This window comes from Leptolyngbya sp. AN10, from assembly GCF_050565645.1.
Lineage (GTDB): Bacteria > Cyanobacteriota > Cyanobacteriia > Leptolyngbyales > Leptolyngbyaceae > Leptolyngbya.
The window spans coordinates 115,343-230,685 of sequence record NZ_JBNXVP010000008.1; the positions used below are offsets into that span (position 1 = coordinate 115,343).

101 protein-coding genes and 1 pseudogene (2 of these 102 running past the window's edge) are annotated in these 115,343 nt (G+C 46.9%); 50 read left to right on the plus strand and 52 right to left on the minus strand.

What is annotated here, in order from left to right; all coding sequences use genetic code 11:
* A protein-coding gene (locus ACQ4M5_RS13625) for a hypothetical protein (protein ID WP_430676171.1) crosses the window boundary here: on the minus strand, positions 1-153 show its start. The gene continues 480 nt to the left of window position 1, outside the view; the window shows 153 of its 633 coding nt (coding positions 1-153); the start codon lies at positions 151-153; its stop codon lies beyond the left edge, outside the window.
* Positions 154-699: 546 nt separating this feature from the next.
* Between ACQ4M5_RS13625 and ACQ4M5_RS13630 the strand changes: the two genes are divergently transcribed.
* Positions 700-2,067, plus strand: a complete 1,368-nt coding sequence (locus tag ACQ4M5_RS13630) for a hypothetical protein (RefSeq protein ID WP_430676172.1) — start codon at positions 700-702, stop codon at positions 2,065-2,067.
* A gap of 143 nt (positions 2,068-2,210) precedes the next feature.
* Here ACQ4M5_RS13630 and ACQ4M5_RS13635 read toward each other — a convergent pair whose 3' ends face one another.
* Positions 2,211-3,116: a LysR substrate-binding domain-containing protein gene (locus tag ACQ4M5_RS13635; protein ID WP_430676173.1), complete on the minus strand. Its 906-nt coding sequence runs from the start codon at positions 3,114-3,116 to the stop codon at positions 2,211-2,213.
* 114 nt (positions 3,117-3,230) lie between these two features.
* Here ACQ4M5_RS13635 and ACQ4M5_RS13640 point away from each other — a divergent pair, with 114 nt between their 5' ends.
* The 3 genes from ACQ4M5_RS13640 to ACQ4M5_RS13650 all read left to right on the plus strand — a co-directional run bounded on the left by ACQ4M5_RS13640 (position 3,231) and on the right by ACQ4M5_RS13650 (position 6,183).
* Positions 3,231-4,112 carry an oxidoreductase gene (locus tag ACQ4M5_RS13640; protein WP_430676174.1) on the plus strand — a complete coding sequence of 294 codons (882 nt, stop codon included), beginning with the start codon at positions 3,231-3,233 and terminating at the stop codon, positions 4,110-4,112.
* Positions 4,113-4,247: 135 nt separating this feature from the next.
* Positions 4,248-4,643 carry an NIPSNAP family protein gene (locus ACQ4M5_RS13645; protein WP_430676175.1) on the plus strand — a complete coding sequence of 132 codons (396 nt, stop codon included), beginning with the start codon at positions 4,248-4,250 and terminating at the stop codon, positions 4,641-4,643.
* Between the two features lie 337 nt (positions 4,644-4,980).
* Positions 4,981-6,183 (plus strand): DNA cytosine methyltransferase, encoded by a 1,203-nt coding sequence (locus ACQ4M5_RS13650; RefSeq protein WP_430676176.1) that lies wholly within the window; start codon positions 4,981-4,983, stop codon positions 6,181-6,183.
* Here ACQ4M5_RS13650 and ACQ4M5_RS13655 read toward each other — a convergent pair.
* Positions 6,113-6,637, minus strand: coding sequence for a hypothetical protein (locus tag ACQ4M5_RS13655; RefSeq protein WP_430676177.1), 525 nt, complete (start codon positions 6,635-6,637; stop codon positions 6,113-6,115). The two genes, ACQ4M5_RS13650 and ACQ4M5_RS13655, sit on opposite strands and share 71 nt — an antisense overlap.
* A gap of 347 nt (positions 6,638-6,984) precedes the next feature.
* Between ACQ4M5_RS13655 and ACQ4M5_RS13660 the strand changes: the two genes are divergently transcribed.
* Together ACQ4M5_RS13660 and ACQ4M5_RS13665 are read left to right on the plus strand one after the other, a co-directional pair.
* The gene (locus tag ACQ4M5_RS13660) at positions 6,985-7,584 is read left to right on the plus strand and encodes a helix-turn-helix domain-containing protein (protein WP_430676178.1); all 600 of its coding nucleotides are present in this window, start codon (positions 6,985-6,987) and stop codon (positions 7,582-7,584) included.
* 685 nt (positions 7,585-8,269) lie between these two features.
* On the plus strand, positions 8,270-11,494 hold the full coding sequence (locus ACQ4M5_RS13665; protein ID WP_430676179.1) for a hypothetical protein: 3,225 nt from the start codon (positions 8,270-8,272) through the stop codon (positions 11,492-11,494).
* An 87-nt stretch (positions 11,495-11,581) separates the two neighbouring features.
* Here ACQ4M5_RS13665 and ACQ4M5_RS13670 read toward each other — a convergent pair whose 3' ends face one another.
* Positions 11,582-12,163 (minus strand): hypothetical protein, encoded by a 582-nt coding sequence (locus ACQ4M5_RS13670; RefSeq protein ID WP_430676180.1) that lies wholly within the window; start codon positions 12,161-12,163, stop codon positions 11,582-11,584.
* A gap of 112 nt (positions 12,164-12,275) precedes the next feature.
* On the opposite strand from ACQ4M5_RS13670, the gene ACQ4M5_RS13675 reads away from it, so the two are divergent.
* Positions 12,276-13,337: an IS4 family transposase gene (locus tag ACQ4M5_RS13675; RefSeq protein ID WP_430676181.1), complete on the plus strand. Its 1,062-nt coding sequence runs from the start codon at positions 12,276-12,278 to the stop codon at positions 13,335-13,337.
* Between the two features lie 39 nt (positions 13,338-13,376).
* Here ACQ4M5_RS13675 and ACQ4M5_RS13680 read toward each other — a convergent pair whose 3' ends face one another.
* Positions 13,377-14,705, minus strand: coding sequence for a hypothetical protein (locus tag ACQ4M5_RS13680; RefSeq protein ID WP_430676182.1), 1,329 nt, complete (start codon positions 14,703-14,705; stop codon positions 13,377-13,379).
* Between the two features lie 389 nt (positions 14,706-15,094).
* Here ACQ4M5_RS13680 and ACQ4M5_RS13685 point away from each other — a divergent pair, with 389 nt between their 5' ends.
* The 5 genes from ACQ4M5_RS13685 to ACQ4M5_RS13705 all read left to right on the plus strand — a co-directional run bounded on the left by ACQ4M5_RS13685 (position 15,095) and on the right by ACQ4M5_RS13705 (position 22,436).
* The gene (locus tag ACQ4M5_RS13685) at positions 15,095-15,868 is read left to right on the plus strand and encodes a hypothetical protein (protein WP_430676183.1); all 774 of its coding nucleotides are present in this window, start codon (positions 15,095-15,097) and stop codon (positions 15,866-15,868) included.
* Between the two features lies 1 nt (position 15,869).
* A complete protein-coding gene (locus ACQ4M5_RS13690; RefSeq protein WP_430676184.1) occupies positions 15,870-18,905 on the plus strand; it encodes a peptidase domain-containing ABC transporter in 3,036 nt (1,011 codons plus the stop codon).
* A gap of 19 nt (positions 18,906-18,924) precedes the next feature.
* Positions 18,925-20,394, plus strand: coding sequence for an HlyD family type I secretion periplasmic adaptor subunit (locus ACQ4M5_RS13695; protein ID WP_430676185.1), 1,470 nt, complete (start codon positions 18,925-18,927; stop codon positions 20,392-20,394).
* Positions 20,395-20,445: 51 nt separating this feature from the next.
* Positions 20,446-21,819 (plus strand): calcium-binding protein, encoded by a 1,374-nt coding sequence (locus ACQ4M5_RS13700; protein WP_430676186.1) that lies wholly within the window; start codon positions 20,446-20,448, stop codon positions 21,817-21,819.
* A gap of 68 nt (positions 21,820-21,887) precedes the next feature.
* A complete protein-coding gene (locus tag ACQ4M5_RS13705) occupies positions 21,888-22,436 on the plus strand; it encodes a DUF1822 family protein (protein WP_430676187.1) in 549 nt (182 codons plus the stop codon).
* 100 nt (positions 22,437-22,536) lie between these two features.
* On the opposite strand, the gene ACQ4M5_RS13710 is transcribed toward ACQ4M5_RS13705, so the two are convergent.
* The 6 genes from ACQ4M5_RS13710 to ACQ4M5_RS13735 all read right to left on the minus strand — a co-directional run bounded on the left by ACQ4M5_RS13710 (position 22,537) and on the right by ACQ4M5_RS13735 (position 31,096).
* Complete coding sequence (locus tag ACQ4M5_RS13710) at positions 22,537-24,159, minus strand: hypothetical protein (protein WP_430676188.1); 1,623 nt, start codon at positions 24,157-24,159, stop codon at positions 22,537-22,539.
* A 148-nt stretch (positions 24,160-24,307) separates the two neighbouring features.
* Positions 24,308-25,804 (minus strand): FHA domain-containing protein, encoded by a 1,497-nt coding sequence (locus ACQ4M5_RS13715; RefSeq protein ID WP_430676189.1) that lies wholly within the window; start codon positions 25,802-25,804, stop codon positions 24,308-24,310.
* A 23-nt stretch (positions 25,805-25,827) separates the two neighbouring features.
* Complete coding sequence (locus ACQ4M5_RS13720) at positions 25,828-27,561, minus strand: 4Fe-4S binding protein (protein WP_430676190.1); 1,734 nt, start codon at positions 27,559-27,561, stop codon at positions 25,828-25,830.
* Positions 27,562-27,564: 3 nt separating this feature from the next.
* Complete coding sequence (locus ACQ4M5_RS13725; protein WP_430676191.1) at positions 27,565-29,352, minus strand: protein kinase domain-containing protein; 1,788 nt, start codon at positions 29,350-29,352, stop codon at positions 27,565-27,567.
* A gap of 25 nt (positions 29,353-29,377) precedes the next feature.
* A complete protein-coding gene (locus ACQ4M5_RS13730) occupies positions 29,378-30,196 on the minus strand; it encodes a CHRD domain-containing protein (protein ID WP_430676192.1) in 819 nt (272 codons plus the stop codon).
* A gap of 72 nt (positions 30,197-30,268) precedes the next feature.
* Positions 30,269-31,096: a hypothetical protein gene (locus ACQ4M5_RS13735; RefSeq protein WP_430676193.1), complete on the minus strand. Its 828-nt coding sequence runs from the start codon at positions 31,094-31,096 to the stop codon at positions 30,269-30,271.
* 338 nt (positions 31,097-31,434) lie between these two features.
* Between ACQ4M5_RS13735 and ACQ4M5_RS13740 the strand changes: the two genes are divergently transcribed.
* The 8 genes and pseudogenes from ACQ4M5_RS13740 (at position 31,435) to ACQ4M5_RS13775 (ending at position 40,125) form a co-directional block, all read left to right on the plus strand.
* Entirely contained in the window at positions 31,435-32,553 is a 1,119-nt protein-coding gene (locus ACQ4M5_RS13740) for a hypothetical protein (protein WP_430676194.1), read from the plus strand.
* Between the two features lie 63 nt (positions 32,554-32,616).
* On the plus strand, positions 32,617-33,927 hold the full coding sequence (locus ACQ4M5_RS13745; RefSeq protein WP_430676195.1) for a hypothetical protein: 1,311 nt from the start codon (positions 32,617-32,619) through the stop codon (positions 33,925-33,927).
* 111 nt (positions 33,928-34,038) lie between these two features.
* Positions 34,039-34,461, plus strand: coding sequence for a hypothetical protein (locus ACQ4M5_RS13750; protein ID WP_430676196.1), 423 nt, complete (start codon positions 34,039-34,041; stop codon positions 34,459-34,461).
* 221 nt (positions 34,462-34,682) lie between these two features.
* The gene (locus ACQ4M5_RS13755; protein ID WP_430676197.1) at positions 34,683-35,450 is read left to right on the plus strand and encodes an iron-containing redox enzyme family protein; all 768 of its coding nucleotides are present in this window, start codon (positions 34,683-34,685) and stop codon (positions 35,448-35,450) included.
* Positions 35,451-35,545: 95 nt separating this feature from the next.
* Entirely contained in the window at positions 35,546-35,956 is a 411-nt protein-coding gene (locus tag ACQ4M5_RS13760) for a DUF2000 domain-containing protein (RefSeq protein WP_430676198.1), read from the plus strand.
* A gap of 22 nt (positions 35,957-35,978) precedes the next feature.
* Positions 35,979-37,040: a caspase family protein gene (locus ACQ4M5_RS13765; protein ID WP_430676199.1), complete on the plus strand. Its 1,062-nt coding sequence runs from the start codon at positions 35,979-35,981 to the stop codon at positions 37,038-37,040.
* A gap of 18 nt (positions 37,041-37,058) precedes the next feature.
* Positions 37,059-38,819 carry an SUMF1/EgtB/PvdO family nonheme iron enzyme gene (locus ACQ4M5_RS13770; RefSeq protein ID WP_430676200.1) on the plus strand — a complete coding sequence of 587 codons (1,761 nt, stop codon included), beginning with the start codon at positions 37,059-37,061 and terminating at the stop codon, positions 38,817-38,819.
* Between the two features lie 195 nt (positions 38,820-39,014).
* A pseudogene (locus tag ACQ4M5_RS13775) lies at positions 39,015-40,125 on the plus strand (ISAzo13 family transposase).
* 83 nt (positions 40,126-40,208) lie between these two features.
* On the opposite strand, the gene ACQ4M5_RS13780 reads toward ACQ4M5_RS13775, so the two are convergent.
* Entirely contained in the window at positions 40,209-41,684 is a 1,476-nt protein-coding gene (locus tag ACQ4M5_RS13780; RefSeq protein WP_430676201.1) for a PAS domain S-box protein, read from the minus strand.
* 388 nt (positions 41,685-42,072) lie between these two features.
* On the opposite strand from ACQ4M5_RS13780, the gene ACQ4M5_RS13785 reads away from it, so the two are divergent.
* From ACQ4M5_RS13785 to ACQ4M5_RS13800, 4 genes are all read left to right on the plus strand, one after another.
* Positions 42,073-43,488, plus strand: a complete 1,416-nt coding sequence (locus ACQ4M5_RS13785; protein ID WP_430676202.1) for an AAA family ATPase — start codon at positions 42,073-42,075, stop codon at positions 43,486-43,488.
* 5 nt (positions 43,489-43,493) lie between these two features.
* Complete coding sequence (locus ACQ4M5_RS13790) at positions 43,494-45,248, plus strand: protein kinase domain-containing protein (protein ID WP_430676203.1); 1,755 nt, start codon at positions 43,494-43,496, stop codon at positions 45,246-45,248.
* 90 nt (positions 45,249-45,338) lie between these two features.
* Positions 45,339-46,175, plus strand: coding sequence for a hypothetical protein (locus ACQ4M5_RS13795; RefSeq protein ID WP_430676204.1), 837 nt, complete (start codon positions 45,339-45,341; stop codon positions 46,173-46,175).
* Positions 46,176-46,331: 156 nt separating this feature from the next.
* Positions 46,332-48,917, plus strand: coding sequence for a CHAT domain-containing protein (locus tag ACQ4M5_RS13800; protein WP_430676205.1), 2,586 nt, complete (start codon positions 46,332-46,334; stop codon positions 48,915-48,917).
* On the opposite strand, the gene ACQ4M5_RS13805 is transcribed toward ACQ4M5_RS13800, so the two are convergent.
* Entirely contained in the window at positions 48,850-51,405 is a 2,556-nt protein-coding gene (locus tag ACQ4M5_RS13805) for a filamentous hemagglutinin N-terminal domain-containing protein (protein WP_430676206.1), read from the minus strand. The genes ACQ4M5_RS13800 and ACQ4M5_RS13805 overlap by 68 nt on opposite strands.
* A 113-nt stretch (positions 51,406-51,518) precedes the next feature.
* Between ACQ4M5_RS13805 and ggt the strand changes: the two genes are divergently transcribed.
* Positions 51,519-53,360, plus strand: a complete 1,842-nt coding sequence (ggt, locus tag ACQ4M5_RS13810) for a gamma-glutamyltransferase (protein ID WP_430676207.1) — start codon at positions 51,519-51,521, stop codon at positions 53,358-53,360.
* Between the two features lie 162 nt (positions 53,361-53,522).
* On the opposite strand, the gene ACQ4M5_RS13815 is transcribed toward ggt, so the two are convergent.
* The 4 genes from ACQ4M5_RS13815 to ACQ4M5_RS13830 form a co-directional block, all read right to left on the minus strand.
* Positions 53,523-54,074: a hypothetical protein gene (locus ACQ4M5_RS13815; protein ID WP_430676208.1), complete on the minus strand. Its 552-nt coding sequence runs from the start codon at positions 54,072-54,074 to the stop codon at positions 53,523-53,525.
* Positions 54,075-54,216: 142 nt separating this feature from the next.
* Positions 54,217-54,417 carry a hypothetical protein gene (locus tag ACQ4M5_RS13820; RefSeq protein WP_430676209.1) on the minus strand — a complete coding sequence of 67 codons (201 nt, stop codon included), beginning with the start codon at positions 54,415-54,417 and terminating at the stop codon, positions 54,217-54,219.
* Positions 54,414-54,929 carry a hypothetical protein gene (locus tag ACQ4M5_RS13825; protein ID WP_430676210.1) on the minus strand — a complete coding sequence of 172 codons (516 nt, stop codon included), beginning with the start codon at positions 54,927-54,929 and terminating at the stop codon, positions 54,414-54,416. The genes ACQ4M5_RS13820 and ACQ4M5_RS13825 overlap by 4 nt, the downstream gene beginning before the upstream one ends.
* Before the next feature lie 277 nt (positions 54,930-55,206).
* On the minus strand, positions 55,207-56,103 hold the full coding sequence (locus ACQ4M5_RS13830; RefSeq protein WP_430676211.1) for a LysR family transcriptional regulator: 897 nt from the start codon (positions 56,101-56,103) through the stop codon (positions 55,207-55,209).
* Between the two features lie 102 nt (positions 56,104-56,205).
* Here ACQ4M5_RS13830 and ACQ4M5_RS13835 point away from each other — a divergent pair, with 102 nt between their 5' ends.
* The 3 genes from ACQ4M5_RS13835 to ACQ4M5_RS13845 all read left to right on the plus strand — a co-directional run bounded on the left by ACQ4M5_RS13835 (position 56,206) and on the right by ACQ4M5_RS13845 (position 59,081).
* Positions 56,206-56,490, plus strand: a complete 285-nt coding sequence (locus ACQ4M5_RS13835; RefSeq protein ID WP_430676212.1) for a helix-turn-helix domain-containing protein — start codon at positions 56,206-56,208, stop codon at positions 56,488-56,490.
* 180 nt (positions 56,491-56,670) lie between these two features.
* Complete coding sequence (locus tag ACQ4M5_RS13840; RefSeq protein ID WP_430676213.1) at positions 56,671-57,930, plus strand: sulfatase-like hydrolase/transferase; 1,260 nt, start codon at positions 56,671-56,673, stop codon at positions 57,928-57,930.
* 35 nt (positions 57,931-57,965) lie between these two features.
* Complete coding sequence (locus ACQ4M5_RS13845; RefSeq protein WP_430676214.1) at positions 57,966-59,081, plus strand: alpha/beta hydrolase; 1,116 nt, start codon at positions 57,966-57,968, stop codon at positions 59,079-59,081.
* A gap of 332 nt (positions 59,082-59,413) precedes the next feature.
* Here the strand turns inward: ACQ4M5_RS13845 and ACQ4M5_RS13850 are convergent, their stop codons facing one another.
* The 5 genes from ACQ4M5_RS13850 to ACQ4M5_RS13870 form a co-directional block, all read right to left on the minus strand.
* Positions 59,414-59,881, minus strand: coding sequence for a cupin domain-containing protein (locus ACQ4M5_RS13850; protein WP_430676215.1), 468 nt, complete (start codon positions 59,879-59,881; stop codon positions 59,414-59,416).
* 48 nt (positions 59,882-59,929) lie between these two features.
* Complete coding sequence (locus tag ACQ4M5_RS13855; RefSeq protein WP_430676216.1) at positions 59,930-60,763, minus strand: dienelactone hydrolase family protein; 834 nt, start codon at positions 60,761-60,763, stop codon at positions 59,930-59,932.
* A gap of 148 nt (positions 60,764-60,911) precedes the next feature.
* On the minus strand, positions 60,912-61,520 hold the full coding sequence (locus ACQ4M5_RS13860) for a class I SAM-dependent DNA methyltransferase (RefSeq protein WP_430676217.1): 609 nt from the start codon (positions 61,518-61,520) through the stop codon (positions 60,912-60,914).
* A 1-nt stretch (position 61,521) separates the two neighbouring features.
* Positions 61,522-61,731: a DUF1816 domain-containing protein gene (locus ACQ4M5_RS13865; RefSeq protein WP_430676218.1), complete on the minus strand. Its 210-nt coding sequence runs from the start codon at positions 61,729-61,731 to the stop codon at positions 61,522-61,524.
* Positions 61,732-61,828: 97 nt separating this feature from the next.
* The gene (locus ACQ4M5_RS13870; protein WP_430676219.1) at positions 61,829-63,955 is read right to left on the minus strand and encodes a response regulator; all 2,127 of its coding nucleotides are present in this window, start codon (positions 63,953-63,955) and stop codon (positions 61,829-61,831) included.
* Positions 63,956-64,172: 217 nt separating this feature from the next.
* Between ACQ4M5_RS13870 and ACQ4M5_RS13875 the strand changes: the two genes are divergently transcribed.
* Together ACQ4M5_RS13875 and ACQ4M5_RS13880 are read left to right on the plus strand one after the other, a co-directional pair.
* A complete protein-coding gene (locus tag ACQ4M5_RS13875; RefSeq protein WP_430676220.1) occupies positions 64,173-65,360 on the plus strand; it encodes a sensor histidine kinase in 1,188 nt (395 codons plus the stop codon).
* Positions 65,329-66,843: a sensor histidine kinase gene (locus ACQ4M5_RS13880; RefSeq protein ID WP_430676221.1), complete on the plus strand. Its 1,515-nt coding sequence runs from the start codon at positions 65,329-65,331 to the stop codon at positions 66,841-66,843. Before ACQ4M5_RS13875 ends, ACQ4M5_RS13880 begins: the two co-directional genes overlap by 32 nt.
* Positions 66,844-66,970: 127 nt before the next feature.
* Here ACQ4M5_RS13880 and ACQ4M5_RS13885 read toward each other — a convergent pair whose 3' ends face one another.
* The 3 genes from ACQ4M5_RS13885 to ACQ4M5_RS13895 are packed head-to-tail and all read right to left on the minus strand — an operon-like array spanning position 66,971 to position 68,257.
* Positions 66,971-67,291 (minus strand): hypothetical protein, encoded by a 321-nt coding sequence (locus ACQ4M5_RS13885; protein ID WP_430676222.1) that lies wholly within the window; start codon positions 67,289-67,291, stop codon positions 66,971-66,973.
* Positions 67,292-67,342: 51 nt separating this feature from the next.
* Complete coding sequence (locus ACQ4M5_RS13890) at positions 67,343-67,864, minus strand: nuclear transport factor 2 family protein (RefSeq protein WP_430676223.1); 522 nt, start codon at positions 67,862-67,864, stop codon at positions 67,343-67,345.
* Positions 67,865-67,876: 12 nt separating this feature from the next.
* Positions 67,877-68,257 carry a hypothetical protein gene (locus ACQ4M5_RS13895; RefSeq protein WP_430676224.1) on the minus strand — a complete coding sequence of 127 codons (381 nt, stop codon included), beginning with the start codon at positions 68,255-68,257 and terminating at the stop codon, positions 67,877-67,879.
* Positions 68,258-68,542: 285 nt separating this feature from the next.
* Here ACQ4M5_RS13895 and ACQ4M5_RS13900 point away from each other — a divergent pair, with 285 nt between their 5' ends.
* Entirely contained in the window at positions 68,543-68,911 is a 369-nt protein-coding gene (locus ACQ4M5_RS13900; RefSeq protein ID WP_430676225.1) for a four-helix bundle copper-binding protein, read from the plus strand.
* Between the two features lie 177 nt (positions 68,912-69,088).
* Here ACQ4M5_RS13900 and ACQ4M5_RS13905 read toward each other — a convergent pair whose 3' ends face one another.
* On the minus strand, positions 69,089-69,316 hold the full coding sequence (locus tag ACQ4M5_RS13905) for a hypothetical protein (protein WP_430676332.1): 228 nt from the start codon (positions 69,314-69,316) through the stop codon (positions 69,089-69,091).
* A gap of 86 nt (positions 69,317-69,402) precedes the next feature.
* On the opposite strand from ACQ4M5_RS13905, the gene ACQ4M5_RS13910 reads away from it, so the two are divergent.
* Complete coding sequence (locus ACQ4M5_RS13910) at positions 69,403-69,867, plus strand: response regulator (RefSeq protein ID WP_430676226.1); 465 nt, start codon at positions 69,403-69,405, stop codon at positions 69,865-69,867.
* Between the two features lie 32 nt (positions 69,868-69,899).
* On the opposite strand, the gene ACQ4M5_RS13915 is transcribed toward ACQ4M5_RS13910, so the two are convergent.
* Both ACQ4M5_RS13915 and ACQ4M5_RS13920 read right to left on the minus strand, forming a co-directional pair.
* Positions 69,900-70,307, minus strand: coding sequence for a pentapeptide repeat-containing protein (locus tag ACQ4M5_RS13915; RefSeq protein ID WP_430676227.1), 408 nt, complete (start codon positions 70,305-70,307; stop codon positions 69,900-69,902).
* Between the two features lie 72 nt (positions 70,308-70,379).
* The gene (locus ACQ4M5_RS13920) at positions 70,380-72,554 is read right to left on the minus strand and encodes a PAS domain-containing sensor histidine kinase (RefSeq protein WP_430676228.1); all 2,175 of its coding nucleotides are present in this window, start codon (positions 72,552-72,554) and stop codon (positions 70,380-70,382) included.
* 268 nt (positions 72,555-72,822) lie between these two features.
* Between ACQ4M5_RS13920 and ACQ4M5_RS13925 the strand changes: the two genes are divergently transcribed.
* Positions 72,823-73,380 (plus strand): pentapeptide repeat-containing protein, encoded by a 558-nt coding sequence (locus ACQ4M5_RS13925; RefSeq protein WP_430676229.1) that lies wholly within the window; start codon positions 72,823-72,825, stop codon positions 73,378-73,380.
* Here the strand turns inward: ACQ4M5_RS13925 and ACQ4M5_RS13930 are convergent, their stop codons facing one another.
* On the minus strand, positions 73,381-74,517 hold the full coding sequence (locus tag ACQ4M5_RS13930; protein ID WP_430676230.1) for a hypothetical protein: 1,137 nt from the start codon (positions 74,515-74,517) through the stop codon (positions 73,381-73,383).
* A 202-nt stretch (positions 74,518-74,719) separates the two neighbouring features.
* Here ACQ4M5_RS13930 and ACQ4M5_RS13935 point away from each other — a divergent pair, with 202 nt between their 5' ends.
* The gene (locus tag ACQ4M5_RS13935; RefSeq protein ID WP_430676231.1) at positions 74,720-75,337 is read left to right on the plus strand and encodes a hypothetical protein; all 618 of its coding nucleotides are present in this window, start codon (positions 74,720-74,722) and stop codon (positions 75,335-75,337) included.
* 15 nt (positions 75,338-75,352) lie between these two features.
* Here ACQ4M5_RS13935 and ACQ4M5_RS13940 read toward each other — a convergent pair whose 3' ends face one another.
* Together ACQ4M5_RS13940 and ACQ4M5_RS13945 are read right to left on the minus strand one after the other, a co-directional pair.
* Positions 75,353-76,021, minus strand: a complete 669-nt coding sequence (locus ACQ4M5_RS13940) for a glutathione S-transferase (RefSeq protein ID WP_430676232.1) — start codon at positions 76,019-76,021, stop codon at positions 75,353-75,355.
* Between the two features lie 242 nt (positions 76,022-76,263).
* On the minus strand, positions 76,264-76,491 hold the full coding sequence (locus ACQ4M5_RS13945; protein ID WP_430676233.1) for a WYL domain-containing protein: 228 nt from the start codon (positions 76,489-76,491) through the stop codon (positions 76,264-76,266).
* 73 nt (positions 76,492-76,564) lie between these two features.
* Between ACQ4M5_RS13945 and ACQ4M5_RS13950 the strand changes: the two genes are divergently transcribed.
* Positions 76,565-77,035 (plus strand): helix-turn-helix domain-containing protein, encoded by a 471-nt coding sequence (locus ACQ4M5_RS13950; protein ID WP_430676234.1) that lies wholly within the window; start codon positions 76,565-76,567, stop codon positions 77,033-77,035.
* A gap of 83 nt (positions 77,036-77,118) precedes the next feature.
* Here the strand turns inward: ACQ4M5_RS13950 and ACQ4M5_RS13955 are convergent, their stop codons facing one another.
* From ACQ4M5_RS13955 to ACQ4M5_RS13975, 5 genes are all read right to left on the minus strand, one after another.
* Positions 77,119-77,304: a hypothetical protein gene (locus tag ACQ4M5_RS13955; RefSeq protein ID WP_430676235.1), complete on the minus strand. Its 186-nt coding sequence runs from the start codon at positions 77,302-77,304 to the stop codon at positions 77,119-77,121.
* Positions 77,305-77,969: 665 nt separating this feature from the next.
* On the minus strand, positions 77,970-79,136 hold the full coding sequence (locus ACQ4M5_RS13960) for an HhoA/HhoB/HtrA family serine endopeptidase (RefSeq protein WP_430676236.1): 1,167 nt from the start codon (positions 79,134-79,136) through the stop codon (positions 77,970-77,972).
* A gap of 122 nt (positions 79,137-79,258) precedes the next feature.
* The gene (locus ACQ4M5_RS13965) at positions 79,259-79,846 is read right to left on the minus strand and encodes a hypothetical protein (protein ID WP_430676237.1); all 588 of its coding nucleotides are present in this window, start codon (positions 79,844-79,846) and stop codon (positions 79,259-79,261) included.
* A 43-nt stretch (positions 79,847-79,889) separates the two neighbouring features.
* Positions 79,890-80,777 (minus strand): YihY/virulence factor BrkB family protein, encoded by an 888-nt coding sequence (locus ACQ4M5_RS13970; RefSeq protein ID WP_430676238.1) that lies wholly within the window; start codon positions 80,775-80,777, stop codon positions 79,890-79,892.
* A 35-nt stretch (positions 80,778-80,812) separates the two neighbouring features.
* Positions 80,813-82,168: a response regulator gene (locus tag ACQ4M5_RS13975; protein ID WP_430676239.1), complete on the minus strand. Its 1,356-nt coding sequence runs from the start codon at positions 82,166-82,168 to the stop codon at positions 80,813-80,815.
* Between the two features lie 339 nt (positions 82,169-82,507).
* Here ACQ4M5_RS13975 and ACQ4M5_RS13980 point away from each other — a divergent pair, with 339 nt between their 5' ends.
* The 5 genes from ACQ4M5_RS13980 (at position 82,508) to ACQ4M5_RS14000 (ending at position 86,965) form a co-directional block, all read left to right on the plus strand.
* Positions 82,508-84,547 carry a serine hydrolase domain-containing protein gene (locus ACQ4M5_RS13980; protein ID WP_430676240.1) on the plus strand — a complete coding sequence of 680 codons (2,040 nt, stop codon included), beginning with the start codon at positions 82,508-82,510 and terminating at the stop codon, positions 84,545-84,547.
* Between the two features lie 207 nt (positions 84,548-84,754).
* Positions 84,755-85,225 carry a PRC-barrel domain-containing protein gene (locus ACQ4M5_RS13985; protein WP_430676241.1) on the plus strand — a complete coding sequence of 157 codons (471 nt, stop codon included), beginning with the start codon at positions 84,755-84,757 and terminating at the stop codon, positions 85,223-85,225.
* A gap of 29 nt (positions 85,226-85,254) precedes the next feature.
* Positions 85,255-85,887 carry a PRC-barrel domain-containing protein gene (locus tag ACQ4M5_RS13990; protein ID WP_430676242.1) on the plus strand — a complete coding sequence of 211 codons (633 nt, stop codon included), beginning with the start codon at positions 85,255-85,257 and terminating at the stop codon, positions 85,885-85,887.
* Between the two features lie 69 nt (positions 85,888-85,956).
* Positions 85,957-86,526: an HdeD family acid-resistance protein gene (locus ACQ4M5_RS13995; protein WP_430676243.1), complete on the plus strand. Its 570-nt coding sequence runs from the start codon at positions 85,957-85,959 to the stop codon at positions 86,524-86,526.
* A gap of 103 nt (positions 86,527-86,629) precedes the next feature.
* The gene (locus ACQ4M5_RS14000) at positions 86,630-86,965 is read left to right on the plus strand and encodes a hypothetical protein (protein WP_430676244.1); all 336 of its coding nucleotides are present in this window, start codon (positions 86,630-86,632) and stop codon (positions 86,963-86,965) included.
* Positions 86,966-87,047: 82 nt separating this feature from the next.
* Here ACQ4M5_RS14000 and ACQ4M5_RS14005 read toward each other — a convergent pair whose 3' ends face one another.
* The 3 genes from ACQ4M5_RS14005 to ACQ4M5_RS14015 form a co-directional block, all read right to left on the minus strand.
* Positions 87,048-87,449 carry an alpha/beta hydrolase family protein gene (locus tag ACQ4M5_RS14005; protein ID WP_430676245.1) on the minus strand — a complete coding sequence of 134 codons (402 nt, stop codon included), beginning with the start codon at positions 87,447-87,449 and terminating at the stop codon, positions 87,048-87,050.
* A gap of 10 nt (positions 87,450-87,459) precedes the next feature.
* On the minus strand, positions 87,460-87,765 hold the full coding sequence (locus tag ACQ4M5_RS14010) for a hypothetical protein (RefSeq protein ID WP_430676246.1): 306 nt from the start codon (positions 87,763-87,765) through the stop codon (positions 87,460-87,462).
* A gap of 330 nt (positions 87,766-88,095) precedes the next feature.
* On the minus strand, positions 88,096-88,437 hold the full coding sequence (locus ACQ4M5_RS14015) for a DUF1493 family protein (RefSeq protein WP_430676247.1): 342 nt from the start codon (positions 88,435-88,437) through the stop codon (positions 88,096-88,098).
* A 96-nt stretch (positions 88,438-88,533) separates the two neighbouring features.
* On the opposite strand from ACQ4M5_RS14015, the gene ACQ4M5_RS14020 reads away from it, so the two are divergent.
* Positions 88,534-89,730 carry a transposase gene (locus ACQ4M5_RS14020; protein ID WP_430676248.1) on the plus strand — a complete coding sequence of 399 codons (1,197 nt, stop codon included), beginning with the start codon at positions 88,534-88,536 and terminating at the stop codon, positions 89,728-89,730.
* A gap of 291 nt (positions 89,731-90,021) precedes the next feature.
* On the opposite strand, the gene ACQ4M5_RS14025 is transcribed toward ACQ4M5_RS14020, so the two are convergent.
* From ACQ4M5_RS14025 to ACQ4M5_RS14040, 4 genes are all read right to left on the minus strand, one after another.
* Positions 90,022-90,639 (minus strand): DUF3611 family protein, encoded by a 618-nt coding sequence (locus ACQ4M5_RS14025; RefSeq protein ID WP_430676249.1) that lies wholly within the window; start codon positions 90,637-90,639, stop codon positions 90,022-90,024.
* Between the two features lie 121 nt (positions 90,640-90,760).
* Positions 90,761-91,273: a PRC-barrel domain-containing protein gene (locus tag ACQ4M5_RS14030; RefSeq protein ID WP_430676250.1), complete on the minus strand. Its 513-nt coding sequence runs from the start codon at positions 91,271-91,273 to the stop codon at positions 90,761-90,763.
* A gap of 222 nt (positions 91,274-91,495) precedes the next feature.
* Positions 91,496-92,521 (minus strand): AI-2E family transporter, encoded by a 1,026-nt coding sequence (locus ACQ4M5_RS14035; protein WP_430676251.1) that lies wholly within the window; start codon positions 92,519-92,521, stop codon positions 91,496-91,498.
* 36 nt (positions 92,522-92,557) lie between these two features.
* Positions 92,558-92,980 (minus strand): GNAT family N-acetyltransferase, encoded by a 423-nt coding sequence (locus ACQ4M5_RS14040; RefSeq protein WP_430676252.1) that lies wholly within the window; start codon positions 92,978-92,980, stop codon positions 92,558-92,560.
* Positions 92,981-93,258: 278 nt separating this feature from the next.
* On the opposite strand from ACQ4M5_RS14040, the gene ACQ4M5_RS14045 reads away from it, so the two are divergent.
* Positions 93,259-94,107 (plus strand): DUF1206 domain-containing protein, encoded by an 849-nt coding sequence (locus ACQ4M5_RS14045; protein WP_430676253.1) that lies wholly within the window; start codon positions 93,259-93,261, stop codon positions 94,105-94,107.
* 233 nt (positions 94,108-94,340) lie between these two features.
* On the opposite strand, the gene ACQ4M5_RS14050 is transcribed toward ACQ4M5_RS14045, so the two are convergent.
* Both ACQ4M5_RS14050 and ACQ4M5_RS14055 read right to left on the minus strand, forming a co-directional pair.
* Positions 94,341-95,156 (minus strand): hypothetical protein, encoded by an 816-nt coding sequence (locus ACQ4M5_RS14050; RefSeq protein WP_430676254.1) that lies wholly within the window; start codon positions 95,154-95,156, stop codon positions 94,341-94,343.
* A 176-nt stretch (positions 95,157-95,332) separates the two neighbouring features.
* The gene (locus ACQ4M5_RS14055; RefSeq protein WP_430676255.1) at positions 95,333-95,713 is read right to left on the minus strand and encodes a response regulator; all 381 of its coding nucleotides are present in this window, start codon (positions 95,711-95,713) and stop codon (positions 95,333-95,335) included.
* A 231-nt stretch (positions 95,714-95,944) separates the two neighbouring features.
* Between ACQ4M5_RS14055 and ACQ4M5_RS14060 the strand changes: the two genes are divergently transcribed.
* Positions 95,945-98,302: a PAS domain S-box protein gene (locus ACQ4M5_RS14060; protein WP_430676256.1), complete on the plus strand. Its 2,358-nt coding sequence runs from the start codon at positions 95,945-95,947 to the stop codon at positions 98,300-98,302.
* Positions 98,303-98,514: 212 nt separating this feature from the next.
* The gene (locus ACQ4M5_RS14065) at positions 98,515-99,612 is read left to right on the plus strand and encodes an AI-2E family transporter (RefSeq protein WP_430676257.1); all 1,098 of its coding nucleotides are present in this window, start codon (positions 98,515-98,517) and stop codon (positions 99,610-99,612) included.
* A gap of 18 nt (positions 99,613-99,630) precedes the next feature.
* Here the strand turns inward: ACQ4M5_RS14065 and ACQ4M5_RS14070 are convergent, their stop codons facing one another.
* Positions 99,631-100,680 carry an AI-2E family transporter gene (locus tag ACQ4M5_RS14070; protein ID WP_430676258.1) on the minus strand — a complete coding sequence of 350 codons (1,050 nt, stop codon included), beginning with the start codon at positions 100,678-100,680 and terminating at the stop codon, positions 99,631-99,633.
* Between the two features lie 106 nt (positions 100,681-100,786).
* On the minus strand, positions 100,787-102,247 hold the full coding sequence (locus ACQ4M5_RS14075) for a hypothetical protein (RefSeq protein WP_430676259.1): 1,461 nt from the start codon (positions 102,245-102,247) through the stop codon (positions 100,787-100,789).
* Positions 102,248-102,548: 301 nt separating this feature from the next.
* Here ACQ4M5_RS14075 and ACQ4M5_RS14080 point away from each other — a divergent pair, with 301 nt between their 5' ends.
* From ACQ4M5_RS14080 to ACQ4M5_RS14100, 5 genes are all read left to right on the plus strand, one after another.
* The gene (locus tag ACQ4M5_RS14080; RefSeq protein ID WP_430676260.1) at positions 102,549-104,900 is read left to right on the plus strand and encodes a TIM-barrel domain-containing protein; all 2,352 of its coding nucleotides are present in this window, start codon (positions 102,549-102,551) and stop codon (positions 104,898-104,900) included.
* A 324-nt stretch (positions 104,901-105,224) separates the two neighbouring features.
* Positions 105,225-106,121: a hypothetical protein gene (locus tag ACQ4M5_RS14085; protein WP_430676261.1), complete on the plus strand. Its 897-nt coding sequence runs from the start codon at positions 105,225-105,227 to the stop codon at positions 106,119-106,121.
* 6 nt (positions 106,122-106,127) lie between these two features.
* The gene (gene pstS / locus ACQ4M5_RS14090; protein ID WP_430676262.1) at positions 106,128-107,222 is read left to right on the plus strand and encodes a phosphate ABC transporter substrate-binding protein PstS; all 1,095 of its coding nucleotides are present in this window, start codon (positions 106,128-106,130) and stop codon (positions 107,220-107,222) included.
* A 150-nt stretch (positions 107,223-107,372) separates the two neighbouring features.
* On the plus strand, positions 107,373-108,002 hold the full coding sequence (locus ACQ4M5_RS14095; protein WP_430676263.1) for a DUF3611 family protein: 630 nt from the start codon (positions 107,373-107,375) through the stop codon (positions 108,000-108,002).
* A gap of 3 nt (positions 108,003-108,005) precedes the next feature.
* On the plus strand, positions 108,006-108,836 hold the full coding sequence (locus ACQ4M5_RS14100) for a potassium channel family protein (RefSeq protein ID WP_430676264.1): 831 nt from the start codon (positions 108,006-108,008) through the stop codon (positions 108,834-108,836).
* 16 nt (positions 108,837-108,852) lie between these two features.
* On the opposite strand, the gene ACQ4M5_RS14105 is transcribed toward ACQ4M5_RS14100, so the two are convergent.
* The 5 genes from ACQ4M5_RS14105 to ACQ4M5_RS14125 all read right to left on the minus strand — a co-directional run bounded on the left by ACQ4M5_RS14105 (position 108,853) and on the right by ACQ4M5_RS14125 (position 114,422).
* Complete coding sequence (locus ACQ4M5_RS14105) at positions 108,853-110,250, minus strand: Nramp family divalent metal transporter (RefSeq protein WP_430676265.1); 1,398 nt, start codon at positions 110,248-110,250, stop codon at positions 108,853-108,855.
* Between the two features lie 193 nt (positions 110,251-110,443).
* Positions 110,444-111,931 (minus strand): hormogonium tapered terminus morphoprotein TftA, encoded by a 1,488-nt coding sequence (gene tftA, locus ACQ4M5_RS14110; protein WP_430676266.1) that lies wholly within the window; start codon positions 111,929-111,931, stop codon positions 110,444-110,446.
* A 188-nt stretch (positions 111,932-112,119) separates the two neighbouring features.
* Positions 112,120-113,085 carry a hypothetical protein gene (locus ACQ4M5_RS14115; RefSeq protein ID WP_430676267.1) on the minus strand — a complete coding sequence of 322 codons (966 nt, stop codon included), beginning with the start codon at positions 113,083-113,085 and terminating at the stop codon, positions 112,120-112,122.
* A gap of 71 nt (positions 113,086-113,156) precedes the next feature.
* Positions 113,157-113,903, minus strand: a complete 747-nt coding sequence (locus ACQ4M5_RS14120; RefSeq protein ID WP_430676268.1) for a hypothetical protein — start codon at positions 113,901-113,903, stop codon at positions 113,157-113,159.
* Positions 113,904-114,107: 204 nt separating this feature from the next.
* Positions 114,108-114,422 carry a hypothetical protein gene (locus ACQ4M5_RS14125; RefSeq protein WP_430676269.1) on the minus strand — a complete coding sequence of 105 codons (315 nt, stop codon included), beginning with the start codon at positions 114,420-114,422 and terminating at the stop codon, positions 114,108-114,110.
* 360 nt (positions 114,423-114,782) lie between these two features.
* Between ACQ4M5_RS14125 and ACQ4M5_RS14130 the strand changes: the two genes are divergently transcribed.
* Positions 114,783-115,343, plus strand: partial view of a response regulator gene (locus ACQ4M5_RS14130; RefSeq protein WP_430676270.1) — the beginning only. The gene runs 1,275 nt beyond the window's last position; 561 of the gene's 1,836 nt are visible here — the first part of the coding sequence; the start codon lies at positions 114,783-114,785; the stop codon falls past the right edge of the window.

The window sequence follows — 115,343 nt, forward strand, 5'->3', positions numbered from 1 at the left end:
TAAGATTCGATCTTCTAAGAACAGCGTTGCGCCGAGTACGATCGATAACCACAGATCCGAGTGTTCGTGAACAAGCTGCATCCAACGAGTTTGCTGCATCAAAGCAAACCGTCGCTGCAAGCCATCATTTGGCTTCCGTGCAGAACGGGTCATAGTCAAATCTTCCTGTGTGAGAAAATCTCACCTAAATCAATGATGAGGAATGAAGTGCGATCGGTGCAGCACCTAGCTTCGAGGCAACTGGACTGATCGCCGCGTCAGAAATTACTGATTGAGAGTTGAAAAAGCTTCAAGTCTGTTGGTAAGACAACCACGGCACTTACAGAACAACAGCTTGCTGATTCTAAACCTGTCTGAGGCAACCACGGCACCGATAAAAGAGTTGAATCAACTTTTCGCTGGTATCACCATACCCTAGATAGATGGCTTCCAGTATTAAAGGCTTAGAAAGTTAATTTGACTTAATTTACTGATAACAGTAGGGAAATGCTACAGTTGAGCTATCATTAAGTCCCAGTGGATCAAAAAAGATATCAAACGCATCCACAGCTAGATAACAATCACTAAACCGCAGGGTACTGTCATTGACATAGCTCTTGATCTACCGTTCTGTGAATTTTCTGTATGTACTAAATTCACGACCATTCTTCAGTTCTCTCGCGTTCTGTCCGTTCAAGTCGCGATCGCACCTATTTCCTTATGTCCTCAAAACGCTCAACCGATGCTAAATCCTCTAACTCCGTTCTCGAACTGTTCGGGTCACAAAGCCGACAGTTTGTAGAATTGGGACGAGAACTATCCTTGGATGACTTAGTGAAGGGCATGATCAAACTGTCTGAGGAACTCGGAACAGAAGGAAGAAATCGGATCATTCAGGCTTTCGCTGAACATAATCGGATTGCTGAACTAGAAGATCAGCTTCGCGATGGCGATCGCTTCCGGCGCAGTGGCTTTGACTTTACTCGTCCCAATGCTAAAAGTTCAAACTACTCGGTCAAACTGTACTGGTGGGATCGCGAGAAAACGCAACGACAGTACATCAGCACTATTCCTTTCAAACCCGGTCAAGTGATGCGGATGACTCATCGATCGACGGGCGAGGAGCGGGTGATGCTGTGTGAGGGGCTTTATACAGATCGATCGCTGTTTGAATTAGTGCCTGCGATCAAACAGTATCGCCAGATGGAAGTTCAGAACCGTCGCACCCGAAAACAGACAAAACAACAAGACTCGATCGAGCTTAACCCGCTACCTCCAGACCTCGGTATCCAATTGCGCCTGAAGCAAATTCTCCCAACGCAACAGTTCATCGTTTTGAGCTACCCGCGATGTTTTAGAGCAGAGCTAAATGAGGATGAATGGCAATTTGAGGGTCTGTCTGAGAGAGAGGTGAAGGCACTGGAGAACAATTCGCCTGTAAAAACAGTTTCTCTGTCCTCTGATGAAACAGAAATAGCTCAACAGTCTGCGCGATCGCGACTAGCACACACAACTCTGAACGAACCGTCAACTTCAACCGCGACACAGTTTCCCGTAGATTTGCCTCGCCAAAAATCCCCCGCCCGTGTTTCTGCTGCCAAGCCCTCTCAAGGTCGCCGTTCTGAAGTGAAAAATCAGCAGCAGGCAAACACGCAAGAAGTTCCCAAGGCGCGATCGACCTCTCAAACTCCAATCAATCCTGTTCCCACCTTTGAGGCGCTTGCGTTACTAAGTCAACTGACTGATTTCCCCCTGCAAGTGATCGAAACGGCTTCCAACGTCGTGCTGCAAAATGCTCAGAAACAACCGCTTGTGACCTTTAATGCAGCAACCCAGCAACTAACATCGCATTACGCTGATGCTGAACTCATTCAATTGATGCAGAAACTGGTTTCGACGACGTTTCGACGGAGCGATGCAACAGAAGAACAACATCAGGCTGCAACTCGTCTGCGGGTTCGGTTGCAGGGCGCGAATCATCAGAAATCAGACGAGCTTTTGTATTACCTGATGGGCACTCCGAGTAAACGGCGTAAATTGGCGTTTGACGATCGCTCTCGGACATCTCCAGGGGCAGTGCGATCGTGATAATGAAGGTGTCAGGGGAAGGAGTTACGCAGAAAAATTTAGCATAACTGCCAGTCAGCATCATTATTTCAACCGCTGACCAGAATAATCTCCTTGACAGTACTTGAAGGCGCTATCAGATGAGGTGATTGATCCCTAACTGCTCACGTATCTTCATTTAACTCCCATTTTGCTATCCTCCGTGCCAAGTTGAGAAATGCTTTGATGACTGGGGAAGAATCATGCTGCCGCCAACCGAGATAAAGCCCGGTGTTAGGGATTTGTTCTTGTAGGGGTCTGTAAATAACTCCGCTTCTGTGGAAGTTTTGCAAAGAGGCGGGAACGATCGCAATGCCCAGTCCTGCTGCAACTAAGCCGACGATCGTGTGCATCTGGACTGCTTCTTGTGCCACTTTTGGGCGAAATCCAGCTTGTTGACAAAGGTGAATAATCTGCTCATAAAAAACGGGTCCCATTTTGGCAGGAAATAGGATGAATGATTCCTCTGCTAAGTCAGAGAGCGACACTTGAGGATGGGCAGCAAGCAGATGAGTTTCTGGCAACGCTAAGACCAATGATTCTGGTAAAAGGCACTCCACAATCAAACCAGGTTCGCTGATGGCAGACCGAACAATGCCGATGTCAACCTGTTTGTGATGCAGCGCTTCAATCTGTTGAGCCGTTGTCAGTTCATGCAATTGCAGTTCAACGGCTGGAAATTGCGCTCGAAAGACCCTTAATATCTCTGGTAGTACCGTGTACATGGCAGAGTCCACAAATCCGATCGCTAACCGTCCCACCTCACCGCGCCCGATTCGTTGGGTGATTGCGATCGCTTGTTCAAGTTGCCCTAACACCAGATAAGCACGTTCTAAAAACACTTTGCCTGCTTCCGTCAGTTGCACCTGCCGCTTTGTGCGTTCAAACAGTCTGACTCCAAGTTCATCCTCCAAACTGCGAATTTGTTGACTGAGCGGAGGTTGAGAAATGCACAATCGGTCTGCGGCTCGACTGAAGTGGAGTTCCTCAGCCACCGCAATGAAATAATGTAGATGCCGGAGTTCGACCATACTGATATGTTTAAGCTATTAATCCTCGTCTTATATATATTGGACAGTTCCATTGCTGTCTCCTATCGTCAGAAGTATGAAGCTATTTCATCCCTTTTGAATTGGAGAAAGCAAATGAACTCAGATAAAAATCGTTCCGCTTCTAAAGTTTGGTTAATTACAGGCTGCTCAACTGGATTCGGACGTGCCCTAGCAGAAGCTGTGTTAGAAAAGGGCGATTGCTTGCTAGCGACGGCTCGTAAACCCGAACAACTTCGCGCTTTGATTGATCAATATCCAAATACTGCAAAGGCTGTGCGTTTAGATGTCACTCTACCTCAAGAGAGACAAGCCGCCGTTGATGAAGCAATCCAAACATTCGGTCGAATTGATGTACTCGTCAACAATGCGGGTTATGGACTGATTGGCGCACTCGAAGAAGTCAGTGAGACAGATATTCGTCAGGCATTTGAAACCAACTTCTTTGGAGCAGTTCATCTCACTCAAACGGTTTTACCTCTGATGCGTCAGCAAGGCAAGGGGCATATTGTAAATATGTCATCGACAGCAGGATTAGTCGGATTTGGTGGAAGTAGCATTTACTGTGCGACTAAATTTGCTGTAGAAGGAATGTCTGAATCCCTAGCGAAAGAAGTCGAATCCTTCGGCATCAAAATCACCTTAATTGAACCTGGAGCCTTTCGGACAAACTTTAATGGGCGATCGCTCTCCACTGCCGAACAATTCATGGATGCCTATGATTCTGTGAGCCGTGCTTCATTGCAGTGGTTCAAAGAGATGGATGGTCAGCAACCTGGCAATCCAGTGAAAGCAGCGCAAGCGATCATTCAAGTCGTAGAAAACCCTAATCCACCCTTGCAATTGGCATTAGGTACAGATGCGATGAGCTTGATTCAGGACAAACTGGAATCGGTCAAAACGAATTTAAAGGATTGGCAGCAAGTCACGGTGAGTACGGACTATACAGATAGCCCTGCTGAGGCGATCGCTCGGTAGCCAACTTTAGACCAAGTTCAACTGTTTGGAGTCAATCACTGATGAAGCAAACCAAATACGCCAAGTAGAGGGTTATTCATAATGCACATCAAGACATTTCTGCTTGTAACTACCCTAGCGATGGTATTCACTATCATGAGCGCCACTATCAGCTTTTCACAATCTTCCAAAGGGGTCAAAGCGACTGCCGATGTTATCCATCAATTGCGGATCTACGAGATCTTCGATGGTAATAGAAAAGCGTTCCACGAACGGTTTCGCGATGATGCGATGCGGATCATGGCACGATATGGCTTCAAGATTGTGGCGACCTGGGAATCTCGGCACGATAACCGTACAGAGTTAGTCTACCTACTTGAGTGGTTCGACCAGGAAACGATGAAGGAGCGCTGGGCAAAGTTCATGGCTGATCAAGAGTGGGCGGAGATCAAGAAGGCGACGGCTGAGGCGCAAGGTCAGCTTGTTGGTGACATTGAAGCTCGGACATTAGAGTTGACCGATTACTCACCGAGCAGACGGCTGGCGAACTAAATGGTGAAGAAGCTCTGGCGCAACTTGAAGTGAGTATTTGTTTATTATGGGCGAGGTCAAATTGATGAGGGAGCATCTCCTCTCAGTTCAGCCTCGCTTTCTGACACCCCTGAAAGGTCACGTTCACTAGACTGAGGCAATTTTCCAAGCTTTGGAAAATTTGCGATCGCTCCCATACGCCCCACGAACCCTGCGATCGCTTATTGCGATCGCAAACCAAACCATCGACTAAAAATCTAGTACAAATTATCTTATACTTGTCCTGCACTCCCCAAACGTCCAGCCAGAAGGATCAAGCGTTTCTCCTGGTTAAATCCCTATCTTACTGGTGGAACGAATGCAGGATCTAAGAACAGCAGCAGATTTCTTTGCAGGTATTGGGTTAGTCTCGTTTGCATTAGAGAAGCAAGGCTGGCAGACCTCCTATGCCGTTGACTACAGCAAGGAGAAACAGAAGATATATCGCGCTCATTTTGGGACTAAGCCCTATCATCTTGCTAATGTTCAGGATGTGAGGGGAGCCGATATTCCACCTGTGACGCTGATTCATGCCTCATTTCCTTGTACGGATGTCTCTGTCGCAGGGTCACGCGGAGGAATCAATGTTGGAGAGTCTGTAGCCTTTTGGGAGTTCGTCCGCATTCTTAGAGAAATGCTTGAACTGAGAAAGTTGCCGCCGTTGCTCATGCTGGAGAATGTTGAAGGGCTGCTCACCTCTGGAGGCGGAAAAGATTTAGCAGAGATTTTGCAGCTTCTCAACTCGATCGGTTACACGGTCGATCTACTCCTCATCGATGCCGCTTACTTTGTTCCACAGAGCCGCGTTCGCCTTTTTGTCATCGGGAGTCTGCATAATCAGCCCCTCAACTCTTTAGCGCAGGAGTTTGCTCTAAATGACTCAAGTGATGCCCGTCCTAAAAAGATCGCAGACTTCATCAGAGCCAATCCTCAAATCAGATGGTCGATTCGCAATCTACCGATGCTGCCGGAGCGAGTTTTGCAGCTTGAAGACGTGATCGATTCTTCAGCCCAGTGGTGGTCTCGCGATCGCGCCGACTATCTGTTCAGTCAAATGTTTGAGCGGCATCAGCAAATCATTCATCGCATGATGGCAGCGGATCGGTGGTCGTATGGAACAGTCTTTCGGCGCATGAGGCAGCGGGATGGGATTAAACAATCGACTGCTGAACTGAGAACCGATGGTCTTGCGGGATGCTTACGCACACCCAAAGGCGGCAGCGCCCGTCAGATTCTTGTTCGTGCAGGAAACGGACAATTTGATGTCCGATTAATCAATGAGATTGAAAGTGCCCGTCTCATGGGAGCCGAAGATTACATCCTGCCAGCAACGCTCTCGCTCAACGAAGCTCTCTTTGGGTTTGGAGATGCGGTTTGTGTTCCAGCGATCGAGTGGATTGCCAAGCACTATCTCAATCCGATGTTGAATGAAATGGTTGAAGTTGATACACTTAGGGGTCAGCAACCGGATAAATCAACACCCCTTCCTGAATCTGCATCACGATCGTTCCCTGTGTCCTGACCGTTCCAAACGGAACGTTCCGACGATATCGACGGTTCGATTCTGCATTCTCATAGCGTTCCCTAAGTCCAGGCAGCCAACTTTGAAAAAGGGGAGTTAAAACTGATCCAGCCAATGTCCGAACGGTTATGTTTCCATAATCCGGGCTGTAGGATACAAAGATGTGGTCGGCTCTGATGTCTTCCAGTAATTTCGCTTCTCCGGTGTTGAGATGATACTGGTACTCAAACGAGGCTCCCTCCATGCTGGATTTGACCTCATAATCTTGGAGATCCAAACCCGGTCCGCCTCTTCCCATGCGACCCGTTAAGATTGCTCCAAACAATTCCCACATTCTGGAAGACACACTACCAGGAATGGCAATGTTATATCTTCTAAGCAATTCAAGCCGTCGCTCGTTGTAAATGTCCATGCGGTAATACTCATAGGCATCATGGATAAAGAAGCTCTGCATACCTGAGATCGATTCGTACAGCCTCTAGAAGTATAAGCAGCGATCGCAAAATTCAGGCGATTTTCCAAGCTTTGGAAAATCAGAGATCGCTCCTCCAAATCGCTCCATCTCAATGCCCGTAGAGCGTTTGTCCTAAGTTGAAGTGGCATCGCAGGTGAATAACAGAATGAGATCCAGGTGTACCTATAGCTGCATTTCAGTTCTTGTTAATGTCAACTCCAGAATTAGAAAGGCTTTGATCCTTTCTGCAATTTGGAAAATCTGCGATTTTAGCCGCCTTTAAATATTGACAGTTCGCAGTCTACCTTGTAATTTAAAGCAAAACCACCTGCCAGAGGAATCTAAAGATGCTGGTCAGCAAACTGCCAAAGGTTATGGAGTACTACGGGATCGGAAGTGACGATCTCGATCGACTCTGTGACATTTTGAAGCAGGAGATTCCCAACTCACCGCTCACCCGTGAACAACTGATCAAGCTGTATTACGGACACACCAAGCGGTTGACGAAGGATTCACTGCTAGATTGTTGTCGGCTTTTTGGGCTGACGCGGGTGGGACAGCTGATTGATTTTGAGTCGGCTCCAGCGCAAGAAGACGTATTTCTTGATGTTCTGCCCGATTCGTTCAAGCTGCTTTGTCATCTGCCTGAGATCATGAAGCAGCAAGGAAGAAGTCAATACAGCTTAGAGCGCGACACCCGGATGCACGCAAACACGATTTCAAGCTGGTTCCGAGACTTTGACTCGATGAATCGATTTGATCTCAGTTCGATCGAGAAGATCGGACAGGCGTTGCAGTTGCAGACCATTGATCAACTCTTTTCGCTCAAGGTCGCAAACTCGCGGGGTCGTCGCAAGCGCAAGGAAATTTCATCTTTATTTGCTGAGAAGGAGGTTCTCCCAACCGCATACGTACCAGCGAAGTTGCCAGTTCTGAAGACCGCCTAATTTTCAGGGCTGAAAAAACTTTAGGGGCAACCCCCGCCTAGGAGCACCCCTAAAATTGTTCGATTTAATTTGACTGGCGTTCTGTGCTGCCAACACAGATTGCTCAGAACACAACTCTTACGGGTTGTGACGTTTTTGTTTGACTTCAATAAAAGTCGAGTTGAGTAGAATTATGCCACACTTTCCAAAGTCGTGCCAAGATCTGGCACCGGATTTTCGCATTCAAAATCGGACGACCTCTGATCCCCCAAGCGTTTCAAGGATTTTGCTGGCTTTCTCTTCCGCCAAGCCGCAAAAAAGGTCATTTTCCTACCTCAGCCGTTAATTTGCGCTGGGGTTATTTCAGTTGTAAACATAGTGCCGGAGTAACAGAGCCTTGCTCTTCCGATAGTTAGTGTTTGGTCGCCTAGCCTATCTGGAGAGTCGCACCCCGTACCCCGAAACCGAGAGCGGATGCCTAATTCCGCGCCTCTGGCTTCATCGTACCAATTTGGCAGGAAAGATGCCAAATTTGCTCTGCTGCTTCGTGCCCCACGAAGTAGAGGCAATTTATGCAAATGAATTGGAACTTCCCGTCGATCGATGGGAAGAGAGAGGGCATTTTTCCGTTTGCCTGGAGTTTCTGCGATCTCCCGTGTCTTGGGGAGCGCACCCGCCTTTCTAATGTGTGGGGAGGACTCCAGCCATGAGTCGAAGTTTTCGGATGCTGAAGCGTGATTGCCCCGTGTGTCAGGGCGCACGCCGAGATTGTCGTGAACATATCTCTACAGGACGGATTCACTGCCGCGATTTGGACGCAAACCCTCCAGGCTTTCGATATGTCGGGGAGGACAGCCTAGGCTTTCTGATGTGGATTGATGCGGATTCAAATCAGAATTCAGCCACTTCCCAGCGAGATCGTTCCGAGATTCGTAAAGCTCTAACCGTTCCACTACGCCCAGTTTTGAGCGTTGAGGAGCGCGATCGCCAGTTTCGACGAATTTGTTTTCAATCGGGTTATCCTGCTTCGCGCCATCGTCAGGATTTGATTCGACGTGGCTTGAGCGAGGAGCAGATTGAGCGGGCGCATCGTGAAGGCTTGCTATGGACGTGGGTATCTGGCGCAGATGTTCCAGGGGTGACGATCGATCTGCCTGGTGTGGATAGTAGGCGACGGTTGCGGCAGTATCAAGGATTTGCGATCGTGGTTCCTGATCCAGATGGCAAGGTTCTCGGCGCTCAAATTAAACCCAACTTTGGCAAATATTTTTGGGTTAGCTCAGAAACGATCGACGGCGCAGGAATCTATCTGCCCAATGGAGAAGTGCCGATCGGGTTTTATCGACCACCAGAAGCCCCTAAACGAGCCGAGATTAATTTAGCAGAAGGATTTCTCAAGCCATTAATCACGGCGCAGCGATTTGGATTAATCGTCATTGGAGCCGCAGGCGGACATTGGATCAGAAGTCCTAAGTTGCTGTCAGCCTATCTAGAACAGGCTGCTCGTGAGCTTGGTACAAATATTGTTGTCTTGAATGCGGACGGTGGAGCCGTTCAAAACCGAGATGTTCTAACGCAGTACCGCGCCACTTGGAACCAACTTCAAAGCTGGGGCTATCACGTCAAAATTCGCTGGTGGGGTCAAACGGTTAAAGCCAATGGCGATATTGACGAGATCGATCAGACCACGTTTGATCAAGCAGCTTTGATCAGCGTCGATCAGTTTGAAGCGATCGCGGCGCAGCAAGAGAACTTACTTGTTCAAGAACTCAAGCACGTTCTGCGGAAACTCACGCCTCGAATGCCACCTAAGCGGGGATTTGCACCTCCAGCCGCGCCGAGTGCTTCAGATCGAATTTTGGAATATCAGGCAAGCGATCGCTTGTCTGTCTGGCAATCTGCAAGTCAACGTGGATACCGATATATTCTGGATCTCAGCACAACCGGAGGCGGAAAGTCCTACACGACTGGGCAAATTACCCCAGGAGATTTTGGAGCCAAACAAATCTTTTACGTATCGAATGAGCATCGTAATCCCACCACTCAGACACTCGTGCAGGGCTGGACTGACCTCGAAGCGCGGCACGCTGGCTTAGTCAATGTGGTGCAGCCGGATGGCAGTTCTCGACTCCAGCGGGTTAGTCCGAATGAGCCATATTCAGTTCCGCCTAATTGCAATCGAACTCAGTTGATTGGAGTGCTGCGATCGAAAAATGTTCAAGGAGCCGATACCGCAAGTTTAATTTGTGGGACTTGTCCGCTTAAAGAATGCTGTACACATAATCAGGGCAATGGTTACGGATTTCTTTATCAGCGTCGCGAGGCACTTTTGGCGACTAAAGTGCGATCTCACCCCGATAGTCTTGCCGCCCCTTCGGATTACAACTATGGTGAAGTGCTGCTGGCATGGGATGAAGCTGGACAGAGTTTTAAGGTTTCTCGAAAAATTCAGGTGACACTAAGCGATGTGGATGCGCTGATTCGATTGCTGTTAAGCGAGAATACTGCATTGTTAGAAACGCTGAAGCCGTTGATCAATGCGTTAATTCAATTATTCACTGCAAAATCTGGCAGGTTTGGATTGTCCCACTCAGAAGTCTTAGCGCGGCTACCTGAACTATCTTCGATCAATCTCGATCATATTGCTCAACTAATCGAGCCGAATTTGGGCTTTCTCAATACCACCGCAGAATACGGTGTGGATTTGCAGGAGTTGCCTCGAAATTTGCGGAAGCAATTTTTAGAGAGCGATCGCGTGAAAGCTGAACAAGCAAATCAATTAGTTCTCAAACAATGGTTTATCGAGTTCTTAATGGTTGTGGAGCAAAGAATACCAGGTGCTTATCTATCCTTTCATCGTCAGACTTTGACGCTCACCATGCCTGATTCTCGTCATCGTGCGATCGCTAATTCAGCAAAAGCAACCATTTTCCTAGATGCGACACTAACACCAGAAGAACTTGCTCGAAAATTACAGTGCCCACTGCATGAGATTTTTGTGTGTCGTCAAACTGCTCCTGCACTAGAAAATCTAGCCATCAGGCAGATTACCGATTTAGGGCGTATGGGAATGCAACGGGGCAAGCAGCAAGAGCGGCGACTAGCAGCGTTGATCGAGCATTATCGATCGATTGATCCCACAACTAAAGTTATCGACTTCAAAAAATTCGGCGCGGACGGCGCTCATTGGCGCGATGGGCGTGGGGTCAACACCTTCCTAGACACCAAAACGCTGTTGATTGTGGGTGCGCCTTGCCCTAATTTGCTTGAAATGCTGTCAGAATTCACGGCGCTCACTGGGACTGTCGCGATCGAGACTATGCCTGAATTTCAAGCATGGCTACATCAGACGATTCAAGCTGAACTGATTCAAGAAATTGGACGATTGCGATCGCACCGTCGCTCCTCAGAATCTCTGCAAGTGGTTCTAATTACCGATTTTCCAGTGAGCTTTGAAGTTGAATTGCTCAAAGCATCAGAAGTTACGGTGGAGGCGGCAACTCAAACAGAACAGCTTACGATCGCAATTCAGCAAGCAGTAGATTACCTCCAAGCGATTCGGCAAAAACCAACGCAAGCAGCGATCGCAGAACAAGTTGGAGTAAGTCAGGGATACATCAGCCGAAAATTTCGCAAATTATTACAACTGCTATTAGATCCAGATCGCAACACTTCTCATACACATTCAACATCATCTTCGGTAGATCTCACTTCTGTCGCAGAGGAGGCTTTATCAGCTTGTCAAACACCAATCCAAGTGCTTGAAACTATCTATGAAGTTTTTCTCTCCTGGATTCCGCCTTCAGATCGACAATCGACTTGGCGACTACTAACCGCGCAGGCTCACATCAAAGCTATCTCAGCCTTACTCCTAACGCTGATGCCGCAAGATGTAGCCAAACTTTCGATAAATTTTCGATCTAGCGGTTAGATCGATCGCAGTGCAAAACTTTTCATGTCCAAGCAACAGCTTTGGTGAAAGTTGCGCTGTTACTTCTCACCAAAACGTGAGCAGGAATTATCGCGATCGCCGAGGACGACGTGAGACGGAGTTTTGCGGCTGGTCGCGCTTGTAATAAATCCGTTGAAGCGCCAAACTGTAACGACCGATATCGCCAGAACGAAGGCTGGTGACAACGATCGTATAAGTTCCAGTAGCAGGAATCTTTGTTTTTAGTGAAACATTGATTGTTGCCGGATTTTGCTTGCCTTCAGCCACAACGTTGTTCGCTGAATTAAGCAGAACAAAGGCTGGCTGAAGTTTGAGCCGCGAATCCTCTGATCCGACTAAACTGACATTAATCCAGTCTCCCTGCCGCGCTGTAAATCGGTAAGCATCGAAAAATCGCCCTCGGAACTGAAAGCCACCAGGAGCAAGCACCCCAGGAATCACGCTGCCGTAGCGAATCTGCTGAATTCGAGGCGGTGAATTGGTTATTGGATTTGGATAGGGAATTTGACCTTTTGCAACAGTTGATCTGGGTTTAGGGGCAGCCTCAACCTGCTCGGTTGCACCGATTACCAGAACAATGCTCAATGCTGCCAGAAATTTAACAATGATATGAATCAATCGAGTAGAGTAAAAGTCTTCTTGTCTCACACGCGATCCCTTTAGTGATAGGGATTATCCTAAGTACAGGACAAAAACTTGCGAATAGGGGGCAGGAAGGGGTTTCATGAGAATTACCACATCCTCAAAACATAAAACCCCTATGAACCAGGTTACTCTACTTCGAGAACGATTACGACCGCATTTGGCATGGCATGGAGCGAGGCTGAGCTTCCTAGCAGCCTTTCTGATTGCGCTATTCCGCGTCAAGACGATCAACTTCAGTGAACTTGCGACTGGGTTCGCTGGCAACGCACAGACCGATTCGCATTACAAGCGGCTCCAACGATTTTTCCGAGACTACGAGTTAGATTATGCGGAGATTGCCGAAGCGGTAGTGGCACTGATGGCGATTCCTGAACCTTGGACGCTTTCGATTGACCGTACTGACTGGCAGTTTGGCGATTGTGTGTTCAACATCTTGATGCTGGGCGTAGTGCATGAAGGCGTGGCTTTTCCGTTGGTCTGGTGCTTGCTCGATAAGCGGGGGAACTCGAATACCAATGAACGCATTGAGCTATTTAACCAATTTCTACAGCGCTTTGGAGATCGCAAAATTGCCTGTCTCACGGCAGACCGGGAGTTCGTGGGCAAAGCTTGGTTTGGCTATCTGTTGCAAGACCCGCTCACCCCGTTTCGGATTCGGATTCGAGAAAATCACAAGCTCAGTAATGGTCGTACCAGTCGCAAGGTTCGAGGGTTGTTTGTCGATTTGCAGCGTGGGCAGACCAAAGTCTTGCGGCACAAACGGCGCTTATGGGGGCATTGGGTGTACATTGCTGCACTGCGCTTAGAGAATGGCGAACTGCTGGTGGTCGCAACTCAAAGCGCTCCCAAATCTGCCATTGCTGATTACGCCAAGCGATGGGGAATTGAAACCCTTTTTGGCATGTTCAAGACCCGTGGCTTCTGCTTGGAATCGACCCATCTGACAGACCCAGAGCGTTTGAGTAAGCTCTTAGCTTTGCTCTCTTTAGCCTTGTGCTGGGCAATTCTCATCGGCGAGTGGTTGCATCAACTCAAACCGCTCACGATTAAGAAGCATGGTCGCAGAGCGAAAAGTATCTTTCGTTATGGCTTAGATCATCTGCGCAATATTGTTCTCAATTTCGAGCGCAAAGCAAGCGAATTTATGCAAGTTCTACAATTTTTGTCCTGTACTTAGGGGATTATCTCAAACTCAGAGCAATATCTTCTGGTAATCTTAGTTTGCTGTTCCCAATGCAACAGCTTCTTGCTTGCGAACCACTTCAGTCACTTTATTTAGGGCTTCAGCATTCAAGAGGTCAGCTACCACAACTGTTTCTTCTGGCACAATTTCTTCAGGATTGGCTGGAGTAGTTGGTTTAGAAGACGTTGTTGGAATAGCCGAAGTGCTAGGAGACGCTTGGTTAAGTTGTAAACGCTCAAGTTCTGGCTGCGTTCTATCAGTGTTACCTTGAGCGATCGACTGCTGTGGAGATGGAACGGGAATCGGGACAGATTGAACAGGAGGCTTTGTTTCTACTGAATCGCGCTCCGTGCTAACTGTTGGCGTTATCGCCGCTTGTGGAGAAGGTGCTTCGTTTCCTGACGGTGCTGTTTGTGTCACCACTTCGGGTGATTCAATTGCTGGTTGCTGAGATTCTACGGGCGTTGAGGTGGAGGATTCGGCTTGGCTAGATGCGGTGGTTGCAGCACGAGACGGAATCGGACTGCTAGGTGAATTTGAAGTGGCAACTGAAATTGGCGCTGGAGGCGGTGGAAGGGTAGTTGATGAAGAATTAGGGACTGGTAGGCTCGGCACTGGAATTGGAGCCGTTGCTACCGTTGCTGACGAACGTGGAACTGATGCCTCCAATGCCCCTTCTGCTGGGATGGCGACTGCTCTTAATGTCGGTGGGGTGATAGTTGGGGCGGCGGGTTGAGTGATTTGAATGGGGACTGGAGTAATAGAATTGGTAATGGGTGGCGGCGCTGAGAGTTGTGCCACGGCAGTTGTATTAAACGCATTCGTGATTGCCTGATTGAATAATGCTTGAACTCGCGGTGTATTAAATAATTCAGTTCCGCGAAGTGGCTCGATCGCTTGCAAGGCTTGAGTCCAGTTTTTAGCCGCGATCGCTTTCGTGACTTGATCGAGTTGTTGCGCTTCGGTTCTCCAAGTTGTTCGGAGTGAAGCTGCTTGTGAGGCTAATGGATTGAATTGTGAAATGGGCTGGAGTTTCGCGATCGCAGCCTGAACATTGCCTTTGCGATATTCCGCATTGGCTTGCTGGAGTAGGGCTTGCGACCAGGATTCTCTCAGTTGTTGGGCAGTCTGGGAGTGTCGGCTATTCGTGGGTATCCCATCGGCAATCTCGATCGCTCGATCAAACTGCTGCCGTTTGGCTGCTTGCTCGGCTTGCGCGATCGCATCTTCGTAAACTGCTTCGATTTGGGCAGGAACAGCTTGTTTTGTTTGCAACTGCTCACTACCTGGACCTAATGCGTAAAACAATAGTGCAAGGGTAGACAATGAAAGTCCACCGCCCAATGTCCAAAAGCGTTTCATCAGGACTCCTTTAGAAATGACATGATTTAGCTGCAATATCTAAGCCAGCGCAGGTGCAACTTGGCTTTGCGAATGATGAATTTGAGTGCAGTTCTGAAATGCTGCTTGAGCCAGCAGATTAGTTCCACGCTAATCGCGCTTAAAAACGATCTCCTCATCCATTGGATAGAGAGTTCGGATTGAGCAACAAATGTGAAAGCACTGACACTCAACTTCTTGAGATCACTCTCAAGATGTGTATGAGCAATTGAAGAAGTATGTTAAGAGTCTATAGATGGCTCTGGAGTAGTGTTTGTCAAAGGATAGTTTCTCAAGGCGTTCTGCTGATATCTCCAGATTGCTTTTTGACGTTCGGCTTTGAATCAATTTAAACCTTCTCATATTTTGCTATGGCAATTTGCTTGCGGTTTGGAGATATTACGCTTTCTCCTGATCAAGTGATGAATGGGCTTGTGTGCTATCAGTTGCTAGATTCGCTCTTAGCTCAACTGTGGTTGGATGCTGAAGTTCTGCCTCAAATTGCGCTTTCAGAAGGTGAAATTTTTGCAGCTTTAACTGGGCAGGATCGCTCTCAGCAACCCGATGATTTTAAGAGTTGGCTTTCTGAACAGATGCAGCGTCGCCACATTTCTCAGAGCGTTCTGGAATGGCGCGTAATCCGTCCGCTTCGCATTCAGAAACTGAAGCATTCTTATTTTGATCCACAGCTTGAATCTGAATTTCTGCGGCGTAAAGCGCGGTTCGATCGGGTAGAATTCTCAGTCATTCAAACGTCGAACTCGCAGCTTGCCCAAGAATTATTCTTTGCAATCCGCGATGATGGGATCGAGTTTTCTAAAATTGCTCAATCTTGGCTCTCTCATAGTTCTGACCCTTGCCCTTGGCGCGTAGGTCCTGTTCCGCTAGTTGAAGTTCCTAATTTAGTTGCTGAAGCTTTTTGCAGTGGGAGCGAAGGTAAGGTGTACGGACCATTCCAGATCGGAACACAGTTTTGGGTGGTGAAATTAGAGCGGTACTATTCAGCCCAATTGACAAATGTTGTGCGATCGCAGTTGCGTGATCAGCTATTCCAGGAATGGCTCACGGCACAAGTTCAAACCAAATTGGCGCAACCTGGGCAACTCCAGATTGGCTCGATTGATTCTACAATTTCAAATTTTTGAGATGATTAATATTGCTTCAGAGGTGAGATCATTCTTGCCCAGTTTGTTCCAGTCTTACCCATTCAATCGGTTGTCCGCAGCGGCTTGTCGGCAGGTAGCGAGTAATGTCCAATTGCTGGCATTCCGACCAGGAGAGGTGATTCAGAGTGAGCAGGAGTTACCGAATGCCGTTTACTGTGTCGTTCAGGGATCGATTCGGGTAGTCGGATCAATGGTGGATCAGTGCCCAACGATCGCACGAATCGGTGTAGGGGAAACTGTTGGCTGGGAAGCTTTACTTCGGCGCAGAAGCGTTGGATCAATTCGGGCTGCTGGATTTGATCAAGAAGTATTAGCCCTTGCGATCGCTGCTGACATTTTTGAGCAAATTGCTACCACAGACCTATATTCACAATCATCGCCTGTCAGTGCGATTGAACTGTACGACATATTGACTCACTTTCTCAACCTTGTTCCAACTCAATTAGAGATTTCAGATGTTCCAACGCTGGTCCGTGAGGTTGTTGATCAACGGGCTGCGATCATTCAGCAGTATGGTAGTGCGTCGTCTGTTTCAGAGCCTTTATCCTCGGACTACCTCTGGTTGGTGAGTAGCGGATTTCCTTCGAGTGCAGCGGTCGGCAGTGTCATTGCAACTGCTGACCAGATTCCGCAAGCTCAATTCTTTCCGGTGCGAGTTGTAGGCATTGAGCGCACATTTCTTGCAGTTCGCTTAATGCGAGAATCACTGCCCCAGTTGCCAGCCAGTCAAGCTTCAGCGCCAATTCAGTCATCTGACGGCATTTTGGCTCAGATGGAGCGGCTGTTGAACATGGGGACAAGTTCACAAGTCTCTGATCCTGCCTTACTTCCACCTGCAAAATCTTATCCGGCACATTTGGCGCGATCTCCCGATTTAGGTGAAGCATTAGCGATCGCGTTTTGGAATGTGTGCGATTTTCTCAATATTCCTTACCGTCCCGATCATCTGCGGAAATGGTACGCCCGATTAGAAGCTCTGCCAGATGACCGACTCGACTGGTATCGACGAATTGCAGATGCCTTTGAACTCAAGGCTTATCGAGTGCGATTTTCGGCGACGGCGGGTGGGCTGATGCGGTTACAGACTCCCGCGTTTATCTTTGTAGAGCATCTGCCTTGGGTGCTGTATGAGGTGAATGAGAATCGTGCGATCGCGGCATCCCCACACTCAGGGTTAGTAGAACTGCCCCCAGAAAATTTAATCAAACAACTCTCGATCGACGAAAATAGCCCGACTGGATCGCTGAGTACAGCCCTTGTTTTTCAACGAAAGCCCCACAGTCCGACTCAGCAATTTGGTTGGCGATGGTTATTGCCCTACTTCAATCAGCACAAATCAATTCTGATTCAAATTTTCGTTGCGTCGCTTTTTGTGCAATTGTTGGGACTAGCAAACCCGCTAATCACGCAGCAAATCATCGACAAGGCAATTATTAATGGAAGCGCGAACGCACTGCCTTTATTTGCAGTTTTGCTGCTGGTATTTACCGCACTGGAAACAATTCTCACAATTCTACGATCCTATTTGTTTAGCAGCACTACGAATCGAGTTGATTTAGAGTTAGGCACTGAAATTGTTCGTCATCTGCTTAATTTGTCGCTACCGTTTTTCACAAAGCGTCCAGTTGGAGAATTAGCTGCACGAGTGTCTGAGTTAGAGACAATACGTAAATTCCTGACTGGAACGGCGCTAACGGTCGTTCTTGATGTTGTATTCTCCCTGCTCTACGTTGGCGTGATGCTTCTGTACAGCATTCCTCTAACCCTATGTGTTCTCGCTTCAGTTCCGATCGTAATTGGGCTGACCTTACTTGCATCGCCAGTATTAGACAAGCTCATTCGTCGTCGATCTGATCATCATGCAAGAATGCAATCGTACCTCATCGAAACTCTTAGCGGAATGTTTACGGTGAAGGTGCAACGAATGGAGCCGCTCATGCAGTCAACCTGGCGAAACCATTACTTACAGTATCTAGGTAGCAGTTTTCGCACTCATCTAGCCAGCACCATTTTCCAGTCTACGGGGACTTTTATTAATCACTTTAGTAGCCTTTTAGTGCTGTGGATTGGCGGTGGGTTAGTTCTCAAAGGTGAATTATCGCTCGGCAGTTTGATCGCGTTTCGGATTATTGCTGGCTATGTGACGGGTCCGATGGTCAGGCTTGCAAATCTTGGTCAAACCATTCAGGAAGCAAATCTATCGATGGAACTTCTAGCAGATGTTAAGAATACTGCTACAGAGTTCTCGCCGCATGAAGCGCAGAAGTTAACGCTACCTTCGATCGTTGGGCGTGTTCAATACGTCAATACTGGCTTTGGCTTTCAGCTAGAACAGCGTCAACTCATCGATATTAATCTTGATGTTGCGCCAGGATCATTCGTCGGAATTGTGGGACAGAGTGGTTCAGGAAAAAGTACATTGGTCAAGCTCCTCCCACGGTTATATGAACCTCAGCAAGGAAGCATCTACATTGATGGCATTGACATCTCGAAAGTTAATTTAGCATCGCTGCGCGATCAGCTAGGCTATGTCCCTCAGGACACAACGCTATTCGATGGCACGATTCGCGAGAACATTACAGCATTTCGAGATGTGGATGATGCGACGGTGATGCAGGCAGCGGTACTCGCAGAAATTCACGATTTCATCATGACCCTGCCCGATGGCTATAGTACTTCAATCGGAGAACGAGGAGCATCTCTTTCAGGGGGACAGCGGCAACGTCTTGCGATCGCCCGAATGATCCTAACTGATCCACGACTGCTGATTCTTGATGAAGCCACCAGCGCCCTTGATTACGAAACAGAGCGGCGAGTCGTTGAAAACTTGATGAAGACTTTTAACGACCGCACCGTATTTTTCATCACGCATCGACTCGCGAATGTGAAAAAGGCGGATTGGGTCGTCTATTTGCACAATGGCGCGATCGTAGAACAAGGCACACACGCCGAATTAATGGCACGACAGCAACGATATTACTGCCTCTATACCCAACAGGCACACCTGACCCTTTAGCATTTTCAAAACATTGGATATGGCTCAAATTCGCTGGTTTAACGACTTGATTCAACTCGCCAGAAGTCGTTTAGATACGACGACTGAACGCATTGGAAAACAACTAGATACGCCTGCACTCGATTTTCCTCAGCCGCAACGCTGGGCGAAGTGGTCACTTGTTCTTATTATGTTTGGGCTAGGTGTTGCTGGAGTCTGGTCTGTCACGGCTCGAATTGATGTTGTTGTTACTGCTCGTGGCAAACTTGAACCTCTATCTTCCCCGCAGCCCATTCAATCGAAAACGGGAGGAGTGATCACGGCTGTTTTAGTGCAGGAAGGGCAGGAGGTGCAACCAGGACAAACGCTGTTTCAGCTTGATCGATCTGAGCTACTCAATCAGCTTGAGAGTCAGTTGCGGCAGCGCCAACCGTTACTGCAACAGGTCAGTGTTCTGCGGGCAGCTCGACAAGGGAAAACGGCGGCTCTTCAGCCTGGATTGAGTATCCCACCGGAATTACTCAATCGCGTGCAGGATCGCGCATTGCTGATAGCACAGTTAACTGCAAACCCTCAAGGTCTTTCGCCGAATCAGCTTCAGCGATATAACCTGTTCCTGCAAGAATTGAGTGACCAGCGATCGCTCAGTACCTTGCAAGCTAACGGGCTACAAACGCAAACGGTCGGAGCAAAAGCTCAACTAGATGAAGCAGCCACACGGCTAAAGATCGAGCAGGAAGTTTTGAATAACCTGCAATCATTGGCGCAACAGGGGGCAATTCCACGGGTTGCTTATCTCAGGCGCGTGACCGATTTGAACCGTTTGCAGAACGAGTTGAATCAGAATCAAGTGCGGCTGAGTCAACTCAATGTGAGTCAGGCACAAACTCAAATTGAAGGACGAAAGACAATTAGCGATCGCTTACGTGCTGTTCAAACAGAACTCGCGCAACTCGATACTCAGCTAGACAACATAATTCAAGATAGCCAGCGCCAACTGACTCAACTCGATGCCCAACTCAAACAAACACAGCTTGATTTGCAATCCAAAGATCTCAAAGCAACTGTTAGTGGATTTGCCTTTAATGTGGGTCCCAAGTTGCCTGGAGGAGTCGCGCAGCCCGGTCAAGCGTTGCTTCAAATTGTGCCGAAAGAATCTGTGGTTGCAAGAATCCAGGTTGCGAATACTGACATTGCTCGGCTCAAGGTTGGCAGCCCGGTTGAAGTGCGCCTAGATGCGTTTCCATTCACTGAATTTAGCGCCGTAAATGGAACGATTACGAGAGTTAGTAGTGATGCTGTCGTTCCCGACGGCAATCCTAACGCTCAACCCGTTTTCCAGGTTGAAGTTCAGCTTGCAAAACCCTTTCTACAGAAGCAGAATCAGCGATTTTTACTCATTCCGGGGATGTCGCTGACCGCAAATATCAAAACCGATTCTCGTCCGCCGATCGCTTATGTAGCTGACTCAATCATGAAAGCATTTGACGGTGTGCGATCGGTGAAATAAAGATGAGTCTTCGCGAGAGAACACAAAATTTTCCAAACTTTGGAGAAACTTATGACATTTGATCCAGTAACGACTGAAGCAGCAATCAACAATGATGCGTTATCCCTTCTTGGAACGCAAATTGGTTCCCTGCGAAATGATAGTCTACAAGGCACTGCTGAAGCTGATGTGCTGGTTGGTAATGGAGGGCGCGATCGACTTTTGGGCGATCAAGGAAATGATGTGCTAGTGTCTGGTGATCCAGTAGCACAAAGCCCAACTGCTCCTCAACAATTTGGAGGAGATGAGCAAACCGAAACCTTTATCCTTCGACAAGAAGCAGGTCAACCCGTCTTGGAGCGCACGACTCCTAATCCAATAATTCAGCCAATTCAAGACTTAGAGCAATTTACGCTTCAGGCAAGCGGTGGAGATGATTCATTGACGATCGGAGATCTAACTGGAACAACCCTCAGATCCATTCGATTGCAGGGAGGGGATGGCAAGGATTCGCTGAATGGGAATGGAGCCAGCATTCCGATTGTGGCGCAGGGCGACGAAAATGACGATTCGCTGATTGGTGGAATTAGCGATGATACATTGGATGGCGGTAACGGTCAGGATAGCTTGGTCGGTGGCAAAGGTGCGGATAGATTGCTAGGAGGGTTAGAAAACGATTTTTTCACTTGGAATCCTGGCGATGGCTCAGACCAAATTTCAGGTGGTGCAGGCAGCGATACTTCCGTAGTCAATACCGCTCCGGAGGACGAACTATTCTCGATCAGGCAAGACGGGCAGAATATACGCCTCGATCGCTTCACTCAAACTCCCTTCAGCATGAATTATCAAGAAGTTGAGCGTGTTGAACTGAATGCAAGTGGTGGCAATGATATTTTGATTGCCGATCGCCTTCTTGATCCCAACATCCGTGAATTGGTATTTCTGGGCGGTGAAGGCAATGATATTGCTGTAGGAAGTAGCAGTGATAAGTCGTTAATTGCGCGGGGTGAGCTTGGCGATGATCTGCTGCTGGGTGGTTCGAGTGATGATGTGTTGAGCGGTGGCGGCGGCAGCGATCGCTTACTTGGTGGTGCAGGGGCAAATCAATTCGTCTTTAGTTCTGGTCAGCCTTTTGCAGCAGCAGATCTTGGCATCGATACGATCGTAGACTTTAAGCCTGGGACTGACAAAATTAGTCTAGATCCCACTACATTTGCGGCATTAGCTGGTTCACAAGTTCAAGGCGCGATTCCAGAGACGGCATTAGCGAATGTCTCTACAGACGAAGATGCAGCAACCAGTGAGGCAATCATTGTTCAAAGCCAAAGCGGGAAACTATTCTATAACTCGAATGGAGCCGAAGCAGGATTTGGAAATGGCGCTCAGTTTGCTGAGTTGCTGGGTGGAGCCACGCTCACAACAAATGATTTGATCCTGCAAGCCTAAGCCGATAGTCGTTTCTGGGGTGTTTAGCGCACCCCATTTTCTATTCAAACGTTGTGGCAAAAATCGCAATGGAGAGTCCAATTCAACAGCCGGAATTTCAAGTCCCCGATCGCGAAGCTGACGATTTATGGCAGAGTAGTCAATCGTTTGGTAGCCCGTGGTCAAGATGGAATGCGTACCTCAACTCGTTGAGCCTTTCTATTGTTTTACCGTGGCTGAAAGCAGAGTATGGCGTGAACTCAGTGACCGTTTTTCAAGATTGGGAACACATGACAGGAAGTGCGATAAAAGTCGTGAACTCCTCTGGCACATTGCAGCAGAAGTGGTTGATTCTGATTCCCAGTGCTGCCATCGATCGAGATGAACTACGAGTGCCTGAACGATGGATCAAAACTCCGAATCAGATCGGTGATTACTATTTGGCGGCTTCTGTTAATCCAGATGAATTGAACGTTTGTCTGTGGGCTTATACTACACGGATGGAGCTAGAACAGAAGAGTGTGTTTGATGAATGCGATCGCGCTTACAGTATCGCTGCTGAAGACCTGTTTCAAGATTTGCATGTGTTATGGGTGTCGGAGCAGTTTCGATTGCAGGAGCGATCGCGATTAATTTAGTTGTAAATTGAAATACCGCTATCAGGAGCGCCCACTTAGAATTCTTCCTCAAGTCAGCACTGTCAGATGCCCATCTATCTCTATCAATTGGTTTTGAGTATTACCGAAGAGCGCTAGCGATTGAGCATAAACAATTTGCGATTGAATCAACACAAAGATTCCACGTGAATCTTGGCATTTCTGTTGTCGTTGATAGTCCCATTAACAAAAAAATAGGCTCTAACTCAGGGCTACCGATATGTGCTGCACCAATTCGTAGTTCGTTTAAACCAACTAAAGGAGCTGTAATTGATCGGGCTTGCGCTTCGGTTAACCCTTTAGCCATCAAAATTTTCTCTAAAAGCTTTATCTGTCTTAGATTTTTGTCTAATGTTCCGCCTAATGTATTCAAAGTTTGCCGGAGTGGGTCAATCTGCATCGTTTCAATAATCCATCCATAAAGAATCTTTGCAAGGTCAAGCACTTCCGTGAATTGGTGCGTGATAACTCCTACACTTAATCTACGCAAATCTTGCTGGCTTGGCTCCATGTCGTTGAATAAATCAGCAGAAATTTGCTTCTGGAAACTTTCATTCAGTTGAGATCGAGCATCTCGAACTAAATCAATCACCCCAGGCGAGTAAGGCGGATTCTGCTGCATTCTTGTCTGAAATAGTTCTTCGCAAATTTCGCCACTTGGTAACGAAGAAAATGATGCCCAATATGCTTGTTCGGAAAGACTTAAATTAGCAATATCAGGAGCAAAAGCAGTTACTAACCCTTGAGAATTAATTCCCACATCAATCGTATCTACATTGCTAGGTAGAGAAATGATGCCCCAGTTCCGCATATGGAAAAACATCCTGTAGCCGGAAACTTGCAGAAATTTTTGCAGAACTTCTGGACGGAAATACAAGTATCCAAACTTTCCAATTCCACTTTGAATGTAGTTTCCAATATAAGTATTTTGAGGCAAAGATTTTCTCTTTCCTTCATCGTTGACTATGAAGCTTGGTCGCTCTGATTCTTCTACTGCTAAATCTCCAAAATAGTGCCAAGGACTGCGCTCAAATTTGGGTCTATCGTAAGGCTCAATAACAAAATTGCGGCGCAGGATGGATCTTCCGCGAAAACAAGCATGATGGGTAAATTCAGGAGGATGTATATTTGTTGAAATCCAGGTGAATTCTTCAATCTGTTTATCTTCTATTTCCTCAAGCTCCAATTCTTCTGCTGTTGCTGCGTTTGCAAAACGGTCAGCAGTTAGAGAGATTAATAACCCCATACCTAAAGCCGCTAGAAAATCTCGCAAATAATCGCGATGAATAATCACCCTGGCTGTGGGATCATAAAATTCATGAGAATCAAGATTAGTTTCAGCGACTAGAATGTTATCGATTGGATGATAGTACCGCGAGGAATTTCTCAGTTGCAAGGCATGATAAGTGGTAAAGTCGCGGCTCAGATCAACTGTGAAATCTTGACTGATTGGATGCTTGCGTAATTGAGCTAACGCATGAAGATGAATTTCTCCATATTGCGAATAGTCACCAAAATTGAATTGATCCTCAGAGTCCCAACCCGTCTCAAAAGTTAAGTAGGAAGGTGACATAATCTCAGTAGCAGCCTTATTTAGTTGGTTAGCTGGGACAAGAGCAGAGTGAATCAGCCATTCTTCACGCCGCCAATTTGGAGAGTCAAATTCACCCATCTCATCCCGCCAAAATCTCTCAACAGTGAACATTGTGCCAACAGTGGGATTACAAGAAGGGTTTTCTCTGTCCGAATACCGAAACCAATCATATCTCTTCATAAAGCCTGACCTGAAAAATCTCACTCTATCAGACTAAAACGTAGATTGATTGTTGAAGCAAGACCTGCATTTGGAAAATTTATGCCTCAGCCTCTATTGTTTTGTATGGATATGCAATACAAGTCAATACATACCCTGCCTCTTGTTCTGCGGGTGTCAGTCCATCTGGAGTTGCTTGATACTTCACCTGCCCTTTCACTCGTTTTTTGCAGCCCCCGCAAACTCCCACTCCGCACCCACGCACGATCGTTGAAATACCAGCTTGCTCTGCGATCGCTAAAATTGACTGTTCTGGGTGAGCGATCGCTTCTCGCTTCGATTCAGTAAAATACACGATCACTTGTGCCTGCGACTGCCGCCCATTCTGAGTTGGATCTGGTGGCACATCCGCAGGCAGTTCATCTTGCTTATAAAAGTCAAGCCCAATCTCATCTGCTGCTTCGGATACCGCTTCAGTCGCCAATTTTGCTGTAGGTCTGTTACCAAAACTCTCCTCAAAATACTGCTCCATTGGGAACTGCATGGCTTCAAGAATCTGTTTGATGCTGACCATGAATGATTCTGGACCACACACAAATGTCGATCGCTCGGTCAAGTCCGGAACTAGTTGCTGCAATAGCGCCTCAGAAATCCGTCCGCTTAGTCCCATCCACAGGATTCTAGATTGAGATTGCGTAACCGTCACTACAAGGCGAAAATTCGGCAGTTGCGCGGCGAATAATTCAAGCTCTTGGCGGTAAATAATGTCGCTTGGGGTTTTGCAACTGTAGATTAGCACTACATCAATCTGAGCCGGAGCATCAAATAACCAGCGCAGCATCGACATCATTGGCGTGATGCCGCTTCCTGCTGCAATAAGCAACAGCTTTGACGGCAGTGTTGGCAGACAGCTAAAACTTCCGCGTGCGCCGTCGATCGCTTCTAATGTTTGCCCTACCTCAAAGTAATCATGCAGCCAGTTCGAGACTAAGCCAGGAGGAGAATCGGCTGAGGCTGATAAAACTCGCTTGACGGTAATCGCGATCGCGTGAGGTCGTAGAGGAGAAGATGCGATCGTATATGGTTTGAGAACCCGCTTTCCGTTAATATTGGCTGCGATCGTCACAAATTGACCTGGATAGTACTGGAACCAAACAGGAGGCTCTGCGACAAACCAAAACGTCTTGGTATCGGGTGTTTCATCCATAATCCGAAAACACCTCAACGTTAGGTCTTGAGTCGTCCACAGCGCTGTTTGATCCGATTTAGAAGCAGTTGGCTCTAGTACTGGGTGTCTAATTTCCTCAATTTCTAAAATCGTTTTTCCTAACCGGATGCAGTCTTTCTCCTGGAGCCGATGCTGGACATCCGCCACCAACTTTTGATTGTTGACAAACGTACCGTTTCGGCTCCCAGCATCGATCAGGTAAAACTCATTCTCGATTAACTGAATCTTGGCGTGAACCTTGCTAATTTCGGGTTGCTCCAGAATCAAATCACACACTTCCAAACGACCCAGGAGCCATTCGCTTTTATCTGCTAAGGTATGTTGACCGAATTGCTGTGTTTCAAAGTTGGCGGATTGAATTTTGAGCATGAAATTTTTGTGCTAACTCTCAGCTATTGTTTTCTTAACGGTTGCGTTTGTAGTGGGATAGTTTGCTGCGACGATGTTCTCGTTGCGATCGTCGGACTAGAAGCCGAAGATCTTGATTTTGGACGAGGTGCGAGTAGATCAGGATGAGTCTGAGCAATCGTTTGAATTGCTTCAAAGTGATCGCTCTCAATCAGTTGTAAATCCTGACGAAGTTTACTGAAGAATGGTAAGCTGTTCTCGACTTGAACAAGTTGCTGCTCTAGCGCGTCCTTGAGAACGCCACTATAAGCCCGAAGCCGAGCTTGACGCGAGAGTGTGGGTAAAACCTTGACGAGGGTGTATACTTCGTCGGCACTGAGTTGATCCAAAGATCGACCATTTAGCCATTCTGGAGGGAAATCCATTTGGCTCAGTTGCTTGCGTAAACTGGTTGCAACTTGTTCACGATCGTATTGACTCCGGTTGCGCCGAAATGTCCGAACTAGCCAGATTGAAGCCACGGCGACCAACAGTGCATTAAAGCTCCAATACAAGCCTGAAGGAAGCAAATTAATCCAAGGTCGTCCCCCAAATGAGAAGAACGCAGCGAATGAAACGACAGTTGCGATCGTAAAAACTTGATGTCGAGCCTGTTCTACTGCTTGCGAGGATGCAATCTTTTGCTTAGTCAGAATTCGTTTGTAGTTCCATCGTTCGATCGAGTGGAAAATGACAAAACTAATGAGAATGCAAAACGCGAAGGTTAGGTAAACGGCGAAAAGTTTAGGAATAAGAATGGCGTGTCCTTGGATGAAAAATCCAGCATCCCAGATCTTAGAACTTTGATCTTCTTCTCGGCTCCAAGCTCCAGTGAAGTAGTACGCCCAACTGCCAGAATACAAGTAGTAATAGGTGTAGAAAGCAATCACGACACCGGGGTAGCCGTACTGCACCAACTGTCGTCCGGGTTGGAATAAGTCACTCCAATAAGCTTGTTCGGCATCAATATCGATGCAGGCAGATTTGCAGCCGATGCAATTACTTTGTTCGTGTCCATTCTCGATAGTGCGGCACATCGATTGAGTAACTGCGGGTTTTGCTTGTAGATGCGCCTGTGATCCTAAAAGCCCTCGCGGTCCTGTGAACACTTGCTGAACGGGTGACATGGGGCAGAAGTATTGACACCAGCTTTTTCCTGCATAGAGATAGCCGACCGCGATCGCGATCAAAATCGCAATCACCAAGAAGCTGCCTAGAACTCTGCGATCGCCATTGAGCCAGAGCAGTCTTGCACCGACTGCGATCGTAAACACACTAAACTGCACGTACAGCCGATTTCTTCCCAGCCAGGAATTCGCTCGAATGGTGACTAAATCGTGTCGCACGGCTCTGGTGACTGGATCGATGCTCTTACGCCTGCGCTGGATGCCTAAAGCGCGAGGAATTTGTGAGAAAAACGATAGTGGGCAAATGCGCCGCCAGAACTCGTGTCCAAATACGAAAATGATAAAAATTCCCGCAGGGACAATGACTGCCCACCAAAGAAAAGCGCCAAGCGCAAAAGGCTGCATTGGCAAGCACTCGCCTTGAATTGCAGGACATCGAGCCGGATCAAGATAAATCTCAGGTCGCAATCTGAGTGGGTTCAGAGTATTGTTTGGGTTGCTCCACGATCGCGTAATCGGATCAAAAAATAGCGAGGCAATTAGGATCGACCAGCCGATCGCGAGAATCCAATTGACGCGACGCATTCTATGTTCTGAAACTTGCTGCAACATAAATCAAATTGCTATTTGCCAAATTTTAAGGGACTGGTCGGAGTCGGACTGAATAACATAGCGGGCATCTGCGCTCAGTTGAACTGTGCCGTCTAGCTGGGTAATCGTTTGGATTGGTCGCCCAGATCGGGCATTCCAAACGCGAATCTCGCCGTTACGGTGTGTTGTGATTAATCGATCGCCTGGAAGTGGTGCGATCGTCGTTACCTGACTCGGTAGAATACTTGCTAACTCAGCCGTTTCAAGATTCCAAATGAAAGTTTGATCGGTATCAGTGCTATAAAGCCAGCGCTGGTCTGGACTGACTTGGGCAGCTTGAACGGGGCGCGTGTGACCAGCAAGCACTTGCTGCAAAGCTTTCGTTTCTAAATTCCAAATTTTTAATCGCTGATCAGACGAACAATGCACAGAAATGCCAGCATCAGGATCAACATTTAACGTTGCATCCTTTAGCTTCTGTTGGTCGGCTGGTTTCACTTTTCGTCCGGTGGCGAGTTCCCAAACTGCTGTTTGACTTGCTCCACTGCTAAAGACCCAGTTTCCATTACGACTCACTATCAGCTTAGAAATGGGTCCACGATGGGCAGACCACGATCGAATCATTTTGCCATTGACTAACGAATGAACTTGAATTTTTCCCTCGCTAGTTCCAACGATCAGATGATTATCGGGCGTAATAGCGACTTGAGGTGTCACTTGGCTTTTCTCTGAATCTGCTAGTGAAACCTGTTGTACGAGTTGAAGCTTGGCTTCTGAATTAGAGGCATTTTGAGCAATTCCTTCAGCGCTAATCGCACGATGAATCTGTGGAATCAATGGAACTCCGATCATAATTCCGATCGCTGCTGTGATTGATATGGTAGCTTCCAGCGATCGCTCTAAAGTTGCAATTCGTGTTTGCCAGAGCAATTGCTTTAAGAACTGATTATTACTGATATGAGCCGCGAAACTCGCAATTTTTCTTGGAATCTGCGATTGGGTTTGAGTCACTTCAGAAGACTGCTGCAACTCTACTAAGACATCGGACGCGGATTGATAGCGATCGCTCACTCGAATCTTGACCAACCGATCCAAAATAGCGATAAGGCGCGGATCGATCGCTGCTTTCAGGTAATTATGCCAATCGACCGAATCGCCCGTAGTATTTGGACGAAGCTGAGTTGGCTCAATCCCAGTCAGAAGGTGAATCGCGCATACACCCAGAGCATATAGATCGCTGCTAAAGACTGAGTTTCCATTTTGCTGCTCGATCGGGCAGTAGCCAGGTGTTCCAAATCTGACTGCTGGTTGGGTATCCGCAGTGGTTTGAACAGCAGTACCAAAATCAATTAGCACAATCTTGCCATCTGTGTGTCTGCGAATCAGATTGCTAAGCTTAATGTCTTGATGAATGACATAATGGGCGTGAATAAATTTCAGCACCGAAAGCACGTCTTCTAGAAGCGACAGGATTGCGTCTGCTGTTAGTATCTGTGCGCCGCGATCAAGCGGTTCTCCATCAATGTAGTCCATGACGAGACAAATTTGATGTTCATCCTCGATGTAAGCGAGTAGCCACGGAACTTGATCATGCACTCGTCCCAGTCGATGCAAAATTTCAGCTTCATGCTGGGTTTTTTGCCGCAGAGATAGGGCTAACTCATTGTCTGGTTGATCTAATGGTACACATTTCACTACACAGAGCGGATACTGTGGAGAAAAGCGATCGCGTGCTAGGTAAGTTGTGCTAAATCCACCTTTTTCAAGTTTATTGACGATCAAGTAACGATCGATCAGTAGTTGCCCAATCATGATGAATAAAGCCGATTGGAGAACATTAGACAGCCTGTGCTGTGTCTAGCTCAACTCGAACTTCACCAACGGGATGGATGGTGGAATGCTCGTTGATATACAAGTTATTCGCGAGAAGTGCTGCTTGAGTTTCAGGATTAAGCTCGAATTGAGCAGATACGCTTCCAGATTTGCCGTCCGCGTTTGGCTCAACCGTGAAATATTTTTCAACTGTTGCATCAGCAGTGCCTTCTTGACCAAAGTGGGCATGAAATCCAGAAAGTGGATTGCCCTCATCATCTTGAGGCACTTTCTTGAAATTCTCGATTAGTTGCTTGGGGTCAGCACCATTTGGAATGACAGCATCTGGCGCGAGATCTTGAACGCCATCGCTGAATAGCGGCTTTCCTTGAAAGTCCTGAAATGTTCCGTTAACGGAAAGTGTTCCATCCTGAAGCTCAAGGTCGAGTTGAGAAGTGCCAGGGCTATCATTCGGAAATGGAAACTCTCCTGGTCCCGTTCCCGTTACTGTGTCGAAGGAGAAAGAATCGTCTCCAGCATAGAGGAAAGTATTCTCACTGCCGCCGATCAAGCGATCGCGATTCAGTGTTCCTTCGAGAGCTTGCATTTGACCATCATTGGTGTGCTGAAAATCAGGAGCATCCGCAGGTTTTTCATGATTGTGGTTGGCATCTGCTCCTACTGTTGTTTCAAGCTGCGCGGTGGTGTCCGATGCTTGGATTGATGAGCCTTGAGAGGTGGATTGATGAGAATCGTGCGTTGAAGTCGTCGCGATCGTAGATACCGCAATCTCAGACGAGTTGTTTCCTGCTGTGTGATCGAAATGAGTCGCGTCAGTAGCCATAGTTCCTCCATTGTATCTGGTATGAGCTAATTTTCGTTTCTAATCGCATTTCAATTAAGCTTGAAAGCCTTGTTATGCTGATTTTTCGGAGCTTTGAGTCTGCTGTGAAGCAAAGAGTTGCGTGTCCTTGCTTAAATCGCTTAACTGTTGAGGATCAACGTTGGCAAAGTTCCGTTCGGAAAGCTCCTGTGCATCAACGAAGGTAAGAGAGGCAACAACGTGATTTCCTCCAGCTTGATCGATTAAAACGGCATTATTTTCGCTATCTAAGGGTTGATCGATTCCAGCTTTGGTTGCGTTCTTACCTTGTCCTAGCAAAAGATTCTCGGCTGTTAAATCTCCAGTTAATCCAAATTGATCTTGATTTGGATCAAAGTCGAAAATCCGGTCTGTTGTTTCTACACCGAGAATAATTAGATCTCTGCCGTCACTTGTTGTAATGGTGTTAAATCCGCCACCATTGCCCACAATGATATCGTTACCGCCAGCCCCGATAACGGTGTTGTCTCCACCACCGGGGTCAAGGAAATCACCATCATTGCCTAATCGATCGGCTAAGTCCGGTTCGGTCTGAATAGCATTAGGGTCAAGCGTTTTGGTGTTCTCAAGCTGGCTTGGATCAATGTGCAAAAAATTCTCGTCAACTTCGGAGGGTGAGAGGGTTTGATCCAGTGAATCCTGTGTGTCTGAGCTACCAGAATTTGAGTTTGTCACAGAGCCTTGCCCAGTTGACGACTCTAAGCTCTGGTCGAGAGCTTTATTCACATCAGAGTGGTGAATTGAGGAGCCTTGCGAATCGCCTAGCGAAGCTTGCGAGGTGGAATGGGCTTCAACGACTCCAAAAGAATGCTGCGAATCATGATGTTCAGCGATCGTGCTGACACTAGAAGATGTACTCATAGTACGGTTCCTTACAAGCGGGAATTTCGTGAGTGGATTGAATACTGCATGTAATTCTGATCTGCGGACTGGCTAACAAGTTTAATGCCCAGGAAAAAGCATTTCCTGAATCGATCGCTTTCTTGCAGTTCAGTCTTTATTCTTAACTCAATACCTTCAACTAAAGCACTGAATGCACGGTTGCTAATCTAACGTAGGGTGGAGTTCGTCATCTAACTTTCAAAGAAGGAAAGTTTGACGGTCTTTCTAAAAGTTTAGTTTGGTGAAAGTTGCAATGTTGAGTTTCACCAAACTATAATTTGAGCAAGCCCGCATTCAAGTTCTCTAATTTTCATTCTGTGAGCGAGGAAACTTCACCAAATCTAGATGTCCAACTTCCACCTGAGTCGGCTCGTGAATTCGATCCGCGAGTCGCTGCGCGTAACTATATCTTGCACTACTACGCGGATACTCAATCTACGATCGTCGATCAGTTTCTTGAAATTTCGAGTCTGGCTGGATTGCTTCAAATCGACTTGGCGCACCACTTTCAACTCCTGGAGCATCCTTATATCGTCGATCGACTACAACAGTCTCAGCAGAGTATATCCTTAGAGACAGCAGTTCTGCCCCTTCAGCAGCGCCCACCCGTGCAGTTTACTCAATTGCTGAACGTGCAAGCGACTCCTGCTCAAGCCGCGATCGCGCAAGCACTCTACCAAAACTACCAGCAATGGAGCGACACATCGATTAGCCAACAAGCCGAAGCCTATATTGGCGAAGCACAGCGACAGATTTCGGATTCGGATCGACCCGCGATCGCAACTCAGATCTGGCAGCGATGGCATCGCGATACGAAATTGGTTCATAATGCCCTCGCTCCCCCAGATTTACAGATGGCAAGGCTCATCTTTCTAAGTTTCAAGGACATTATTCAAACTCATCTTCAGACCCTACAGTTTACGAAACTCAAGATCGGCGGTCTACAGTCATTCGCGCTGGATTTATCAAAATCCGTTTCAGTTCAAGTTGGCTACGACTCAAACCGCGATCCGCCGAAGAAAAGATGGCTCTGGATTGCAGGACAGAAATTTGGGTATTTGACGGCAGAATCTCCGCAGCTTCCAGTTGGGGCAAGCGCGATCGCAACCGTTGACGTGCTAGATAATCCCCACATCATTGCTCAAACAATGGATGGCTTAACTCTATCGATTCGGACGCATGACCCAATTTCACCAAGTCACGAACTGCTCCCGCTCGAAATTGTTGATCACTCCTCATCCACTGAAAAACCGCTTTGGTCAGTTAAGCTCAATGGTCAAATCGTAGGAATTTTGAGTCGTTCCACCCTCAAAAGCCTCAGAGCGCAAAATCAGCTTTATCCAGGTAAAACCTTTTGGGTCACGGTTGAACGGCAACCTCCTAAAACGGCTTGGATCAATCTTGACCCGAATCATATTGTGTATCCGACGATCTAATGTTGTACTGAATTTACTCCAGGCTTCTCCAAGTTGTTTACTTTGACATTCACAGTTAGTCAAATGTCTGCAAATTCTTCAACTCTCGCTCCTATTTCAACTCAGATTGTCCTGTCAGGCGAAAACCAAAACCAGCAACGGCTCGACGAACTCGCCGCAGAGATTCGATATCGATTGCACAAGTCGGCTCATGAGATTGGCGCGATCGCTCGATGCTTGGTGGAGGCAAAGCAACTCTTCCCACGCGGGCAAAACCAAGCGTTTCTGGATTGGGCAAAACAGAAGACGGGCTTAGAGAAATCAGCAATCTATAACTATCTCAATGTTGAAAAAATGTTTGGTCGGTTTCTAACCGATCATCAAGACTCGCTACAAATCGACCCCACCGCGCTGATCGTCTTGTCTGCCCGCAAAATACCGGAAGCTGCTCGTAAAGAAGCGATCGCGCTTTTGCTAGAGGGGCAATCTGTGACGTATACCTCTGCCAAAGAGATTGTACAGCGACATCAACCTAGTACTTTTGAGAAGCATCAACTAATCGTTGAAGGCTGGGGCACGCTATTTCCGCCCGTAGACGATCAGCCGCTTCAGCTTGTGGATCACGATCAGCAGCGTTATACGTTTGAGTCCTACCAAGATCTTAAAAAGGCGTTCAAAGAATGGCAAAAAGCAGCTTTTGAAATATCATTGGATGAAATACAGTCGCTGCTCTCCCCTCACTGGAGCGTGACTCATCGACCGACTTCGACAGAGCCGTTTCGACTGGAATTGGACTGTTCGATCGTGGAGCCTGCGAAAGTATTATTTGCTAAAAATCCTCGATCGGTCTTCGAGTGGTGGCAGCAAGAAGGACGCGCCAAAACAGAACGGCTCATCACGCATCAGCAAACCTCGTTTGAGATTCAGCAAGCCTGTGATCTGGAGATTACGGATTGTCCAAGCTGTTTGAATTGCGGATGGCATGACGCAAATTATCCGGGCTGCGCTGATGATGAATATTGGTGTGGCTACTATCGAAAGAATTTTAGCTGCGATCGCGCTGAGAAGTTACCTCATGAGTGTGGCAAGTGGCATTTCGAGAGTAAAAATCCTAGACCATTTCAGAAAAACCCAAAACTCAGCTTAGGGAACGCTGACGAGGAGATCAGAATAACTGAAACGGAATCTGATGCTTCAAATCAAACTCAAGCTGTAGATTCACTGGTTACTCATCTTAGTTTGGGTGAAAGTGAGTTTAGCAACATCATACAAACCGTGTCCAAGCTCAATTTTCAGCAACTCCAGCATCTAGAGCAGATTATTCAGCAACGGAAAAATCATGAGATGTCAACAGACGACGTGACGATCAAGGTGAATTCAGCATCAGTAGATTGATTGCGGATCTGAAAGAAGGCGCGATCGACGCATGACTGGTGGCATAAACAGGGGCAAGCTGCGACCGAACGATTTCTAGAGCGACAGACATCGGGGATCGATCAACAGAATTTGCCTACTCAGACGGCTGCGATCGCTCAAGAAGCTGGGATCATGGAGCCGATTGAATCGGTAAGCTGTCTGATCTGTGGATGGAATGACCCAAATTATCACGAATTGCAGCCGTATGAGCTTTGGTGCGGGTATTACCGGGATACGGTCGGTCAAGATAAAGCAGATGTGATGCCTGCTCAGTATCGGAAGTGGCATTCAGTGGATAGTGATGCTCATCCGTTTCAGCATACGCCTCGGTTGGAGAATGGGAAGGTGAGTTCTCAGGCGATCGAGCGGAGAAAGGAAGTGGTTATGATCGCGGCTGAGATCGAGGAAGTGGGGATCAGCGATCAGGAGTTTGCTGTGATGATTAGTAGTATTCCGAAATTGACATCTGTTCCACTCTTGCAGATAGAAAAAGCGATTCGATACTGTAAGTAGAGATTATTTGAAGATGCTTAATTTAGAGATATTAAGTCGTGTGAAGAAACCTGTAGCACAATTTAAACATTTTCTCTGCCTATCGAATGTTGAAAGGAAAATTAAGTTTTGGCACATTTTCCTCTAGCATGAGTTAATACTGAAGAAGTCTTGGGACTCATTAGACAGCAATTGATGATTAATGCCTAACTTGCCTACAACTTAGAATTGGAGTGCTAGTCATGACTGTAATTCACGAGCAATCGGAAATACGCCAGAGAGATTTGCAGTTGTCACGCAAAGCAACTGTGGATTACTTGGATAGCCTAGAAGCGCAAATTTTGAGACACAAGGGTGTGGAACACCCTTTTCTAAACAGGTACCGAACAACGAAGCTTGACTTGAAGAACACGCACAGTCTTTTCCTAGAGTTCTACTATTTCATCTATCACCTGCCCTTCTATATTGCTGGCATGGCGATGAGTACTAGAGATGAAAGAATTCTACGAGAATTGGCTATCAATCTTGTTGAGGAAACTGGTGGAAGACAAAACATCAATGCGAAGTCATCTCGGCGAGAAGAAATGCCTCACCTGGACATCTATAGAAACTTTCTCATGAAGCTGGGGCTTCGTGAAGAGAGTATTGTGTCTTATGGCTGTTTGCAGTCAACAGTAGCAGTTGACGCGGGCATCTGTAAGCTTTACACTCAGCAGCCCATCGAAAAGTCGCTTGGTGCTATGTATGCATTGGAAACAATGTCTGGTTCTATGTGTTCTAAGCTCAATGATGGTTTACAGCATTCTGGTTATGATCGTGCAGAGCGGTTTTTCTTTGAATTGCACTCTATCAGAGAAGAAGGTCATGCGAATGGAGTGTTTAATGCTGTTCAACCTTATCTAGACACTTCCGCAGCGAAGCAGCTCTTTGAATCAGGCATTCAAGAATTCATGTTGTTGATGGAAAACTTTTGGGATGGTGTAGAGTCTATCTGTGGATTTAGCAGCTAGTTGTCATCTGGATTTTTTCGAGAGAGTTATACCTGTGACCCTCTCGAAAAAATCGGTTTTTGACCTTAACGAATGGATCGAATTTGGAAACAGTTATGTCTAAGAAGTTTGTAGCAGTTCTCAACAAAACTGGAGATATTTCTCAGCTATTCAATGCGCTGGGTCATATTACAGCAGGTTTAGCGGGCAGTATTGGTGATTCAAAGCTGTTGTCTCTGATTGACTATAAAGACTCTGAGGGAAATATATACCCTAACATTAGTGAGTATCCTTTCATTGTTCTGAAGGGTAACTCTAACAAAATTAGAGAGTTCAGAATGGCACTAATTCAGAAAGATATGCCATATTCATGTTTCTTGAACACAATGACTCATGGCGGTTCTGATGTCCAAGTCGAGAATACTAGACAGAAGAAATCAGATGATTTAGAGATTCTTGCAGTGGTAACTTTTGGGGAGAAATCAGACATAGATTTACTGACGAAGAAGTTTTCGCTATGGTCTTAAAAGCTTCGAGAGCTAGAATCTAATGGATAAGGTACAGAGGCTACCAGCCGAAAATGAAGAATTCATGAATGGTTACGCTCTTCTTATAGGAGTAGGTTCTGATCTACCTGTGACTGTAAAAGACGCAACGGCGGTGAGGGACATACTCGTGGATTCCCGTCGAGCAGCATACTCACCTGATAAAGTTCATCTTCTGGTAGATGCTATTGCTACAAGAGCTAAAATTCTAGAAAGTCTTGACCTGCTGGCTGTGCAGGTCAATCAGAACCCTGATTCTACGGTAATTATTTACTATTCAGGTCATGGAGGAGTTAGTTCCCGTACTGGTGAATATTTTTTGATACCGTATGACTACAACTCAGGGGATTGGGCTGCCACCTCTGTATCTGGTACCGAGTTTACTAAGAAAATTGAGGCTCTCCAGGTCCGAAAGCTAGTTGTGATTCTGGATTGTTGTCATGCAGGTGGAATACCGCAGATGAAAGGAGACGAGACATTCGTAAAGGCTCCAATTCCTCCAGATCTCTTACACATTCTTGAAGGAAGTAGTGGTCGAGTTGTTGTTGCTTCATCTCATGATAAAGAGTACTCATATACTGGCACCCCATTCAGTGTATTTACTACTTGTCTAATCGAAGCTCTTCAAGGCAGAGCTTCAGTAGTTAGAGATGGCTATGCGCGTATTCTTGATGTGTTAGTGTACCTGTTCGACCAAGTTCCTAAGCGAACTTCCGATTTGCAGCATCCATTCGTCAAAAAGATATTGGATTTAGGTGATAACTTCCCGCTCTGTTATTATGCAGGCGGCAGCAAGTATCTACCAGGTGAATTACAGAGTTTTGAGTCTAATATCTTATTAAAAGAGCCAACACCTTCTCAGCTAGAGCGATTGAAGCAGAAACGTGATGCGCTTTTGGCAGAGTGGAGCAAAAGAACTGAAAAACTCAAAAGACTGCACGCAGACTTAGCTATCGAAGCAGCAACCACAATTAAATTTCAACTAGAGCAACAGCTTATAGAGGAGGAGTTGAAACTTGCTAGGCTTGGTGAAAATTTGGATAACATAGAGAAAATTCTAAATTAGTTTTGAGCAGAAACCACTATGCCATCGCCCCATCACTTGCAGCGTAAACGAGATGAGCTTCAAGAGCATTACGAAGCTCTAACTCAAAAAATAAAACGTCTACGCTCTGCTTATGCGATTGAAGCAGGTGCATCTGTTCGATTTCAGTTGGAGAAGGAGATTGAGAATTCTGAGCTAGAGCGTGATCAAGTTGAGCAAAAAATTGAAGCCTTGGAGAGAGATTTAGATGAATTGACTAGGAAACAAGAAGCTTTAATTGATGTTGTTAAACAAATTTCACGATATGAAATATCAAGTGATATTCCACTTGATATTCAGAATCAACGGGAACGCTTAGAGCAAGAAATTAAAGACTTAGAAACTGATCTTTTCCAATCAGAAGTGGTTGATGATCAAGAGATTGCAGCTATAAGAAAGCCCGAATGTTTTGTGATCATGCCATTTCGAGATCCTTTTAACGATTACTATAAAAACATTATTAAACCAGCAGCAGAATCGGTAGGTTATGAGGTGATCAGAGCTGATGAAGTCTACCACCCAACAGCCTTTATACAAACTATTTGGGACTGTATTTTGAAAGCTGATGTTGTCATTGCTGAAATGACTGGTATGAATCCTAATGTTCTTTATGAGTTAGGGCTTTGCCATGCTATAAATAGAACCGTAATCATGATTACTCAAAAAATTGATGATGTGCCATCAGATCTAAGACATATCAACAATATTAGATACGATACTACGAGAGCTATTTGGGTAGACGACCTAAAAAGAGCAATACAAAGGATGATCTTAAATTTGCCAAGTTTAGTTAACAGATCTTCTTACTTAAAGCCTATTGCTGTTCCAGAAGACAAACTTGACGAATTAAATTCTAGTAATTCCAATCTAAAGACCCAAGTTCAACTGTTGGAGAGCAATCTCAGAAGTTACAAAGAGCTTAATCAGCAATTAAAGCGCAAAACGGTAAGTCTAGAACTGCTTAATCAGAATATGGTGAAGCATCTAAAGGAACAATTTTCTTCACCAGTCAGTATTGTTAGCAGAAATAATGAGCCTGACACATATATTTTGCCCTTAGGAAGTACTGGTCTGACTGTTGAACTTTTAGAGATTTCAGAGGGAGATTTCATTTTCGGAGAAGGTGGTTCTAAGCAAAGGATCTTTCTTCCAAGCTTTTACATTGGGAAGTACTCTATCACTAATACTCAGTTTTGCGCTTTTCTCAATGAGAAAGGTAATCAGATTGAAGGAGGCTCATCATGGATTGATTTATCCGGTGAATCGCCTGCGGATAAATGTCGTATTTTCGAGAATAGTGGCAGGTATCAAGTTGAAGATGGCTTTGAAGACCATCCAGTTACATACGTAAATTGGTACGGAGCAAATTCCTTCTGTCAGTGGGCTGGAGTTGAGCTACCAAGTGATCAGCAGTGGGAAAAAGCTGCTCGTGGAATTGATGGAAGAAGCTACCCGTGGGGAAATGCTCCACCTAATAGTCATCTTACAAATTACAATGAGGATGGATGGTCACGTGACATTAGCCCCAAGCCCGTTAATCAGTATGAAGCAGGTAGAAGTCCCTTCGGTTGCTATCAAATGATAGGCAATGTCTGGCATTGGACTTCTACTTTCTGGACAGATGGAGAAGTTCAAGCGGTTCGCGGAGGGTCTTTCTTTGATTATCGGGTTGGGAATAGAAGTGTCTACAGATTCGTTGTGCAGCCTAATGGACCGGATTTTTCTCAAAGCTTTGTCGTCTGCAAAAGATGGCTCACATGAATCAAGGCGACTTCTATTAAAAGATTTACCCAGGCTTTAGAATAGTCCTAGTTCTCTTACAAATCTAGGAGCAATCGGGTGAACAGCGTCAATGAGCAGGAACAATCCCTCATCCTCATCCCCAACCAAGTTGAGGATCTGCGGTTGGCAGCATCTAAGATGCGTGGGACAGAACGACGGAGCTTTCAGGCAGAGATGACGCTGAAGTATTGTGCGGGGAGCGCCCGGATTGCAGAGCGTGTGTTTGGCTGGGGGCGAGTGAATGTCGAAGTTGGATTAGCAGAACGTCGCAGCGGACTGGTGTGTATCGGCGCACAAGCAGGCAACAGTGGGGCGAAACGCTGGGAAGAAAAGTATCCCGCAGTCGCAGTCGCATTGCAGCAGATCGCGGAAGATCACGCTCAACAAGACCCGACGTTTAAGACCACCATTGCTTACACGCGATTGACAGCGCAAGCGGCGATTGAGCAACTGAGAGCGCAAGGGTTTGGGGAGGAGCAAATACCCGCACCCAGCACGATGGCAGTGGTGTTGAATCGGATGGGCTATCGATTGAAACCCGTGGTCAAGGCAATTCCCCAAAAAAACTGCCAGAAACCGATGCGATCTTCGACAACATCAAAGCGAAAGACCTCATAAGTGACAACGGCAGCATCAAACGATTGAGCCTCGATTGCAAAGCGACGGTGAACATTGGAGAGTACTCGCGTGGCGGGCAAACTAGAGGCAATCCCAACGCACGAGATCACGACATGGGATGCGAGGAGAAGTACATTCCTTGTGGCATCGTTGATGAAGATAGTGGGCAGTTGCATCTCTGCTTTGGCAGTTCGCATAAAACCAGTGATTTTATCGTTGATAGCTTGCAAGCCTGGTGGGAGAGTTTGACCCTCAAGCAACAGAGGCTGACCGAACGCTTGCAGTTGAAAGTTGATAATGGCTCAGAAAGTAGTGGAATTCGCACTCAATTTCTCAAGCGCATGGTCGAATTGCAGACCAGATTGGCGTATCGATTCAACTGCTTTACTATCCGCCCTACCATAGCAAGTACAATCCGATTGAACGCTGTTGGGGCATCCTCGAACAGCATTGGAACGGCACGCAACTAAACAGTGTGCAAACCATGCTGGCTTGGGCAGAAAGTATGACTTGGAAGGGGATTCATCCGACGGTCGCCCTGAACACCCAGACTTATCCAACAGGCGTTTCACTCTCCAAAACAGCAATGCGTGAAATTGAGCGCAGGTTAGAATGCAACCCAGCACTACCGAAATGGGACATCTTAATTCGACCGCTTAACGGGTAAAATCATTGGAGGATATCGCCCAATTACTCCTCATCCAAGTGAAATATCTGAGTTAGCCTGATGCTCACCTAGGTTGAAGGCGATCACACCCCACCGATCTCAACCGCCGTTCCACAAATCCCAAACAATTGCCCCGCTTCGTTATATAAAGGAGCGCGATCGACTAAGCACCAGCGAGGCTGACCGTCCCGTTCAAAGACTTCATCAAAATCAAGCATCTTCCCCGAATTCAAAACCGCTAAATCATGCTGCATTAGTATTTCAGCAATTTTAGGCGAGAAAAGATCGAAGTCGGATTTGCCGCAAATTTCTTGAATCGATCGTCCCACCAACCGAGCAAACGCCTGATTGCAGCTAACGTAGTCTCCTCCCATTCGCTTGAGAAACGCTGCGTATCGAAACTCTGCGCCGATATTCCTGAGTGAGCGATCGACACCCCATCTGTCTTGAAGCTCAATCTGACTCACCAAAAGCGCTGCTTCTAATTGCTTGTGCTGAGTAATGTCCCGAACCAGAATCAGCGCCTCATCCTCTGCTGTCGCTGCCCCATTCAGCTTTGCGTCAATTGCGACCACACGTTCTTCGAGGTAGTAGAGTTGTCCATCTGCGCTCACGGTTTGGTACTCATAGGTTTGAGGTCGGTGGAAGACAAACGATCGTTGAAGGTAAACCATGCGTCGATCGGCAAGTTCTGACCGTAAAACGTCGTAGATGTTGACTCCGACTTGCTCTTTGGGAAATACGATCGCGAATTCTGGATTGCTCGAAATAATTCTGCGGTAAATTCCATCTCTGCCGACACAAACGATATGCTCTGGCAGTGATTTCAATAGTGTATTCGTCCTTCGATGATTTGCTTGTCGAAGCTGTTGAGCGTGTCTGCGCCAAGTGATGTCGGTAAGCGTTCCTGATAAATAGAGCGGTTGCCCATCTTCATCGAACACGACTTCCCCACGACTTTTGATCCACACGATCTGACCATTGCGACGAAAGTAGCGAAACGCAAATTCGTAGGCGGTCATCGTTTGCGATCGCGCCAGCACCTCATCGAACTGAGCGCGATCGTCTGGATGAACAACATTGAGAAAGTCAGAATACGAGGGCAACTGTGCCTCGCCTAGCACCGACTCAAGATTGATTGCCCAACTCGTCTGATCCTGCACATTCAGCCGCCACAGACACATCTGGGAAGCTTGCAGCACTTGAACGATTTCAGAATCGATCGCGCCTGCTTGGTCAAAGGTTTTAGCTGCCATTGACGGCATACAGAATAGGACAAATCCTAAAACTTGTTCCCCTATCTCTTCAGCGATCGGGGTGACTTGCAATGATGCCTCGATCGAGGTTCCGTCTGCTGCCTGTAGATCAGCAATGCCTGTCCACGGATAGCCATTCATCACAATCGATCGAATTTCTTCTGCAACTGTCGAGTTACAAAACAGTGCTTCAAATCCACCTAGCTCATTGATTCCTTCTAGCGAGAACCCGAACAAATGCGTAAACTCAGCCTGAACATAGACAAACGTGCCGTCGCTTGCCTCAACAATACTGACAATCATAGAAAAGCCTACGAAGGTTACTGCTTTGTTGCGTCTTCGATCAACGGCACTGCACCCATAACCAATCTACGAACAAATCGCCTATCCGATTCCATAGCCGAAACTGTTCCACTTTGCTGTGGAATTTCGCGTTTAACTGAACTCTAAAGCGTTAAATTGAGTTGCTCTAAAAAAGTCATGTGAATCGGGTGACTTTTAGTAAAACTAAAACGTTGTAGCTACGAATCTATCCCGAAGAGTATTTACTTTGAGAGGGTTGCGGGAGACACGGTCGCTCGGTTTAATATTCTCTAATTTAAGGATGAATTTTGATTGCGATCGTGCCTTAAAGTCAGGTGACTTTTCGATACTATCAAGCTAATTTCGCTCATGAGTTTGGAGGTCGTGTGTGGAGCCAATTCAGCAATCTCACCACCTGATTGATTTAGTCAGCGAACTCGTCGATCTTATAAAGCAGCGGCAGCTAACCGAAGCTGAGCGACTGCTTATGGAAAATAGCCTTAACGGTACGACGCAGTACCGAGAGCTTGCAGAGCAGGGCGGTTACAGTGAAAAGTATCTCAAAAATGTTGGCTCTGATTTATGGAAGCTTCTAACTGAAGTCTTCCATTTGGGCGTTAAAATTACAAAAAATAATTTTTCTTCTGTTCTGACGACTCATCAGGGACGACTGCAAGAACGAGTGATTCAACTCAGGCAATCTTCTTTCTCAAAGCGCAAAATTTATACTTCCACATCGTCTCAAATCTATGGTCAGATTCCCCGATTAGATCAGTTTTACGGGCGTGAGATTGAACTCAAGACCCTGAAACAACAATTATCCGAACTCAACTGTATCAATATCTGCGGGCAACCTGGCATCGGAAAGAGTGCGATCGTAACTCGATATCTGATGGAATCCTGCGAGTTCGAGTATGTAATTTATCAGTCACTTTACGATGCTCCCCGACTCCTGCAATTGATTCAAAATCTTCAACAATTGCTGCCATTGGATAGCAATTCTTTAGAGATTGGCAAAGTCGATCGCAATTTTCCGACAGATATTGATGGAACTGATAGTTATATCGAGCACCTCATTCAAACGCTCAAGCAACATCGCTGTCTGCTCATCTTTGACGACGCTGACCAAATCTTACTTCGGAACGGTAGCAGCCTCGATCCCTATCCTTCTGCATATCACGATTACGGCAAATTTATCCGTCAAGTTGTTCATTCTCCACACTCAAGCTGCTTACTGTTACTCAGCCGATTTGGGTTCAAGGATCTTGAATGGATGGCAAGCCATAACCTTCCCTGTGCGATTTTCCCACTGAAAGAACTCAGTGCTGAAGATGCGCGACAGATTTTAGCAAGACAAGGAATTGGCACACCTACTGAACAAGAGCAATTAGCAAGACTTTACTACGGTAATCCCCTGTTATTGCAATTTGTAGGCGAACACATTTTGGAACAGTTTAATGGAGATGCAGGAGAATTTCTTCAGCTTGAAACAACCCTTACGCCCGATCGCTTTGCTCATCCGATTCAGCATCAGCTTACTCAAGCAACAGACCTAGAACGTGAGATTTTAGTCCTACTAGCACTTTCTTCAGCATTGACACTTAGCACATTGTTGGAGAAGCTAGAGTCTAAAGCATCTCCATTTAGTAAGTCCGAAGTTCTTAAAGTCCTAAAATCGCTCTACCAACAAACCTTGATCGAACGCCAAGTGCAGCCGGATAGCAAAGTCCAATTCTTGCTTCAACCTGTGATGCGGAAGTGTGTTCTGAAACAATTTGCGTCGCCAGTAGGCTTGGCGAAATAACGATTATGCTGTCTGAGCAACTTGTTTACTGTATCAATCCGCATTGCCAGCAGCGACAAAATCCGCCTGAGTTTGAGCATTGTCAAGCTTGCTACACGCCGCTTCGGGTTCAGAATCGATATCAACTAGTGCGCCTTTTACGATCGCGAAAACCCGAAAATCCTACCGAAGTCTTTGAGATCGACGACCAAGGCACAGCCAAGATTCTGAAGGTTCTCAGTAGTGATGATCCAACTCGCGATCGCGCCTTCCGTCGTGAAGTTGAAATCCTTTCTCAACTCAATCACCCAGGCATTCCCAAAGTTGACCTAGATGGCTATTTCACGGTTCAAACTCCTTCAGGAATTAGCCTTCGGTGCATTGTGCTGCAAAAGATCGAGGGCACAAATTTAGAGGAATGGATCAAGGTTCACGGCAAACTCTCTCAAGACCTGGCGCTTCAGTGGCTTGAATCTCTCATCGAAATCCTCGATCAAGTTCATGGGAAAGGTTTCTTTCATCGAGATATTAAGCCGAGCAATCTTTTGCGGCAACCAGATGGAAAACTTGCACTGATTGATTTTGGATCAGCCCGATCGTTTGAAAGCCAAACCTATTTAGCAAAAGTCAACCGTCGCCACTTCAATCCCTTTGACACTGAATCTGAAAGTGTAACCGCATGGGGATCGGCTGGCTACACACCGCCGGAACAATTTAATGGTCATGCTGTCCCGCCTTCGGACTTTTACAGCGTCGGTCGCACCTGGGTTTATCTCATGACCAGTATTCAGCCGATTCGACTGCACGAAGACCCACAAACCGGAAAGCTCGACTGGTATAGATACGCTTCTCAAATTGCCCCACCTTTCAAGCACTATATCGATACTTTGATGTCGCTGCTGCCTGGACGAAGACCGCAAACGACGCAGATCATTTTGCAGTATTTACGCAACCGCGATCGCCTCCCACTGCTTCTAAAATTCGACCTCATTCAACACTGGTTACTAAGGACTCGTTTCGGAAAGCTCACGCTCGGTATTCTGGGATTTCTATTGTGTCTCAGCATTTGGCAAGCTGTTCGCATGGGACAAATGCGAAACCATTTCGAGCAGGCGAAAGATGCCCAGCTCGCGCAGCAGTTCGATCGAGCTAGGTATCACTACGAACAGGCACTCGCGATCGATCCAAACAATTTCAAAATCCATAACAATCTCGGTCGATTATGTGCGGCTCAAGCAAACTACGACTGTGCGCTCGACCATTACGAAACCGCCATTAAATTCAATCCTCAGTATTGGGAAGCTTACTATAATCTCGGTGGTCTTTATGATACCTGGGGGCGCTATCCAGAAGCGCGGCAATACTACCAGAAGGTCATCAATGCAAACGCCGCGATCGCGCCTGCCGCTGCTAATAATCTTGCTCGACTTAAAAACCTAGAAAGTGATTATCAGGGCGCGATCGATTTGGCTCAGAAGGCATTGGAGCAGCCCCCTGATTGGGTCGATCGCACCACGAGAGCGGCGTTGCTAAAAAATTTAGGATGGGCATTTTTCGAGCGGCGCGACTTTGCGATCGCGACTCAATATCTCAATGCTTCACTGAGCCTCGATCCAACTCGCACCGAGGCTCAGTGCTTACTCGCACAGATTTACCAAAAACAACAGAACACCAAAGCTGCTGATCTCGCCTGGACTCAGTGTGCAAAAAGCGATCCAACCCTGCCAGAAGTTCAACGATGGCTCAAGCAAACTCCTGTTCCGTCTTCCCAAGCCTCATAGGACGCAATTCCTCTTTATGTCTTGTTCAGAATTAAATACAATTGCGTAAATTCCGTTGTTCCTGAACGATCGTTGATTTTTCTGCACAGTATGAATTATTTCCTGCGAGGAGTTACTTTTCTGTTGCCACTTGCTGTTCTTGTGCATCCAACATTCCTAACGGACGCTAGACAGCCGGACTTATCTCGATGCCAGCCAATCGGTCGAATCATCAATAGCAGAAATCCAAAGCTTCCAACCGGAAGTTTGGTGTGTGCTGAACAAATTATTGCCTCAGCTAAATTTACGCAGTCAACTACGCTCTTATGCTGGAATGGCACGATTCTAACGGCGAAGAATCTAAATGCTTCAACGATCGAGCGATCGTGCAGCGCAACCTCGAAAGATCCGATGAGGCTCTGTTCTTCTGATCAAGACTCCTTCTGCATTCGACCGAGAGGCTCCTCACCGATTGCATTACGATTTTTGAGTCCGATCGGCTACACTATCATCGACACCCGACCTCAACTCGCTTGGACTCCGATTGATCGCGCTCAGAAATATACCGTTCAAATTCGGGGGAACGATCTCGCTTATCAAACCACAACAGTGAAGCCTTCGCTCGTTTATCCAGCTCAACTCGCCTCACTCACTCCCGGCAATACCTATCAAGTTACAATCAGCACAACCAAAAATTCTGAACGGCTCACTGTCCGAACTGTAATTCGAGTGTTAGATCGTGAACAGACTCAAATTTTGAATCGAACGATCGCACAAATTCGGCAACTGAATTTAAGCCCTGACGAACAAGCTCTAGATCTAGCAAGGGTTTATGCAGCTAAAAATCTGATCCACAATGCAATTCAAGTTCTCGAAGCTCGTGTTCGATCAGGCTCTCAAGACAGCAGAGTGCAGGCAACCCTAACTCAACTGCTCAAGCTATCTTGACGCTTCAGGAGGCTACTAATTTGACATCAGTGTTGACCGATTGCTGAACTGTCTTACTATAAGTGCACTTCCAGTGCTGCTTCTGGTATTTAGAGAGGAATCTACCATTTCAAGCTATTTTCGTCGCGCCTGCGTTACTTCACCTAGCTTTTGATTGTGTTCACTACTCGAAAATATCGCCGCCTGCTTCAAAGCGCTCTGATTGCTCTGATTGGCTTCGGGCTGACATGGTTACTAACGTTACTTCCTAGCTTGAATGAGCGAGCGATCGCTGTCTTCCCAATTTCCAAAACAACTGCTCAAATTCAGTCTGAACAACGATCTGCCGACAAACTCACTCAACTGGGTTGGCAACAGTTTCATCAAGGCGATGTTACTGCTGCACTTCAAACCTGGCAAGATGCCACCCGAAAATATCGTCAGGCAAAGGATGAAACGGGAACAGTTGGAAGTCTTGTCAATGAAAGTTTGGCTTTGCGATCGCTCGGCTTTTACCCCAGAGCGTGTTCAACGATTCTCAATGCGCTGAATCTTTCTCAAAACCTTTGCCCACCGATTGGCATTGCTTCGAGTGCTGCCATTCCAGAAGTACTCGCTCAACTAAAACAGCAGCCCGTTACTCAAGTTCGCATTCTAGCGCTGCGATCGCTGGGTACAACATTGCGCCAAATTGGTAATCTAGCTGCCTCGGAAGCAATTCTCAATCAGGCACTTAGTTCTGCCCAAACTGCTGCAAAACAGGATATTCCATCATTACTGCTGAGTTTAGCAATTACAGAACAGGCTCAAGTCAAACAAGCTCAGGTGCGTTATGACCTTGCCGAAGATTACGATCGTGAATTAATCGAGTTAGAAACGATCGAGACGAATTTGAAAAATGCGATCGCCCACTATCAGCAAGCAGCAAGTACCTCCAAAGCAACCTCTAACATTCAACTTCAGAGCGCTCTTAATCTGCTGCGTCTAAGTCGAGACGTAGATCAGTGGCTCACGATCTATCAAGCATTTGCCACACCCGGATTGCAGACGCTACGAAAAAATCTCATCAGTCAACGTCCTCAATTAATCGAAAAAATTGAATCAACTTCGTTAGAACCTTTGCCTGTGGTTGAAGTAATCCAAGCTCAGTTGCATTACAGCGAAACCTTGCTGCAATTTCTATCTACTCCTAACTTGATGAGCGGGCTTTCTACTTCAAGCAAGATAGCTGGAACGATTCGCGATCGCGCCCAAACTGCTCTAAAACAGGCTCAAACGATTCGCGATCGACGACACCAATCCTTGGCACTCGGAATTCTTGCAAGGCTCGACTATCAAACGAATCAATTTCAGTCTGCTCAGTCTACAGCGACACAAGCCCTAAGCCTGTCACAATCTATTTCTGCTTGGGATTTGTCTTATCAATGGCGGTATCTGCTTGCTCAACTCGCTCAAAAACAGAGAAATTCTGCAAAAGCGATCGAGAATTATCGAGCCGCGATTGTGAACTTAAACCAAGTTCGCGAGGCGCTATCGGGCGGAAATCTAGACCTACAATTATCATTTCGCGACAAAATTGAACCTGTTTACCGTGAGTATCTGCAACTACTGCTGAATCAGTCTAATCCTGACCTGAAAGCTGCGATCGCAATTAACAATCAACTGCAAATTACAGAACTGGAAAACTTCTTACGCTGCGGCAAACTCGATCTTGTTCCCTTGAGCCAAATTTCCACATCGAAAAGCGAAACGATTATCTATGTTCTCAAATTACTAGACCGCTACGAAGTCATTGTGCAATCAGCTAATCGCTCGTTGCAGCACTTTCCCATTGGCGCACGATCGCTGCAAGATAATGTTAATAACTTACTGCGAGTCCTCCAAAACGAAGAATTTTCCCAGTTGGCGGAAGGCGAGTTCCTGCCCGATGCCCAAAGACTTTATCGATTGCTTATTGCGCCCATTAAACGCGCCCTTCCGAATCAAGGAACACTGGTCTTCGTTCTAGATAGCACACTACAAAATATTCCAATGTCGCTTCTGCACGATGGCGAATCCTATTTGATTGAGCGTTACAGTGTCAGTACCATTCCAGGCGCACAAATGCGTTCTCCGCAGCCAATCGGCAACAAGCAGCTTAGGGCGCTAATTGCTGGACTGAGCCAACGGAGTCCAAGCCTAAATGCACCTGGATCACCCCCTCGCTTGCTGCCACTGCCACAAGTTAAAGAAGAAGTTGAACAGATTCGACAAAGCATTCCAAATTCTGTCGTATTGCTCGATCGAGCGTTTACAAGCCGACAGTTTCAACAAGCTCTTCAGCAAGAAAGACTGCCGATTTTACACATCTCAACGCATGGTCGCTACAGTTCAATTCCAGAAAATACAGTACTTCTCGCTTGGGATCGACCCTTGAACCTACCACAACTGAATCAAACGTTGCGGAGTCTTTCAGAATCGGGTCAGCCGAACTTAGAGCTATTAGTGTTGAGTGCTTGTGAAACAGCGAGAGGCGATCGACGATCAACATTGGGACTTGCAGGAATCGCGACTCAAGCAGGGGCACGAAGTACGATCGCATCTCTCTGGCTGGTTGATAGTCAATCAACCGCAGAACTAATGCGTATTTTCTATCAAGCTCTCAGCAAAGGGCAATCTAAGGCTGAAGCATTAAGAACGGCTCAACTGACACTGCTCAGTACTTCAACCTATCGCCACCCTTATTTTTGGTCGAGTTTCCTGCTGATCGGAAGTTGGTTGTAGCGTTTCTATGATGAAAGCAATCTGCCATTGCTGCATTAGTCGGTGCTGGAGATTGACTATAGGCAACGAGCCTTACTGTTCCATCGGGGAGCCGTTCCCATCCTTGCGCTTCAACGATTTCAGGTTTTTGTGATGGTAAATTGCCGTTGGAAGGCTGAACGCGGTTGCCTTGCCAGCCTTGGTCTAACTCCAGTGATTCTGCTGGGGTAGAAGGTAGACCACCAGCGCCGCTAATCGTAAATCGATTCGTTCCTGCTTCGTTGAAATCAGGACAAGTCGATCGCAAAGGGGGAATCGTCAATAATTCTACTGAGCTAGGGGCAACATCTCCGACCGTTGTTTGTGGTGCATCGATTTGAACAGTTCCATTCAGTTGCGGATCAACCGCCGATGTCGCACTAATCAAGCTATCCGACGATGAAAAAACGCCCTGTGCCCGAATCGCGATCGATCCCCCTGATCCTCGTTCGGCGTTTGCGATGATGCTACTGTTTCGCAAAATTGCCAGGATATCCGTATTTATGGTAACGTTGCCTCCATCACCGCGCCCTCCAGCCGTTGCCGTGATGCTGCTTCCTCGTTGGAGTTTCACTTGATCCGATTGAATTACAATGTTCCCTCCTTGCCCACTCTGAGTTGAGGCGGCAAGTTGTCCTCTTTGATCGAGATCAATTGATCGCGCGTTCACCCGCAGCGTCCCAGCATTCCCTGAGCCTTCATTTTTAACCGTAACTTGAGCGCCGTTGCTTACTTTCAATTCACGGGTTTGAATCGTAACGTCTCCAGACTCCCCCGTTAAAGCTGGCGGAACGAAGAAGGTTTGCCGCAGGACTGGATCGAGAATATTTGCGGCTGAAATGATCAAGCTAGGATTGCGAGAGTTAGGGACAGTTCCGCTTACTTCAACAGAGTCGATCGCATTAATTCTGACACTGCCTGCCGATCCTTGGGCTGCGGTGGAAGAATCGACGCGCCCACCGTTCTGAACGATGAGATTCTGAGTATTCAAAGTAACTTCTCCAGCATTGCCTTGATCGAATGTTCCTGCACTAATGACACTTGGCTGAAACAAAGCAGCAACTCCAACGAGCCGAATCGATTCACTTGTATTGATGATGATATTTCCACCTGCTCCACGCCCACGCGAACTTGATAAAATTACGCCGCCATCGATCGCTTGATACTGACGTGTCGTTATCTCAATATCGCCCGCCCGCCCGTCGCTAAAGGTTGTGGAGTAGATTGCGCTGGCGGCTCTTAGGTCAATCGGAGAAGTGCCAATAAGCTGTACGAGATTTGCGCCCTGAATCGTTATCTTTCCAGCATCGACTGAACTATAAGTGCGCGTGTTGAGCGCTCCTCCAGTCGTTAGCGTGAGATTGGGAGTCGTGATAACAATGTCGGCTCCTGCCCCAGATCGAAGTGCCTCGGTGTAAAAGCCTCCCGGAATTCTTGCAATTGGATCAGTGCCGCTAATTTCTACTGATCCAGTTGCATTAATGGATATTGCTCCAGATGGCGCGATGCCGAAGTTTTGAATTAAGCCGATCGACCCATCCTGAAGGCGAATTTGTTTGCCTTGCAGCGCGATCTCACCCCCTCCAAGTCCACTGGCATCAATCAGCGATCGTCCTGCCAATCTCACATCTTGAAACTGAGCTACCTTGCCGTAATTAAACGTCCATCCGTTTGAAAATAATTGAAACCGAACTTCTCCAGACTGTACTCCTGCAATTTCGACTCGTCCACTTGGAGCTTTAACAATTCCTCCATTCAACCGAACCTCTCCACCGATAAGTGCTAGAGTTCGTCCAGGTCGAACTTGCAATCCGATTGGCGTTGCAGCTTGAGTGATGGGAAATAAGGTAACAGGTGGGCGAATGCCTTGAACGTCATGCCCTGCTCCTTGTACCTGAATCGAGCTAGTATTGCCTAGAAACCCTAAGCCAATTGGGGCGCTGATCGTTAGTAATGGTTTTTCTTGCGGTGCGATCGCATTAAACTCAGTGCCATCTTGAAAGCGAATTGTACTAGCAGTACTACCAAGAAATGACCCACCAATATTCAATCGAGCATTACTGCCGAAAATGATGCCGCGAGGATTAATCAGAACCAAATTCGATGCTCCATTAACTCGGATTGTGCCATCGATCGTAGAATTCAATCCTCCAGTCACACGAGCAAAGATAGTTTGAATCTGAGGAGATTGATTAAAAAACGCCTCCCCACCTGTTGGAATCGAAAATTGATTAAAGCTGTGAAATAAATTGCTTCCTCGAACCGTTCCGCCTTCAATCACACACTGCTGACATCCTGCTTCCACTTGGGAATTTACAGGAAGCGTTTGGTCTGGGATAATCTGGGCAATCTTGACTGAAGCTGAACTGACATTTAGCTCTGGAGAGATAGTTGTAGCATTGGCAACTGCTAGAGTGGATTGAATGACTAGCAATGCCAACGGTACTGACAAAGACAATCTTGGGTGCATGGCAACTTTAACGATGTAGCTTGTGCGATTGATTACTACTGCTGTAAAAACTCATTCAATGGCAGATTGGCAAGCTAATTCACCGCTTGAGCGCACCCTAATCCTCAAAGTATATGAAATCGTTCGTAAAACGCAAACACCTTAGAAAAGCTTTCCGATGGGTAAGATTTGGATTGCTTATTGTTAGTGCGATCGTGCTTCTAGATATGCTGCTGGCACGAAATGTCTACCACCCTTTGACGTATCTCTACAAGGGAATTAGCGTGATACAATGTCGTGAATCCTTTGCGCCATCTTGCTCTTCGACTACCTCTGCTGCTGTCATAGGAACAGGCGGAATGGTCGTGACCGAACACCATGAAGCCTCCAAAGCAGCAGTACAAATTCTTCAAGCTGGTGGTAACGCGATCGATGCCGCAGTCGCAGCCGCATACGCGCTATCGGTAAGCTACCCGTGCTGTGGAAACTTGGGTGGCGGTGGATTTATGCTAATTCGCATGGCTAATGGTCAAACTCGATTTCTTAATTTTCGTGAAACGGCTCCGACTGCTGCGACTCCAACGATGTATCTGGATAGACATGGAAAAGTCATTCCTAATCTCAGCACTCAAGGCTATCTAGCAGTTGGTATTCCTGGCACTGTTAAAGGGTTAGATTATGCGCTGACAACGTATGGTACTTTGAGTCGTGAGAGAGTGATGACTTCTGCGATCGCGCTTGCCGAACAAGGATTCGTTCTGCACCCTGCTGATATTGCTATTCTTGAACGTCATAGAAAAACCTTTGAGAAGCAGCCGAACGTTGCCAAGATTTTTCTCAACAAGGGTCGATCTTATCGATCAGGAGATCGATTGATTCAAACTGACTTAGCGCGATCGCTCAAATTGATTGCGGCTGGTGGAGAAAAAGTATTTTACCAGGGTGAGATTGCCCAGAAGATTGTGCAGGCAAGTCATCAAAATGGCGGAATTCTAACAACCGCAGATTTCGCGAGTTATAAGCTTCAGGATACTGCTCCGCTGCAATGCCAGTATCGCAACTATCAGATCTTGACGGCTCCGCTTCCGGGTGGCGGAACGACGCTTTGTCAAATGCTCAACATTTTAGAAGGTTATTTGCTCAAGCAAAGCGGGTTTCAAACGCCTCAAACACTTCACTGGATGCTGAGTGCAATGCTGTTTGCTTATGCCGATCGTAACGCTGAACTCGGTGATCCAAACTTTGTTCAAAATCCATCTGAGCGATTGCTTTCAAAATCCTACGCAGCTGAGATTCGTAGCAAAATTCCACACGATCGCGCCATTGATCCAAACCAGGTTTATCGCACTCCTTCCAAGTCCGAAGGCGACCACACGACGCATTATACGATCGCGGATCGTGAGGGCAATATCGTGAGTGTGACCTACACATTGAATTCCTTATTTGGAGCGGGAGTGATTGCTGAGAATACAGGATTCTTCTTGAATAATGAGATGGATGATTTCACAGCAAAACCAGGTGTGGCGAACAGTTATGGACTGGTTCAGGGAAAGGCAAATGCGATCACACCCGGTAAGCGTCCACTGAGTTCAATGACTCCTACGATCGTCTTAGAAAACAATCAGCCTGTTTTGGCAACGGGAAGTCCAGGCGGCTCTACAATTCCAACAACTGTGCTGCAAATTATGCTCAACACGCTTGAACATGGTAAATCAATCGAAGCAGCCGTTGCAGCCCCTCGCATTCACTATCAAGGACTGCCGAATTTTGTCCTAACAGAAGCCCATGCCTTACCTGGCTCAACGTTTCAGCAGCTATGGGAAATGGGCTATCGAGTCATTCCCTACGGAGGTTGGGGTGCGGCTGAATCCTTGAGCTTTGACGCACAGATTCGTCGAGCTGCCCATGATCCTCGTAAGCCAACTGGACAAGCGATGAGTGAGGAGCGCAGCACAAAGGAAAGTTTGCAGCCATAGCTCATTCTTCTCAGTTAGAGATTCCTGCCGACGCGCCAAAATTTTCCAAAGTTTGGAAATCTTCAAAATATTCCAGGTGGAAAGTCCTTCTGGAATTTAGCTCTACCAATTGAACAAAGTCAGAACACAGTAGCAATATTTACCATCAGAATGATGTTTGCCTCAAGTCCCGGTTCCAAGTTTCTGAGAATTTGGTAAGCGTCGTTTTGCTTTCTTTGCAGATAAACCTAGCAGTTCTAATGTTTCGGAATAAGGGCGTTCTTGTGCAAGCTGCTGGTCTAGTATTCCCAGTTTCTGAGCGGCAATCGATTTAGGCTTGCCATGCTCTGGATATTGGCAAACATAGCGACTTTTATGAATCCACTCACGCCCCGCCCCTTTTTCGGTCGATCGCGGTTCTTCCCAATGAAACCAGATTTCAATGTAGTTCTTTCCCTTCTTGGTGACTGAGCGGATTTCTTTCGAGCCAACATGATTCTGAATTCGCATTCCATCAGGTAGCTGGTTTTTTAGCTGTTCTGCACTGTGAACTGTCCCCAAATGGTTCTGAAGACGACGTAAAATTTCTTGCCGATCGCAAAGTGGAAGTTGCAGCAGAAAAGCATAAACCGTTTCCAGGTCTAAATCTAGATTTTCCAGAGACTTGTTCCTTCTGGAATTAGACGGTTGTTTAACCTGAGTACGTTTGAACTCAGGCGATGAACGTTCTATCATGGAGCCACACCCCTCCCTTGTGGAGGAACTAAACCAATAGCCCCGCTTGGTTGCAACAGGCGGGGTTTCTTCTAAACCTAAAAAAATTGTATTCCTTTCAGACGGGAAGAAATAGGTGTGCTGCTCTTAATTCAATGAAGTTTTAAGGGTAATCGTATGGCAGTTTGCTGGACTCGAAGCTAGACACAGGATTCGCGGCTGAATGACGAACCCGCCCAAAATGCCAAGCTAAACCGATCGCGATCAGGGTTGCGCCCAAGAAAAAAGCAATAGTATCAGCAGTCAGTCCGACAGCAAACTTACCTCTACTGAGTAGGAACGAGCCAGTTACAAAATTCATCATCCCCACACCACGTTGATGATAATGGCGAGGATTCTCCTACCGCAGGCGGAGAAGCAAACGGCGTTTGAAAGCGATGACCCGAAATCCCGTTGACGAAGTGAGGGATACCGTTCACCAAGAAAACACCTGCCAAGAAATGAGCAATCACTGATCCAGTCAGGGGAACGCTCTTGATTAACGTAGGAGAACGGGTTGAGCATCGACACGAACTCGAAAGGCACTGGGCGACCATCCCGAATTTCAGCAACGGTAAACGGCACTTCGTCACCCCACCTGGGAAAGTTCACGAAGATTCGTCCGCCGTGCGAGACAGTCACACCTGTCAACATCGCACCATTGAAGTAAGCCACTGGCTCTAACGTGCCAAAGGTTTCGACGATCGGTAAATTCTGGAGCTGGCTAACCATTTCTCTGTTTCCTGCTTGTACGGTGCTTTCGGTGAGTTGGTCGCTGCGATCGCACTTCGACAAACGGATAGAGTCTGCGACGAGATCATTTGATGTGCTACCCACGCTGCACTCAGCCTAGAAAGGCAACAGGCGGATTGCGTCTCTCCAATGAAAGAGCGCATTGCCTCGATCGTCTAACGCTTTTTTATCGCAGCACAATCTCATCCAACGTTTGGTTAAACTTTTTTCTCTTTTTGTGCCTCATCCGCTAGAGGTAAATACGGGTACACTTTCTGCTAAACGTACTGCTGATAAGGAGTGGGATCGCGTGGTACGGTGAAGCCAGTAACCTAATCCTGCCTTGATTGACAATGCCTGACACTAAGCGCAATTTAATGAATTATGCTGATTCAGTGCTCACTTGTCGTAAGACCTCCAGGAAAATTGGTAGAACAGGATGACGATGACCGTACTGCCATGCGGCAGCAAGTTCCAGTTCTGGAGTCGGCTCTAATAAGGGTTTGCTAACAACATCATGCGGTGCGATCGCAGATGCTGAAACATGAAGCAGCGTTACTCCCATTCCAGCCGACACTAATCCTAAGATCGTGTGCTGAGGAAACACTTCTTGCACCACATTTGGACTGAAGCCCGCTTGCTGACACAGTCCAATCATCTGATCGTACAAAACAGAACCAACGTAGCGTGGGTAGAAGATGAAAGGTTCATCAGACAGCGCTTTGACCGAAATCGGTTCAGACATATTATCAGCCAATGGATGACTATCTGGCAGAAAGAGCAGCAACTTCTCTCGATACAAGGTTTCTACAACCAGTGCATCGGTATGAATTGGCGGATGTAGCAAGCCTAGGTGAATTTGATCGCTCAACAGTGCCTCAACCTGCTCATTTGTTTGCGATCTCTCCAGCACTAATTTGATTTCAGGATACTGTTTCTTAAATTGCCGCACAGCTTTAGGCAAAATGCTATTCAACGCTGCACCCGTAAAGCCGATGGTCAACTGTCCCCGCTCACCGCGATCGGTTTGTTTTGCCAGCAGAATTGCTCGATCGGCTTGTTGGAGTGTTTTCCTTGCCTCAATTAGAAAAGTCTTGCCTGCTTCCGTTAAGCGCACCGTTCGTTTCGTGCGCTGCAAGAGTTGTACTTGAATTTCTACCTCTAACTCACGAATTTGGCGACTGAGCGGTTGTTGCGCCATCTGCAAGCGTTTTGCGGCTCGACCAAAGTGAAGTTCTTCTGCTACCACCACAAAATAACGTAGATGCCGTAATTCCATTTGAACCTCCAAGGTGTGAATGATGAACTGAATGAGTGTTGGACAGTTCTAATCTCACTTTTTAGCATGAATGGAGACGTATAGATTCAGGATCAATCAAGCATGACGAACGGACGATCGCTCGGAGACCGAGAGCTAACCTTGCTGGAGTTGTATAGCAATTGTCAGTGGTCGATGGATGTCTTCGTGTTCTATCAAAAGTGGAACGTGACTCAAAGCCAAATCGCTCAAATTTGTGGCTGTAGTCTTGCAACCGTCGAACGATGGTTTAGTAGCCAACGTCAAACGCCAGAATTTATCTCTCTAAGAAAGCTTGCAGAGATGGATTTGGTTTGGGAAATGTGGGAGCAAATTCCGCAATCGATTCGCGATCGCCTTTGTTCCTGATAAGTTTTTGTATTACCCATAACAAAATAACCTCAAATTGATCAAAGATCCCTCACGGTGAGGGTTTAACAAACCGGAATGCTTTCACGAAATTGAAATATATCTCTAGAAAGAGAACGGCAAAATCGTTAGTACGCGACGTTTAGAGTCAGAACTTTAAAACCTATGTGGCATAAGACAATGAAACGGATGAAGTGGGCTATCATTACGGCACTCGCTCTGTTTGTGATGGGAATAACGTTGATTCTCGCTCACGAATCTGCAACTGCAACAGACACCCCTCAAACCACGATTGCTCAAGCTCCTGCGACTTCTAGCGGTAAACCTGCCCGCATCATCTTCTTTCATATCGATGGCTTGCATTACCAAGCCCCCGAACGCTTAAAGATGATGAACTATCAGTCGTTGGTACAGCAGGGAACATCAGTCGATGAAGCCTACATTCTAATTCCCTGGCATCAAACCGAGAATGGCTATCGCAGCCTCAGTTTAACCTCACCCCCCAATCCCACTACACTAGCAGGATCGCTTTTTCTTGATCCGTGGTGGGAAGAGCAATATGTTCAGCGAGCCTTCTACCCACGGCAACTCACCGCGCATATTGCGAATAGCACAGCTTATGCGTCTCTCAATCCAGGTTTCAACTTTGTCAAGCTCGATCGTAGCACCGATGAAAGTGGTGTTCGCTTTGCGCTGGATCTGTTGCGCCAGTACGACATTCGCTTTATGCGATTGGTGCTACAAGATACAGGTTCAGCCAGCCAAGATGTAGCGGATGGTCGGTTAAAGAATGAACCGTGGGCAAACAACATCTGGGCAGATGGATCGCCCTACATTAAAGCGGCACAGAACGCCGATCGGTTATTGGGCGAGTTTGTTGCAGAGCTAAAGCGGATGGATAAATGGAACGATACACTCTTAGTCCTACTCACAGACGGACAAGCTTCCACAGGTTGGCATCCGATTCAGAATGAAGAAAGTTGGCGGATTCCCTTGGCGTTTATTGGTCCTGGTATAGCCCAAGGTAAAACGATTCCCTATGCAGAAAGCATTGATATTGTTCCGACTGTTCTAAATTTGATGGGCTTACCTCCCACAAATACCGATGGGGGTTCTGGTCGCGTACTAGAAGAAATTAAAGCAGAAAGTTCAACGCCTGTGCCAGCGCCGCGCCGATTGCTCGATTTGAATCGACAAATCAAAGACCATCTGCGATTGAAGTCTCAAATGCAATTACTTGCCGATCGCTATCCCCTGATTGATACCTCGTTAATGCAATCAGAAAATGGATTAGAACAACCGAACACCGTTTTCTACAACTTAGAGCGTATGGATCAGTGGCGCGAGGCAGGCACGATCGACAATCTACTGCGCGTCAATCGAGACGTGATCGCATTTCTACGTCAACGCCTCGCTCAAAGCGGTGCGCCTCAAAGCTAAGTTCACCCCAGTTGTAAATCTAACCCTCAAGCACTATGACTTTTTCAACTTTTGATCGCAAAGCAGTTTTTTTCCTAGCTTCATTATTTGCTGCGACTGTCAGCACTTCTTGTACGATGCAAGCTCAAGCTCCAACCCCTCAGTCTCAGCAATCTGTACCCTCTTCCAAATCCGAGATTATCCGCAATAATACCTTTGTTAACAGCGATCCGGGCATTCAACTTGCCGTTCGAGAAGTACAGCCGCGCAATCGCACCTCCCAGCAAGTTCCAATTCTATTGATTCACGGTGGCGGTCCTGGTAGCTTTACCTCATTTGACCTCCCAGTTCGTAACTACTCAGTCGCAGAAGGTCTCGCAGCCCAAGGGCATTCAGTTTATCTAATGAATGTGCGAGGTTGGGAAGGCTCAACGCTTCCCCCATCCCTGAATCAACCACCCCAGCAAAATCCGCCTGCTGTCACTTCTGAAGAAGCAGTCCGTGACATTGATGCAGTCGTAAACTGGATTCGTCAGCGGACACCCAATCAAAAAGTTGCGCTTGTCGGTTGGGCAACGGGAGGACATTGGGCAGGAATGTACACCAGTCGCAACACTGCGAAAGTTAGCCATTTGGTGATGCTGAATAGCCTGTATGGGGTCAATGCTCCTTGGGCATTAGGCAAGACTTTTGAGAATCCAGAACGTCCGGGTGAATTTAATTCAGACGCGGGTGCTTATCGCTTGAATTCAGCAGACGGACTGTTGCGGCAATGGAATCAAACTATTCCTGTTGAAGATAAAAGCCAATGGCGCGATCCTGCCGTTGCTCAAGCCTATCAGCAACAAGCGCTCCAGAGTGATCCAACGAGCAGCACTCGACAACCGCCGAGTCTACGGATTCCTGGTGCTTATCGATTAGAGAGCTACAATCTTGCGAAGGGACGGAAGTACTGGGATGCTAGAGAGATTAAGGTTCCAGCCCTCGTGATTCGAGGAGAGCGAGATTTTTGGTCTCGCCCTGCTGATGTTTCAGCCCTAAAATCTGAGCTAGTGAACGCACCGCGAGTTGAGACTGTTACGATTTCTGATGGAACGCATTATCTATTCCTTGATCGACCAGAGCGAGGGCGCGATCGCTTTATTCAAGAAGTTACCTCGTTTCTGCAATAGTCGCTCTCAAACTTCCTATCTAAAGAAGGGTATTTCCAGGGTAAACCTTCGAGTAAATTAGAAGGAAATCTATGCTGTTAATTGTCGCTTAGGGGAGGAATCGAGTTTGTGAAGATCGTGCCCCGAAAAGTGACAACCTTGCATTGACGTTCATTGCCCTCATGCTCAGGTTCTTGAGGAATTGCAGTGATCGTAATCTTCCTGTCGCTCCAGTGGGTCATTTGCTTCGGATATAGCCATTATCTGCTCACTGAGTTCAGCATTACGAGGACAATCAGCTTTTTCGAGAAATGGCGATACTCATGCCAAATGACCCACTAGCTTGTTGACACTCAATGATCTTCAGGCTGCGGAACCGGATACTGATCAAATTGCTGCATCAACTCTAGTAGTTCCGCTTGACTCGGTTGTCGTCCATCTTTTGTTAATTCTGCCAAGCCTTCAAAATATTGCTCACGAGAATCAGCAGGACAAAACAAGATCAGGAGCGTTGCTTGAGTCTGCCCCACATTCGCGAACCCATGTGGGGTATTTTCAGGGACGAGGATGAACGCTTTGGGTTCAGCAATGATTCGACGCTCACCTACCAGCAATTCGACCTCGCCTTCGACCACGTAAAACATCTCAGTCAGTTCTTTGTGAATGTGCGGGCTGGCTCCATTCGTTCCCGCTTCTATAACAAACTCGAACAAACCGAAATGTCCATGCGTCTCTTGCGCAGTCGCCTTAAACGTACAGGTGCTAGTACGGATTTGGACGGAGCGTCCTTCTCCAGGCTGCAAAATTAACGGAAGTGACATCAGTTGCTCCTAGAACTAGGGATTAAAGCATAGCCCTTTTGATTTCATCTAGCCGACACCGTTCTGTTTGAACCAAGCTTGTAAACGTTTCCATCCATCTTTTGCTTCTGCTTCTCGGTAAGACGAGCGATAGTCTGCGAAAAAGGCGTGAGGTGCATTCGGATAGACTACAATTTCAGATCTGCTCCGACCCGCTTTGAGTTGTTCGCGCATCTTTTCGACCGATTCGATCGGAATGCCCGTATCTTTGCCGCCGTACAATCCGAGTACAGGAACAGTGAGCTTTGCGGCAATGTCGATCGGTTGCTGCGGTGTGAGCGGTGTTGCATCTCCCACTAATCGCCCGTACCAAGCAACACCCGCTTTGATTCGTGGATTGTGAGCCGCATACAGCCAAGTCATCCGCCCACCCCAACAAAACCCAGTCACGCCCAGTTGATTCGGATTGCCTTGTGCTGATTTCACTGCCCAATTCACGGTTGCATCGAGATCGGATAGCACTTGAGCATCTGGAACTTTCGCGACGATCGGACGAATTTGATCAATATTGCTGAGGGTTGAGACATCACCTTGTCGAACAAATAGTTCTGGTGCAATGGCAAGATAACCCAACTTTGCAAACCGTCGAGTGATATCTTGAATATGCTCGTGTACGCCAAAGATTTCTTGAAGCACGAGTACGATCGGGAAATTTGTGCCTGTTGCGGGAGCCGATCGATAAGCAGGAATGAAGCCATCTTGAACAGGAATTTGAACCGCACCTGCTACTAATCCGGTCGCATCTGTTTTGAGCGTTTTTGCTGAGATGGGTTGGACTGCTAAAGCAAAACCCGCCGTTAAGGTTGCAGTCGTGATAAATTCCCGGCGTGTGATTCGTTCCATAATTGGCGCTTTGAGTGTTCGATCAAAATGAAGTGCGTGAATGACTCTAGGCGGTCTGAATCTTCCAATACATCCTTCTTGGGAATTATTCAAGTTCTGCTTCTAATGCTTGGTAAGCGTATCATGCGTTGAAGCGCTAAGGTTTGATTCACGGTTTGGAGATTGATTGAGCAATGATATAAACATGATTCTCAGGATATTGATCGTATTCGAGGTGCAGACAAGTACAATGATGCTCTTCTAGAATCTTTAAGAAGGAATTGACCCCCAGCGTACTATACTTAAAGTCTTGACCTTGAAATGTTCCAGCAACCTCACCGGGTCGATGCCCGCCCCCACAGGTGAACATCAGTACGCCACCGGGTTCAAGCGCAGCACATAGCTTTTTTGTCACAGGCTCTTGCATCTCTAGCGGCAGGTGAAACGTGCTGTCCCAAGCCACAATCAAGCTGTAAAGCTTAGGGGGATACCAGCAGCAGATGTCTGCGTGATAGAAAGTGGTGCTTGAATGGAGTTGTTTGGCTAAAGCGATCATTTCTGAAGAGATATCCAGTCCTTCCACCTGAAATCCATGTACACTCAGCGCTTGAATAAATCGTCCACTGCTGCCACAGCCGATATCAAGTGCAAATCGCTTATTAGAAATAAATTGAATTGCCCGCTCTAATTGTGGAATGCCATAAAGCGAATCTTGATGCTGAGTTTGCCACCATCGGGCAATGCGATCGTATCGGGTTGCTGTATCTTTCGGACGCATACTAGATTCCCAAACTACTCAAAAAGCTGCTGTCGCCTTGTAAGTCTTCTACATATCCTGGATGGGTTGCTTTTGCTTCACTTGCACTCTGAAACGGACCAAAATAATAAATGCAACTCGGTTGGGCTGTAATAATCTCTACCCACCACTCCTTTGGCTTAACTTGACGTAGACCCGTTAATAACCCTTTGACTTGATTGAGTAGTTTCATGGCTAGCATTGCAAGATTGCTAAGATTAGCTCACGGAAAATAGTAGGTAGCAAATGCAACGCTGTCCTCTACCTAAAGTCTAATCTTATGGGTTGTTCTATTCTCTCAGTTGCAATACCTTCTGTTCAGCAAGCTTGGCAACGATCGCAGCGAACTCCATCGGATCGATCGGCTTTTCTAGATGCAGTTGAAAACCTTTAGCCAAGGTCAATTCGCGAAATTTTGCTGTCGCAAATGCGGTTAACGCGATCGCAGGAATATTGCCGCCTTGTTCAAGAGGCAGTGATCGGATCTGGTGAATCAACTCATAGCCATCTTGTCCAGTCATGCCAATATCACTGATTAATAGATCGGGAACTTGTTGGCGGATTGACCTGAGCGCAATTTCTACAGAAACTGCCGTTGTCACTTTCGCGCCACACTCTGACAAAATAAATCGAAGCAACTCCAAGGTATCGCTATTGTCTTCAACGACTAAGACCTTCAACCCACTGAGATCTGGAAAATTCTGTGAAGAAATAGTTGTTCTAGACAGTGGCTCAATGCTGTGAACGGGTAACTGTACGGTAAATGTTGCCCCTCGATTGTCTCCTTCGCTTGTGGCATAGACTGTACCGCCGTGCATTTCAACTAAGTGCCGCACGATCGTTAATCCGAGTCCAAGTCCACCAAACGATCGCTGAATTGAGCTATCCGCTTGTCTGAAGCGATCGTAGATATGCGGCATAAATTGAGCCGTAATTCCTTTGCCTGTATCAATGATCTGAAGTTGAAGATGCCGATTGATTTGCGTCAGTCGAACTTCGACACGTCCGCCTTTTGGTGTGAACTTAATCGCGTTCGAGAGAAGATTCCAGACAATCTGCTGCAACCGTTTCGCATCTCCCAAGACTCGTTCGACAGACAGATCGAACTGCGTCTCAATTTGAATCGACTTTTCTTCAGCCGCCGCCCGAACCGATTGAATCACAGCATCAATAATCGGAATCAGATTCACCGGATGACGAGCGAGATGAATTTGATTCTGAATAATTAAAGCCGCATCAATAATGTCATCTACCAAGCGAGTTTGCAGGCGAGCATTGCGATCGATCGTTTCGATCGCCTTCGCTTGCATTGCGGGAGTAAGCTTGCCTTTCCCTAACATCTGTGCCCAGCCCGAAATTGAATTGAGCGGGGTACGAAGTTCATGAGAGACGATCGCTAGAAATTCATCCTTGAGGCGGTTGGCTTCCTGTGCTTCCCGGTATAAGCGAGCATTCTCGATCGCAAACGCCGACCGTCGAGCTAACTCCATCGCCATGTCTAAGTCTGCGATCGCATAATGACGATCGATCTGAGACGAAACAAAAGAAATCGTGCCTAGAATTCGTTCTGCCAGCTTAATTGGCACGACCATCAATGACTTTGCTTCGAGTTGATGCAAAAGCGTCAGATGTCTGACATTTTGCACAATCTCAATAGCAAACGCATCCGAAAGATTAGCAACAAGTTCAGGTTCTCCAGTCCGTAGCACTTTAGCCGGACCGTAATCATCGTCGATCGTCGGTGGAAACTTTTGCTTCAGTTCACGCACCAACAGTTCTTTCTCTGGATCAATTGCGGCAATCACAGGTTCCCGCCAGTTGATGAAATCCCCGTCAATAATATCGACCAAACACCAATCCGCAAGATTAGGAACGGCTAATTGTGCAACCTGTTTGAGAACCGTATCGAACTCTAGGGAAGACGATAACAATCGACTGGCTTCTGCAAGAAAGGCAAAACGGCGTTCTTCTGCTTCCGCCCGACGACGGGCAGCGCGTTCCCGCTCTAGTAATTGTTCTCGTTCCGCTTCTAACGCCTGCTTTGCTTGAGCGCGTTGGAGAACGCTTTGCACAATCAAGGGCAATCGGGCATAGTGGCGCGGACATTTTACCAAGTAATCATCGAGTCCTGACTTCATCGCCGCGATCGCAGTCTCTTGATTCGCGCTGTTGGTGAACATCAGCACGGGACAGTTGGGATATTGCGCCTTTACCTTCTCTAGAACAGCAAGTCCGTTCGACCAGAGTAATTGATAATCCGTGACAACGACATCAAATGCCCCACCCTCTAAAGCTTGCTCAAACGTTGGAGCATCAATTATCGATTGAATGTCAACTGCCGAGAATCCTTGCTGTAGCGCTCTAGCAGCAAGAACACGATCGTCAGGATTATCATCAACAAGCAGGATATGAAGCATTTTGGTAATAGTTGTTACAGAACATTGCTGTTGTATAACCGAATTAAGCAAATTTCCTGCTAATAGTAAAGTCTGCTCCGGCTACACGCTTCCTCCCATCGTCATATTTAGATTTTCTTCAGATTTGTGTTCCATGTATTACAGAGTTTGCCAGAATAGAAGCGGCATCGGCACATACTGAGTTTACTTGCTAGTCAAAGAATATTGAGTGATCGATATGGCTCAAGACATACCGCAGCATACTCAAGAACAACTTCAGCGTACAGTGCGGGATGAACCCATCCCGGTGATGCTCCACGCGGAAGATGGTGAAGTAATCCAGATTAGCCACGCTTGGACAGAGATTACGGGCTACTTGCGCGAAGAAATTCCCACGATTTCCGATTGGGTTGAGAAAGCGTATGGACGGCAAAAAAATAGCATTTGTCGTCGAATCAATCGCCTCTACCAACTAGAGCAACGAATCGATGAAGGAAACTTCGACATTAGAACCCAATCTGGAGAAATTCGAGTCTGGGAATTCTACTCCTTGCCACTGGGAAGGTTGCCGGATGGTAGGCGGTTGGTCAAGAGTTCGGCGATCGATATCACTGAGCAAAAACAAATTGAAGAACAATTGCATCAGTTGGCGATCGAGTCAGAACATCGGGTGGCAAATCTTGAGCAAGCCAATGCCGATTTAGAAGCGTTTTCCTACACCGTAGCGCATGATTTGTCGGCTCCGCTTCGAGGCATCCAAGGCTTTACCCAAGCCTTGTTGAGCGAGGATGCGTCGGAACCTTTGACACGGGATTATCTGCTGCGGATTGCGACTGCTGCCGATCGCATGGATGCCCTGATTTGCGATTTACTGATCTTTAGTCGCATTAGCCGCCTTGATTTGAGAATGAAGCCGATCAATCTCGATAATATCGTCGCTGAGGTGTTGGAGAACATCGCAGAGGCTCCTAAGTCAGCCCAAATTGAAGTTGCAGCACCCCTTGGAATGGTTTGGGGCAATCGTACCCTTTTAGTCCAAACGATTTCCAATCTTCTAAACAATGCTATTAAATATGTCACTCCTGACACCATGCCACAGATCAGCCTTAAGGCAGAAGCATATTCCGCAACAAATGGTCAGCAATGGGTTCGCTTGTCTGTTGAGGATAATGGGATTGGCATCGTGCCGGAGGATCAAGACCGAATTTTCGAGCCGTTTGAGCGGTTGCAGGGCGTAGATTTTTACGCAGGAACGGGTCTAGGACTTGCGATCGTGCGTCGAGCGATCGAGCGATTGGGCGGACGAGTTGGGGTTAACTCTGAACCTGGAAAAGGAAGCCGATTTTGGGTAGAGTTACCACAGTTCGCAGACTCACCCCAAGGAGTGCAATCCCATGACACATCCAGAGCGAATCCTGCTAGTTGATGACAACCCCGACGATCGCGCCTTGATTATCCGAGAACTGCGGCGCGAGTTTCCCTTGGTCGAAATTACCGAAATTGTTAATGCTCAGGGATTCAATCAAGCACTCCAGGAAGATCGATTTGATGTCGTCATTACGGATTATCAATTGCTCTGGACGAACGGAATTCGCGTGCTGCAAGCGGTGAAAGAACGCTATCCGTACAAGCCCGTGATTATGTTCTCCAGTACGGGTACTCAGCAGACCGCGATCAATGCGATGAAAGCGGGATTAGATGACTATGTACTCAAGTCACCGCGCCACTATATTCGCCTCACCGTTTCGGTCAAGGCAATGATGGCAAAAGTCGAAATGCAGCAGCAAACCGATTTGCTGCAAGTTCGTCTGCAATCGCTACTCGATCGACTGGATCTTGGTATTTTTCGTATTCGGTTGAACGGAGAGTTAATTGATGCCAATCCTGCTTTCCTGAGAATGCTAGGTGTGGAATCGCTAGAAGCAGCACAAACGAGAATGCAACGCGATCCAATTTGGCAATATGAACAAGATCCCAATCAATTACAGCAGTTACAGACGGACGATCGTGGCATTGAGCGAGAAATTTTGCTTCGTCGCTACGATGGTGAAGAAATTTGGGTATCGCTGAGTGAAACACTCAGTACGATCGGCAATGAAACTGTGATTGATGGCTTAATGGAGAATATCAGCCAGCGAAAGCAACAAGAAGCCGAGATTCGACAATTAACCGAGACGTTAGAACAACGAGTCCTAGAGCGTACCGCACAGCTTGAAGAAGCGAATCAACAACTCGAAGCTTTTTCTTATTCGGTGTCACACGACTTGCGGGAACCTCTGCGGGTGATCGAGGGATATGCTCAAGCTGTAATTGATGACTTCAACTTGCAACTTGATTCGACCGCCCAAACTTATTTGCAGCGCATTGTCGTTGGAACTCAGCGCTTAGAAACGCTGATTCAAAACTTGCTGACCTACAGCCAATTGAGCCGTGAGGAGATGCCACTTCAACCGTTGTCTCTCGCGACCGTAGTTCAAGAAGTATTAACTCAACTACAGCCAGCGATCGCATTACAACAAGCTACCATTAACGTGATCGAACCACTTCCAGCCGTACAAGCGAATTACCTCACTCTGGTTCAAGTGATTACCAATTTGCTCTCGAATGCCATCAAGTTTGTGCCACCCGATGTTCATCCCCAGGTACAAATCCACGCCGAGGAACGCGGAGATCAAGTTCGACTTTGGGTGGAGGATAACGGCATTGGAGTTCCGTCAGAATTTAGGGATCGGATTTTTCAGGTATTCGATCGCTTACATGGTTCTGATACTTATCCGGGAACTGGAATTGGTCTCGCGATCGTGCGGAAAGGGATTGAACGCATGGGCGGACGAGTCGGACTAGAATCTCGGCAAGACCAAGGCAGCCGTTTTTGGATTGAACTACCCGCGTTCAAACGCAGTGCATAACTGAAGAATCTGGATCACAGTCGCGAGCTTGCACACAAAATCAGCCAATAATGGCTTTCTTCAAAGAGATGCTATTATTGCTGTCTGAAGGATCAATGTGCCTTCTAATTGGTTAGATGGGGATCACTCAACGAACCATCAACAGTAGAAATCCAACACTATTCAGAAGCGCGGTGAATGCTGCACCCACAATCACTCCTTTCATCATGCCGATTTTGCGACGACGCTTGAGTTGAAGCAGAATTGGTATGACATACAACAATTGCCAGAATAGAAAGCCCGCAATACCAAATATCCAAAATGTAAAGAAGTTATAATCTCCTAGCAACGGACCAACAATGAATCCAAGAACAAAAATAATGATAGCGGCAAGAATATGAAAAAGCATGAGCAACCCAAACCCTTTGAGGATTTCTGCAAAATCGTTTGAGTTGCTATCTCTTGTCATTTCTAAGTTGATGATTTGCTGCCTTGCCGAATCAGAGTACAGATTTTTCTTTTAGTGCTTCGCCCCATTGGGTAAGGAAGTCGCAGAGTCATAGTATGTCCGAAAATGCTGCACCTTTCCATTTTGAGTTTCAAGAATGCTAACCCCTCGGTAGCTGAGTGGTTCGCCTGGAGATAATGATCCTTCAGAAATCCATTCCAATGCGATCGCGCCGTTGCCTTCACTGGTATGTGTAAACTGAGAGTGAATCTGATCGAACACGGATAAATAGTTCTGCCAGAACTGACGAATCGCTTGGTGTCCTTCAATGGGATGATGCATCGCCAGGTTGCTAAGATCAGCATCTTCAGCAAATAAAGTAACGAGAGGATCTACGTTCTTTGTTTTTTCTATTTGTTGGAGGGTCTGCATAAACCTTTCCGCCAAGCTGCCCTTTGTTTTCTGCTTATCTTCAGAATTGACAGCAGCATGGGCAGTTTGAGCGCTGACTTTGAGATGAGCATCCGCTAAATCGGCATCAAAGAAGTCGTCTTGTGCTGCTCGATCACGGTATCGTTGTTCATTTGATTGCATCACTCATTCCTCTTATCGTTGTTCTATCAAAGATTCATGCAGCGATTGACCTGCTTGAGACAGCAATTCACCCAGTTGATCAACTTGCACTTCAGCATTAGCTGAACCGTGGTCACTGACATGGGCAACCATAGCACAGGTTGCTTGACCTAATTCATCAAGAAGATTCGCGATCGTGCTGGATCGTCCTTCGAGAATCGCTTGTTTGAGTTCGCTTAACTTCCCAAACACTGGAGTTTTTTCCAATTGGGTCTGCCAGCGTTCGATGAGTGCGATCGCAACAACCGGATCAACTGCTGTTAAATCTTGTCGCGCAATATTGAGGGTTGCTTCCAAGTCGGTAGGTTGAATGATGTTTACCATCTTACTTTCTCCTAATTTGACTGGTTCCATAATGCTCCCTCGTATCGTACATAATGCGTCCGAGCGAGGCAGAGAGACTTTGATTCAAATCCAGGTGGTACAAATATAACGGTCATCTCAGAGCCATTCGATACTCGATCAACAGTGCAGGTTATTTTTGCGAGTAGCATCAGCCTCAAGGTCAAGTTGCCAATATTTTGTGCGGCTTTCCTTTCGATTGTGTCTATCGGAAGAGAGACGAAACCGAACGGCGCTTTTCTTAGGGTTGAATCCAGTAAGCCATGCTCATGTAGCTTTAATCAAGGAGATGCTGTTATGCCAATTCAACAATTAACCTTGAGCCAAATTAATCAGGAGATGCAGCAGTGCATTCAAAACTGTCTTGATTGCCACAGCATTTGTCTCAACACAATTACTTACTGCTTACAAAAAGGCGGGCAGCACACTGAGTTTGCTGATATCAGGTTGCTGTTGGACTGTACTCAAAGCTGCCAAGCCAGTGCAGATTTTATGTTGCGGAATTCCAACTTCCATGCTCAATTCTGCGGTGCTTGTGCTGAAGTTTGCGAAGCTTGCGCTCAAGAGTGCGATCGTATGAGTGATGATATCCAGATGAAAGCTTGTGCTGAGATGTGCCGCCGCTGTGCCCAATCCTGTCGCCAAATGGCGATGGCAATGGCGTAATTAGTAGTTCTATTTTGGAAAGGAGAGGAGGAATTAGGCATGGCTATCAGCTTTGTAGGATTAGCCTCTTCGTTTTAGCCTATTTCTCTCTATTCTTTCCGAAATGGCACAACCGTATTATGGTTCCTGCGTTAAAGTTTTGTTCCCATCTTGGGCTAAGTCGTTTGATGTCATCAATTAACCGAATTCTCGAATCGCGTCTGCAAGCAAGGGCGCGATCGCTACTGTTTTCACCTTTGGTAGATCAGAATGGGTTGAGATACTATCCGTTGCGAGGATTGCTTGAATCTCAGGGCGATCGAGTTGGGCTTGTGCAGTTTCAAGAAAAACACCACGAGTAGTTGCGATCGTCATTTCAGAACGCGCTCCAGCTTCGCGTAAGGCATCAATACTATTCGCGAACAGCTACGCTGTGCCGAAGGCAACGCGCCGCTCGTTGAAATCATGTCATCAATCAACAGCCTAAACAACTGCCTCAAGTAAGTAGACAATTGGAAGCAGAGCCATTGGTTGGATTGAAAATTTTGACGATCGACAATGATCCAGCCATGCTAACCTTTGTCAGCTTTGCCTTGAGACAAGCAGGCGCAGAGGTGATTGAGGCAGATTCAGCAATTACAGCCCTGGAAGCGTTACAACATTGCCAGCCTCATCTCATCATTAGCGACATTGGGATGCCCGAATATGATGGTCATACATTGATGCGACATCTTCGATCTTCAGATTGTGATTGCTCACCTGCTTTGATTCACCGCATTCAAGCAATTCCAGAAACAGTGCGCCGAATTCCTGCGGACTCGCAAGCGAGAGCCGAAGGCAACGCACTCACAGCGTATGCTGGCGACGAGAATCGACAGCAGGCACTTGAGGCAGGATTTCAGCGACATCTGGCGAAACCTGTTGATCCAGAGCAATTGATTATCGCGATCGTTGAGTTATGTCTTGAGCCAAAGTAAGGGAACTAACCTTTTAACCTAAAAAATTAAGCTTATAGAGTATAGTCTGATCCGTTTGGCATCACGGCTCCCTTCAGAAAGGCATCTGACAAATCAGCATCGGAGAGAATCGCTTCAAACAAAAAAGCATGGTTGACGTTGGCTTCAATTAAAGTTGCATTTGTCAAATTTGCTGAACCCAATTGAGCTTCGGTTAGATTTGCTTTCCAAAGTTTAGCGCTCGTTAAATTTGCCCCTGTTAAATTGGTTCGGGCTAGATTTGCCTGCTGCAAGTTGGCGTAACTTAAATTCGCATAACTCAGGTTTGCTTCTGGCAAATTGGCTTGACTCAAATCAACGCCTTGTAAATCTGCACCTGCTAAATCTGCTTTTGCTAGGTTGACTTGAGGGAACGATCGCGCTCCATCTGCATACTGTTGCAATAACTCTTGTCCATCCATAGTATGACCGAGAAGAATCCCGATGGAATAATAAGAGCCTAACTCTGCTAGAACACTCTATCTTGAGGTAGATTAATCTTCAGGATTGTTTTTGGGCAGTTGTAGCGCGACAATCGTTCCTTGTCCTTCTCCGGGGCTAGCAACCTCAATCGTTCCTCCGTGCAGTTCAACCAGGGACTGAACCAGGGACAAGCCTAATCCAACGCCGCCGTGGGCACGAGTGGATGAACCATCGGCTTGTCGAAAAGACTCAAATACAAAGGGCAAGAAATTAGGTTTGATGCCAATGCCAGAGTCTTCAATGACCACATGAGCGATCGAGGATTCTGGCGTTGAGAGCAGTTGAACGACTACACTTCCCTGATCGGGCGTGAATTTGATGGCATTTGAGAGAAGATGCCAAAGAATCTGACGTATTCGCTCCGCGTCTGCCCAGATTTGAAACGATTCCCAATGCTCTGATAGGACATCAAAATTTCCCAGCAAATCTTGATCAATCCGATTTCCATTGATGATTAATTCAAACTGGATTTGTTTTCGCACGAGTGCAACCTGAAATGGTGTCACAACTTCTTGGGTAATCTGAATCAGATCAATCGAGGTCGGCTTGAGATGGAGCTTGCCTCGCATCATCCGCGAGAAATCCAGCAAGTCATAGATCAGCATTTGTAGCTCCTGGGATTTTCGCCCAATGGTTTCAACTCCGATACGATAGCGACCTTCGCTGGGTGTTTGACGATTCAACATCTGCGCCCAGCCGCTAATTGCATGAAGCGGCGTTCGGAGTTCGTGAGATAGATTGTTCAAAAACGCATCTTTCAACTGGCTGACTTCTTGCGATCGTTGATAGAGTTCCGTGTTATCGATCGCCATTGCTACCCGGTGCGCGACATCATTTGCCAGACTCAAATCGTCTTCAGCGTAGTGCCGTTCAGGATTTGCACTGACTAATAACAAGACTCCGAGAATGCGTCCGCGTGCCCAAAGGGGAAGCAGCATGGCAGACACAGGCTGAAGCGATCGCGTAATTGCCAAGACCTCTTCATCCTGTGCGATTGATTGCACGAATTGTTCTGATAGCGTTGGCATGAGAATGGGTTGCTGCGATCGCAGCACTTGTGCAGTCAAGCTCATCGGTCTTTGTGCAATGGCATCGTATCGCTGTGCTAAAGCTTCCACAAAGGACTGTTTTTGGGGATCGTGATGAACTTCAACCACAGGTTGAAGAATGCCACGAGCATCAAACTTCTGCAAAATGCAATAATCCGCCAAGTAAGGGACAATCGCGTGTGCGATCGTATCGAACGTAGTTTGGTAATCAAGGGAGGTTGCAAGAACTCGACTCAGTTCTGACAAAAAGCGACATTTCTGTTCAGCGACTTCTGCTTGATGTCGAGCCGCTTTTTCTCGCTCTAGAAGTTGTTGATACTCGAATTCGGCTCGCTTGCGTGCTGTAATGTCTTGAAAATAGATCAAGAAGCCTTCCGAAGAAGGGTAGAAATTGTATTGAAACCAGCGATCGAGGTCTTCTACATAGCCTTCAAACTGAGCAGGCAACTGAGCCTCTACCGCTTCATGACACTTTCGATAAAAATCCATTCCCGAAGTTCGAGAATACACCTCCCACAAAGGCTTTCCTAGCAGTTCAGCTTGATCGCGTTGAAGCAGTTGTTCTGCTCGACGATTCACATAACTAAATCGCCATTCGGTGTCGATCGCACAAAGCCCATCGGCGATCGTTTCTAGAATGGTTGCCAGTTTTGCATTCGTCCCGCTTAGAGCCGCCTGAGCGCGTTGCCGTTCCAGCGATTCACTCATCAGAGAAACCTGGGTTTGATTCAACCGTTGAAGATTGTGAACAAATCGAGTTTCTAGCGCCGAAAAAGCTTGTTTCAGTTGGGTTTCACGTTGTTTGTAAAGCGAGATATCGTATAGATTCACCAGCAATCCTTCAGATATCGGTGTGATTCGCACATCAAACCAACGCGCTAACTGTTGCGACCAAACTTGTAGTTGAAGGGCGGTCTGCTGCTGCTGAACTTGCTGACAAGCGTGGCAGAACTCTTGTCCAAAAATGTCTACACAAATCCTGAAACTTGGTTCACCCATGAGTTCCGATTGGGATTGTTTCATGATCGCAGCCGCTTGCGAATTCATCCAGGCAAACCGATTCTCTTGATCTAGCACGATCGCGCCATCAGTCAGATAATTCAGGATATTCGCTGCGCTCATGACATAAAGGCTCATCTTAATTTTGCTTTTAAAACTACAAACTATGAAACCTTGATCCACCTGATTTGTCATCGAACTCAAGCCAGATCAATAAAAAAGATAAGGCAACTCAAAAGTATTGGCTCAACGAAAAAAGCTGCAACATTCGATAGAAGCAAATGGGAAGAGTGAAGAAGCTTGTTGGTTTGGGAGCGTATGACATCCGGTAGACGCTTTTAGCAGAGAGAACGGATACACTCAGCCGTTACACGTAGCTGAAACGTATTGACTTAGGAGGTTTGCGATGGTACAGCCGATTGAAGTTCAGCAACTACAGCAACGGTATGAAGATGGCGATCGCGACTTCAGCAATGTAGATCTAGCGGAAGCCAATTTAGAGGGCATGGATCTAAGCAATGCGGTGTTTGCAGGTGCAAATTTAGAAGGGGCTACTTTAAGGAACGCTAATTTAGCCAATGCCGACCTCAGTAGCACCGATTTAAGTGGGGCAGACCTAGCCGGAGCCGATTTAACAGGTGCGAACTTGAGTAACGCCATGCTAGAAGGCACAATTTTAGAAGGGGCATTGCTCGATCGAGCCGATTTGAGCAACGCTGACCTTATCGTTGCCAATCTCGTGCAAGCGACTTTGACCCAGGCAGATCTCAGTCAAGCAACGCTGAGTGGTGCGAACTTAGAGGCTGCGGATTTGAGCGAAGCAGACCTCGCGAATGCTGAACTAGAGAAAGCGAATCTCACGGATGCCGCGCTAGAAGATGCCAATTTGAGCGGCGCAGACCTCAAAGACACGACGCTCAAGGGCACGATTCTAGAAGGCGATGATCCGACCCTGGCAACTTGATTAACTGCAACCCTCTACCCAAGTTACTTCAGGCAAACGCCCGGATCGAAAGTCTGTTACTTGCTTGCCATCGGTTTCAAAGATCAATCGATAGTTGCGATCCGCCGCATCTTTTGGTGTGAATGTCAGATAGTGTCCATTCGGACGATACTTGTGTGGAGTCACCGTGATTTGTCCTGGATACAGTTGCTTAATTCGAGCTTCCGAGTCTCCTATTTTGGCTCCGCTCAGTGTCGTAATCGGGCTGGAGCGACGCACATCAATGCGGGCAATGCGATCGCCAATCACCATAAAGTTCAACCCCTGAATGGATCGCTGTGGAGCAACATAGCTGCAATTACTACCAGGAGCAGGTTCTCCTTGTGAAACTAGCGGTTGACCAATTGCTTTTGAAGCTTGTGCAACGGTCATTCCAACTTGAATTGCCCCAATTCCCTTCAACGCCAGTTTGGAATTGCTGCTCAAGCCTGTTTCTCTACCCTTGAGATTCTTGAGAATCACATCGGCTCTGGGCGTAAAGCCGTCTCCATAATCGCCGGGGTAATGCGAAATCACATAGAACGCTCGACCATCAATCTCACCAATGTAAGCCGTTCCTCTAATGTTTTGTGGATTGGTGCGTGGCTCAAATAGGATTAAATCTCGCAGCCAAGCAGAGTAAGCCGTTTCTGCATATCGATCGCCGGAACCCCGATCAATTCTTCGCCAACCATTCGCTTTAAATAAAGCGCGATTTCCCACGAGGAATTGCCGCACTTGATCAACCGATAAGCGTTGTCCTGGGAAGAATACCTGCACGTACACATTCTTGTTTGTGGTTCCATCGGGTTGTTTCCAGTAAAACCAAGTGGCTGATCCTTCGCCTGAACTCGCCGAGTCAGTGATGAAGCGATCGCTGGGAAAGTAAGTCGAGAAGTAGGGCGTTTGCAGCAATTCGATCGGAATTTGTTGAGTTTCCCCTTCGACTCGAATCGTTGTAGTTTTAGTTGAGGAAGCGGTAGGTTGACTGACTGGCGTAGCAGGTGCAGCTTGCGGACTCGCAGGAGAACTAATGGCGTTGGAACTTCCTGTCTCTCCGGGAGTACAAGCGACCAAGCTCCCGAACAGCAGTGTTACGAGCAATAAACGATCTAGCATTATAATTTTCTATTCTGTATTGCTAATAGTTTTAACTTCATTATTGCTCCTGAAGGTTACGAAAGTATTTCAAAAAGATTTATTCGATATTTTCATTTTTATAAATTTATCATTGCCGTTATTTTACTGATGCGAGAAGATTTTTGGAATGGCGCTTTCTCAATTTGAAGTCATCATTTGTCTTCTTCATTCTAAAAAAGCGATGACGTGCCCTTCGCGATCGTTTCAAAAATGGATACTTGGATCAGTTGCATTCAGTCTAATGGCGGGAACAATCATGGCTTGCCAACAGCAACCACTCATTGTTGCTAGCTCTCCGACTCCTGCCCAGGTTTCTTCGGCGCAAAGCATTTATCGCAACGATCGCTTAGGCTTCGAGTTTCACTATCCTGAAAAGAATTTTGTGATCGATCCGTTGACTAAAGTTCCACCGACAGAAGCAGATGCGATCGCGACTATCGAAATTTGGACTCAGGAACATTACCAAAAACTCAAAGCAGGGGCTTATGAAGGGGGAACTGAATACCCTGCCAATGTTCAAGTTGCCGTTTATCAGAATCCGAAAAAACTAGACTTGCAGAACTGGGTGCAACAGAATCATCGATTTGCAGCCCCGCAACAATTTAAGACAACGACGATCGCAGGTCAAACCGGAGTCGCTTTTCAGTCGAATGGACTGTACGAGCATGAGCATATTGCCTTTCGATCTGCTGATGATGAAGTTGTTTTGATTACGTTGTCTAAAACTGGCTACGGCAATCGTGATGCAACTTACCGAACCGTCTTTGATCAAATCGTTCGCTCATTTAAGCAGATCTAACATGAGGTTTCCGCTTTAGCTTGCAAGCTGGAATTTACCGCCCCGCTCTAATGCTCGTTGATATGCTGGACGAGAATGGATGCGATCGCAAAACTCCCTCAATCTTGGATAACTAGCAGCTAATCCTCGTGCCACCGCAGCTTCAATCGGAAAGCTCATTTCAATATCAGCAGCAGTAAACTCATCTCTTACAAACCAGGGACTTTTCTCCAGTTCTGCCTCTAAGTAATTGAGATGCTGTGTAATTTGAGGAATGATGAACGTCTCTTTAGTGCGTTTTGCGATCGCGTGAGCTATCGGTTTGGCAAAAAACGGCATCTGCTGTTGCTCGATGCGATCGAAGACCAGCTTTAGTAACAGAGGCGGCATTGCTGAACCTTCGGCATAGTGCAACCAATAAATGTAGCGTAATCGCTCTGGTGTACCAGATGGAGGAACGAGTCGTCCCTGTCCGTATTGCTCTATCAAGTACTCAATAATTGCTCCAGACTCCGCCAGTGTCAGCACTCCATCAGTGATAACCGGGGATTTACCCAGTGGATGCACCTGACGTAAAGCTGCGGGCGCTAGGAGCGTTTTGGGATCGCGATCGTAGTACTCGATATCGTATTCTAACTCTAGCTCCTCTAATAACCATAAGATGCGTTGGGAGCGAGAATTATTCAAGTGATGAACAGTGATCATCTAAATCTAACCTTCTACCGTAATAGGACAACTAGAAAGCTTATGCGAAGTGCTTAGATTAGATCATGCCCTCCAATTATCCCTCTTTCCAACGCAGGATTTTGTAATGCACAGGTTTAGCCATATCGGATGCTAGCTGGTTGGAAATGAAACTGTCGTCTGGTTGCTTTGATCTGAGTTGATTCAACATTCGGTGTAAAGCGCGATCACTTCATTTGCGGCTTGTAAAACGCGATCGCGTTTTACAAGGGTTCAATCACTTCCATCTGTGCCCCAAACCCCAACACATACCCACAAGCTGCTTTCTCGATATCAAACCGCAGCGAGATAGGAATCCAACCTTCAGCATCGGGGGCATCAATCCGTTCAATTCGAGCAAAGTAGCCACCATACCGGAGCCAAGACATTGCTTCTGGGGCAACCCTCACCATCGCACGATAGGACGGGAGATTCGCTTGGAATTCCACCATTGATCGCCGCCAGTAAGTAGAAAGGATGAATTAAATACAAAATAGGAGCAGTTTAGCGAATAGGTGATGTCCAATGCCTGCGCCGCTTCGGATCACATTGACTGAGGAAGAAGATCGTACCTTGAGCGAATTACGGCTTGCCCAAACAGTACCGCAACGGACGCGAGATCGCGCTCCTATGCTGCGGCTGAACGCACAAGGCTGGACAGTTCCAGCCATCGCGGATATCTTCGAGTGTCACGAACATACAGTACGTGACACTTTGAAGCGGTGGGAACAAGTTGGGCTGTGCGGATTGTGGGAAGCACCTGGACGGGGAGCTAAACGGCGCTGGCAGGAGGCGGACATGCAGCATTTGGAGCAGTGTCTAGAACAAGACCAGCGCACCTACACGAGTGAACAACTCTCGGTAAAACTCGAACAAGATCGCCAAGTGCAATTGAGTCCAGACCGACTTCGACGGATCTTGAAAAAAAGGGGTGGCAATGGAAGCGCACTCGCCACTCACAGCATTCTCAGCAAGACCAGATTCTCTATGAAGTAAAGCTTGCTGACCTTTTGATGCTCGAAATCGCTGCCACTGAAGGAGATATCGACTTGAAATATTTAGACGAAGCAGGGTTCTGTCTATCGAGTCCGGTGAGCGATAGCTTGAGCGTGAGCATCCTCGCAGGGAAAGACATCCGTTGCTAATCGCACTTGCGGTTCTAGCACCACTAAGCTTTTTCCGGGTAGCATCGCACTGGCATAAGCGCGAGTCACTTGGGGACGATGCTCGGTGGCGGCTAAACAGAACCCATCCAAGATTTTCACCCGATAGCCACGAGAGCCAATCTGCTACAGGTTCGCCCAAAGAGCGCACGATGCCCACCATTTTCGCTGCTGTTTCGCTCACTAATCCTTGGCTGACGGCTAATTCAATCCCATTTAACTTGCTGTAGACCGCACTCAAGCTCGCAGGCATAGACTCTGCTTGCTCCTGGTACGACGCTCGCACCGAGGGTTGCAGTCCACACACCACTGGAACCATCAACTCCACTAAATCCGAAAACAGCAGTTCTTTGGTGTATTGCACCAGAGCGGTCGCCTCGAATAGTTCGTTCAGTGTCGTGGGTGCAAACACTCGTTCGATTAACCCGCGCGTCATCACGCTCACAGGGCTTTTCTCCACGAATCGCGTAAACAGGGGGTCTAGCATGACGGGAACCTCAACTCGAATCAACGCTGTGGCTATTTTCCCACACCTGATCTAGCTCACCTTGAAAGGGCTGGTGGTAAGAGACTTAAGTCTACGCTTAATCCAATCCCTTATCCGCTTACTTTTATGATGCGAAACAATTGTGAAGATCAAATGACAGATTGATAAAAGCTTATGTCGATCAATATTTCTACAAAATCTAACTTTAGCAAGAGAAGAAATTGAACTTTTGAAGTATTGACGGGGGAAGGCTGAACTCTTTTGGAAAAATTACCTCGGATTACCCGGTCTGTTGATTAGGAAGTGCTTGCGGTCTAACCGTCAACTGTTGAGTGCCTCCATTCCGGGTAATTATCACCTGCATTGTGTTATTGATACCAGTTGCATCTACCTGCTGCTGGACTTGCTGCACATTCTGAATTTCTGTGCCATTGATGCGGCTGATAATATCACCGGGACGTAACCCTGCCTGAGCCGCAGGCGAATTAGGTAAAACATTGAGAACAATCACGCCTTGGTCTTGAGTCACTTGGAAGCCAAGATTACTTTGATTGATCTGCGATCGCAACTCTGGCGTTAACGCAACCATTTGGACTCCAATATAGGGATAATCGACGCGACCTTGAGTAAGCAGTTGTTGGGTAACGCGCTGAACGGTATTGATCGGAATCGCAAATCCTAGTCCCTGTGCGCCCTGAATAATAGCGGTATTGACCCCAACAACTTCTCCTGCGGCATTCAGCAACGGTCCACCAGAATTGCCTGGATTAATTGCGGCATCAGTTTGAAGAAAATTAATTCGCTTGTCAGGAATGCCAATTTCAGTCGTCGATCGCTCGGTGGCGCTAATAATGCCCTGAGTCACGGTATTGCTAAGACCCAACGGATTACCGATCGCGATCGCGAGTTGCCCTGGCACAAGGTTGTCTGAGTTGCCTAAGCGAACCGTCGGCAAATTGTTCGCCTCAATATCAATCACAGCAACATCACTCAATGGATCAGTGCCTAACACTTTCCCAGGATAACGTCGTCCATCTTTCAGCAATACCGTAACATTATCTGCTCCTTCGACCACATGAGCATTCGTAATCACCTGCCCATCGTTTGTGGTGATGAATCCTGAACCTGTCCCCCGTTGAATTCGCTCTTGTGGAGGAACACGCCGCCCAAAAAACTGATCTAACCCAAATTCATCAACAGACTCCCGCACTGTTCGACTTGAGTTGATCTGTACAACAGCAGAACCCACTTGTTGAGCAACAGGAGCGACTGCACTGATGTCATCGCGGAGTGCCGTTGTTGCTGTGGGAGATTGTTGGGCAGCTTGGGGTGAATTTTCAGGATTGGGTTGCGGCGTAGTGCCTGTCTGTCTACTTGAGGTGCAGCTTGCTAGTAAACCAGTGAGGAATAGTCCAACGAGGATCGATTGCTTCGGTGAGAGATACATAAGTTAGGGTTACAGAGACTTCCGAATCTTTGCCTATATTTTTCCAAGCGTAGCAATTCTGGTTCTCAATTCATCTCTCTAGTGAATGATCAAATGACGGGCAATCAGCTAAGAGAAAAGCCTTAGTTTCCTTGAGTTTGAGATTGGCATTCTAAAGTAACAGCAACGACGGTTCGATTCGGTTTGGAGGCGGCAATCAGCGATCGCAGATCTGAACTCAGACTAATCGAGCCAGGAGAAGCTGAGGATGGGCTAAAGACCGCTGCGTAAAGCACAGTCTGTTGCTGAAGGGATTGCGGGTCTGTGGCGATCGCAGTTCGCAGTTCTAAATCGCCTCTCAGTAATGTGGGAATTTGTTGTTCAGCTTTAATGTAAGCTGGAGCAGATTGAAGTGTTGCAGTTAACTGAGGAAGTTGGAGATTCGCGGCTCCGAAGGGTTGACCACTTTGCAGCAAGACTGCCAACTGACCCGATGCGATCGCTGAATTACTCCAAGTCCGCCAATCATACTGAATTTGCTTTGCGGTTTGGACTTTTCCGTTTTGAATGACTAGCAGTTGGGCAGTGAGTTGTTTTAACTGGGAAGCCCTAAAATTCCAGAGAGTCAGTCTTGTACTGTCTGAGAATTGATACTCCGATCGATTCTCAATGGAGCAAATGGATTGTACCGTTGGCGGGCGGTTACAAGCTGTTAGCAAAAGTACAGCCATTGTCATGCAACTTAGAAACGATCGCCGTTTCATTATAGTTCTCTTAGTGTGATTTGTTCTTGGGTTGAGCGTAGGAACTCGCTGTAATCAGTGCTCCTTGTCGCTTGGCATAAACTTGGGTGAATTCTGCACCAAACAATAAAATTTGTGCTGAATAGTAGATCCAAATCAATAAACCGATCACTGAGCTAGCCGCCCCATAGCTAGAACTCACACTGCTATTGCCAAGATAGAACCCAATCAAGGATTTGCCGATCGTAAACAGTACGCTAGTTACCCCTGCACCAATCCAGAGATAGCGCCAAGAAACCTGTACATCTGGCAACACTTTGTAAATCAAGGCAAATAATACGGCTGCACCGCCTAACGTCAGCACAATGTTAATGAACCGCCCCAATTCAATTAAATTGGGGAATGCTGTGCCGAAGAAGCTTTCAAGCGCCGCTAAAGCTGCACTGAAAAACAGAGAAACCAGTAATAAAAATCCAATCACCAAGACCATCGCAAACGAAAGTAAGCGATTTTGGAGAAAGCCTTTGATATTTAATCCTGGCTTGGGTTGCACCTCCCAAATTGTATTGAGCGCTTCTTGAAGTTGCCCAAAAACGACCGATGCACCGAACAAGAGCGTAATGATACTCACAATCGTTGCCACGGTTCCCCCCGACCCTGGTTGTTGTGCATTGTTGATAATGGCTTGAATCGCTTGTGCCCCTTGCTCCCCAATCAGTCCTCGGAACTGCATGACAATTTGATTCTGTGCCGCTTGCTGACCCAAGACGGCTCCAACGATCGCAATGGCAATCACCAGCAAAGGGGCAAGCGAAAAAACGGTATAGTAAGCCAGAGCCGCCGCTAGTAGCGGAATTTTGTCTTGTTGCCACTCTATAATGGTTTGTTTCAGTAATGCCCAAAGTCCTCTAAATGTCATTTCTATTTCGCTCCGCCCCCAACAGAATGAAAATATTAGTAACTTCCCTGCTCACCGTTGTTATGCAGCCTTGTCAAATCTTCAGGAAAACGACACTGTTGCGCCAGCTTCGATAACAGTATTAAGCTTGCTTGAAGATTTGGCATCGCATCTAGGTCAAGCAGCACGATATGAGGCTTTTGCACTGCGATTTCAGTGAGTAAATCTTCGGGCGATCGATTAGGAACAGAGGCAAGTTTGACCCGCAGGTTCCGTAGCGCTGCCTCTTTGACGAATTGCTGCGTCTGTTGCTCATTTTGGCTAACCACCAATAAAAGGGGAGCTTCTTGTTCCGGTGTGATCGCTCCGCGACATGGGTACGGACTCGTAGCGGAATGGTCAAGAGCTTGGTATAGATTGTTCATGAGGTGACGGAGCAATTTAGCATATTCGATCGAAGGATGGGCTTGAAAGAGATCCTCAAGCGCTTCTGCCCAGTGAGAACCATCGGCTAAGTCAAACGTTCCTAACGCTCCGGCTAGTTTGTGCGCCTCGTGTTCTGCTTGCTGCCGCAACTGCTCACTGAGGCAATTTTGCTCTAAAGCTTGAGTTGCTTGCTCAAGAATCCTTAAGCGATCGCTGAGTTGAGTCTGAAAACGTTCTCTCGCTTGGGCGACTGCAAGTTCGGTTTGTTGTTCGATCCAGTTTGAATCGGTTGATTCCGGTGCTGGCTCATCAGGTTGAGGCTTTAATCGATAGCCTAATCCATAAACCGTTTCAATTAGATCTGACGGTGCGCCTGCTGAATTGAGTTTCTGGCGTAGCGTTTTAATGTGAGACTTGATTGTGGCTTCTTGTGGCGGGTCTTCTGCTGTCCACAGGTGATCGACGATCGCACTCCGGCTAAACACATGGCGGCTGTTGCGGAGAAAAAGCTCCAAGAGTCGGTACTCGGTTGACGTTAATTGAAGGTCACGATCGCCATAGCTCACGTTGCAGGTGTTGGTATCTAGACGCAAATCTCCCCACTGCAAAATGGTAGGCGCGGGAGAATTTCCCCGTCTCAATAGTGCCCGAATCCGAGCCGACAATTCTTGAAAATCAAACGGTTTGATCAGATAGTCATCGGCTCCAGCATCTAATCCCAACACTTTATCGGTTCCGGTATCTTTAGCGGTCAGGAGAAAAATTAGCATTTGATGCCCAGCTTGGCGGAGGTGCCGACATAAGCTAATGCCATCAAGCTTTGGCAACATGACATCGAGCAAAATTAAGTCGTAGTTGGCATTCGTGGCGTACTGCCATCCCAGTTCACCATCGGATGCAGTATCGACAACATAATGCTGTTTTGTGAGTACGTCTGCCACTGTTTCAGCGATCACAGTATCGTCTTCAACAATGAGAATTTTCATTCGCCTTTCAACTTAGTTTGTAAACATGATCACTCAGGAGCGAAAGGATATCTCGTCCCAAAGAGTCATGCTAACGTTAGCAATAAGGTAGTAGATTTGCGACCCCTCTCCTTTTACAGAAATTTCTAGCGTTTAAGACCCTGCCTAGGAGGGAGATTGTATCTTTCCAAAGCTTGTCTTAATTTTTGAGCAACATCAGTAGTTTCTAAGTCTCCACCGATTTTCCACCTCTAGTTATTACCCTAAGTAGAAGACTTGTTTTTCCGACAGGGTTTTGATGAGTTCTACGATCGCAGGTTGCTGATTCAAGCAGGCTAAATTATTAGGAAATGAAGGATTATGTCTTCAAAGAAGAACATTATCTCAAAGCAGAAGTTTTTTCATCGTTTTCTTTGCTGTACGTTCCTAGCGATTTTCATTTTATTGTCATCAGGATTGCCAGGCTTAGCGCAAAAGGAACCCATCTTTCCGCTAGATGACCCGCAATCTGAGCAACTCGAATCCATACCAGAAGTTCCTCCCTCACCCAATGCACCTGGACTAAATAGCACTCAGGAATTAGAAGGGTTCTCAGATCAGTTTTTCAACAGCGAAATGCCAAAGTCTCACATTCCTGGGGCAGTTGTATCAGTTGTCAAAGACGGAAAACTGTTCTTCGCCAAAGGTTACGGTTACGCTGATATTGAGAAAAAAATTCCTGTTGATGCCGATCGTACCTTGTTTCGTGTTGCGTCATTATCAAAGCTATTCACTGCAACCGCCGCAATGCAGATCTATGAACGGGGTCTTCTCGACCTGAATGCAGATATCAATCAATATCTCACGACATTTAAGCTGAACAATCCCTTTCCTGAGCCTGCTAGAGTTGCTCAACTCATGACTCACACGGATGGTACAACTCAGCGACTCATCGGCATAGCAGCACCTACCGCCGCTAAGATGGAACCTCTAGGAGATTATCTTGCCGATCATATGCCACCGATCGTATGGCAACCTGGCAAGCTTTACAGCTATTCCAATCACAGCATTGCGCTACTAGGGTATTTAGTCGAGCGGCTTTCAGGTCTGCCCTTTATTGATTACATGGACAAAAACATTTTCCAGCCGCTTGAAATGCGCCGGAGTACGTTTCTTCAACCGCCACCTCCCGCACTAGCTCAAGATTTGGCAGTCGGGTATCAGTATCGCAGTGGTCAGTTTCAACCTGTTCCCTTTCTGTATTTGAACATTGCTCCTGCCGCTGCATTGAGCGCAACGGCAACCGATATGGCTCACTTCATGATTGCCCACTTGCTGAAGGGGCGATATGAAAACTCGCGCATCCTACAAGAAGATACAGCGCGGCTGATGCACCAGCAACACTTCACGCAGCATCCTAAATTGCCAGGAACTGCTTACGGGTTTCGAGAACGGTTGGAAAACAATCTCCGAATGATTGAACATTTAGGCAGTCTGAGAGGCTATTCTAGCTTGCTCACGCTCATTCCCGATCGTAATGTGGGGGTTTTTATCGCAACGAATAGCTTTCAGGGAATCCATGAGAAATTCCTGTCCCAGTTCTTAGATCGCTATTTTCCCATTGCCAATGAACCGACTCCAAGCAAGCCCTACGCCATGAGCGACCAGAATCTCGATCGCTTTACCGGAACCTACCGCGATTTAGAATATCCGCGTCATACCTTGGCAAAAATTAGCGCTCCCTTTAAGCTCATCAGCATCAAAAAAGGATCGAATCAGACGCTGATGATTCGCCGCTCGAATTTGTTCTTTATGAGCAATGCTTCTGATCTTCAATTAGCGCCTGTAGCACCGATGCTTTTTCAGCGTGTGAATGACGATGCGATGACTGCTTTCGGTACGAATGAAGTGGGTAAAATTGCCTTCGCTTTTGAGCCGCTTTGGGCAAAAATTGGCACGTATGAGCGTGTGTCCTGGTATGAGCGGGTATGGTTTCAGTTAGGCGTGATTGGCGGGTGTGCCGTCATCTTCTTGTCGGCACTGGTCTATTTGATTGTTGCCCGCATTCAAGGGCGGCGCAAACGGGAATCCCACAGCGATCGCTCTTCAAAGCGAGCGTGGCAGTTAGCAGGCTTGACTAGCGCTCTAAACTTAATATTCCTCGTCGGCTTGCCGTTGTCGCTTTGGCTCTATGGAATCTGGAAACTGGTCTATGGAGTTCCCCCGGTCGTGGTTGCTCTGCTCTGCATTCCGTTGCTTACGTCGATTTTGTCGATCGGACTCGTTATCTTTACCGGACTTGCTTGGAAAAATAAACGTGGGTCGATCATAAAAAGATTGCACTATAGCCTGATTACCCTCGCCGCGATCATTTTTATTCCTATCTTAGGGTACTGGAATCTACTAGGATTTCAGTTCTAGCTCTAGTTCTGGCGCATCGCTCTATCTCTTTAGGAGCAATCTTAGTTAGCGATCTCATTTCTCCACCGCTTTTCCACAATTGATCCTTAACTTTAGTAAGGTTTAATCGATTGCTGAGGATTGTGAAATCATATAGATCATCAATCTAGGTAATTGAAGTATGAAAAGCTGTAAATCAAAATAACAGCAATAGAGGAAAAAGTCGTGATGTTGCACAAAATAGGTGAATACTATCCCAATTACAGAACTCCCTTCGGTAGCTCTACGATCAAAACGGTTGAGGTGTACGCGGGCAACCATGAAAAAGTTGGCTCTGTGAAGGATATTTTAGTGGATGGAGAAACAGGACGTTTTCGCTATCTAATCGTGGAGACTGGAATATCATATGTTGGTAAACAAGTCGTATTACCTGTGGATCTAGCACAGTTAGACTACGAGAATCAATGTATTCGAGTTCCTCATCTCAGCAAACAACAGATTGAAGATTTGCCGGATTTTGCTGGCGAGTTAGGAACGAACATTAACTATGAAGAGCGAATCAGCCAAACCTATGGTTCTTTGACATCCAATTCAACGATTGCCAGTAAAAGACGTTCAGCATCCTACGGTGCAACTGACAGCTTTCATGATTATGAAAATCGGCTCCTTGCACAACGCAATAGCGGTAAGCCGACTTAAACAAATTCATATTTCAGTAGGAGATAACTATGCCATTACTTAAAATTGCAGATTTTGACCCGAATTATTCTCATGTCTTTGGCGATCGAGACATTATTCATTACAGCGTTTATTCTGACAACCACGAGAAGATTGGTACTGTCAAGAACATTCTGGTTGATCAGCAAACGGGCGAATTTCGTTACCTCGTCGTTGATCTCGGTTTTTGGATTTTCGGCAAATCAGTGTTGTTGCCGATTGGTCGCGCTCGAATTCACTTCGATGAGCAGCGAGTGTATGCGAAAGCGTTGACTAAAGAACAAGCAGAACGTTTGCCAGAATTCAGCGATGACTTGCGGATTGACCCAGACTATGAAGAACAAGTCAGATCTGGATTTCGGGGTCTCGCACTGAATACCACTAATCCACTGGTGAATACAGATACTTACGGTCATCCGTTGCCGCAGACGGCTCCGTATGGACCTCTTGCAACGAACACCATTGCTACCCTGTCCACACCCCCTGATAATTACAGCCCTGATCCAGCAGATGACCCCGCACGACGCGATCTTTTTCGATATGAGGATCACCCCGATCTCTATGGCATTAACGAAACTGAGCATCCTTCGATTCGTGCCTATTCAGAACAGTTAGTGAATCAATTTCGGCACGAACAACGCTAAGGAACCTGTAGATGTGATTCCAGCGCTATGAAGGGATAGCAAGAACTAATCGAGAAAGAGATTCAACGTATGCGGCAGAACATGGATCCGATTCAGCTTGGAACTCGTTTAGCACGTAATTGGTGGACGCTTGCGTTGCGCGGTGCAATTGCAATTTTGTTTGGGTTAGCTGCCTTCTTCCTACCCAACATTACGTTGACATGGTTAGTGCTACTATTTGGGGCGCTGGCATTGGGTGGTGGAATTTTATTAATCATTTCAGCCCTTCGCGATCGACTGAATGACGCGAACGCATGGCTTCTACTTATTGAAGGAATTGTTGGGATTGCTGCGGGAGTTTTAGTGTTTGCGTATCCAAGAATCACAGCATTGGCATTGCTCTACGTGATTGCATCTTGGGCGATCGTGACTGGCTTTTTTCAAATTGTGGCAGCCGTTCGATTGCGGAAAGAAATCCGAAACGATGGGTTACTTGCCCTTGCGGGAATCGCCTCGATCGTCTTCGGAATTCTTCTGCTCTTCTATCCAGGTGTAGGTGCATTGACCCTACTGTGGTTCATTGGTGCTTACTCACTCTTCTTTGGGGTGTTGATGTTAATTTTGGGCTTCCGCCTCCGCAACTGGAATCAACTTCGATGAATCTAACGTAAGTAGAACACAATAAGATGATGAAGCATAGCAAGTTTAGTACTTATAGTTAGATATCAGCATAAGAAAGCGTAATCTCATTGGGGAATTAAAAATGAACGATATTCAGCAAACCATTGAGTCTGAGCCAATCACTTCTAGTCAGCAAGATCATTCCGCTCCATCTGTAACAGCAGTGAATCCTGCCAGTGGTGTTGCGGTTCTATTGTGTAGTCTTGTCGTTACACTTGTAGTTTGCTCAAAGCGGAGCAGTGCTTTTAGAACCAGATGGAAGGAAAGACTAGCACCCCATCCAATTCCTTGCTACAGATGCCAATTTTTCAGCAACAATCCGTTTCTCAAATGTGCTGTTCACCCTAATGTAGTTCTCTCTCAGCAGGCAGTGGATTGCAGCGATTATTGTCCTTATCAGGGCTACAAGCGCAAGTAAAATTCTTTGAGATAGAACTGTCAATTCAGTAAGTTAATTGATTTGCAGGAAGTGATTGCACGAGACTTAACGGGAGCGGTGATTAATCAATAGCATTGGCGTAGGCAGACGTGAGGTAAGCTCGATACATGGGTTGATTGGCAACGTAGGTTTGGAAGAATGCAACACTAAAGGCATTCATATAGCTACGCGCTAGGTCAGGATGATCGCCACTTGCTTGAGTTGGAACTGGAATTGTACTGTTCGCGGATTCTGTGATCGTCGAAAAGTGCGTACCATTATTAATCAACAGCAAATATTTATTCGAGGTGGTTAGCCAAGTAAAGGGTCGAATTTGTTCGGGGAGTGCAGGAGCAACCGTGTCATTGCTGCTTGCCACAATCATGGTGGGAATTTTAATTTGGCTCAGGCTCGTTTGCCCAAAGATACTACTACTGATAGGATTAATTGCGATCGCAGCTTTGATTCGTGAGTTGAAAAACAAAAATCAAAATTTAATTTTGTCCTGGGGCAAAGTTAGCTGGTTTAACTCGCTCCCAAAGTTCCTCAATCTCATGTTCGGAAAATATGTCTTGACTTGCTGCTTCTGACAAGGCAACTAGCCTACTCCAAGCAAACGTTTGAGCAACACGAATCAAATCCTGTTCTGGATAAGCTGGATGTACCCAAACTGCGATTTGACTGGTTGGAATTCCTTCTGAAATTAAATCAAAGGTAACTTTATGATAGGGTTCTGAGAAACCATCCCTTTCAACTAATCGCTCAATTCTAGCGAACTGCATGATACTGGGATAGCGCATAAGAAATCAGGTTGCAATGGAACCTTCCTATTTCACAGGACAAACGCAGCCTAAGAATGGTTTAACTAAGGGAGGTTGAAGCTTTTGATCAGGGAAGATCAACTATTCTTTTGAGGAACAATCGATGAAACTGAAGCCTAAAACGACGCTAAAAGTGGGCATTAAGAATAAGCGACTACGAGCGGGTGGGACGAAAATTATTTGCTCAAGGTGCTACTTGGATAAGATGCGTTTGCCCCTGATTGACTGACAAAAGTTGGATTGGCAAGCTTGATCTTTTTGCAGTCGGTCGATTTTCTTGCTTAACAGGTCATACACCTTGTTTATCGTCTAGCAATTAGTACACTCAGAACTCCACTTGCCAGCCTTGACAGCATTAACAAGGTGCTTGACTGTCAAAGATTTGAGTCTTGTCTTACCCGACCTAAACAACATCCGTAAATCGAACCCTTCAGCATTGAAGTAGTCTGATACATTGAGATCTGACAAATCAACTTGAAACTCTCGTGACAATGCTTCTAATAAGTCGGTGGCATCGTCTCCGTCTACACCTAAATCTTCCACGAGAGAAGTTTCCAGAGAGAGCATCGTGACTTCAACACCCGTATATTCTGCGATAAGTGCCTTAACTTCTTGTACGATCCAATCCTCTGTCACAGACTCAACAGCCATGATTTGTAGATACCGATGCGATTGACTGACAAAGCTGGAGGAGAGGAGCAAAGTGCCGTAATCTAGGGGATCACTACATCAACCCAAATCACTGCAATGGAAAATGCTCCTCGTCTTTATGATGCCGTGTTTACCCTGCTCGGTCAACCCGGTCGGTGGCGCGATCTTCGTCACCTGAAAACGCTGACATGGATGGTCGTGGGGTTACTGTTGAGCAGCAAAATTGGCTTAACAGATTGGCTCGATTACGTGTGCAGTCGGGCAGTGTTTGCCCAAAGTGTGCAACGGCGATTTTCTCGGTGGCTGAACAATCCTCGCATTCAGGAACGCAAGCTGTATGCGCCGTTGATTCGACGCGCCTTGTCAGAGTGGAACCAGAGTCGATTGATTCTGGCACTCGATACTAGCGTATTGTGGAATCGCTACTGTCTGATTCAGATCTCGCTGATCTATCGGGGGCGAGCCATTCCACTAATGTGGAAAGTGATGGCGCACAAGAGCAGCAGTGTGGCACATTCAGACTACAGCAAGTTAATTTATGCTGTAGCAACCGTGTTACCTGAAAAGGTAGAAGTCTTGTTTCTCGCAGACCGCGGATTCGCAGATCTGAAGTTGTTCCAGCAACTGCGACGGTTCAACTGGCACTATCGGATTCGGATCAAGTCAAGCTTTTATGTCTATCTTGGCAAGCACGGTCGGCAGATTTCTGACTACTGCTTACGCCCTGGAGAAGCCTGCTTTCTCAACGCTGTGCGCTTGACTCGTGAACGCTACGGCATTGTTCATGTGGCGTTGGCACATCATGCCCAAAGTCAAGAGCGATGGATCGTCGTCAGTGATCAACCGACCTGCTGCGAAACCTTCGTCGAATATGGCTGGCGCTTCGATATCGAAGAAGGCTTCTTGGACGAAAAATCGAATGGATTTCAACTCGAAAGCTCTCAGATTCGCGGCGCGAAGATGCTCTCCCGATTATGTTTAGTGCTGGCAGTTGCTACGCTCTACCTCAGTAGTATCGGAACGGACGTGGTTGAGTCTGGCGCTCGTCGCTTTGTTGACCCCCATTGGTTTCGCGGCAGTAGCTATCTCAAGATTGGCTGGCGCTGGATTCGTCAGGCGCTGGTTCATGCTTGGACACTCCCGCAAGGCTTGACGTTATCCGATGCGGCTGACCCTGACCCTGCTCTCGCTTCTCGTGTCGATGCCAACAAACGTAGGACTACATTTCAATTTCGCTTACTGCCGCCTGAGTCGTTCTTTAGTTCTCCCTCTCCTCTTCCCAAAACCCCTTAGTCTCTGGCTTTGGCAGGTTTTGTCAGTCAATCAGGCGTTTGCCCTGTGATTGGAACTCAAACATTTGCCCCTCGACTCACTATCGTTACCCGCCGACCTACTAGCAACTCGCCCAAGGGTGGACGGCTGATAGAAAACGACGGGCAAGCTTTATTCGGAAATCCTTAAGCGGCAGTTTTCTAACCGTAGTTCGTACTTATGACACCAGTGCCTAACTATCAACATAACTGTATTCCAGCATTGGAATAGCAATACGAACCACCCTTACCACCGAGATCGTATCCCTCAGTTTTACTGCCGATGAATCCATTCAAATAAGCTGGCAGAAGTAAATGTGCCAACCAGATGCGCTGCAATTCCCGTCATATTTGCTAAAGCCACGAAGATGTCAAGCGAACGAATCATGCGAGAGGGATCATAAACCGCAACGCTTTGAACTTGGGAGAGCGATTTTGCCAGCAGAATGCTCAAGGTTGTGACACCCCCAAAGACGGCAAATAACATTCCGACAAACCCAACGATCGCACCTAATCGCAATAGCTGAACAATATCGTGTTTAGGAGGATGCACAATCGGATCTGGATTCTGGAGCCGTTTTGCAAACCGGGTCTGACGATAAGCGAGATATACACTAACTAACAGTGCCAGAATCGTACAGACTGCCCAAAAAATCCCAATACCCATACCGGGAGTCGTCGCTGGAAGGGCTGGATTCACAGGCGCACCTGGAACTGGAGTGACAACGGCTTGATTGAAACTACGTCCTGCGATCGCAAATATCAGCATTAAGCCCGCTGCTGCTGCAAGACCTAGATCGAGCCAAAAGCCAACCCATCCAACTGTCCGTAGAAGTGTTCCAACTCGTTCTAATTTGGTACCGAGTGATGTTGTTTCTACCGTTGTTTGCATGATAAAGCGTCCTACTAAATTGAAAAAACTAAAGAGTGACTACTGGGCTTGATTGTTGGCATCCACATTTGGGGCATTCACAACATATCGAGAAGCGCTCGTTGTACGATCGCAAACGAGGTTAACGATCAATACGAGAACGTTCCCCCCGCCATGCCGCCAGTTGGTCTTCATAGTCGCGAAAGCTGCCCGTTGCACCGTAATAGACCGGATAGCGATCGTACAAACCAGGACCCGGAAGCGGATATCCTGTGCCCGGAACGGCTGTGGTTGGAGCTAGAGGAGCATAAGTGTTTCTAACTTGATCTTCATAGTCGTCGTCGATCTTCAAGTCCTCTGTAAACTCCGGCAAGTTCTCAACCTGTTGCTTGGTGAGTCCAGGAACAACAACCCGCTTGTCCTCAAAATCAACTTGCGCCAAACCGACTGGAAGCAACACCTGCTTACCCAGAAACCACAAACCTGTGTCCACGATGAAATACCGGAAGCGCCCAGTGTCTTCATCCACTAAGACATTTTTCACAGAACCAACCTTATCATCGTAATCTGCATAAACATCGAAGTTTTTGATGTCATAGCCACCAAAGGCATCTTTGTAATCTGAGTAGAAATCGTCTAGCTTGTAAAGTACCATAATTCAATTTCTCCGCTTTTTGTTGCTTGAATCAATAACTATCCAAAGATAAGCCTCAAGAGTGGAAAAGCGGTGGAGAAATCTAGGTCATGCAGTACGTTCCTCCCAAAGATATAAGAAGGCGTTGTTCACTCTATTCAGGAAGTTCGATATTTAAAGCCTCTCGTGATAGTAATGTCTATTAGAAGTAACCATAGTTGCTCTTGCTGCATAGTGGATTGCTTAACGAGCTTGCCAGCGATCAAGGATATCTTCAACCACAACCGCCTCAATCCATGTTTGAGCCACTACTAGAATAGGTAGTCCCAACAGTAAGCCCAAAAAGCCGAAGAGAAGACCAAACGCAGTCAACAAAGCGAGTGTCGTCGCAGGTAATAAGGAAACCTGCTGTTTCATGATGATCGGTGTTACTAGATTGCCTTCTACTTGCTGAATCACAATGTAGAGCAACAAAACGGCTCCAGCTTTCCATGGTTCCTCTAAAAATGCAAGCAGCATGGGAGGAACCACACTCGCAATTGCGCCAATGTAGGGAATAAAAGCGGACAATCCAGCGATCAGCCCATTCACAAATGGCAAGGGCACATCCAAATAGAGCAGTCCGATCGTTGAAGTGACCCAAATGAACGCCATACTCAAGGCAATGCCTGCTACGTAATGTACAAGCTTTGTTTCACATCTCGACAAAATTTCATCAGCGCGATGGCGGTAAAAAGAGGGAAACCCGCGAAGGAACGCCCGACGGTACTGTTGGGGATTGGCAAGCAGCATCAATGCTAATACAATCACCAAAAGTGTGTTGAGGATTAATGCGATCGAGTTCGAGAAAAACAGGTAAATATTCGCCATGACCCAATTCGCGATGCTTTGCAGTTGACGGCTGAAATCAGTCAAGTTGGGCAAATTCCTCAACATCCTTCCAGGAATCATGTCGTGTAAGCGGTAGCTTAGGAGCCGAATTTGATCGATCGCAGCGGGAACTAGATCAATCAACTGATCAATTTGCTCTAGCAAAGGGCGAATCATCACGGCAAAAAGTCCACCGACAACGATGGCACAAATCACAATGGTTAAAAGGATGGCGACTGTTCGACTAGCTTTAGAACGTTGGAATCGGCGAACCAATCGGTTCAGTGCGATCGCTAAAATCACTGCCGCAAAGAAGAGAAAAACGATCGCACGGATTCGCCACAGAATGTACGCCGCCGCAATTAGCGCAACGAAGCCGATCCATTTCCCAAGCGTCACAGCCTTGCCTCGCTATTGTTTTTTGCACACACTTTACTAGCAATCTGATGCCTCATTTTCTAACCACGTTCCGATGGCTTGTCCCATACCAATAGGTTGCTCCTCGAACCCAAGTTTCGCATAAAGTTCGGGAACATCATCTGTAAACAAATAGACATGTTGCCCCTTTAATCGGGTCAGAAGCTTTTGCAGCATTGTTGTTGCAATACCTTGGCGACGATATTCGCTAAGTGTCCAGACATCAATTAGATAAGCGTTGCAGACTCCATCAGACAAAACGCGAGCAGTACCAATGATCCGATTATCGGCATAGGCAATACAGGCAGCATAGCTATTTCCAAATGATGCTTTCAATTGTTCAGGACTACGACCATTATCAAAAGCATCTTGGTGGAGCGTTACTTTCATCTCTACCCAATCCACGCTATCTAGTTTCGTTGTGTAACTGATCTTTGGCATCTAAGAATTAAGATCTTGAATATTGAACTACTGCTTTGACTTGAGGATCGCTGCGATACCATTCTACAAGATTAAATGTATCTCTACTCCAACTCGTCCGCTAACAGATAGAGGCAGCACATTGCTGTGCTGCTAGACAAAGCTTTTGTTAGAAACTAACGTTCAAACAAATCAACTAGCGGGTGAAAGTTGGACGATCGCTCACAATTTATCTATTTAGGGGGATGATTCAATACTGTGAGAAGCTCCATGGTATCAATACGATCTCTTTAAGACCAATGGCTAGACACGATCTACCTCCTGAAATTAAGCAACCGATGCAGCGAACGGCTTCTCATCCCGCCTTCGAGAAGCTGGCACGATTTGGGTACGCAGCAAAAGGAACTGTGTACTTTGTGGTGGGATTGCTAGCGGCTCAAGCAGCAGTGGGAACCGGAGGACGAACAACCGACACAAGTGGAGCGCTGCAAGAAATTTTGACCCAGCCCTTTGGAAAGCTATTGTTGAGTGTAGTCGCGATCGGCATTATGGGCTATGTGTTATGGCGGTTGGCTCAAGCCGTTCTCGATCCAGAAGGCACGGGTCGAGCAAACAGGGCAAAGCGAATCGTGCAACGCATTGGGTATTTGACAAGCGCGATCGCGTATTCGGGGTTAGCGATTACGGCTATCAAGTTGATTTTAGGCACTGGCGGCACTGACGGAGAAGCTCCAGAGGATTGGACAGAACTTCTCCTGGCGCAACCGTTTGGACAATGGCTAGTGGGTTTAGCAGGTTTAGTTGTACTGGGTGTTGGACTGTCTTATTTTTATCAAGTCTATACTGCCAAATTTCAGCGACATTTCAAGCTGAATCAAATGAATGCAACAGAACGCATCTGGGCAAAACGGCTCGGACAGTTCGGCATTGCATCGCGAGGTGTGGTATTCAGCATGATTGGTGTATTTGTTATGCTAGCGGCTTTACATTCAGATGCTAGTGAAGTCAGAGGGTTAGGAGAAGCGTTAGCCGTTTTAGCTCAACAGCCTTTCGGTCCTTTGATTTTGGGAATTGTTGCGCTCGGTTTGATTGCCTACAGCATCTACTCATTAATTGAAGCTCGATATCGACAAATTATGCACTCATAGATAGAGTATTGATCAATCAATGAGCAATTCTTGAATCAAATTCCCCAATTCGTCGATAAACAACCGTTTGCTAACGAAGGATTGAATTTTGTGTAGTAGCAGTCGTCTTAGTACCGCAGGCTGAACTATCGGCGAATCGCGTCACGGATTTTTGCCGATGACGCAATTCCCTTCCTCATTTCCGATTGTTAGTTGAGGCAATTCTGATCTCCAGCGATGCAAGTCAGAATAACCTATTTTGCGGCTTGCGGAATAGCAGACGGATAGATTCTCGTTGCGACTAAAACAGGACGATTTCGGTATTCTGCTTCGAGTTGCCGCACAAAGCCTTGATCCCAGTTGAAATTGTACTCCCGCTCCAACTCTGCTACCACAAAGGGACGAACAACTCCAGTCACCGCAACCGTTTGATTGTCTTGAACGGTTCGCTGCTTCGGTTTCGCGTTTAACACCAACAAGTCTTGTCCACCGAGCAGTTGATCTTCGTCAAGCGTGAAGGAGTTCGGACTTTTAATGTCCTCGACTTCTCCAGTGACCGCGATCGTTCGACCATAATACTGAGCCGGATTTTTGCTAATTTGTCCAGGCTTAGGTGCTAATGCAACAGATTGAGCGATGATTGCGGGTCGATTCTCAAACTCTCGATAGAGATCTGGCGCTAAGTTAAGGCTATAGTCTCGATTGACATCGGCTAACACGAATTGACGAACTTGACCCGTTACTTGCACCTCAACATCCTGGTTTTCTGGCAGGACAAACGGAGTTCCTGATGCGTTCACAACGATAATTGGTTCTCGTCCAAAAAACTGTTCACTGCTCATCGTAAAGGTACTTGGACCCAGTTTACGAAGCGGTTCACTTCTGATCGTTACGGTTTTGCCAATGTATTGATTCGTGTTTTCTGCAACATCTTCTGCCGTTACATTGTTTGCTTGTTGTCTGGGTTGTGTGCAGGCAGGAAACACAACTACCATAAGCGCTAACGCTAACGCACCTTTCACATTCCAAAACTTTCTAACTAAGCGATTTTGATAAACTGACTGTCTCATTTGTAAAACTTCTCCTCTGCATTTTTAGTAGCATTGCTTTTATGCACGATTCATCAAGCTGTAAAACTTAACTCACTGCAATTTGAACTGTAAGGCTGAATAGTGGAAAAGCGGTGGAGAAATTGAGGATAGCTGTCAAACCTATCCAAGGAGATAGAGAGTAGATCAAAGTGAACTTAGTTTGTTTCGCTTAGTAACATTAAAACTTGGTCAACCAGTTTGCGCGGATTGAACGGCTTGCTGATCGTTCCTCGAACGTTCAGTTGAGTCAGTTGGTTTTGATCCAGAGAACGCCCTTTTGCCGTTAGCAGAATAACGGGAATATGCTGAGTTGTAGTATTGGCTCGTAGCTGTTGCAACGTGGCGAACCCGTCCATCTGCGGCATCATGACATCTAGAAGAATGGCATCCGGTTGCTCAGTTTGAGCTTTTAGAAGCCCTTCCTTCCCGCAATTCGCACTAAGCACTTGCCAGCCTCCCATTAGTTCTAGACAGGTCTGGATTAAATTTCGCAAGTCGTCTTCATCATCAATGACTAGAATTTGTTGAATACTCATTAGAACTGTTTTCCTCGCCTAAATTCTCTTTTGTCAAAATTCATGATTAAAGCTGTGGAACCCTTGGAGAGATGCAACATGAACCCAATTTATTTCGCAAGCGGGGTCTTAAAAGTTGCAACTTTGGATAAAAGGTGAAGGAGGTACGAAAGATAATACATCGCTATCTGTAAAGCAATGTTTTCTGATTGACTTTAATCGTATGTCATTTATTTTACGCCAACAAGTCCTATGCTGATACAACAGCGCACCCGATTACAGCGGTACGGTATTGCCATTTTGTCCCCGATCGCGGCATTGCTGTTGACCCGTCTTTTGTGGTGGCAAATTCAGCCTACGATTTACCCGTTCTTTCTAGCTGCGGTGGTCGTGTCATCCTGGTATGGTGGGTTCAGACCTGGGCTAGTCTCTACCATTCTCAGTACAGTACTGAGTGAGTCCCTATTTTTAACAACCTCCTACTCCCTACTACAAAGCCTGAATTATTTTGGCAGAACCCTCTATTTTGTGTTGGTGGCAGTTCTGATTTGCTGGCTGAATGCAAGAGTACGATCGGCACAGCGTCGTGCAGAGTTAAACGCACTCGGAGCCGAGCGAAATCAAGCACTTGTCCTTCAGAATCAGGAACGTCTGCGCGAAAGTGAAGAACGCTTTCGCTTGGTGATTGAGGGTGTTCGCGATTATGCGATCTTTACGATCAATGAGGAAGGATGCGTTGCCAGTTGGAATACTGGAGCAGAACGGATTCTGGGCTTTCAAGAAGCAGAAATTTTAGGACAATCTTTCTTGTGCATTTATACCTCTGAAGACCTTGAAAACGGTAGACCCCATGAAGCGCTGCAAATTGCTGCTGATGAAGGTCGAGCGGAAGACGATCGCTGGCACGTTCGCAAAGACGGCTCTTTATTCTGGGCAAATGGAGTACTCACACCGTTACGCGATGAAGCAGGAAATCTACGCGGATTTTCAAAAATTCTTCGAGATAGGACAACAATCAAACAAGCACAAGATGCTTTGCAGGCGAGTGAAGAACGATTTCGATCGCTGATCGAGCATATCCAAGACTATGCCATTTTCATGCTTGATCCGGAGGGACGAGTCGCGAGTTGGAACACAGGCTCACAAGCCGTTTTGGGCTATCAGGAATCCGAAATTTTAGGGCAGTCTTTCGCTCGCTTCTTTCCTGCCGAATCAATTGCTCAAGGTGTCCCCGAACAAGAATTGAGAACGGCGATCAAAGCAGGACAATCGCAATTAGAGCGCTACCATCTCCGCAAAGATGGCACTCGCTTCTGGGCAAATGAAGTAATGACTGCGCTTCGCGACGAGACTGGACAACTTCGCGGCTTCTCCAAAATCTTGCGGGATGTCACCGAGCGTAAGCGGGCAGAAGAAGAACGCGCCCAATTGCTGGTGAATGAACAAGCTGCCCGCGCTGAAGCGGAAGCCGCGAATCGTGCCAAAGATGAATTTTTAGCGATCGTATCGCACGAACTTCGCACACCCTTGACTGCGATCGCCGGATGGGTGGGAATGCTGCAATCTGGGATGCTGGATGAAAATCGAACTGTGATCGCGTTGGACACGATCGAGCGCAATGCGAATCTGCAAGCACAACTGATTGAGGATCTGCTCGACATTTCGCGGATCATTCGAGGAGAACTAAGGCTAGAGTTTGCCATAGTTAATCTGATCAATGTCATTACAACCGCCGTGGAAGTTGTCCAACCTAGAATCGATGCAAAACAACTTCAATTCGAGTTTCTGTTCAACGATCAGGAGCCTAACGGTGTTCTCGTCTGGGGCGATGCCGATCGATTACAACAGGTCATGTGGAATTTACTCTCCAATGCGGTTAAGTTCACGCCCGAAGGGGGACGAGTGACCGTACAGCTTGAACGAGTAGAACAAGCGGAACCCTTTGCACAAATTAGAGTTACGGATACAGGCGTTGGGATTCGAGCCGAGTTTTTGCCGTATGTGTTCGATCGCTTTCGGCAGGCGGATAGTACGAGTACTCGATCCTATGCAGGGTTAGGGCTAGGACTTGCGATCGCTCGTTACTTCGTTGAGCAACACGGGGGAACGATTCAGGCAGAAAGTCCAGGTGAAGGACAAGGAGCAACCTTTATTGTGAGGCTACCGTTACTTCAGAGCAATGAGCAACCTGCTTTGAGTTCTGCTGAATTGGTTCAAAATCGACCAGCCGTTGATCTTACTGGACTCGTGATTCTGGTGGTCGATGACGATGCAGACGTTTTGTCGTGGCTCAACACCATGCTGCAATCTCGCAGTGCAGAAGTCATTGCAGTAGATTCAGTTGCAGCAGCAATCAGGGTATTAGAACAAACCACGCCAAATCTCTTGATCAGCGATATTGCTTTACCCGATGAGAATGGTTATGTTCTGATGCGCCACGTCAGAACCATTGAAGCGAGAAACAGTGTCCGAATTCCTGCCATTGCACTCACCGCTTATGCAACCGAGGAAACTCAAGCAGCCGCGATCGCCGCAGGCTTTGCCCAATATCTTGTGAAGCCAGTGTCAGCAAATGACTTGATTAGCGCGATCGCTTCGCAGTTCCCCTGAACCACAGATTTAAAAAAAGGATGCCCAATCTTCAAGTCATTCGGCAGAGAGATGCTGACAACTCAGAAATGGCTACTTTTTAACTAGGAAACATTTCAAGATAAAACTCTTTATCGTCTGCAATATTCGATGAAGTTCCACAACAGATTAAGAGCTACCGCCTTATCAAGTGCTTAGCAGAGGTTTCAGAGATTTAATTAGCAATCAAGTTTATGTTTAACTTTTTCAATCGCTTTCCTGCTCAATTTACACGATGGTCGATCGCTGGATTAATCGTGCCCATCACCGCGCTCAATTTGTGGGTGCTCTTCAAAGCCTTTCAGTATGCTCAACCCCTCGTTTCAATTCTCATCTCAGCCGCACTACTGGCATTTTTGCTTAACTTTCCAGTTCAATTTCTCCAAAAGCGGGGGATCGATCGTAATTATGCCGTGGCTGGTGTTGTTTTATTGACCCTCGGCTTACTCGTGGGTGCAAGTATTACAGTTGTGCCTCAAGCAATCGAAGAATTGGGCGAATTCGTCAGCACCTTTCCGAACTGGATTCAAGCAACCAATCAAAAGGTTCAGATGTTTCAAGGTTGGGCAACACAGCATCACCTTCCCATACATCTGAATCAGTGGACAGACCAGTTTGCTCAACAACTGCCCAATCGGGTGCAGGCTGTAGGAAATGATGCCTTGAATCTGCTATTTGGGGCTTTGGGCAAAGTATCTAATTTAGCGCTGACCGGAATCTTTACGGTCTATCTTTTATCCGATGGGAAGCAGATTTGGAACAGCATTTTTCAGCGGCTACCCGGTCAAAAAACGAGCCGAATTCAGCGATCGATGGAGCAACACTTTCAAGACTATTTCACAGGTCAAGCCATTATCGCTGCACTGACGATTACCTTGTTAGCTGTAGTTTTCTTGGTTCTGGGAATTCCATTTCCGTTACTGTTAGGATTGTTCATCGGAACTCTCTCGATCGTTCCCTTCGGTGGTTTGTTAGCGAGTTCAACCAGTGCGCTCCTGATTGCAACCGATGATCCGCGCCTCAGTCTATGGCTTTTGGGAGCTTCGATCGTGACCAATCAAACGATGGATCAACTGATCTCGCCGCGACTGATGGGAAATTTAGTTGGGCTACGTCCTTTTTGGGTTTTGCTTGCTATCTTGGTCGGAGCGAAGTTGAGTGGATTGGTCGGATTGTTAATTGCTGTGCCGATCGCGAGTATTTTGAAAGACGCGATCGAAGGATTTTCCGACCCATCATCCTCGGACGAGAACGCTCCTGCCAGTCAGCTCGTTCAACCTGAAGTAAATTGACACTCTTGAAAGCCAGTTTCAATTGTCCTGCCTAGACTGAGCAGGTTTTCCCCGCCATTGATCCAGTACATCATGAACTAAGACTTCCTTGACCCAGATCTGCAACACAATCAGAAGGGGAACCGCCAAGAATAATCCTAAAAACCCGAAGAAAATTGAGAACACGACGACCGACAGAATGGTAAACAATGGAAGTAGCGACACTTCTTGTTCCATGAGAAAAGGAACTAGCACCAGACTCTCAAATTGTTGAATCAAAATGTAGAGAACGATCACTGCGATCGCTTTCCAGGGTTCAACCAGAAAAGCCAGCAGCATGGGCGGAATCACGCTTAAAGTGGGACCGACATTCGGAATGAACTCTAGTAGTCCAGCCAATAGCGCATTCACTAATGGGAGCGGAATTCCCAGGAGCAAAAGTCCTAGATAGCTCACTGTCCCGATCGTCACCATTGCGATCAAAGTGCCGCGAATCCAACCGACCAGTGAAGTTTCACACTCATTGAGAATCGTATTGACTCGCTCCCGATAAAAGGCTGGAAACGCCAGTGTAAACACTCGTCGATAGGGAGCAGGATTCACCAGCAGCATAATGGTTGCTGCAAGAAATAATAGAAAGCTCAATACGGCACTGACAGAGTTTCTAGCTAGAAAGAAAAAGTTGCCAATCAAACCTGTCACCCAAGCTCGCACAGTTTGGGTGAAGTTTTCTAGGATGCGGCTGTTGTCTAGAATCTGCCCTGGAATTCTAGCTTGTACCCAGTCATACAGGGCGCGGACTCGATCTACTGCGGCGGGCAAGGTATCAACGAGTTGTAGCAGTTGACCTGAAAGCCGAGGAATGATGATGGCAAACAAGCCAAACAGAACTACACCCAGAAGAATAAGCGTGATCGCGATCGCAATCCCCCGTTTCACTCGCCATCGTTGCAGCACTCGCACGACTCGATTCAGCACCGTCGCAAAGACAACCGCTGCGAATACTAGCAGCAGCACTTGTCGAATTTGCCACAAAATGTAGAGAGAAATAATTACTGCGATCACGCCGAGCCATTGTCCAACTCGCACAACGATGCCTCCAGATTGATACTTTTGAGGATTGCTAGGTAGACCTGATGCTTAGGCTCGGCGACGGTTGATTTCGGATATCCTAGTCATTTGATCGCAACAGATTTTAGGTCGTCAGCGACGATACGGGCGCATCTAGCCAACGAACGGGATAGCGATCAGTGCCCGATACTGCCAAAAATTGATCAAGCTGATCCAACCCTAGTGGTTCTGGCATGGGATAGCGCTCTTTCATCTTCTTCAATTCTTTGTGGTGGCGGACAAAGGATGCCATATCACTTGGATAAGTTTCCTCGTTAACTCCGAGGAATTGACCTTGGGTGCGGGCGCGATCGAGAATCCCACGCCATTCTTCGATCGATGCAATACCGAGCGATTGCATTGCATTCGAGAACAGAGTTAAGTAGATCTCATCGTAGGGCTGAGTACTATCCAGATAGTTGCGGAGTCGATCGGCAGAAGTTTGATCATTAAACACAGTCCAAAATGGCACCAGTCCAAGCTGGAGTGTCCACCACGGTTGTAGATAAACAAACGATTCGACAAGCAGCCGATTCCTCGGTAAGCCCCGTTGCTCATACCACCAACGGTAAAACTCCGCCACAAACGGACTCATATCTTGCGGATAGTTCAACACAATGCGGCGAACCCGAAATCCGTTCTCTTGTGCAAATGCTTCAACATCTTCGCGCAAGGCAGGTTCAAAGCCCCACTCTGATTCCGGGAACCAACCATCCGGAGCAGGCGGATTCCAAGTTTGATGCGTAGAGCCATTGCGCTGTAGAAAATCCCGAACCTTGGGACTGTCTTCAAAGTATTCTTCGGGTGTTAAACCGCCTTTGCCACCGAATTGAAAGAAATGGCGATCGTTCACACGAGTAGCAAGCCAGGTACTCTGGCATTCCAGTAAAAACAGGGTTGCTCCGGGTGCTAGGTTCTCCCGCAGAAACAGCTTATATGCCTCGCCCAGCTTCGTGCGCTTCAGTCGAAAATAACCCACACCCGGAACCTTGACGCGATCCTGGTTCGGATCGTGCATCTGATAAATTGCTAAGTCTGGATTGTTAGTCAGTAAGCGATCGGCAAGCGGTTTTGCCCACTCTAACGCTTGTTTCGGATCATCTAGGTCGAGCTGGTGTTTGAGACACACAAGCAGCGTTTGCGGCAACCAGGGAATTCCCAATGCCGCACACAAATGGACGGCTGCTCCATTCGAGGAGCCAATCATCGCTGCTGGATAGCGTCGTCGAGGATATTGGCTCACAACCCAACGCGCCATTGTTTCCGATCGCACTTGATCCACGATGTTCGGTGAAGAAGCATTGCTCCAACCACTGATCGTTGAAAGTGACTGTGATACATTGTCTGGGAGATATCCCATCACCTCGCCGCCAAGCGCTTTTAAGCTCGGAGCCATTCCACCCGACGAAAAATCTTTACCGTTTAGATAGGCACTCAGCGATTGGAGCGCCATCGTTGCGGAGTCTAGCCCTGTAATGTAGCTCGGCTTTCTTCCAAATGCTGCCAAAATGTCGGTGATCGTGAGACGAGTCGAATTAGACTGCATGAAACTTTCCTCTACACTGTTACTGCATGCCCTTACGGGCTAATTGCATCATGCTGTTCAGTTAACCTACTTTGCTAACGGTCAACCGAAACCGTTCTCTAGACGGATCTTGTGAGGATCATTCGTGCAAGTCTCTCTTAGGTCAGAGCCTAAATTGAGCCGACTAGAGGACGTGCGATCGCGGTGTAATCCCTAGCGTGTAGAAGCAATTGAACAACTGATAGTTAAAATGATGGGATTGCTGGAACAACTTTCGCTCAGGGTGAGATTTTTAATCAAGTCGCTATTTTATTTGCAGTATATGCCTGCTGCATTTTTCTATTCTCGTCAGCGCGATCGCTTTGAGCAATACTATCTTCCTCAACCGTCGTCCAAAGCAGCGACCCTTCCTGGGAAATTGTTAAAAACCAGTCAAACTCAATCCAGTGTTCGGTTTGAGTTTGAGCAAGCCACGCTTGAAATAACCTTCTTAGCACCTGATTTTGTCCGAATCAATTGGATGCCTGGTCTTGCTCCGATTCCCTATGCGATCGACAAGCATGATTGGGATTCTGTTGAAATTCATCTAGCGCAAATGCCGCATGAATGGATTGTTTCGAGTTCTAGTTTGAACATTTCCGTTAGCGTTGACGGCGGCGTTGTGCTGCGAGATCAAAACAATCAAATTCTGAGGCAAGAGCTACCCCCACAGCGACAGGATGAACGGTGGATTCATCAAGCCAAATTACAACCAGAGGAACACATTTACGGCTTAGGAGAACGTGCTTCCTCGCTTAATCTCCGCTCTTTCCCGCCAAAAACCTATCAGATGTGGAACTCTGATCCTGGAGGACGCTACACACCCGGAACTGAACCGCTCTACCTCTGCATTCCAACTTACCTGGGATTGCATAACTTAGGGAGCTACCTCGTGTTCTACGAGAATTCCTTTCGTGCCCAATTTACATTTGATGAACTTGCAACGGCTGATTTTGAAGGGGGATCGCTTCGCTACTACATTGCGGTGGGCGAACCTGCTCATTTGCTCGATCGCTACACCCAACTAACTGGACGCGCCCCTCTACCTGCCCGTTGGACACTTGGCTACCACCAATCGCGCTGGGGATATCGCACTGAGGAAGCTATCCGACAAGAAGTTAGAGCCTTTCAAACCCACAATCTACCGTTAAGTGCAGTTCATCTCGACATTGATTGTCAGGTGGGGCATCGTCCTTTTACCATTGACCCTGATCGCTTTCCGAACTTAAACCAGTTCACCCAAGAACTTGCACAATCCGGTGTGAAGTTTGTAGCAATTAACAATCCCGGCGTGAAATACAGTCGTCAAAGTAACTTGTTTCTGGAAGGGCAAATTCTTAATGCTTTTTGTACCTATCCAACTGGGGATTTGGTTGTCGCACCAGTCTGGGCAGGGCGTAAAGCGTTCCCTGATTTCACCAATCCAAAAGTTCGAGCGTGGTGGAGCCGTCAATATGCCTACTTGCTGGATGTTGGCGTTGCTGGATTCTGGCACGACATGAATGAACCTGCCGCATTTGTATCGTGGGGTGATCCATCGCTTCCTAGAGTTGCACAGCACGATTTTGAAGGCAGAGGCGGCGATCATCGCGAGGCACACAATCTATATGCTTTGCTTGAAGCCAAAGCTGCTCATGAGAGTTTGCGTCAGTATCGTCCCCAGCAGCGCCCGTTTATTGTGTCGCGATCGGGCTGGGCAAGTCTACAGCGCTATGCTTGGACGTGGACGGGTGATACTGCGAGTACCTGGGGAGCATTGCGGCAAACGATATCAACGATCGTAGGTTTAGGTCTGTCCGGGATTCCCTACAGTGGTCCTGACATTGGTGGGTTTCAAGGGAATCCCAGTGCAGAACTCTACCTTCGCTGGTTTCAGATGGCAGCGTTTCTGCCGTTCTACCGTACCCATAGTTCAACCAGCGTTATGCCGCGTGCGCCTTGGACGTATGGTGAACCATATTTAAGCATCATGCGGCAGTTTCTCGAATTGCGCTATCAGTTAATGCCTTATTTCTACACATTGGCATGGCAAGCTTCGCAAACGGGTGCGCCGATCGTGCGTCCTCTATTTTGGCAAGATTGGACGGACTCTGAACTGTGGGATATCGAGGATGTGTTTTGCTTAGGAGATGCGCTGTGTGTTTGTCCGATCGTGCAACCTAATGAGACAGTTCGACAGGTTCATCTCCCTAAAGGGCACTGGTATAGTTTCTGGAATGATACAAGGATTGAGGGTGGAACTACCGTTTCGCTCTCTACCACGCTCGAACAGATTCCACTGTTAATTAAGGCAGGCACAATTCTACCTGTAGAAGTCGAACAGCAGTTAATTTTGCATCTATATCCGCCTGAAGTTGGGGAGAGTGAGAGTTATCTCTACAGTGATGCAGGCGATGGGTATGGTGCTTCTCGTGTCGATCGCTTTCGCCTCACTCGAAACCAGGAGAACCTGGAATTGACTTGGGAAGCTTCAGGACAGTATGACTTTCCCTATCCAACGTTGAGCGTACAAGTTCACGGCACAGTGATCAGCCAAGCATGGCTCGACAGCAAACCCTGGAAGATAGAAGGACAAACTCTACACTGTTCTCCTTTTCAAAGTGTCCGTTTTCGCCTTTCAGACTTGGATGATTGAGTATCAAGCTCAGAATCATGAACCGTCAAAATACTTCATGAACTGTTTATCTTGCTGTCGGAAGAACTGCTTCAAACAGACACAATCACGCGAATGATGACTCCGTAGACAAATAGAGCTAATCCTAGCGCCTTACCTCCTCAGATAGACGTTCTCTTCAGGCTTGCAGCGATATTTGTGAATAGAACTAATTTGCACTTCAGGCAGTTAAATTGGCTAATTCAGCAGAGTATGAGCCTAATCGCAACTGCTCGCTGCTAGAACACAGGTTTTGTTGAAACTGCTACGGGGACTCATTCACTTAGAAGAGTAGGAGAGACGTTAATGCCCGAATCAAATCAGCTTAAAGTTAAGAAGCCGCAATCCACAAAACCGCTTTGCAATCGGATCGCGATCGTGTTTGATTTCGATGACACTTTGGGCGTTGATACCTTCGACAAGCTGTTACAGTGTCTAGAAATCGAAGTTGATCAGTTTCGGCAACAGCGGGTTCAGCCTCTAGTTGAACAAGGTTGGGACAAAGTAGCAGCTCGATTTTATTGTCTGATTCAGGAATCACATCAACGCCCCGATGACCATAAAATTACTCAAGACTATTTAATTCAGATCGGTCAAACTTTTCCAATCTATGATGGTGTTTCGGGAATGTTCGATCGCTTACGTCACATCGTAAAAGAACTCAATCCAGAAACCGAACTTGAGTTTTACTGCATCACCGGAGGCATTGGTGAGATTGTACGAAATACACCGATCGCCCATTCCTTTAATAAAATTTGGGGTTGTGAATTTCACTATTGCGATCGCGGCGAGATTTCCTTTCTAAAACGTAGTATTAGCCATACTGAGAAAACCCGTTATCTATTTCAGGTTGCTAGAGGCAGCGATAGTCCTGAAGAAGATGGTCGTGCTTTTGCTTATCGTGATATTCCGGAGTCAGAATTGCACGTTCCCCTATCTCAAATCATCTATGTTGGGGATGGTGCATCGGATGTTCCTTGTTTTTCTATCGTCAATGGTGAGAGCGGGATCGCAATTGGAGTTTATAAGCCTGACACATCTGAAAAGTGGGGACAAGAGATCGAGGTCACTCAGAGCCAGCGAGTCGCAAACCTAGCTCCTGCCGACTATCGCGAAAATTCAGAACTCATGCAGTCTCTAGTCCTGGCAGTTGAAAGTTTGTGTAAGCGAATTGCGTTGCGCCAGTTAAGCATTGGTGAGTAGATTGCTATGGTTATCAAGACAGAAAATCGCTGGGTTCCTGCCTTTTGTTTAGCAATACTCTCTTTCATTGCCGCGATCGGTTGTCAGCCTCAAACTGCAACTTCACCAAGTACTACACCTGAGTCAAACGCTGGGACGGTTGCAATTTACGGGGCAGGTGCGAGTTTCCCTAATCCTTTGTATCAACGGTGGTTTCAGGAGTATAACCAAATCCGTCCCAACGTTCAAATCAGCTATGACTCTGTTGGAAGCGGTGCGGGTGTCAGGCGGTATTTAGACAGAACTGTTGATTTTGCAGCAAGTGATGTACCTCTAACTAAAGAAGAGATTCAGCAGTTCCGAGCAAAATTCAACGCACTTCCACTTCAGGTGCCCCTGACAGGTGGTGCAATTGTCCTCGCTTATAATCTCGGTGGCAATGTTCAAAACTTAAGGCTTTCTCGTGAAGCGTATTGTGGCATTGTCACAGGTCAGATTAGAAACTGGAATGCACCTACGATCGCTAGGGCAAATCCTAGCGTGACTCTACCTGATCAGGCGATTAGTTTTGTGCATCGCTCAGATAGCAGTGGAACAACCTTTATTTTCACCAACCACATTGATGCTGCCTGTCCAAACTGGCAAGTAGGCACGGGTAAATCGGTTTCATGGCTCGTTGGGATTGGTGGAAAGGGGAATGAAGGCGTAACGGCTACCATTCAGCAAACTCCGGGTTCGATCGGTTACGTCGAATATTCCTATGCGACCCAGAACAAGCTGAATATCGCGACCCTAGAAAATCGAGCAGGTCAATACGTTGCACCTAGCCCGGAGTCGGCAGCAAGGGCATTGGAAGGACAGCAAGCTCCTGAGAGTTTTGTTTTATTAGTCCCTGACCCAGCAGATCAGCAAGCCTATCCAATCGTGGGATTAACCTGGATGTTACTGTATCGTCGTTATGAGAATTCTGCCAAGATTGAATCAATCCAAGATTTTGTCCGTTGGGCACTGGCGGAAGGAGATCAAGATGCAGTGCAGTTAGGCTATCTGCCGCTCACCGATCCAATTGCTCAACGCGTCCAAGCCACGGTAGAACAGGGAATTATTACGAATCCAGGATAGGAATGGGTAGAACAAGAACTTTGTCGTCCAATGAAGCTAGTTTTAGTCGGGTCTAGATTGAATTGCTCAGAATCACTCTACCTCCAGAAAGTTACGAGTTCTCTGGCTCCAAGCTAGTCTACAGATGATTAGCGTTTTAAGGAGAACAGGATGCAACCACCAACCCTTGTTGAAAATGACTCTCTTTCTCATAAGTTAGAGCAGATTGGTAAAATTCTACGCCTCATTGGATGGTTAGGAATTGTGACGCAGCTTGGTTTAGCCGTTGTTGCCGGAGTGATGTTAGTGTTTGCTATTGCAGGACGGAACTTTACCCAAGCGGCGGTTACTCCTGCGGTTCCAGGTGCGCCTATCTATGGTGGTGTCTCTGATGGGACGACTCCCGGACTAGGTATCGGAATTTTTTGGGCAGTGACCGGAATTTTAGCACTCCTGTTTACTGCTTACCTCGCATTTCGCCAACTGCGATTCGCTCGCCGATTGCGCCATCCAGAGACACTACTACATCCGAAAAAGAGCGAAGTCCTCCAGGTTCTACGAATTGGCATTATTGCAGGACTCATCGGCATGGGACTGACAATTTTGGGGGGCGGTGCTGCATTGGGGGTGTTGTTGGCGAAGTCGATCGCAGTACCTCAAGGGGTTGCACTTTACGCACCCACACGGGTTATCCGTCCTGTAGATGTGCTTGTAGCAATGGCAAATATGGTTGGCATCACGGCTCATTTTCTCGGCACGATCGCGTCTGTTGCGACGGTGAACTGGTTACAGCGACAATAAACCATGACTCATCCACAACAGTCAGAGGCTTCTCTGTCCCAAACTCGAAGTGAACTGCTGCAACAGCTTGAAGATTGGCTCGATGTTCCGATGCTAGTCTTGAGCTTTGTTTGGCTGGCTTTATTGATTGTTGAATTAATTTGGGGCTTAAATCCACTGCTAGATGCGGCGAGCGTCACGATTTGGATTCTGTTTATTCTTAATTTTCTATTAGAATTTGCCCTAGCACCCAACAAGCGCATCTATCTTCAGCGGAATTGGTTAACGCTCGGCTCTCTCGCGTTGCCTGCTTTGCGAACGCTGCGAATTTTTCGGGTTGTGCGGGCAGCGCGAGGGGTTCGATTGCTCGGTGTGATGACTCGGACGAATCGAGGAATGCGATCGCTCAGTGCTAGTTTTCGCCGCCGAGGATTTGGCTATGTCGTTGCTTCAACCACCATTGTCATCTTAGTCGGTGCAGCGGGAATGTATGCGTTTGAACAAGAAGTGCCGAATGGCTTAGAGAACTATGGGACTGCGCTCTGGTGGACCGCGATGTTGATGACCACCATGGGGTCAGACTATTTCCCCGAAACGCCAGAAGGTCGGATTCTCTGTTTTGTACTAGCGCTGTATGCGTTTGCTGTCTTTGGCTATGTCACAGCAACGATCGCAACATTCTTTATGGGTCGAGATGCTGAAAACGAGGAAGCCGAGATCGCAGGAGCCAAATCGATTCAAGCGTTACAAGCAGAAATCGCAGCCTTGCGAACCGAGATTCAGTCCCTTTCTCGGAACTCTCAAACTGCAAATCCGCCGATTGTTCCAACCGAATTGGAACAACAAAATGATTAGAAGCAGTTTCCTGGTTTTAAGCTCCACTCGATCCACCGAGTATTCCCAGCAATTGCAGCAAGTAGACTACTGCAAAGATAGCAAAAAACAATCCTGCGATCGCAGTCGCCCAGAAAGAAAAAGGAGACGGGCGCAATCCTTTAGGCAGCGACCGATGGTTCAGATATAAAGTTAATCCGGCAACAACTGGAATATGGGCAGCCTCGATCGCACCTGCGGTCTGAAGGAGTCCCACAGGCTGTCCAAACAATAGATACACTGTGATTGGTAATACCGCCGTCAACACGACGACGTAAAACTTCTGTAAGAACTGTTCATTTGTCCAACGTCCTTGTTGCCCGAACCCTCGCAGTAAAATCCGAGTTCCGTCTGCAAACATCCGCCCAAATCCGTCTTGAACCGATAACACTGTGCTACAGAACGTAACAAATACGATCGCGATCATGAACCAAAACCCGAACGGTCCCCACAAATCTCCTAGTAAGCGACCTAATGTTTGCGCGACTTGATCCTCTTGAGGCACGAGTCCCTCTGGACGCAGAAGTTCTGAACCCAGAATCAGAAACGATAACGCAGCGAGAAGCGCCCCAACGACTGCTAGTGTATTCGAGAAGGTCATGACTGCCAGCCAACCCTGTAACCGTTTCTTGGGTTCGCGATCGAGTTGATTCAAATCAAGCGGTTCTTCTCGTCTCAAATCGGTTGCACCATAGCCTCTTGCTTCCACCCAGTAGGAATACCACATCAATCCCGCAGCACCCGCTAACATAAACCCCAACCAAGGCAGAATATCTTCATATCGAACATTTTGTGGAATTTGAGGAACTAGCCCTGAAGTCAGTTGCCCCAGTCTTGGAAAGACTAGGATAGCAGCCGTTACCACTGCGAGAGTGCGGGCGATACCAATGTAGGAAGAAATTTTTTCTACGACATTGTACTGTCCCAGCAATACGATCGATGCCGTCACCACAATAATGATGACAGTCCAAAGTTGGGCTGTTCCGCCTGTTGCCAGAATGAGAGCGGTTGCAGCTGCACCTGCAAGTCCTGCAACTGTCGAGATTGCAACAACAAACTGAGGTAATAGGATGATCCAAACTGCCCAGTTTTTGGAACCCGGAATTTGCTTAAACCCCTCTAAGATTGTTGCGCCAGAACAAACTGTATATCGTCCAACTTCCCGGTTGATGAACCATTTCAGAATTACAGCAGCCAGCAACGCCCATAACAACGAGTAGCCATAGAAGGCAGCAATGCGAGGAGTGAATAATAGTTCTCCCGAACCTGCCGCAGAAAGCATCCACAAAAAACCTGGACCTAGCCACTTGAGCCATTGTCTACCTTGAGGAGCCTGGGGAATCTGCTTGTCGTCTTGCGATCGCGCTTGTTCAGAAGATTCTATCTGCTGGCTCATTTTAATCTCCAATTCTCTAGAGTTTACTGCTGATTCAGGCTATTGCCAAATTTTCTTTGATTAGCACAAGCATCTAAAGCAAAAGTATCTTTGTGATTAAAAATCGACTTCTACACTACGATAGTCATAACTCAGTCCTAAGTTATATTCTGAAGCTTGTTTCTTATATCAGTGCTTATCGATAGAAGACACGCTAAAGCAAACCAGCGAATTGATAGAGTTGTCTGAGAATTGCTAAGATTCTTTCTCCATACACTGGATCGGCAGAATACCGTCCGCTTAACTGCTCAACCCGTGGAGCAATCCCGCGTGCAATGAAACGAAAACGTGGAGCTACGATTTCTTGAACAATCGGCTCTAAGCTTGCGTAGGTTTTCAAGAGTTGAATGTGGGCACGTACTCCAATTCTGGCATTGGGAAAACTAGCCGCTTCTCCTCCCACACTTCCCAGCGCTCCAAAGTTATTCTGACTCGGCTGAATGCTACCCCCAAAGCGAAAAAAATTCGTTTCTAACAAGGCTTGCGCGAACGCAATATCAGGATTCACTCCCTCGATCGCGGCTTCTTCCAAATACAAATCCACAATGTCAGGAAATCTTTCCAAAGCTTGTGGATTAACCTGACGCAAAAATGCTTCTAGCGTTTCTTCTTGAAGATAGCCGCGTCCGATAATGCTGCTGATTGCATTTGGATCAAAGGGTTGAATTGTCCGTAAAACAACAGTACGATTCGTTGGATTCCACCCAACAAACACACCAACTTCTTGAAGGTCGATCGCTCTAGCGTAAGTTACGTTACCATACGTAACCAACCGCACATTCCTGGGGCGAGTGATGTCCACCCTGAGTCGATCTAGAAGATCAACCGGAACGTAAGCGTTACCATTCACGATGATTCCTTGCTCCCCGTAAATCTGCCCATTCAGGTTGATATTAATAGGTGGATAGGGGCGCGGTGTTGAATCATCAGAAGCGTTTCGGCTCAGAAGAGCTAATCCATTTGCGATACCTTGAGCGATCGCTTGAGGACGCTCAAGAATAATTGCTCGATCGAGCGGACTCGTCTCAAAACCAACCGTTAGAACAATCGACGGAATCGGAACTTGACGAGTAAAGGCAAGGCTGCCAAATGCGGTTTCAGTATCAGGTCTTGCACCTCGGCTGACTAAGCTAGGAACATTCACCAGAAGTTGCTGGATCAGTTGCTCGGCTTGCTGCCGCCGCTCCTCATTGCCTGCAATGTAAAAAGCAGCGGTTCCTCTAACATCGGGATTAGAGAAAGCATCCGTTTGAATCGAGAAAGCAACATCACCAGGACTCGATCGACGATTGATCCAGATGATTGCCTCAGCGAGTTCCAGTTCTGGCGGAACTTCTGAAACTGTGAAACCTTGCGACCTTAGCTCCGCTGCCACTTGTTTCTGAATCGTCACCAATGCGGCTTCGATCGCCTCATTGACCGCTCCAGAAAAGTTAGCGAATAGGAAAATTCGTCCCACTTCTTGAGCCTCCCGTCGATCGATCGTAGAGCGACTTGTTTCTGGGTAAGAAATTAGCTCTACCATTTTTTCTGGGACAACTGTTTGATAGCCTGACTGTTTTCTAAATTGAGAAGTTGAGGTTTGACCAAGGTTAAACCCCGAATTGCTACAGGTCGGGCAGCGAATTGGCTCGAAAACCATTATGTGTAACTTATGGCATCAGCATAGTGTTATTTACCTTGGCAGATACACAAAATAGTGTTGAGCAACGATTCAACGACCATCCCTGACGATACGGAGAAACTGAATGATACTGTGGCATCTAGTAAAGCATCTGTTTTAGCGATCGTTGTTCGCAATAAAGGAACACGATACAATCTAACTGATAGTTAGCGAATGCTGGGATCACGATAAATAGGTGCATCATCGCGCAGTTCAGAGCGATCGTTTCTACGCCGTCCGCCATTTGCAAGTCCAAATAGACCGATCACACCAGCCAGTCCTAACAGTCCCCAAAGTGCGTCATTATTGTCTTGCGAAAGTGCAGAAGGATAAATGCCTGTTGCAACCAACACAGGGCGATTGCGGTATTCGGCTTCAAGCTGCTGCACAAAGCCTTGATCCCAATTAAAGTCATAATCGCGCTCTAACTCAGCAACAACAAACGGACGAAGCACACCTGTTACAGCAACGGTTTGATCGTCTTGAATCGGTTGCCCAGCACGATTTAGAACCAGCAAGTCTTGCCCTCCAACGATCTGATCCTCATCGAGTGTGAAGGCATTTGCGCCCCTTACGTCCTCTACTTCTCCAGTCACTGCGATCGCTCTTCCATAGTAGCGAGATGGATTCTGGCTGATTTGTCCTGGAGTTGGTGCTAATGCGATCGATTGAGCAACAATTGCAGGGCGACTTTCATATTCGCGATACTGATCTGCACCCAGACCGAGATTATAGTCTCGATTGATGTCTGCTAACACAAATTGACGAACCTGACCTGTCACCTGTACGTTAACATTTTCATTTTCAGGAAGCACAAACGGAGTCCCTGAAGCGTTAACCACGATAATCGGCTGCCCTCCAAAGAACTGTTGACCGCTCACTGTGAAGGTGCTGGGACCGATCTTGCGAACTGCTTCACTTCTGATCGTTACAGTTCTGCCAATGTATTGACTTGGGTTTTCTGACAAGTTTTCTGCTGTTGCGTTTCTTGCTTCTTGTTGAGTCACCTGGTTACAAGCAGGCAAAACAGTAACGGCAACAGTTAGAGCAAGTGCAGCACCTCTAGCTTTCCAAAGCCTTTGAACTAGATTTGTTTGATTGTGCTTCTTGAGAGTAGCAGGATTGTTGTTCACTGAAAAAATCTCCTCATTCAATGATTGATGTAATGGTGCAATTGATTTTAATTGAACGTTCTGATTCGCCTCTAGTTCAGGAACACTTGACCGTTGCGCTGAACTCGAATCACGCCTTGATTTGAATCTAATGGATTACGATCCTCATCTAACTGAAGCGATAAGATTCCTTGTTCGGGTGTCGTAACTGGAATCACCTCGACAAAGCCATTATCCTGCCGAACAAATGTCACGGTTACAGGAACAGGAAGGTTTTGCAGCACAGCCTCTTCGCCTGGTCTTAAAACCCGTCTTTGCGTGTACTGGACAGCTTCGTAGGTCACGATCGCATTCGTCTCGTTTTTCACCCTCACATTGATCGTGCCATTGCTCGGAACAACGCTTGCAACGGGTTGCGATCGCTGTTCTGGTAAGGGAGGCTGAACCGGAAGCGTCATCGGCGTTCCAGGAGGATTGCGGTTATAAGGGGCTTCGCTGAAAACGCTCGGTCGTTGACCCACAGTTCCAGGTGTCGTGGGCGCATCTGAAGGCACGATGCGATTTGGAGTTAGATTGCGTCCTGGTAAATCGCTGCCAACGCCTCCTGTTGCACGATTCAATGCGCTTGGATTTTGGCGGATAAACTGAGTGATCGCGTTCGGTGGACAAGTTTGTGGAACAATCAGCCGACTATTATAAGGCTCTTCATAGTAGACGCTGGGGCAGGGATTGACCCTTGGATTTGGTGTGGCTAGTGCGGCTGTGGAGATGAGAGGAACTCCAAGGATCAATCCACTGAAGACACCTCCAAGTAAGCTGCTATTTTTTAAGTCAAGCATACGCATAATAGACCTTATGAGACAGAAATACTGTGAAGACAGTCTCAACGCTATCAATGGCGCAAACTGTCTTTAATCAAGTCGAAATCCTTATGTTTTGAACACTAAGGCGCACAGGTGGAAAACAGGTGGAAATCGGTGTAATGAGCTTTAAGTTATACCTAGAGATATAGAACACAGGTGAATTGCAGGAAGTATCTCTGTCTAACTTGTAGTGATCGCGATCACACTCGATCCACGCACGATTTGATTTTCTTGGATTAAATCATTCATCTCTTGGCGTACAAACTCTTTGAGCAAAGATTCGGACTCGATCGCTGAAGGACAAGGAGCATGAGCATCATCGATAAAAACTTTATAGTCAATCCGAACTCGCGCAAAAATTGATGCAATCAGATGTTTTCGGAATTGTGCAAATCGCAGCGATTGTCGATAATCGCAGTATGGCTCTGTTGATAAAACATCTTGAATAGCTAATAGCATGATAGGAAGGGTCAAATAGATTCTCGACTGGGGCATGATTGAACTCCAGAACCTGATACAGCCTCAGTCAGTTTATAAAATGAAGGTAGAAATAAGGTGGAGGATCAATGCAACTAAATCTTCCAGAAATGGATTGATTACTGAAATCATCAAAGAATTATTGTCATCCCTCCGGAGTCGGGTTCCAACAGGAACATCAACAGCGGAAGTACAAAAGTATTTATGTGACTACTTTCTTTGATGACATTGCTGCCACTGAACTATAGTTACACCTGTACACGATATTCTTATAATCTAGTATGGTAGCTGAAATAACAGTTCAACAAGTGATAACAACCGCTCTTCATCTTCAAGGTGCTGCTGAGTAAAGACAAGAGCTAAAACTAAGGAGGCGCGATGAAAATTCTACTGGTAGAAGATGATGATGTATTAGCCAGTGCAATTTCAGACGTGCTGACCAAACAGCAATATGTGGTCAACGTTGCCACAGATGGCGAAATTGGCTGGCTGAATGCTGTACACGAGAGCTATGACTTGATTTTGCTCGACGTGGTGTTACCCAAACTCGATGGCGTAACCTTGTGTCAACAATTGCGCCAAGCTGGACATCAAATACCAATTCTCTTGCTGACCGCGAAAGAGTCCACAACTGATAAAGTCGTGGGGTTAGATGCCGGAGCGGATGACTACCTGATTAAACCTTTTGATTTTCTAGAGTTAACGGCTCGAATTCGGGCACTATTGCGTCGAGGAAGCAGTTCTGCAAGTCCAATCTTGGAATGGGGCAAATTGCAGCTTGACCCAAGCCTTTGTAAGGTTGTGTATGGCGATCGCCCTGTAAATCTCACTTCAACAGAGTACCGATTGCTAGAGCTATTTTTGCGCTATAGTCACCGCACCTTCAACCGGGGCGCGATCGTGGATCATTTGTGGAGTTTAAGCGATCCGCCTCAAGAA

What these genes read in the sequence shown, in the direction of transcription:
- ACQ4M5_RS13835 (WP_430676212.1), top strand. Translation starts at nt 56,206, where the DNA reads ATGACGAACGGACGATCGCTCGGAGACCGAGAGCTAACCTTGCTGGAG.
- ACQ4M5_RS14120 (WP_430676268.1), bottom strand. Translation starts at nt 113,903, where the DNA reads ATGCTTGACTTAAAAAATAGCAGCTTACTTGGAGGTGTCTTCAGTGGA.
- ACQ4M5_RS13875 (WP_430676220.1), top strand. Translation starts at nt 64,173, where the DNA reads ATGGCTCAAGACATACCGCAGCATACTCAAGAACAACTTCAGCGTACA.
- ACQ4M5_RS13890 (WP_430676223.1), bottom strand. Translation starts at nt 67,864, where the DNA reads ATGCAATCAAATGAACAACGATACCGTGATCGAGCAGCACAAGACGAC.
- ACQ4M5_RS14080 (WP_430676260.1), top strand. Translation starts at nt 102,549, where the DNA reads ATGCCTGCTGCATTTTTCTATTCTCGTCAGCGCGATCGCTTTGAGCAA.
- ACQ4M5_RS13755 (WP_430676197.1), top strand. Translation starts at nt 34,683, where the DNA reads ATGACTGTAATTCACGAGCAATCGGAAATACGCCAGAGAGATTTGCAG.
- ACQ4M5_RS13790 (WP_430676203.1), top strand. Translation starts at nt 43,494, where the DNA reads ATGCTGTCTGAGCAACTTGTTTACTGTATCAATCCGCATTGCCAGCAG.
- ACQ4M5_RS14010 (WP_430676246.1), bottom strand. Translation starts at nt 87,765, where the DNA reads ATGCGCTATCCCAGTATCATGCAGTTCGCTAGAATTGAGCGATTAGTT.
- ACQ4M5_RS13765 (WP_430676199.1), top strand. Translation starts at nt 35,979, where the DNA reads ATGGATAAGGTACAGAGGCTACCAGCCGAAAATGAAGAATTCATGAAT.
- ACQ4M5_RS13735 (WP_430676193.1), bottom strand. Translation starts at nt 31,096, where the DNA reads ATGAGTACATCTTCTAGTGTCAGCACGATCGCTGAACATCATGATTCG.
- ACQ4M5_RS13695 (WP_430676185.1), top strand. Translation starts at nt 18,925, where the DNA reads ATGGCTCAAATTCGCTGGTTTAACGACTTGATTCAACTCGCCAGAAGT.
- ACQ4M5_RS13840 (WP_430676213.1), top strand. Translation starts at nt 56,671, where the DNA reads ATGAAACGGATGAAGTGGGCTATCATTACGGCACTCGCTCTGTTTGTG.
- ACQ4M5_RS13970 (WP_430676238.1), bottom strand. Translation starts at nt 80,777, where the DNA reads ATGACATTTAGAGGACTTTGGGCATTACTGAAACAAACCATTATAGAG.
- ACQ4M5_RS13950 (WP_430676234.1), top strand. Translation starts at nt 76,565, where the DNA reads ATGCCTGCGCCGCTTCGGATCACATTGACTGAGGAAGAAGATCGTACC.
- ACQ4M5_RS14015 (WP_430676247.1), bottom strand. Translation starts at nt 88,437, where the DNA reads ATGGCTGTTGAGTCTGTGACAGAGGATTGGATCGTACAAGAAGTTAAG.
- ACQ4M5_RS13930 (WP_430676230.1), bottom strand. Translation starts at nt 74,517, where the DNA reads ATGCTAGATCGTTTATTGCTCGTAACACTGCTGTTCGGGAGCTTGGTC.
- ACQ4M5_RS14095 (WP_430676263.1), top strand. Translation starts at nt 107,373, where the DNA reads ATGCAACCACCAACCCTTGTTGAAAATGACTCTCTTTCTCATAAGTTA.
- ACQ4M5_RS13965 (WP_430676237.1), bottom strand. Translation starts at nt 79,846, where the DNA reads ATGGCTGTACTTTTGCTAACAGCTTGTAACCGCCCGCCAACGGTACAA.
- ACQ4M5_RS13635 (WP_430676173.1), bottom strand. Translation starts at nt 3,116, where the DNA reads ATGGTCGAACTCCGGCATCTACATTATTTCATTGCGGTGGCTGAGGAA.
- ACQ4M5_RS13990 (WP_430676242.1), top strand. Translation starts at nt 85,255, where the DNA reads ATGCCATTACTTAAAATTGCAGATTTTGACCCGAATTATTCTCATGTC.
- ACQ4M5_RS14040 (WP_430676252.1), bottom strand. Translation starts at nt 92,980, where the DNA reads ATGCCAAAGATCAGTTACACAACGAAACTAGATAGCGTGGATTGGGTA.
- ACQ4M5_RS13680 (WP_430676182.1), bottom strand. Translation starts at nt 14,705, where the DNA reads ATGAAACGCTTTTGGACATTGGGCGGTGGACTTTCATTGTCTACCCTT.
- ACQ4M5_RS14100 (WP_430676264.1), top strand. Translation starts at nt 108,006, where the DNA reads ATGACTCATCCACAACAGTCAGAGGCTTCTCTGTCCCAAACTCGAAGT.
- ACQ4M5_RS13915 (WP_430676227.1), bottom strand. Translation starts at nt 70,307, where the DNA reads ATGGATGGACAAGAGTTATTGCAACAGTATGCAGATGGAGCGCGATCG.
- ACQ4M5_RS13645 (WP_430676175.1), top strand. Translation starts at nt 4,248, where the DNA reads ATGAGCGCCACTATCAGCTTTTCACAATCTTCCAAAGGGGTCAAAGCG.
- ACQ4M5_RS13760 (WP_430676198.1), top strand. Translation starts at nt 35,546, where the DNA reads ATGTCTAAGAAGTTTGTAGCAGTTCTCAACAAAACTGGAGATATTTCT.
- ACQ4M5_RS13830 (WP_430676211.1), bottom strand. Translation starts at nt 56,103, where the DNA reads ATGGAATTACGGCATCTACGTTATTTTGTGGTGGTAGCAGAAGAACTT.
- ACQ4M5_RS13985 (WP_430676241.1), top strand. Translation starts at nt 84,755, where the DNA reads ATGTTGCACAAAATAGGTGAATACTATCCCAATTACAGAACTCCCTTC.
- ACQ4M5_RS13675 (WP_430676181.1), top strand. Translation starts at nt 12,276, where the DNA reads ATGAACCAGGTTACTCTACTTCGAGAACGATTACGACCGCATTTGGCA.
- ACQ4M5_RS13780 (WP_430676201.1), bottom strand. Translation starts at nt 41,684, where the DNA reads ATGATTGTCAGTATTGTTGAGGCAAGCGACGGCACGTTTGTCTATGTT.
- ACQ4M5_RS13725 (WP_430676191.1), bottom strand. Translation starts at nt 29,352, where the DNA reads ATGATTGGGCAACTACTGATCGATCGTTACTTGATCGTCAATAAACTT.
- ACQ4M5_RS13630 (WP_430676172.1), top strand. Translation starts at nt 700, where the DNA reads ATGTCCTCAAAACGCTCAACCGATGCTAAATCCTCTAACTCCGTTCTC.
- ACQ4M5_RS13795 (WP_430676204.1), top strand. Translation starts at nt 45,339, where the DNA reads ATGAATTATTTCCTGCGAGGAGTTACTTTTCTGTTGCCACTTGCTGTT.
- ACQ4M5_RS13665 (WP_430676179.1), top strand. Translation starts at nt 8,270, where the DNA reads ATGAGTCGAAGTTTTCGGATGCTGAAGCGTGATTGCCCCGTGTGTCAG.
- ACQ4M5_RS14105 (WP_430676265.1), bottom strand. Translation starts at nt 110,250, where the DNA reads ATGAGCCAGCAGATAGAATCTTCTGAACAAGCGCGATCGCAAGACGAC.
- pstS (WP_430676262.1), top strand. Translation starts at nt 106,128, where the DNA reads ATGGTTATCAAGACAGAAAATCGCTGGGTTCCTGCCTTTTGTTTAGCA.
- ACQ4M5_RS14060 (WP_430676256.1), top strand. Translation starts at nt 95,945, where the DNA reads ATGCTGATACAACAGCGCACCCGATTACAGCGGTACGGTATTGCCATT.
- ACQ4M5_RS13960 (WP_430676236.1), bottom strand. Translation starts at nt 79,136, where the DNA reads ATGTATCTCTCACCGAAGCAATCGATCCTCGTTGGACTATTCCTCACT.
- ACQ4M5_RS13920 (WP_430676228.1), bottom strand. Translation starts at nt 72,554, where the DNA reads ATGAGCCTTTATGTCATGAGCGCAGCGAATATCCTGAATTATCTGACT.
- ACQ4M5_RS13850 (WP_430676215.1), bottom strand. Translation starts at nt 59,881, where the DNA reads ATGTCACTTCCGTTAATTTTGCAGCCTGGAGAAGGACGCTCCGTCCAA.
- ACQ4M5_RS14000 (WP_430676244.1), top strand. Translation starts at nt 86,630, where the DNA reads ATGAACGATATTCAGCAAACCATTGAGTCTGAGCCAATCACTTCTAGT.
- ACQ4M5_RS14045 (WP_430676253.1), top strand. Translation starts at nt 93,259, where the DNA reads ATGGCTAGACACGATCTACCTCCTGAAATTAAGCAACCGATGCAGCGA.
- ACQ4M5_RS13715 (WP_430676189.1), bottom strand. Translation starts at nt 25,804, where the DNA reads ATGCTCAAAATTCAATCCGCCAACTTTGAAACACAGCAATTCGGTCAA.
- ACQ4M5_RS14055 (WP_430676255.1), bottom strand. Translation starts at nt 95,713, where the DNA reads ATGAGTATTCAACAAATTCTAGTCATTGATGATGAAGACGACTTGCGA.
- ACQ4M5_RS14065 (WP_430676257.1), top strand. Translation starts at nt 98,515, where the DNA reads ATGTTTAACTTTTTCAATCGCTTTCCTGCTCAATTTACACGATGGTCG.
- ACQ4M5_RS13895 (WP_430676224.1), bottom strand. Translation starts at nt 68,257, where the DNA reads ATGGAACCAGTCAAATTAGGAGAAAGTAAGATGGTAAACATCATTCAA.
- ACQ4M5_RS13995 (WP_430676243.1), top strand. Translation starts at nt 85,957, where the DNA reads ATGCGGCAGAACATGGATCCGATTCAGCTTGGAACTCGTTTAGCACGT.
- ACQ4M5_RS13705 (WP_430676187.1), top strand. Translation starts at nt 21,888, where the DNA reads ATGGAGAGTCCAATTCAACAGCCGGAATTTCAAGTCCCCGATCGCGAA.
- ACQ4M5_RS13660 (WP_430676178.1), top strand. Translation starts at nt 6,985, where the DNA reads ATGCTGGTCAGCAAACTGCCAAAGGTTATGGAGTACTACGGGATCGGA.
- ACQ4M5_RS14125 (WP_430676269.1), bottom strand. Translation starts at nt 114,422, where the DNA reads ATGCCCCAGTCGAGAATCTATTTGACCCTTCCTATCATGCTATTAGCT.
- ACQ4M5_RS13855 (WP_430676216.1), bottom strand. Translation starts at nt 60,763, where the DNA reads ATGGAACGAATCACACGCCGGGAATTTATCACGACTGCAACCTTAACG.
- ACQ4M5_RS13870 (WP_430676219.1), bottom strand. Translation starts at nt 63,955, where the DNA reads ATGCTTCATATCCTGCTTGTTGATGATAATCCTGACGATCGTGTTCTT.
- ACQ4M5_RS13945 (WP_430676233.1), bottom strand. Translation starts at nt 76,491, where the DNA reads ATGGTGGAATTCCAAGCGAATCTCCCGTCCTATCGTGCGATGGTGAGG.
- ACQ4M5_RS13980 (WP_430676240.1), top strand. Translation starts at nt 82,508, where the DNA reads ATGTCTTCAAAGAAGAACATTATCTCAAAGCAGAAGTTTTTTCATCGT.
- ACQ4M5_RS13640 (WP_430676174.1), top strand. Translation starts at nt 3,231, where the DNA reads ATGAACTCAGATAAAAATCGTTCCGCTTCTAAAGTTTGGTTAATTACA.
- tftA (WP_430676266.1), bottom strand. Translation starts at nt 111,931, where the DNA reads ATGGTTTTCGAGCCAATTCGCTGCCCGACCTGTAGCAATTCGGGGTTT.
- ACQ4M5_RS13865 (WP_430676218.1), bottom strand. Translation starts at nt 61,731, where the DNA reads ATGAAACTACTCAATCAAGTCAAAGGGTTATTAACGGGTCTACGTCAA.
- ACQ4M5_RS13885 (WP_430676222.1), bottom strand. Translation starts at nt 67,291, where the DNA reads ATGACAAGAGATAGCAACTCAAACGATTTTGCAGAAATCCTCAAAGGG.
- ACQ4M5_RS13685 (WP_430676183.1), top strand. Translation starts at nt 15,095, where the DNA reads ATGGCAATTTGCTTGCGGTTTGGAGATATTACGCTTTCTCCTGATCAA.
- ACQ4M5_RS13730 (WP_430676192.1), bottom strand. Translation starts at nt 30,196, where the DNA reads ATGGCTACTGACGCGACTCATTTCGATCACACAGCAGGAAACAACTCG.
- ACQ4M5_RS13690 (WP_430676184.1), top strand. Translation starts at nt 15,870, where the DNA reads ATGATTAATATTGCTTCAGAGGTGAGATCATTCTTGCCCAGTTTGTTC.
- ACQ4M5_RS13700 (WP_430676186.1), top strand. Translation starts at nt 20,446, where the DNA reads ATGACATTTGATCCAGTAACGACTGAAGCAGCAATCAACAATGATGCG.
- ACQ4M5_RS13900 (WP_430676225.1), top strand. Translation starts at nt 68,543, where the DNA reads ATGCCAATTCAACAATTAACCTTGAGCCAAATTAATCAGGAGATGCAG.
- ACQ4M5_RS13925 (WP_430676229.1), top strand. Translation starts at nt 72,823, where the DNA reads ATGGTACAGCCGATTGAAGTTCAGCAACTACAGCAACGGTATGAAGAT.
- ACQ4M5_RS13720 (WP_430676190.1), bottom strand. Translation starts at nt 27,561, where the DNA reads ATGTTGCAGCAAGTTTCAGAACATAGAATGCGTCGCGTCAATTGGATT.
- ACQ4M5_RS14025 (WP_430676249.1), bottom strand. Translation starts at nt 90,639, where the DNA reads ATGCAAACAACGGTAGAAACAACATCACTCGGTACCAAATTAGAACGA.
- ACQ4M5_RS13815 (WP_430676208.1), bottom strand. Translation starts at nt 54,074, where the DNA reads ATGATAGAACGTTCATCGCCTGAGTTCAAACGTACTCAGGTTAAACAA.
- ACQ4M5_RS13710 (WP_430676188.1), bottom strand. Translation starts at nt 24,159, where the DNA reads ATGTTCACTGTTGAGAGATTTTGGCGGGATGAGATGGGTGAATTTGAC.
- ACQ4M5_RS13820 (WP_430676209.1), bottom strand. Translation starts at nt 54,417, where the DNA reads ATGATGAATTTTGTAACTGGCTCGTTCCTACTCAGTAGAGGTAAGTTT.
- ACQ4M5_RS13860 (WP_430676217.1), bottom strand. Translation starts at nt 61,520, where the DNA reads ATGCGTCCGAAAGATACAGCAACCCGATACGATCGCATTGCCCGATGG.
- ACQ4M5_RS13975 (WP_430676239.1), bottom strand. Translation starts at nt 82,168, where the DNA reads ATGAAAATTCTCATTGTTGAAGACGATACTGTGATCGCTGAAACAGTG.
- ACQ4M5_RS13880 (WP_430676221.1), top strand. Translation starts at nt 65,329, where the DNA reads ATGACACATCCAGAGCGAATCCTGCTAGTTGATGACAACCCCGACGAT.
- ACQ4M5_RS14085 (WP_430676261.1), top strand. Translation starts at nt 105,225, where the DNA reads ATGCCCGAATCAAATCAGCTTAAAGTTAAGAAGCCGCAATCCACAAAA.
- ACQ4M5_RS13655 (WP_430676177.1), bottom strand. Translation starts at nt 6,637, where the DNA reads ATGCAGAGCTTCTTTATCCATGATGCCTATGAGTATTACCGCATGGAC.
- ggt (WP_430676207.1), top strand. Translation starts at nt 51,519, where the DNA reads ATGAAATCGTTCGTAAAACGCAAACACCTTAGAAAAGCTTTCCGATGG.
- ACQ4M5_RS13805 (WP_430676206.1), bottom strand. Translation starts at nt 51,405, where the DNA reads ATGCACCCAAGATTGTCTTTGTCAGTACCGTTGGCATTGCTAGTCATT.
- ACQ4M5_RS14050 (WP_430676254.1), bottom strand. Translation starts at nt 95,156, where the DNA reads ATGAGACAGTCAGTTTATCAAAATCGCTTAGTTAGAAAGTTTTGGAAT.
- ACQ4M5_RS13770 (WP_430676200.1), top strand. Translation starts at nt 37,059, where the DNA reads ATGCCATCGCCCCATCACTTGCAGCGTAAACGAGATGAGCTTCAAGAG.
- ACQ4M5_RS13845 (WP_430676214.1), top strand. Translation starts at nt 57,966, where the DNA reads ATGACTTTTTCAACTTTTGATCGCAAAGCAGTTTTTTTCCTAGCTTCA.
- ACQ4M5_RS14030 (WP_430676250.1), bottom strand. Translation starts at nt 91,273, where the DNA reads ATGGTACTTTACAAGCTAGACGATTTCTACTCAGATTACAAAGATGCC.
- ACQ4M5_RS13935 (WP_430676231.1), top strand. Translation starts at nt 74,720, where the DNA reads ATGACGTGCCCTTCGCGATCGTTTCAAAAATGGATACTTGGATCAGTT.
- ACQ4M5_RS13940 (WP_430676232.1), bottom strand. Translation starts at nt 76,021, where the DNA reads ATGATCACTGTTCATCACTTGAATAATTCTCGCTCCCAACGCATCTTA.
- ACQ4M5_RS14020 (WP_430676248.1), top strand. Translation starts at nt 88,534, where the DNA reads ATGGAAAATGCTCCTCGTCTTTATGATGCCGTGTTTACCCTGCTCGGT.
- ACQ4M5_RS13745 (WP_430676195.1), top strand. Translation starts at nt 32,617, where the DNA reads ATGTCTGCAAATTCTTCAACTCTCGCTCCTATTTCAACTCAGATTGTC.
- ACQ4M5_RS13650 (WP_430676176.1), top strand. Translation starts at nt 4,981, where the DNA reads ATGCAGGATCTAAGAACAGCAGCAGATTTCTTTGCAGGTATTGGGTTA.
- ACQ4M5_RS14075 (WP_430676259.1), bottom strand. Translation starts at nt 102,247, where the DNA reads ATGCAGTCTAATTCGACTCGTCTCACGATCACCGACATTTTGGCAGCA.